Source organism: Amycolatopsis sp. lyj-109 (assembly GCF_046548995.1).
GTDB lineage: Bacteria > Actinomycetota > Actinomycetes > Mycobacteriales > Pseudonocardiaceae > Amycolatopsis.
Genome location: NZ_JAJPWR010000025.1, coordinates 1 through 112249, shown reverse-complemented (window position 1 = coordinate 112249; position 112249 = coordinate 1). Strand labels below are relative to the sequence as shown.

The 112249-nt window shown below is 70.8% G+C and carries 108 protein-coding genes, 2 tRNA genes and 1 pseudogene (1 of these 111 cut by a window edge); 40 read left to right on the top strand and 71 right to left on the bottom strand.

The window, feature by feature from the left end:
- The 8 genes from ACLJQF_RS39310 to dacB form a co-directional block, all read right to left on the bottom strand.
- Positions 1 to 485, bottom strand: partial view of a DNA polymerase ligase N-terminal domain-containing protein gene (locus ACLJQF_RS39310; protein ID WP_410615361.1) — the 5' end (the start) only. The gene continues 589 nt to the left of window position 1, outside the view; the window shows 485 of its 1074 coding nt (coding positions 1-485); the start codon lies at positions 483 to 485; its stop codon lies off the left edge, out of view.
- Positions 486 to 861: 376 nt separating this feature from the next.
- Entirely contained in the window at positions 862 to 1638 is a 777-nt protein-coding gene (locus ACLJQF_RS39305; RefSeq protein WP_410615360.1) for an ESX secretion-associated protein EspG, read from the bottom strand.
- Between the two features lie 60 nt (positions 1639 to 1698).
- Positions 1699 to 3090, bottom strand: a complete 1392-nt coding sequence (locus ACLJQF_RS39300; protein WP_410615359.1) for a hypothetical protein — start codon at positions 3088 to 3090, stop codon at positions 1699 to 1701.
- 22 nt (positions 3091 to 3112) lie between these two features.
- Entirely contained in the window at positions 3113 to 3478 is a 366-nt protein-coding gene (locus ACLJQF_RS39295; protein WP_410615358.1) for a hypothetical protein, read from the bottom strand.
- A 156-nt stretch (positions 3479 to 3634) separates the two neighbouring features.
- On the bottom strand, positions 3635 to 4186 hold the full coding sequence (gene hpt / locus ACLJQF_RS39290) for a hypoxanthine phosphoribosyltransferase (protein ID WP_410615357.1): 552 nt from the start codon (positions 4184 to 4186) through the stop codon (positions 3635 to 3637).
- A gap of 3 nt (positions 4187 to 4189) precedes the next feature.
- Complete coding sequence (gene tilS / locus ACLJQF_RS39285) at positions 4190 to 5149, bottom strand: tRNA lysidine(34) synthetase TilS (protein ID WP_410615356.1); 960 nt, start codon at positions 5147 to 5149, stop codon at positions 4190 to 4192.
- On the bottom strand, positions 5146 to 6156 hold the full coding sequence (locus tag ACLJQF_RS39280; RefSeq protein ID WP_410615383.1) for a zinc-dependent metalloprotease: 1011 nt from the start codon (positions 6154 to 6156) through the stop codon (positions 5146 to 5148). Before ACLJQF_RS39280 ends, tilS begins: the two co-directional genes overlap by 4 nt.
- A 90-nt stretch (positions 6157 to 6246) precedes the next feature.
- Positions 6247 to 8670, bottom strand: a complete 2424-nt coding sequence (dacB, locus tag ACLJQF_RS39275; RefSeq protein WP_410615355.1) for a D-alanyl-D-alanine carboxypeptidase/D-alanyl-D-alanine-endopeptidase — start codon at positions 8668 to 8670, stop codon at positions 6247 to 6249.
- Between the two features lie 172 nt (positions 8671 to 8842).
- Between dacB and ACLJQF_RS39270 the strand changes: the two genes are divergently transcribed.
- Entirely contained in the window at positions 8843 to 9358 is a 516-nt protein-coding gene (locus tag ACLJQF_RS39270) for an inorganic diphosphatase (protein ID WP_410615354.1), read from the top strand.
- A gap of 72 nt (positions 9359 to 9430) precedes the next feature.
- On the opposite strand, the gene ACLJQF_RS39265 is transcribed toward ACLJQF_RS39270, so the two are convergent.
- The 6 genes and pseudogenes from ACLJQF_RS39265 to ACLJQF_RS39240 form a co-directional block, all read right to left on the bottom strand.
- Positions 9431 to 11086: an MDR family MFS transporter gene (locus tag ACLJQF_RS39265; RefSeq protein WP_410615353.1), complete on the bottom strand. Its 1656-nt coding sequence runs from the start codon at positions 11084 to 11086 to the stop codon at positions 9431 to 9433.
- A 172-nt stretch (positions 11087 to 11258) separates the two neighbouring features.
- Positions 11259 to 12527 (bottom strand): serine hydroxymethyltransferase, encoded by a 1269-nt coding sequence (gene glyA, locus ACLJQF_RS39260; protein ID WP_410615352.1) that lies wholly within the window; start codon positions 12525 to 12527, stop codon positions 11259 to 11261.
- 112 nt (positions 12528 to 12639) lie between these two features.
- Positions 12640 to 12867, bottom strand: a pseudogene (locus tag ACLJQF_RS39255) (hypothetical protein); the annotation flags it as partial.
- Between the two features lie 9 nt (positions 12868 to 12876).
- Entirely contained in the window at positions 12877 to 13395 is a 519-nt protein-coding gene (locus ACLJQF_RS39250) for a gamma carbonic anhydrase family protein (protein WP_364278707.1), read from the bottom strand.
- Between the two features lie 29 nt (positions 13396 to 13424).
- Positions 13425 to 14633, bottom strand: a complete 1209-nt coding sequence (locus ACLJQF_RS39245; protein ID WP_410615382.1) for a M14 family metallopeptidase — start codon at positions 14631 to 14633, stop codon at positions 13425 to 13427.
- A gap of 106 nt (positions 14634 to 14739) precedes the next feature.
- Positions 14740 to 15327 carry a TetR/AcrR family transcriptional regulator gene (locus tag ACLJQF_RS39240; RefSeq protein ID WP_410615351.1) on the bottom strand — a complete coding sequence of 196 codons (588 nt, stop codon included), beginning with the start codon at positions 15325 to 15327 and terminating at the stop codon, positions 14740 to 14742.
- 124 nt (positions 15328 to 15451) lie between these two features.
- Between ACLJQF_RS39240 and ACLJQF_RS39235 the strand changes: the two genes are divergently transcribed.
- Both ACLJQF_RS39235 and ACLJQF_RS39230 read left to right on the top strand, forming a co-directional pair.
- Positions 15452 to 15907, top strand: coding sequence for a GreA/GreB family elongation factor (locus tag ACLJQF_RS39235; RefSeq protein ID WP_410615350.1), 456 nt, complete (start codon positions 15452 to 15454; stop codon positions 15905 to 15907).
- Between the two features lie 135 nt (positions 15908 to 16042).
- Entirely contained in the window at positions 16043 to 16915 is an 873-nt protein-coding gene (locus ACLJQF_RS39230) for a hypothetical protein (RefSeq protein WP_410615349.1), read from the top strand.
- A gap of 59 nt (positions 16916 to 16974) precedes the next feature.
- On the opposite strand, the gene ACLJQF_RS39225 is transcribed toward ACLJQF_RS39230, so the two are convergent.
- Positions 16975 to 17048 (bottom strand) — tRNA-Thr (locus ACLJQF_RS39225).
- Between the two features lie 134 nt (positions 17049 to 17182).
- Between ACLJQF_RS39225 and ACLJQF_RS39220 the strand changes: the two genes are divergently transcribed.
- On the top strand, positions 17183 to 18850 hold the full coding sequence (locus ACLJQF_RS39220; RefSeq protein WP_410615348.1) for a hypothetical protein: 1668 nt from the start codon (positions 17183 to 17185) through the stop codon (positions 18848 to 18850).
- A gap of 60 nt (positions 18851 to 18910) precedes the next feature.
- Here ACLJQF_RS39220 and ACLJQF_RS39215 read toward each other — a convergent pair whose 3' ends face one another.
- From ACLJQF_RS39215 to topA, 8 genes are all read right to left on the bottom strand, one after another.
- On the bottom strand, positions 18911 to 20116 hold the full coding sequence (locus ACLJQF_RS39215) for a DNA polymerase III subunit delta' (RefSeq protein ID WP_410615347.1): 1206 nt from the start codon (positions 20114 to 20116) through the stop codon (positions 18911 to 18913).
- Positions 20113 to 22224, bottom strand: coding sequence for a bifunctional MFS transporter/dTMP kinase (locus ACLJQF_RS39210; RefSeq protein WP_410615346.1), 2112 nt, complete (start codon positions 22222 to 22224; stop codon positions 20113 to 20115). Before ACLJQF_RS39210 ends, ACLJQF_RS39215 begins: the two co-directional genes overlap by 4 nt.
- Positions 22225 to 22372: 148 nt before the next feature.
- Positions 22373 to 22981, bottom strand: coding sequence for a hypothetical protein (locus ACLJQF_RS39205; protein WP_410615345.1), 609 nt, complete (start codon positions 22979 to 22981; stop codon positions 22373 to 22375).
- Between the two features lie 256 nt (positions 22982 to 23237).
- The gene (locus ACLJQF_RS39200) at positions 23238 to 24029 is read right to left on the bottom strand and encodes a hypothetical protein (protein ID WP_410615344.1); all 792 of its coding nucleotides are present in this window, start codon (positions 24027 to 24029) and stop codon (positions 23238 to 23240) included.
- Positions 24022 to 24207, bottom strand: coding sequence for a hypothetical protein (locus ACLJQF_RS39195; protein WP_410615343.1), 186 nt, complete (start codon positions 24205 to 24207; stop codon positions 24022 to 24024). The genes ACLJQF_RS39200 and ACLJQF_RS39195 overlap by 8 nt, the downstream gene beginning before the upstream one ends.
- Positions 24200 to 24991 carry an ESX secretion-associated protein EspG gene (locus ACLJQF_RS39190; RefSeq protein ID WP_410615342.1) on the bottom strand — a complete coding sequence of 264 codons (792 nt, stop codon included), beginning with the start codon at positions 24989 to 24991 and terminating at the stop codon, positions 24200 to 24202. The genes ACLJQF_RS39195 and ACLJQF_RS39190 overlap by 8 nt, the downstream gene beginning before the upstream one ends.
- Positions 24992 to 25077: 86 nt before the next feature.
- Positions 25078 to 25686 (bottom strand): hypothetical protein, encoded by a 609-nt coding sequence (locus ACLJQF_RS39185; protein WP_410615341.1) that lies wholly within the window; start codon positions 25684 to 25686, stop codon positions 25078 to 25080.
- A gap of 116 nt (positions 25687 to 25802) precedes the next feature.
- The gene (topA, locus tag ACLJQF_RS39180; protein ID WP_410615340.1) at positions 25803 to 28673 is read right to left on the bottom strand and encodes a type I DNA topoisomerase; all 2871 of its coding nucleotides are present in this window, start codon (positions 28671 to 28673) and stop codon (positions 25803 to 25805) included.
- 294 nt (positions 28674 to 28967) lie between these two features.
- Between topA and ACLJQF_RS39175 the strand changes: the two genes are divergently transcribed.
- The gene (locus ACLJQF_RS39175; RefSeq protein WP_410615339.1) at positions 28968 to 29771 is read left to right on the top strand and encodes a serine protease; all 804 of its coding nucleotides are present in this window, start codon (positions 28968 to 28970) and stop codon (positions 29769 to 29771) included.
- An 18-nt stretch (positions 29772 to 29789) separates the two neighbouring features.
- On the opposite strand, the gene ACLJQF_RS39170 is transcribed toward ACLJQF_RS39175, so the two are convergent.
- The 3 genes from ACLJQF_RS39170 to ACLJQF_RS39160 form a co-directional block, all read right to left on the bottom strand.
- Positions 29790 to 30440, bottom strand: coding sequence for a hypothetical protein (locus ACLJQF_RS39170; RefSeq protein WP_410615338.1), 651 nt, complete (start codon positions 30438 to 30440; stop codon positions 29790 to 29792).
- Between the two features lie 51 nt (positions 30441 to 30491).
- Positions 30492 to 31082, bottom strand: a complete 591-nt coding sequence (locus ACLJQF_RS39165; RefSeq protein WP_410615337.1) for a hypothetical protein — start codon at positions 31080 to 31082, stop codon at positions 30492 to 30494.
- A gap of 149 nt (positions 31083 to 31231) precedes the next feature.
- Positions 31232 to 33499, bottom strand: coding sequence for a sodium-translocating pyrophosphatase (locus tag ACLJQF_RS39160; protein WP_410615336.1), 2268 nt, complete (start codon positions 33497 to 33499; stop codon positions 31232 to 31234).
- 360 nt (positions 33500 to 33859) lie between these two features.
- Between ACLJQF_RS39160 and ACLJQF_RS39155 the strand changes: the two genes are divergently transcribed.
- On the top strand, positions 33860 to 36319 hold the full coding sequence (locus ACLJQF_RS39155; protein ID WP_410615381.1) for a DEAD/DEAH box helicase: 2460 nt from the start codon (positions 33860 to 33862) through the stop codon (positions 36317 to 36319).
- 84 nt (positions 36320 to 36403) lie between these two features.
- On the opposite strand, the gene ACLJQF_RS39150 is transcribed toward ACLJQF_RS39155, so the two are convergent.
- The 8 genes from ACLJQF_RS39150 to ssd form a co-directional block, all read right to left on the bottom strand.
- On the bottom strand, positions 36404 to 37021 hold the full coding sequence (locus ACLJQF_RS39150) for a bifunctional DNA primase/polymerase (protein ID WP_410615335.1): 618 nt from the start codon (positions 37019 to 37021) through the stop codon (positions 36404 to 36406).
- A gap of 793 nt (positions 37022 to 37814) precedes the next feature.
- Positions 37815 to 38258, bottom strand: a complete 444-nt coding sequence (locus ACLJQF_RS39145) for an Rv3654c family TadE-like protein (protein ID WP_410615334.1) — start codon at positions 38256 to 38258, stop codon at positions 37815 to 37817.
- Positions 38251 to 38580, bottom strand: a complete 330-nt coding sequence (locus tag ACLJQF_RS39140) for a TadE family type IV pilus minor pilin (protein WP_410615380.1) — start codon at positions 38578 to 38580, stop codon at positions 38251 to 38253. The genes ACLJQF_RS39145 and ACLJQF_RS39140 overlap by 8 nt, the downstream gene beginning before the upstream one ends.
- Before the next feature lie 20 nt (positions 38581 to 38600).
- Positions 38601 to 38777, bottom strand: coding sequence for a DUF4244 domain-containing protein (locus ACLJQF_RS39135; protein WP_410615333.1), 177 nt, complete (start codon positions 38775 to 38777; stop codon positions 38601 to 38603).
- Between the two features lie 27 nt (positions 38778 to 38804).
- A complete protein-coding gene (locus ACLJQF_RS39130) occupies positions 38805 to 39521 on the bottom strand; it encodes a type II secretion system F family protein (RefSeq protein ID WP_410615332.1) in 717 nt (238 codons plus the stop codon).
- Positions 39518 to 40276: a type II secretion system F family protein gene (locus ACLJQF_RS39125; RefSeq protein WP_410615331.1), complete on the bottom strand. Its 759-nt coding sequence runs from the start codon at positions 40274 to 40276 to the stop codon at positions 39518 to 39520. Before ACLJQF_RS39125 ends, ACLJQF_RS39130 begins: the two co-directional genes overlap by 4 nt.
- Positions 40277 to 40340: 64 nt before the next feature.
- Positions 40341 to 41492, bottom strand: coding sequence for a TadA family conjugal transfer-associated ATPase (locus ACLJQF_RS39120; RefSeq protein WP_410615330.1), 1152 nt, complete (start codon positions 41490 to 41492; stop codon positions 40341 to 40343).
- A 313-nt stretch (positions 41493 to 41805) separates the two neighbouring features.
- The gene (ssd, locus tag ACLJQF_RS39115; RefSeq protein ID WP_410615329.1) at positions 41806 to 42873 is read right to left on the bottom strand and encodes a septum site-determining protein Ssd; all 1068 of its coding nucleotides are present in this window, start codon (positions 42871 to 42873) and stop codon (positions 41806 to 41808) included.
- Positions 42874 to 43508: 635 nt separating this feature from the next.
- On the opposite strand from ssd, the gene ACLJQF_RS39110 reads away from it, so the two are divergent.
- The 7 genes from ACLJQF_RS39110 (at position 43509) to ACLJQF_RS39080 (ending at position 53170) form a co-directional block, all read left to right on the top strand.
- The gene (locus ACLJQF_RS39110) at positions 43509 to 44339 is read left to right on the top strand and encodes an HAD family hydrolase (RefSeq protein ID WP_410615328.1); all 831 of its coding nucleotides are present in this window, start codon (positions 43509 to 43511) and stop codon (positions 44337 to 44339) included.
- A gap of 751 nt (positions 44340 to 45090) precedes the next feature.
- On the top strand, positions 45091 to 46830 hold the full coding sequence (locus tag ACLJQF_RS39105) for a glycoside hydrolase family 3 protein (RefSeq protein ID WP_410615379.1): 1740 nt from the start codon (positions 45091 to 45093) through the stop codon (positions 46828 to 46830).
- Positions 46827 to 48080 (top strand): exo-beta-N-acetylmuramidase NamZ domain-containing protein, encoded by a 1254-nt coding sequence (locus tag ACLJQF_RS39100; RefSeq protein ID WP_410615327.1) that lies wholly within the window; start codon positions 46827 to 46829, stop codon positions 48078 to 48080. The genes ACLJQF_RS39105 and ACLJQF_RS39100 overlap by 4 nt, the downstream gene beginning before the upstream one ends.
- 47 nt (positions 48081 to 48127) lie before the next feature.
- Complete coding sequence (locus ACLJQF_RS39095; protein ID WP_410615378.1) at positions 48128 to 49858, top strand: serine hydrolase; 1731 nt, start codon at positions 48128 to 48130, stop codon at positions 49856 to 49858.
- Between the two features lie 211 nt (positions 49859 to 50069).
- The gene (locus tag ACLJQF_RS39090) at positions 50070 to 51071 is read left to right on the top strand and encodes a MurR/RpiR family transcriptional regulator (RefSeq protein ID WP_410615326.1); all 1002 of its coding nucleotides are present in this window, start codon (positions 50070 to 50072) and stop codon (positions 51069 to 51071) included.
- A gap of 24 nt (positions 51072 to 51095) precedes the next feature.
- Complete coding sequence (locus ACLJQF_RS39085) at positions 51096 to 52025, top strand: N-acetylmuramic acid 6-phosphate etherase (RefSeq protein ID WP_410615325.1); 930 nt, start codon at positions 51096 to 51098, stop codon at positions 52023 to 52025.
- A 53-nt stretch (positions 52026 to 52078) separates the two neighbouring features.
- Positions 52079 to 53170: a HoxN/HupN/NixA family nickel/cobalt transporter gene (locus ACLJQF_RS39080; RefSeq protein WP_410615324.1), complete on the top strand. Its 1092-nt coding sequence runs from the start codon at positions 52079 to 52081 to the stop codon at positions 53168 to 53170.
- Here ACLJQF_RS39080 and ACLJQF_RS39075 read toward each other — a convergent pair.
- Together ACLJQF_RS39075 and ACLJQF_RS39070 are read right to left on the bottom strand one after the other, a co-directional pair.
- Positions 53167 to 53889, bottom strand: a complete 723-nt coding sequence (locus tag ACLJQF_RS39075; RefSeq protein ID WP_410615323.1) for an oxidoreductase — start codon at positions 53887 to 53889, stop codon at positions 53167 to 53169. The two genes, ACLJQF_RS39080 and ACLJQF_RS39075, sit on opposite strands and share 4 nt — an antisense overlap.
- Positions 53882 to 54379, bottom strand: coding sequence for a phosphoribosyltransferase (locus ACLJQF_RS39070; protein ID WP_410615322.1), 498 nt, complete (start codon positions 54377 to 54379; stop codon positions 53882 to 53884). Before ACLJQF_RS39070 ends, ACLJQF_RS39075 begins: the two co-directional genes overlap by 8 nt.
- A 112-nt stretch (positions 54380 to 54491) precedes the next feature.
- Here ACLJQF_RS39070 and ACLJQF_RS39065 point away from each other — a divergent pair, with 112 nt between their 5' ends.
- The 3 genes from ACLJQF_RS39065 to ACLJQF_RS39055 all read left to right on the top strand — a co-directional run bounded on the left by ACLJQF_RS39065 (position 54492) and on the right by ACLJQF_RS39055 (position 57810).
- Positions 54492 to 55094: a GNAT family N-acetyltransferase gene (locus tag ACLJQF_RS39065; RefSeq protein ID WP_410615321.1), complete on the top strand. Its 603-nt coding sequence runs from the start codon at positions 54492 to 54494 to the stop codon at positions 55092 to 55094.
- 100 nt (positions 55095 to 55194) lie between these two features.
- Entirely contained in the window at positions 55195 to 57177 is a 1983-nt protein-coding gene (acs, locus tag ACLJQF_RS39060; RefSeq protein WP_410615320.1) for an acetate--CoA ligase, read from the top strand.
- 141 nt (positions 57178 to 57318) lie between these two features.
- Positions 57319 to 57810: a DUF6319 family protein gene (locus ACLJQF_RS39055; protein ID WP_410615319.1), complete on the top strand. Its 492-nt coding sequence runs from the start codon at positions 57319 to 57321 to the stop codon at positions 57808 to 57810.
- A gap of 116 nt (positions 57811 to 57926) precedes the next feature.
- Here the strand turns inward: ACLJQF_RS39055 and ACLJQF_RS39050 are convergent, their stop codons facing one another.
- The gene (locus tag ACLJQF_RS39050) at positions 57927 to 58280 is read right to left on the bottom strand and encodes a cupin domain-containing protein (RefSeq protein ID WP_410615377.1); all 354 of its coding nucleotides are present in this window, start codon (positions 58278 to 58280) and stop codon (positions 57927 to 57929) included.
- Positions 58281 to 58399: 119 nt separating this feature from the next.
- On the opposite strand from ACLJQF_RS39050, the gene ACLJQF_RS39045 reads away from it, so the two are divergent.
- The gene (locus ACLJQF_RS39045) at positions 58400 to 59128 is read left to right on the top strand and encodes a VIT family protein (protein WP_410615318.1); all 729 of its coding nucleotides are present in this window, start codon (positions 58400 to 58402) and stop codon (positions 59126 to 59128) included.
- On the opposite strand, the gene ACLJQF_RS39040 is transcribed toward ACLJQF_RS39045, so the two are convergent.
- Positions 59125 to 60582: a peptide MFS transporter gene (locus ACLJQF_RS39040; RefSeq protein ID WP_410615317.1), complete on the bottom strand. Its 1458-nt coding sequence runs from the start codon at positions 60580 to 60582 to the stop codon at positions 59125 to 59127. The two genes, ACLJQF_RS39045 and ACLJQF_RS39040, sit on opposite strands and share 4 nt — an antisense overlap.
- A 121-nt stretch (positions 60583 to 60703) precedes the next feature.
- On the opposite strand from ACLJQF_RS39040, the gene nhaA reads away from it, so the two are divergent.
- Genes nhaA through ACLJQF_RS39025 form a run of 3 tightly spaced genes read left to right on the top strand, consistent with a single transcriptional unit; the run spans position 60704 to position 63357 of the window.
- A complete protein-coding gene (nhaA, locus tag ACLJQF_RS39035) occupies positions 60704 to 61891 on the top strand; it encodes a Na+/H+ antiporter NhaA (RefSeq protein WP_410615316.1) in 1188 nt (395 codons plus the stop codon).
- 42 nt (positions 61892 to 61933) lie between these two features.
- Positions 61934 to 62425, top strand: coding sequence for a phage holin family protein (locus ACLJQF_RS39030; protein WP_410615315.1), 492 nt, complete (start codon positions 61934 to 61936; stop codon positions 62423 to 62425).
- Positions 62426 to 62430: 5 nt separating this feature from the next.
- A complete protein-coding gene (locus tag ACLJQF_RS39025) occupies positions 62431 to 63357 on the top strand; it encodes an alpha/beta fold hydrolase (protein WP_410615314.1) in 927 nt (308 codons plus the stop codon).
- On the opposite strand, the gene ACLJQF_RS39020 is transcribed toward ACLJQF_RS39025, so the two are convergent.
- Positions 63344 to 64432, bottom strand: coding sequence for an FAD-dependent monooxygenase (locus ACLJQF_RS39020; RefSeq protein ID WP_410615313.1), 1089 nt, complete (start codon positions 64430 to 64432; stop codon positions 63344 to 63346). The two genes, ACLJQF_RS39025 and ACLJQF_RS39020, sit on opposite strands and share 14 nt — an antisense overlap.
- Before the next feature lie 109 nt (positions 64433 to 64541).
- Here ACLJQF_RS39020 and ACLJQF_RS39015 point away from each other — a divergent pair, with 109 nt between their 5' ends.
- Positions 64542 to 65423, top strand: coding sequence for a GntR family transcriptional regulator (locus tag ACLJQF_RS39015; RefSeq protein ID WP_410615312.1), 882 nt, complete (start codon positions 64542 to 64544; stop codon positions 65421 to 65423).
- Here the strand turns inward: ACLJQF_RS39015 and ACLJQF_RS39010 are convergent.
- Genes ACLJQF_RS39010 through nth form a run of 4 tightly spaced genes read right to left on the bottom strand, consistent with a single transcriptional unit; the run spans position 65420 to position 68583 of the window.
- Positions 65420 to 66604, bottom strand: a complete 1185-nt coding sequence (locus ACLJQF_RS39010) for a MarP family serine protease (protein WP_410615311.1) — start codon at positions 66602 to 66604, stop codon at positions 65420 to 65422. The two genes, ACLJQF_RS39015 and ACLJQF_RS39010, sit on opposite strands and share 4 nt — an antisense overlap.
- A 4-nt stretch (positions 66605 to 66608) precedes the next feature.
- The gene (locus ACLJQF_RS39005; protein WP_410615310.1) at positions 66609 to 67307 is read right to left on the bottom strand and encodes an NUDIX hydrolase; all 699 of its coding nucleotides are present in this window, start codon (positions 67305 to 67307) and stop codon (positions 66609 to 66611) included.
- A complete protein-coding gene (locus ACLJQF_RS39000; protein WP_410615309.1) occupies positions 67304 to 67903 on the bottom strand; it encodes a TlpA family protein disulfide reductase in 600 nt (199 codons plus the stop codon). The genes ACLJQF_RS39005 and ACLJQF_RS39000 overlap by 4 nt, the downstream gene beginning before the upstream one ends.
- A complete protein-coding gene (gene nth, locus ACLJQF_RS38995; RefSeq protein ID WP_410615308.1) occupies positions 67900 to 68583 on the bottom strand; it encodes an endonuclease III in 684 nt (227 codons plus the stop codon). Before nth ends, ACLJQF_RS39000 begins: the two co-directional genes overlap by 4 nt.
- Positions 68584 to 68809: 226 nt before the next feature.
- On the opposite strand from nth, the gene ACLJQF_RS38990 reads away from it, so the two are divergent.
- The 4 genes from ACLJQF_RS38990 (at position 68810) to ACLJQF_RS38975 (ending at position 72670) form a co-directional block, all read left to right on the top strand.
- Complete coding sequence (locus ACLJQF_RS38990) at positions 68810 to 69061, top strand: hypothetical protein (RefSeq protein WP_013230551.1); 252 nt, start codon at positions 68810 to 68812, stop codon at positions 69059 to 69061.
- Between the two features lie 149 nt (positions 69062 to 69210).
- Positions 69211 to 69885: a Crp/Fnr family transcriptional regulator gene (locus tag ACLJQF_RS38985; protein ID WP_003081747.1), complete on the top strand. Its 675-nt coding sequence runs from the start codon at positions 69211 to 69213 to the stop codon at positions 69883 to 69885.
- A 426-nt stretch (positions 69886 to 70311) separates the two neighbouring features.
- Positions 70312 to 71568, top strand: a complete 1257-nt coding sequence (locus ACLJQF_RS38980; RefSeq protein ID WP_410615307.1) for an MFS transporter — start codon at positions 70312 to 70314, stop codon at positions 71566 to 71568.
- 40 nt (positions 71569 to 71608) lie between these two features.
- Positions 71609 to 72670, top strand: a complete 1062-nt coding sequence (locus ACLJQF_RS38975; RefSeq protein WP_410615306.1) for a DNA polymerase III subunit beta — start codon at positions 71609 to 71611, stop codon at positions 72668 to 72670.
- Here ACLJQF_RS38975 and ACLJQF_RS38970 read toward each other — a convergent pair.
- The 8 genes from ACLJQF_RS38970 to ACLJQF_RS38935 all read right to left on the bottom strand — a co-directional run bounded on the left by ACLJQF_RS38970 (position 72660) and on the right by ACLJQF_RS38935 (position 78136).
- The gene (locus ACLJQF_RS38970; RefSeq protein WP_410615305.1) at positions 72660 to 73679 is read right to left on the bottom strand and encodes a hypothetical protein; all 1020 of its coding nucleotides are present in this window, start codon (positions 73677 to 73679) and stop codon (positions 72660 to 72662) included. The two genes, ACLJQF_RS38975 and ACLJQF_RS38970, sit on opposite strands and share 11 nt — an antisense overlap.
- 87 nt (positions 73680 to 73766) lie before the next feature.
- Complete coding sequence (locus ACLJQF_RS38965) at positions 73767 to 74021, bottom strand: glutaredoxin domain-containing protein (protein WP_020642043.1); 255 nt, start codon at positions 74019 to 74021, stop codon at positions 73767 to 73769.
- On the bottom strand, positions 74018 to 74788 hold the full coding sequence (locus ACLJQF_RS38960; RefSeq protein ID WP_410615304.1) for an MBL fold metallo-hydrolase: 771 nt from the start codon (positions 74786 to 74788) through the stop codon (positions 74018 to 74020). Before ACLJQF_RS38960 ends, ACLJQF_RS38965 begins: the two co-directional genes overlap by 4 nt.
- Positions 74785 to 75603, bottom strand: a complete 819-nt coding sequence (locus ACLJQF_RS38955; RefSeq protein WP_410615303.1) for an NUDIX hydrolase — start codon at positions 75601 to 75603, stop codon at positions 74785 to 74787. The genes ACLJQF_RS38960 and ACLJQF_RS38955 overlap by 4 nt, the downstream gene beginning before the upstream one ends.
- A gap of 109 nt (positions 75604 to 75712) precedes the next feature.
- Complete coding sequence (locus tag ACLJQF_RS38950) at positions 75713 to 76852, bottom strand: hypothetical protein (protein WP_410615302.1); 1140 nt, start codon at positions 76850 to 76852, stop codon at positions 75713 to 75715.
- A 36-nt stretch (positions 76853 to 76888) separates the two neighbouring features.
- Positions 76889 to 77515 (bottom strand): hypothetical protein, encoded by a 627-nt coding sequence (locus ACLJQF_RS38945; protein ID WP_410615301.1) that lies wholly within the window; start codon positions 77513 to 77515, stop codon positions 76889 to 76891.
- Positions 77515 to 77970, bottom strand: a complete 456-nt coding sequence (locus tag ACLJQF_RS38940; RefSeq protein ID WP_410615300.1) for a RidA family protein — start codon at positions 77968 to 77970, stop codon at positions 77515 to 77517. Before ACLJQF_RS38940 ends, ACLJQF_RS38945 begins: the two co-directional genes overlap by 1 nt.
- A gap of 4 nt (positions 77971 to 77974) precedes the next feature.
- Positions 77975 to 78136 carry a DUF4177 domain-containing protein gene (locus tag ACLJQF_RS38935; RefSeq protein ID WP_086679227.1) on the bottom strand — a complete coding sequence of 54 codons (162 nt, stop codon included), beginning with the start codon at positions 78134 to 78136 and terminating at the stop codon, positions 77975 to 77977.
- Positions 78137 to 78342: 206 nt separating this feature from the next.
- On the opposite strand from ACLJQF_RS38935, the gene ACLJQF_RS38930 reads away from it, so the two are divergent.
- Genes ACLJQF_RS38930 through ACLJQF_RS38920 form a run of 3 tightly spaced genes read left to right on the top strand, consistent with a single transcriptional unit; the run spans position 78343 to position 80726 of the window.
- Positions 78343 to 78591, top strand: a complete 249-nt coding sequence (locus ACLJQF_RS38930) for a hypothetical protein (RefSeq protein ID WP_410615299.1) — start codon at positions 78343 to 78345, stop codon at positions 78589 to 78591.
- Between the two features lie 21 nt (positions 78592 to 78612).
- Complete coding sequence (locus ACLJQF_RS38925) at positions 78613 to 79620, top strand: ArsA-related P-loop ATPase (RefSeq protein WP_410615298.1); 1008 nt, start codon at positions 78613 to 78615, stop codon at positions 79618 to 79620.
- Positions 79617 to 80726 (top strand): ArsA family ATPase, encoded by a 1110-nt coding sequence (locus ACLJQF_RS38920; RefSeq protein WP_410615297.1) that lies wholly within the window; start codon positions 79617 to 79619, stop codon positions 80724 to 80726. Before ACLJQF_RS38925 ends, ACLJQF_RS38920 begins: the two co-directional genes overlap by 4 nt.
- A gap of 77 nt (positions 80727 to 80803) precedes the next feature.
- Here the strand turns inward: ACLJQF_RS38920 and ACLJQF_RS38915 are convergent, their stop codons facing one another.
- Positions 80804 to 81100, bottom strand: coding sequence for a WhiB family transcriptional regulator (locus tag ACLJQF_RS38915; RefSeq protein WP_410615296.1), 297 nt, complete (start codon positions 81098 to 81100; stop codon positions 80804 to 80806).
- A 344-nt stretch (positions 81101 to 81444) separates the two neighbouring features.
- On the opposite strand from ACLJQF_RS38915, the gene ACLJQF_RS38910 reads away from it, so the two are divergent.
- The gene (locus ACLJQF_RS38910) at positions 81445 to 83619 is read left to right on the top strand and encodes a transglycosylase domain-containing protein (RefSeq protein WP_410615295.1); all 2175 of its coding nucleotides are present in this window, start codon (positions 81445 to 81447) and stop codon (positions 83617 to 83619) included.
- A gap of 89 nt (positions 83620 to 83708) precedes the next feature.
- Here the strand turns inward: ACLJQF_RS38910 and ACLJQF_RS38905 are convergent, their stop codons facing one another.
- Positions 83709 to 85376: a protein kinase domain-containing protein gene (locus tag ACLJQF_RS38905; protein ID WP_410615294.1), complete on the bottom strand. Its 1668-nt coding sequence runs from the start codon at positions 85374 to 85376 to the stop codon at positions 83709 to 83711.
- 119 nt (positions 85377 to 85495) lie between these two features.
- On the opposite strand from ACLJQF_RS38905, the gene ACLJQF_RS38900 reads away from it, so the two are divergent.
- Complete coding sequence (locus ACLJQF_RS38900) at positions 85496 to 86476, top strand: metallophosphoesterase (protein WP_410615293.1); 981 nt, start codon at positions 85496 to 85498, stop codon at positions 86474 to 86476.
- A gap of 29 nt (positions 86477 to 86505) precedes the next feature.
- Positions 86506 to 86579, top strand: a tRNA-Pro gene (locus ACLJQF_RS38895).
- Between the two features lie 41 nt (positions 86580 to 86620).
- Here the strand turns inward: ACLJQF_RS38895 and ACLJQF_RS38890 are convergent.
- Entirely contained in the window at positions 86621 to 87394 is a 774-nt protein-coding gene (locus ACLJQF_RS38890; RefSeq protein ID WP_410615292.1) for a methyltransferase domain-containing protein, read from the bottom strand.
- Positions 87395 to 87433: 39 nt separating this feature from the next.
- Here ACLJQF_RS38890 and ACLJQF_RS38885 point away from each other — a divergent pair, with 39 nt between their 5' ends.
- On the top strand, positions 87434 to 89284 hold the full coding sequence (locus tag ACLJQF_RS38885; RefSeq protein ID WP_410615291.1) for a prolyl oligopeptidase family serine peptidase: 1851 nt from the start codon (positions 87434 to 87436) through the stop codon (positions 89282 to 89284).
- Between the two features lie 66 nt (positions 89285 to 89350).
- Here ACLJQF_RS38885 and ACLJQF_RS38880 read toward each other — a convergent pair whose 3' ends face one another.
- From ACLJQF_RS38880 to ACLJQF_RS38855, 6 genes are all read right to left on the bottom strand, one after another.
- Entirely contained in the window at positions 89351 to 89536 is a 186-nt protein-coding gene (locus tag ACLJQF_RS38880; RefSeq protein WP_410615290.1) for a tautomerase family protein, read from the bottom strand.
- Positions 89537 to 89569: 33 nt separating this feature from the next.
- A complete protein-coding gene (locus ACLJQF_RS38875) occupies positions 89570 to 90196 on the bottom strand; it encodes a TIGR03085 family metal-binding protein (protein ID WP_410615289.1) in 627 nt (208 codons plus the stop codon).
- Positions 90197 to 90243: 47 nt separating this feature from the next.
- Positions 90244 to 91632: a glutamate decarboxylase gene (locus tag ACLJQF_RS38870; protein WP_410615288.1), complete on the bottom strand. Its 1389-nt coding sequence runs from the start codon at positions 91630 to 91632 to the stop codon at positions 90244 to 90246.
- A gap of 74 nt (positions 91633 to 91706) precedes the next feature.
- Positions 91707 to 92183 carry a Dps family protein gene (locus ACLJQF_RS38865; protein ID WP_410615287.1) on the bottom strand — a complete coding sequence of 159 codons (477 nt, stop codon included), beginning with the start codon at positions 92181 to 92183 and terminating at the stop codon, positions 91707 to 91709.
- A gap of 46 nt (positions 92184 to 92229) precedes the next feature.
- A complete protein-coding gene (locus tag ACLJQF_RS38860) occupies positions 92230 to 92652 on the bottom strand; it encodes an organic hydroperoxide resistance protein (protein WP_410615286.1) in 423 nt (140 codons plus the stop codon).
- A gap of 199 nt (positions 92653 to 92851) precedes the next feature.
- Positions 92852 to 93400, bottom strand: a complete 549-nt coding sequence (locus tag ACLJQF_RS38855) for an NADPH-dependent FMN reductase (RefSeq protein ID WP_410615376.1) — start codon at positions 93398 to 93400, stop codon at positions 92852 to 92854.
- Positions 93401 to 93550: 150 nt separating this feature from the next.
- Between ACLJQF_RS38855 and ACLJQF_RS38850 the strand changes: the two genes are divergently transcribed.
- A complete protein-coding gene (locus ACLJQF_RS38850; protein WP_410615285.1) occupies positions 93551 to 94603 on the top strand; it encodes an alpha/beta hydrolase in 1053 nt (350 codons plus the stop codon).
- Positions 94604 to 94687: 84 nt separating this feature from the next.
- Here ACLJQF_RS38850 and ACLJQF_RS38845 read toward each other — a convergent pair whose 3' ends face one another.
- The 3 genes from ACLJQF_RS38845 to ACLJQF_RS38835 form a co-directional block, all read right to left on the bottom strand.
- On the bottom strand, positions 94688 to 95212 hold the full coding sequence (locus ACLJQF_RS38845) for a hypothetical protein (RefSeq protein ID WP_410615284.1): 525 nt from the start codon (positions 95210 to 95212) through the stop codon (positions 94688 to 94690).
- 400 nt (positions 95213 to 95612) lie between these two features.
- Positions 95613 to 96221, bottom strand: coding sequence for a TetR family transcriptional regulator (locus ACLJQF_RS38840; protein ID WP_410615283.1), 609 nt, complete (start codon positions 96219 to 96221; stop codon positions 95613 to 95615).
- On the bottom strand, positions 96202 to 97719 hold the full coding sequence (locus tag ACLJQF_RS38835; RefSeq protein ID WP_410615282.1) for a DHA2 family efflux MFS transporter permease subunit: 1518 nt from the start codon (positions 97717 to 97719) through the stop codon (positions 96202 to 96204). Before ACLJQF_RS38835 ends, ACLJQF_RS38840 begins: the two co-directional genes overlap by 20 nt.
- Before the next feature lie 193 nt (positions 97720 to 97912).
- On the opposite strand from ACLJQF_RS38835, the gene ACLJQF_RS38830 reads away from it, so the two are divergent.
- Positions 97913 to 99046 (top strand): MFS transporter, encoded by a 1134-nt coding sequence (locus ACLJQF_RS38830; protein ID WP_410615375.1) that lies wholly within the window; start codon positions 97913 to 97915, stop codon positions 99044 to 99046.
- 79 nt (positions 99047 to 99125) lie between these two features.
- Here ACLJQF_RS38830 and ACLJQF_RS38825 read toward each other — a convergent pair whose 3' ends face one another.
- The 4 genes from ACLJQF_RS38825 to ACLJQF_RS38810 all read right to left on the bottom strand — a co-directional run bounded on the left by ACLJQF_RS38825 (position 99126) and on the right by ACLJQF_RS38810 (position 103213).
- Positions 99126 to 99506, bottom strand: coding sequence for a hypothetical protein (locus tag ACLJQF_RS38825; protein ID WP_410615281.1), 381 nt, complete (start codon positions 99504 to 99506; stop codon positions 99126 to 99128).
- Between the two features lie 16 nt (positions 99507 to 99522).
- The gene (locus tag ACLJQF_RS38820) at positions 99523 to 100713 is read right to left on the bottom strand and encodes an RtcB family protein (RefSeq protein ID WP_410615280.1); all 1191 of its coding nucleotides are present in this window, start codon (positions 100711 to 100713) and stop codon (positions 99523 to 99525) included.
- 194 nt (positions 100714 to 100907) lie between these two features.
- Positions 100908 to 101948: an aspartate-semialdehyde dehydrogenase gene (locus tag ACLJQF_RS38815; protein WP_410615279.1), complete on the bottom strand. Its 1041-nt coding sequence runs from the start codon at positions 101946 to 101948 to the stop codon at positions 100908 to 100910.
- A complete protein-coding gene (locus ACLJQF_RS38810; RefSeq protein ID WP_410615278.1) occupies positions 101948 to 103213 on the bottom strand; it encodes an aspartate kinase in 1266 nt (421 codons plus the stop codon). Before ACLJQF_RS38810 ends, ACLJQF_RS38815 begins: the two co-directional genes overlap by 1 nt.
- Before the next feature lie 228 nt (positions 103214 to 103441).
- Here ACLJQF_RS38810 and ACLJQF_RS38805 point away from each other — a divergent pair, with 228 nt between their 5' ends.
- Positions 103442 to 104032 carry a nitroreductase family protein gene (locus ACLJQF_RS38805; RefSeq protein ID WP_410615277.1) on the top strand — a complete coding sequence of 197 codons (591 nt, stop codon included), beginning with the start codon at positions 103442 to 103444 and terminating at the stop codon, positions 104030 to 104032.
- On the opposite strand, the gene ACLJQF_RS38800 is transcribed toward ACLJQF_RS38805, so the two are convergent.
- Complete coding sequence (locus ACLJQF_RS38800; protein WP_410615276.1) at positions 104027 to 104392, bottom strand: hypothetical protein; 366 nt, start codon at positions 104390 to 104392, stop codon at positions 104027 to 104029. The two genes, ACLJQF_RS38805 and ACLJQF_RS38800, sit on opposite strands and share 6 nt — an antisense overlap.
- A gap of 225 nt (positions 104393 to 104617) precedes the next feature.
- Between ACLJQF_RS38800 and leuA the strand changes: the two genes are divergently transcribed.
- Both leuA and ACLJQF_RS38790 read left to right on the top strand, forming a co-directional pair.
- Positions 104618 to 106381: a 2-isopropylmalate synthase gene (gene leuA / locus ACLJQF_RS38795; RefSeq protein ID WP_410615275.1), complete on the top strand. Its 1764-nt coding sequence runs from the start codon at positions 104618 to 104620 to the stop codon at positions 106379 to 106381.
- 3 nt (positions 106382 to 106384) lie between these two features.
- Positions 106385 to 107362, top strand: a complete 978-nt coding sequence (locus ACLJQF_RS38790) for a helix-turn-helix transcriptional regulator (RefSeq protein WP_410615274.1) — start codon at positions 106385 to 106387, stop codon at positions 107360 to 107362.
- Here ACLJQF_RS38790 and ACLJQF_RS38785 read toward each other — a convergent pair.
- Positions 107353 to 108255, bottom strand: a complete 903-nt coding sequence (locus ACLJQF_RS38785; RefSeq protein WP_410615273.1) for an SDR family oxidoreductase — start codon at positions 108253 to 108255, stop codon at positions 107353 to 107355. The genes ACLJQF_RS38790 and ACLJQF_RS38785 overlap by 10 nt on opposite strands.
- Before the next feature lie 145 nt (positions 108256 to 108400).
- On the opposite strand from ACLJQF_RS38785, the gene ACLJQF_RS38780 reads away from it, so the two are divergent.
- Positions 108401 to 108952, top strand: coding sequence for a DedA family protein (locus ACLJQF_RS38780; RefSeq protein ID WP_410615272.1), 552 nt, complete (start codon positions 108401 to 108403; stop codon positions 108950 to 108952).
- Here the strand turns inward: ACLJQF_RS38780 and ACLJQF_RS38775 are convergent.
- Positions 108939 to 109553, bottom strand: coding sequence for a peroxiredoxin-like family protein (locus ACLJQF_RS38775; RefSeq protein WP_410615271.1), 615 nt, complete (start codon positions 109551 to 109553; stop codon positions 108939 to 108941). The genes ACLJQF_RS38780 and ACLJQF_RS38775 overlap by 14 nt on opposite strands.
- 59 nt (positions 109554 to 109612) lie before the next feature.
- Between ACLJQF_RS38775 and ACLJQF_RS38770 the strand changes: the two genes are divergently transcribed.
- The gene (locus ACLJQF_RS38770; protein WP_410615270.1) at positions 109613 to 110224 is read left to right on the top strand and encodes a TetR/AcrR family transcriptional regulator; all 612 of its coding nucleotides are present in this window, start codon (positions 109613 to 109615) and stop codon (positions 110222 to 110224) included.
- A 25-nt stretch (positions 110225 to 110249) separates the two neighbouring features.
- Here the strand turns inward: ACLJQF_RS38770 and ACLJQF_RS38765 are convergent, their stop codons facing one another.
- On the bottom strand, positions 110250 to 111158 hold the full coding sequence (locus tag ACLJQF_RS38765) for a LysR family transcriptional regulator (RefSeq protein WP_410615269.1): 909 nt from the start codon (positions 111156 to 111158) through the stop codon (positions 110250 to 110252).
- 86 nt (positions 111159 to 111244) lie between these two features.
- Between ACLJQF_RS38765 and ACLJQF_RS38760 the strand changes: the two genes are divergently transcribed.
- Positions 111245 to 112144, top strand: a complete 900-nt coding sequence (locus ACLJQF_RS38760; RefSeq protein ID WP_410615268.1) for an EamA family transporter — start codon at positions 111245 to 111247, stop codon at positions 112142 to 112144.
- The last annotated feature ends 105 nt before the right edge of the window (positions 112145 to 112249 follow it).

Below are 112249 nucleotides of genomic sequence, written 5' to 3'. Positions count from 1 at the left end.
GGGGAGTCCTCGTGGCCGTCGTCCGCCGGGTCGAGGCGACGCAGGGTCCAGTCGCGGCCGTCCTCGTCGTGCCGGTTCTGGAACACGTACTTGCCGCGCGTGCGGGCGCCGCGGAAGACCACCTCGACCTTGTGGTCGTTCCAGTGCAGGGTTTCGTACGTCCCGGTGTCCCACACGGTCATCCAGCCGCCGCCGTACTCGCCCGCGGGGATCTCGCCGGAAAAGGTGAGGTAGTCCATGGGGTGGTCTTCGGTGTGCACGGCGAGCCGGGGCACCCCGGGGGAGCGCGGCAGGCCCTTCGGCACCGCCCAGGAGACGAGCACGCCGTCGCGTTCCAGCCGGAAGTCCCAGTGCAGCCGGGTGGCGTGGTGCTCCTGGATGACGAAGAGGTCGTTGTCCCCGGGGACGGGCGGGCCGTCCGGCCAGGGTTCGGGGGTGCGGTTGCGGGCTCGCTTGCGCCGGTATTCCTCGAGTTTGTCGGCCATGGCCGCCCCAGTACCCCTTCCGCTCGAAGAGCTTCCAGGGTACCGGTGCGGTTTCGGACGTCGCGAATGACTCATTGGGGACCTCGGACGATGCTGTTGGCGAATTCGAGCGGGTGCGCTGAGGCCGCTCCGGTGGCGAGCGGATCGCCCACAACAGCCAACTCACCGCCCGCAACAGCCAACTCGACACCCGGAGCGGCCAACTCGACACCCGGAGCGGCCAACTCGCCCGGGTTCTCCGGCGTGTTGGCCGTTGCGGCGGGCGAGTTGGCCGCTCCGGTTGGCATGAAACCGAATTCGCCAACAGCATCCTCGGACGTCCCGAATGAGTCATTCGCGACATCCCTGCCGAGTTGCAGGGCGACGGCGGAGGAGCTCAGACCGAGCTGGTCGTCGCGGCTCCGGCGAGCATCTCACCGAGGCGGTGGCGCAGCGTGGCGGCGTCGGCGGGCGCGATGGTGATCCAGTCCCGGCCGTCGCGGCCGCGGGTGGCCTGGGTGAAGTAGCGGCCGGTCTCGGTGTCGAACCAGCTCAGCACCGGTGTGCGGGTACGTCCGCCCAGCCGGCTGCGGGAGTTGGCGCCGATCTGGCCGCCGCGCAGCCGCGGCTGGGCGTGCAGCCGGGCCAGCGCCTTGCGGTCCTCGTCGGCCGACGCGCGCTCGTCGCCGTTGCCGCGGCGCTGCAGGAAGTCGCCGCCGGTCAGCTGCTCCAGCGGCACCGTGATCGATTTCTCGGTACCGCGCGGGGCACCCGGCAGCAGCGAGACGATGGCCGTGGCGAGCCCGTCGGCCGGGCACGGATGCAGGTGCAGGCCGCGGGTGTCCTGCACGGCCAGCAGGCCCTGGCCGCCCAGCACGCCGGCGATCGCCAGCAGCGGTTCGGCGTCCGGGGCGATCAGCTGGACGGCGTCCAGGCTCAGTTCGGGGCTCGCCAGCACGCCGAAGTAGTCCTCGATGTGCGGCTCGGGCCGGCCGCGGCCGTCGGCGAGACCGCGCGCGGTGAGCCCCTCCAACGTGCGGCGGCGCAGCAGCGACCGCTCGTCGACGGTCGCGCCGTGCGAACGGATGCGCAGCGGGTACGGCAGCTCGCCCAGCCCGGCCGACTCCCACAGGAAGTCCACCTCGACCGGGGTGAGCAGCTCAGCGTTCGGCATCGAGCCACCCCCAAGAGAAACCGGGCCGAGCACGCCGTGAGCGCGCCCGGCCCGAAAGGATCAGCGGTCTTCGTCGTCCCCGGACCACGCGCCGATGACCGGCGGCGGGGTCGCCTGGTTCGCGCCGAAGGCCTCGTCCGGGTCCGCCTCGATGAGGAAGGACGCGTGCGTGTGCTCTTCGTCCTGCTCGCCCTGGGCACCCTGCGGGGCCATGCCGCCCATGCCCGGGCTCATCGGCGGCGGGGTCTGCCCGCCGATGGTGCCCGCGGACGAGACGACGCCCTGCTGCGGCGCCTGGGCCGACGCGGCGCTCTGGCCCTGGCCATCGGCCGACGCCAGGGTCGTTTCGTTCTCGGACTTCGCGCCGGACTTGCTGCCCTTGCCCAGTGCGCGGGAAGCCAGGGCGCCGAGGCCACCGGCGGCACCGCCGAGGCCGAGGCCCATGCCGACCGTGCCGAGCGGGTTGTGGCCACCCGGCTGCCCGCTGCCCGGGGCGACGTGGCCCGCACCGGCGGCGCCCGCTCCGGCAACCGTGCCGCCGGCGCCGTCGCTGCCGAGCGTCGCCGCGTCCACGCCGAAGCCCGCACCCGGGACACCGCCGTGGACACCGTTCGGGCCGACGACCCCGGCGTGCTGCGCGCCGAACGCGCCGCCGTGGCCGCCGAAGCCCGCGCCACCGGAGGCGAAGATCGCGTCGCCCGCGCCGGGCAGCGCGTCGACCGAGCTCGTGCTGCCGACGCTGTGCACCGCGTTGTACGAGAGGGAGTTGTGCGACGCCGTCGGCTTCATGCCCAGCGACTCCGGGCCGAAGCTCGGGGTCGAGTTGTCGACCTCGCTCATCGCCTGTGTGTAGGCGTTGAAGAACGCGACCTGCTGCGCCTTGACGTCATTGGCCGCGTCGGACTGGGCCTTCTGGTCGGCGATCATCGCCGCCGGGCCACCCGCCAGCGCCGCCGCCAAGCTCTGCTTCGGGTCGTATTTCTGGGGCGGCGGCATCTTCTTGACCTGCTCGGCCGCGGTGGCCTGCCGGCCGAGCCGGTCGGACATCGTGTGTGCGGCTTCGGAAGCCTGCGAGCCGGAATTGGCGATGGCCACCAGTGCGCCCTGCGCGCCCGCGGCACCCTTGCCGACCCACGCGTTGCCCAGCTCGGCAATCGCGTTGTACAGGTGATCGGACGCCTGCTTCAGCTCGGTGCCGTGGTGTGCCCAGGCGTGCCCGGTCGCGGTGGCCGTACCGGGGTCGTTGTTCTGGGTCGCGCCGTCGAACAGCTGCTGGCTGTCCTGGTTGTTCCAGTTCGGCGGGTTGGCGATCGCGCGGTCGCCGCCCATGTCGAAGCCGCCGGCACTGCCGCGGGCGTTGTCGACGATGTTCTGCGACGACGAGTTGTCGCCGAGCGGGACCACCGAGCCCGGGTCGGTCGTCGAAGACTGGTCGCTGTGGTTCGGAGCCATGACTACGAGTTCCCCTCTGGACTCAGGCGTTGCGGAACGGATCGGCCGCGGCCTGGTCGATCTCGTGGTACCGGGACATCGCCGTGACGATGCCCTCTTCGGCGGCGGAGTACTGGTCGAGCAGGTTCTTCAGCGCGGCGGCGTAGGAGTCGCCGCCGCCGTCCGCGCGCTGGACGAACTTCGCGGCCATCGCGTTGCCGACCGGGTTGTCGCCGAGCTTCGGCGGCTGGGCGAGCGTGCCCGCGCCGGCGAGCAGGGTCTCGACCGCGTCCTTGCCGGTGCGGATCTTGTTCAGCACGGCCTGCGCGGCGTCGGGGTCGATCCCGACCTGACCCGCCGCGGCCGCGGCCTTGAAGGCGTTCGCATCGGCAGCGCTGCTGTTGGCCATCTGCACTCTCTCCCGTTCCCCCGACCCGGTCACCGCGGGCACGAATGGTCTTCGCATAGGTTAACGCACGTGATCAGAGCCTATGACGCAAACGGCGAAGCCGGGGTTCCGCAAATCCGGTAGTTGCGGTGAACGGTTGGGGACTCCGCTGGTGCACTACACCGTGTAGACCTTCGGGTCCAGGGTGCCGATGTAGGGCAGGTCCCGGTACCGCTCGGCGTAGTCGAGGCCGTAGCCGACGACGAACTCGTTGGGGATGTCGAAGCCGATGTACTTCACCGGCACGTCCACCTTCACCGCTTCCGGCTTGCGCAGCAGCGAAACGACCTCGAGCGACGCGGGGTTGCGGCTCGCGAGGTTCTTCAGCAGCCACGACAGGGTCAGGCCGGAGTCGACGATGTCCTCGACGATCAGGACGTCCCGGCCCGCGATGTCGCGGTCGAGGTCCTTGAGGATGCGGACGACGCCGGACGACGACGTCGCCGATCCGTAGGAGGAGACGGCCATGAATTCCAGCTGCGTCGGCAGCGGCAGCGCACGGGCGAAGTCGGTCATGAACATGACCGCGCCCTTCAGGACACCCACCAGCAGGAGTTCACCCTGCCCGTTGGCCGGATAGTCGGCGGCGATCTGCTCCGACAGCTCCGCGATCTTGTCCTTGATCTGCTGCTCGGTGACGAGCACGGAGGCGATTTCGCCCTCGTACACGGGTCATTCCCCTCGGGTGGTGGGTTGGGAGATGACGCAGAGCCTGCCACGGCACCGGCTCGCTTCCAAGTTGCCCGGCAACCAGACGCCGCCCTGACCACGCCACCGGGCGACAAGGTCATCGACCGCCCGGAGGTGCGCGTCGGTGAGCTCGCGCACACCCGATTGCAGCAGCCACCTGCGAAGAACCCGCCGCCGCAGTGCTGACGGCTCGGCCTCGAGGACGCCGACTTCCAGCCCTTCGAGGCCGCCCGCGCGGGTGAAGATCATGTCCGCCATTGTGTCCAGCGCCTCATTGTCTTCCCGCAGCTGCGCCGCCGTCCGGGCGAGCGCGGCGGCGACTCCGCCGTTGAGGACGTCCTCCAGCAACGGCAGGACTTCGGTGCGCAGCCGGACGCGGGTGAAGCGCGGCTCGGCGTTGTGCGGGTCGGCCCACGGCTCGACGCCGAGCTCGGCACACGCCTGCCGCGTCGTGGCCCGGGCGACGGCCAGCAGCGGCCGGCCCCACGGCGGATCGTGCGGCCGCATCCCGGCGACGCTGCGCGAGCCGGACCCGCGGCCGAGCCCGAGCAGGACCGTTTCGGCCTGGTCGTCGAGGGTGTGGCCGAGCAGGACGAGGCCGTGCCCGGTGAGCGCCCGGTAGCGGGCCTTGCGCGCGGCGGCTTCCGGGCCGCCCGGGCCCGTGACGTCGGCTTGGCGCACCTCGGCTTCGTCGACGCCCAGGGCCTTCGCCGCGGCGGCCGCGTCGGCCGCCACCTTCGCCGAGCCCTCCTGCAGGCCGTGGTCGACGACCAGCGCGCGGACGACGTGCCCGCGGTGGTGCCCGACGTGCGCGGTGGCCTCGGCCAGCGCGAGCGAGTCGGCGCCGCCGGAAACCGCGACGCAGAGTTCGGCCGGCGCCTCGATGCTCTCCAGGAAGGCGCGGACGGCCCGGCGGACGGCCGCGACCGCCGGCCCGGTCATCCGTGCAGGCGCCGGACCCACGCCGCCGGGTCGGCGATCTCGGCGCGCGACGGCAGGGTGTTCGGCGACCGCCAGACGGCGTTGAAGCCGTCCATGCCGACGGCGTCCACGACGTGCTTCGTGAACTTCGCGCCTTCTTCGTACTGACGGATCTTCGCGTCGACGCCGAGCAGCGCGCGCAGCAGCCGGTCGAAGACGCCACCGCCCTTGCGCCGGGCGGAGAACCGCGCACGGATCGTGTCGACGCTCGGCACGACCTGCGGGCCGACGGCGTCCATCACGTAGTCGGCGTGCCCCTCCAGCAGCGTCGAGAGGGCGAGCAGCCGGTCGAACACCGCGCGCTCCTTCGGCGACTGGAGCAGCTCGGCCAGGTTCAGCTTGGGCCCCTGCTTGATCGCCTCCGGCAGCCGGCCGACCAGGTCGGCCAGGCTGTCGGTGCCGCCGCCCGCCAGCCCCGAGACGAGCCGCTCGACCTCGTCGGCGAAGTAGTCGCGCAGCCACTTGACCGCGGTGAACTGGAGCCGGTGGGTGCACTCGTGCAGGCAGACCCAGAGCCGGAAGTCGCGGCCGGGCACGTCCATCGCCTGCTCGGCGGCGACGACGTTCGGCGCCACCAGCAGCAACCGGCCTTCCCGGTCCGGGCCGCCGAAGGGGTCGTACTGGCCGAGCACGCGGCTGGCGAGGAAGGCGAGCACCAGCCCGGTCTGCACACCGGCGCCGCCGGCCAGGATGGGCCCGAACGGCCCGCCCTGCTGCGGAAGGGCCCGCCCGGTCAGCGCGTCCAGCCCGGCCGCGGCGGATCTCACCCAGCCCGGGCGGTCGACGACCTCGCCGGGCAGCAGCGGCAGGTCGAGCCCCAGGTTCGTCAGCTGCCGCACGTGCCCCTCGGCTTCGACGGTCAGCTCGCGCAGGTCGGTGACGGCCTCCTCGGCCCGTTCCCGCGGCACCTGCGGGCCGCCGCGCACCAGCAAGGCGCCGGTCTGCGCGGCGATCGCCCAGTCGACCATGGGCCGGGTCTCCGTTTCCTGACTCACCCTTCCGACGCTACCTGGCCGGTGCCGATTTCCGGCCACGATCTTCGTACGGTTCGGCGTCCACTAGGCGCAGCCGCACTTGCGGAGGCTCGTCGCGAGGGCGTCGATCGCGTCCCGGCCGGGTTCGGTGTCGGAGCCGTTGGACATGAACGCGAACACCAGCACCCGGCCGTCCTGGTCGAGGACCAGCCCGGCGAGCGTGTTCACCGCGGTCAGCGTGCCCGTCTTGGCCCGCACCCAGCCGCGGCCGGCCTGCGACGCCGCCGTGTCGAACCGCTTGTCGGCGAGGGTGCCCGAGCCGCCCGCCACCGGGAGGCCCGCCAGCACCGGCCGCAGCTTCGCCGTGTTCGGGTCCTTGCCCTCCTGCGCCGCGGCGGCCGCCAGGAGCTGGGTCAGCAGCCGCGCCGGGATGCGGTTCAGCGACGAGATGCCGCTGCCGTCCGACAGCGCGACGCCCGTGACGTCGAAGCCGTGGTCCTTCAGGACCTTGTTGGTCGCCTTGGCGCCGCCGGCGTAGCTGGCCTCCTCGCCGTTCGCGAGCGCGACCTGCCGGGCGATCGCCTCGGCGAGGACGTCGTCGGACAGCTCCATCAGGTCGGACACCAGCTCGGTCAGCGGGGCGGACTTCACCTCGGCGACCACCTTCGCGTCCTTGGGCGCGGTCGCCTGGCCGCCCGCCGAGGCTCCCAGCTTCGAGGCGATCGACGAGGCGAGCGCGCTGCCCGCGTTCGCCGTGCGCTGCGAGTTGTTGTCCTTGGGGTTGATGCGGCCGCCGTCGGCCATCACGGGCGACATCTGCGTCGCGTACGTCGACGGCGCGTCGCCCGCCTCCCAGCCGGGCGCGGTCGTCGCCCCCTTGAACAGGGTCAGGTCGACCTGCACCTTCTTGACCCCCGGCACCGCCTTCTTGACCTGCGCGACGAGGTCGTCGACATGCGCGGCGCCCGGGTACAGCGGGGACTCGGTGCCGAGCGGCAGGTTGGTGAGCGTGGTGTCGCCGCCGCCGACCAGGATCACCGTGCCCGGGTCCGCGCCCTGCACGATCTTGGTCGACAGGCGCAGGTTGTGGTCCAGCGAAAGCAGCGCGGCCGCGGACGTGAGCACCTTCGTCGTCGAAGCGGGCGTCACCGGCGTCGACGAGCCGCGGTCCCACAGCACGGTCCCGGTCACCGGGTCGATCACGCTGCCGGTGAGCTGGCCGAGCGCGCCGTTGCCGGCCGCCGAGGCGAGCGCGGACTTGACGCCGTTCGCGGTCGGCGCCGTCCCGGAGGTGGCCGGGCCCTGCAGCTGCCGGGTGGCCGCGGACGGCGACGGCGGGTCGCCCTTGGGTGCGTTCGGCGCCCACGGCAGGGCCAGCCGGTTCGCCACCTTCGGCATCGCCGCGGCGACCCCGCCGCCGGCCAGCACCAGGAGGACGACCACGACGAGCGCGATCAGCTTGCCCTTCCGCCGCTTCTTCGGCGGCTCACTTGCGGCCGGCGCCTCGGCCGCGGACGGCGACGGCGGCTCGGCGGGTGGTTCGGTACGAGGCGGTTCGGCCCGCTGCTGGGGCTGCTGCTGGAAGACGCCGGGGAACTGGGAGGGCCGTTCGATCCCGACGGTCGCCTCGGCGTCGAACCGCTGCCCGTCCGGTTCGATCCGCTGCGGCCGGGCCAGCGTCCCGGCGGACGCCGACGGCACCACCCCGCGCGGCGGCTCCGGCGGCAGCGCGGAACGGCGGTCGCCCGGCTCGGCCGGCCGCTCGCCGGTGCGGTCTTCGCGCAGTTCGATGCGCTGGCTCCAAGGCTGAGGTTCCGCTTCTTCGCGGCGCTGGGCGGGCCCGCGGTTCAGCTGCTCTTCACGGCGCTGCTGCTCCTCGCGCCAGTGCTGGAGCTCTTCGCGCCACTGCTGCTGCGGCTCCTCCGGCTTCTCCTCCTCGCGGGGAGGGACGTGGCGCTCGACCGGCACCACCGGCACCGGCCTGGACGGCGTCACCTCGATGTACTGGGTGCTCTCCCCGGCCGGCTCGGGCGTGGCGGGCTTCGGCTCGGGTGGCTCGACGTACTGGGTGCTCTCGCCGGTGGGCGCGGACGCTGCGGGCTTGGACTGCTCGACCCGGATGTACTGGGTGCTCTCTTCGACAGGCTCCGCCGCCGGTGGCTGCTTCGCGGGCGGCTGGGCCTGCTGGGCCGCCGGAGGCTGCTGGGCCGCCGGGGGCTGCTTCGGCTCGCGGCTGCCCAGGCGGTCGGCGAGGTCCTGCTTGGCCGGCGACGGCGGGGGCGGTGGCTCCTCCGCCGGGACGTTGAGCCCGGGCACCGGCTCGGGCGGGACGTTCGGCGCGAACCACGATCCCTTGGGCGCCGCACTGCCTGTGACCTTGGGCACGCCCGGGCCGTCCCCGGTGGCCTTCGGCGGGTCGGGCAGGGCCATCGGAGTGGTCTCCCGCGCGCCGGACGACGAGCGGTCTTCGTCCGACGAAGGCCACATCGGCTGGTCGTTTTCCGGCACCCACCACTCCTTCTCACCTGCCCCCGGAGGGGCCAAGCTCACATGCCGCGTGGCCGACATCGATGCGGCCTCCCGGCAGGGCGTAGTCCACACTAGGAGACGTCAAGACAGTCATGAAGGTTGCCGCCCGCGATGCGGGTATGCCCGAATCTGAAGAAGCAGCGAGGACGGCGTGGAGTTCGACGTCACGATCGAAATCCCCAAAGGGGAGCGCAACAAGTACGAGGTCGACCACAAGACCGGCCGCATCAAGCTGGACCGGACCCTGTTCACGGCCACCCAGTACCCGGCCGACTACGGGTTCATCGACGACACCCTCGGCCAGGACGGCGACCCGCTCGACGTCCTCGTCCTCGTCCAGGAGCCGACGTTCCCGGGCTGCCTGATCCGCTGCCGCGCGATCGGCATGTTCCGGATGACCGACGAGAAGGGCCCGGACGACAAGGTCCTCGCGGTTCCGAGCGCCGACCCGCGCCTGGAGCACCTGCGGGACATCCACCACCTGAACGAGTTCCACAAGCTGGAGATCCAGCACTTCTTCGAGGTCTACAAGGACCTCGAGCCCGGCAAGAGCGTCGAAGGCTCCTCCTGGGTCGGCCGCACCGAGGCCGAGGCGGAGATCGCCCGGTCGTACGAGCGCGAGACCGACCGCCTGGCGAAGGAAGCGGCCAACGGCACCGGTCACTAGGCCCCAACTTCGTGAAGGCCACCTTGAGGAACTTGAAGTTCCTGAAGGTGGCCTTCACGGCTTTTGAGCGGGTCAGTGCGCCAGGGCGAGGGCCGGAGCGGCGTCCGCGTCGGCCTCCGCGCGCTGCTCCATCGCCGACTTGTCCGACAGCGGCTTCTCCTTGAGGAACCACACCAGCGCGAAGCCGACGGTCAGCACGATCCCGCCGACCAGGAACACCGTGCTCATCGACTCGGCGAAGCCCTGCAGGATCGGCCGGGCCAGCGTCGGGTCGAGCGTCGAGAGGAACGACGTGTCGTTGACGTCGAGGCCGCTCTGCAGCTGCTTCGCGAACTCCGGGTGCTGCGCCAGCGCCGCCGTGTAGGCCGGCGTGGTCATCGCCGAGCGGATGGCGTTCGCGATCCGGTCGCCGACCGTGCCGAACAGGATCGACAGGAACACCGCGGTACCCGCCGTGCCGCCGATCTGCCGGAAGAACGTCGCCGCCGAGGTGGCGACGCCGATGTCCTGCGGGCGGACGTCGTTGGTCGCGGCCAGCACCAGTGTCTGCATCGAGGCGCCGAGGCCGAGCCCGATCACGAAGGCGATCACCATGACCATGGCCAGCGAGCTGTCGACGGTGATCGTCGACAGCGCGAACAGCGCCGCCGCCATCAGGCCGATCCCGGCCACCGCGAACATCTTGTACCGGCCGGTCCGGGAGATCACCACGCCGCTGCCCAAGCTGGCGATCATGATGCCGAGCGTCAGCGGGAGCATCTGCAGGCCGGCCTGGGTCGGCGTCGCGCCCTTGACGATCTGCAGGTACAGCGGCAGCGACATCATCGCGCCGAACATCCCGGCACCCTGCACGACCGTGACGATCGTCGACATCCGGAACACCGGCCGCTTGAACAGCCGCAGCGGCAGCAGGGCGGCGTCGCCCATCCGGCGTTCGATCCACACGAAGGCGGCCACGCCCAGCGCGCCGACGACGTACATCGCGATCGAAGCGGCGGAGCCCCAGCCCCACTCGCGGCCCTGCTCGGCGACGATCAGCAGCGGCACCAGGCCGGTGGCCAGCGCCACCGCACCCCAGTAGTCGACCTTCTGGTCCACGCGGGTGTGCGGCAGGTTCAGCACCTTGGTGACGACGACCAGCGCGGCGAGCGCGATCGGGACGTTGACCAGGAAGACCCAGCGCCAGCCGGTGATGCCGGCGAAGGTGTCGATGCCGGCGAAGAACCCGCCGACGACCGGCCCGGCAACGCTCGAGATGCCGAAGACGGCCATGAAGTAGCCCTGGTACTTGCTGCGCTCCCGCGGCGCGGTGATGTCGGTGATGATCGCCAGCGCCAGCGACATCAGGCCACCGGCACCGAGACCCTGGAAGGCCCGGAAGGCGGCGAGCTCGTACATCGACGTCGCCATGCCGCTGGCCAGCGAGCCGACCAGGAACAGCGAGATCGCCGTCAGGTACATGGGCTTGCGGCCGTAGAGGTCGGACAGCTTGCCGTACAGCGGCGTCGAAAGGGTGGCGGTGATGAGGTAGGCGGTGGTGGCCCAGGCCTGCAGGGACAGGCCGTGCAGCTCGTCGGCGATGGTCCGCATCGAGCTCGACACGATGGTCTGGTCGAGCGCGGCGAGGAACATGCCGAGCATCAACCCGGACAGGACGGTGAGGATCTGGCGGTGAGTCAGTTTGCCGTTCGTAGCGACCGCTCCTTCCGCCGTACTGGTGTCGCTCATGGTGGTCTCCCTCGGAAAGACTTCGGCGTAGTTGCTTGTACCTTTCAACTACTTGCTTGAGCCAAGTATTCCTCGGGAAGCTTGTAGAGTGCAACCAAATATCCTGTGACCCCGGACACGCCAAAGGCGGGCACTTTCACGTGAAAGTGCCCGCCCTTGGGGGTTGCCGGGGTCAGGCGGAGTAGCCCGGGATCGGGAACGGCGCCAGGAACTCGCGGATCTCCGCGGCGATCGCGTCCAGGGAGGACTCGTCGTGGGCGGCGGCCGCCGTCACCGTGCGGTCGATCCACGCCGCCACCTGCGGCTGGTGCTCCGGGAGCAGGCCGCGGGTGGTGATCGCCGACGTGCCGAGCCGGATGCCGGACGGGTCGAACGGCTTGCGCGGGTCGAACGGCACCGTGTTGTAGTTCAGCTCGATGCCCGCGCGGTCCAGTGCCTGCGCGGCCGGCTTGCCCGCGACCGCCTTGTTCGTCAGGTCGATCAGCAGCAGGTGGTTGTCCGTGCCGCCGGACACCAGGTCATAACCCTTCGCCAGCAACGCGTCCGCGAGCGCCTTGGCGTTGGCGACGATCGTGTGCGCGTAGTCGCTGAACGACGGCTGCTGCGCCTCCCCGAGCGCGACGGCGATCGCGGCGGTCGTGTGGTTGTGCGGGCCGCCCTGCAGGCCCGGGAACACCGCCTTGTCGACCGCCTTCGCGTGGTCGGCGTCCGAAAGGATCATCGCGCCGCGCGGGCCGCGCAGGGTCTTGTGCGTGGTCGTCGTGATCACCTGCGCGTGCCCGACCGGCGACGGGTGCGCGCCGCCCGCGACCAGGCCCGCGATGTGCGCGATGTCGGCGACGAGCACCGCGTCCACCTCGGCGGCGATCTCGGCGAACGCCGGGAAGTCGATCGTCCGCGGGATCGCCGTGCCGCCGGCGAAGATCAGCTTCGGCCGGTGCTGCCGGGCCAGGTCGCGCACCTGGTCGAGGTCGACGCGGCCGGTCTCCTTCGCGACGCCGTAGCGCACCGGGGTGAACCACTTGCCGGTGGCGGACACGCTCCAGCCGTGCGTGAGGTGGCCGCCGTCGGGCAGCGCCATGCCGAGCACGGTGTCGCCCGGCTGCGCGAAAGCGAGGTACACGGCCAGGTTCGCCGGCGACCCGGAGTACGGCTGGACGTTCGCGTGCTCGGCGCCGAACACGGCCTTCGCCCGCTCGATCGCCAGCTGCTCGACCTGGTCGATGAACTGCTGGCCCTCGTAGTAGCGCTTGCCCGCGTAGCCCTCGGAGTACTTGTTGGTGAGCACGGTGCCGGTGGCTTCGAGCACGGCCTGCGAGACGTAGTTTTCCGACGCGATCAGGCGGATCTTGTCGTGCTGCCGCTTGGCTTCGTCCTCGACGAGCCCGGCGATGGCGGGATCGGCGGCGGCGAGTGCGGTCAGTTTCGGCTGGTGTGTCATGGCGTACTCCGGCTCTGGAGTGGCCTTCACCCAGGCGCGCGGTGCCGGCCTCGTCGTCGCTTCCCGGTGGTGCTCCACCTCGATGGCGCCAGTCGCTGCTGCGGGAAAGAGCCTAGTCCACTCCGCTCGGACACCGGTGGACTCGACCCACGACCACCACCCCCATGGACCGGGCCGTGCCCGCGATCGTGCGCATCGCCACCTCGACGTCGGAGGTGTTGAGGTCCGGCAGCTTGCGCTCGGCGATCCCGCGCAGCTGCGCCTCCGTGATCTTGCCCGCGACCTCGTGCCCCGGGCACGAAGAACCCTTGTCCCCCAACGCTTTCTTGAGTCTCCAGCTACCGGAGAGTCAAACCGGCTTGGTACCGGCGCGGTGCCGCCGCGCGAGTTCCTGATAGATCGCCGCGTTGTGCTCGACCCACATCCGCGCGGAATCGGTCAGCGGGACGAACTTCTTCGCCGGGCTGCCCATCGCGATCACCTCGTCCGGTACCTCCGTCGCCGGCGTAACCGTCGCCCCGGCCGCGACCAGCGCCCGCGCGCCGATCTTCGCCTTGTCGAGCACCGTCGAGCCGTTGCCGATTAGCGCCTGCTCCCCGATCGTGCAGTCGTGCACCAGGCACTGGTGGCCCACGGTCACGTTCTTGCCCACCTCGCAGACGCCGTCGTTGACGTGGATCACCGAGTTGTCCTGGATGTTGGCGCCCTCGCGGATGACGATCCGGCCGAAGTCGGCCCGGATCACCGCACCGAACCAGACCGAGGCGTCCTTCTCGACGACGACGTCGCCGATGAGCGTGGCGGTGGGCGCGATCCAGGCGTCCGGGTGGACCTGCGGGCTGAGCCCTTCGAACGAGAACAGAGGCATGCCCGCACCCTAGACCGCGCCCGCGCGCCCTATCCGGTGATCGCGGCGTTGATCAGGATGTCGACGGCCTGGTCGTTGCGCGTGGTCTGCGGGCCGATCTGGGTGTCGCGCGGGTAGAAGCCCGGGCTGCTGCCCTTCGGGTACATCTCGAAGGTGAAGCTCCAGATCTTGTGCTGCGCCCACATCCAGTCGTTGACGCTGCCGTCGGTGATGTAGAGGTCGCTGGACTGCTGCGGCGTGTAGCCGTTGGTCGCGGCCATCTGCCTGCCGAGCGTCTGGAACTTCTGCGCCTCGGCCGCGGTCAGGCCCGGCGCGGTGTCGGCGTAGGTGTAGCCGAACGGCCACAGCACCAGCTCGGAGTAGGTGTGGAAGTCGATGTGCGTCTTGATCTGCTGGGTGCCGCCGACGACCCGCGAGTTGACCCAGTTCGAGACGGCGCGGGTCTCGGGCGCGGAGAACGCCGCCGTGCCGCGGTAGGTCTCGCTCGACGTCGTGCCCGACGAGCCGCCGCAGCAGCCCCACTTGTAGCCCCAGTTGCGGTTGGGGTCGGTGCCGGGACCCTGGCGGTTCTTGCGCCAGCTGTGGAACGTGCCGCCGGAGATGTCGTACTCGGAGCCGTCCGGGTTGACGCTGGGGATCACCCAGATCTCGGTGCTGTCGACCAGCCGCTTGATCGCGCTGTTGGTGGCGTACCCGCTGGTCAGCCGGTCGACGATGTGCAGGCACATCTCGGTGGTGAGGTGCTCGCGCGCGTGCTGGTTGCAGGTGAAGAGGACCTCGGGCTCGTTCTCGTCGGTGGCGGCGTTGTCGCTGATTTTGATCAACGACAGGGCCCGGCCTTCGTACGAGTTGCCGGCGCTGCCGAGCTTCGTGAGCGACGGGTGGTTCGCGACGGCCTTCTGCAGCTCGGTCTGCGTCTCCGCGTAGGTGTGGTAGCCGGTGTAGCCGGCCGGGAAGTCCGCGGCGGCGGCCGCCGTGCCCTGCGGCCGGTCGACCTTGCCGAGCGACTTGACGCCGAAGCCCTTCGCGCGCAGCTGGGCCGCTTCGCCGGGGTTGGCGATGACGGTGGCCGTCGCGCCGTCGGCGTCGAGGATGTCCGCGCCGGTCCGCGCGATCTCGGTGCGCTCCTGGGCGGTGGCGGCGCCGGTCACCTCGTAAACCTGCGGGCCGTCGGGCTGGGCGGCACCGGCCTGGCCGCCGGTGGTGAGCACCAAGAGGGCGGCCGCGGCCGCTGCCATGCACGTTCGTGTGCGCATCACGTCTCCTGCTCTCGGGGATTCCTCGACCTTGGCGGGAGCCGGACGTAGCGCACAATCCGGAGCAGTACGGATCTATTGGCGGTTTCTACCCGTAGTTCGCAAAGCAGAGCGCCTCGATGTCGGCACGCAGCGTGGCAAACGGCCGCGGGCGCACGCGCTGCTGGACGACCGTGCCCAGCAGGTACGACAGGAGCGCCCGGGCCCGGGCCCGGGGGTCGTCGACGTCGAGCGGGGCGAGGAGCTCGGCGAGCAGTTCGGTGAGCGAGGTGAGCATGACGTCGATGGCCTGCGGGTGCTGCGCGCGCCCGGCGGCGATCCAGTACTCGAACCAGAGGAAGGCGGCGTTCGGGTTCGCGGCGAAGACGCTCAGGTACTCCTCGAGGACGGCGAAGAGCCGCTCGCGGGGGTCGCCGTGCTTCGCGGCGACCTCGCGCAGGCCCGCGGCGAAGGCGGTGATGTGCGCGGCCATCGCCCGGTCGATGAGGACGTCGATGTCGGCGAAGTAGTAGTGGATCGCGCTCTTGGTGAGCGGGCCGGCGTCGGCGATGGCCCGGACGGTGCACCCGGCGAGCCCGTCGCGGGCGAGGACCAGACGCGCGGCTTCGACGATCTGTTCCTGCTTGGCCAGCTGGTTCGGCGAGAGCCGCTCGCTACGGCCGGGGACTGCGCTCACGGTGATTCTCGTTACCTTCTTCCTGGAGGCCGGACCCAAAATCCTAGGGCAGACGTCCTGTCGGCGGCTTTCGGGTGAAAAACCGGATTGGCCACCCCGGTCCGCGCAGCGGACAATGCCCGGCATGGTGATCTCAGGGGACAAGGGGCTCAGCCCGGCTGCGCGCAGCCAGCTGGAGAAGGAAATCGAGAACTTGCGCGCGCAGCGGGCAGCCCTCGCGCCGCAACCCGGCGAGCAGGAACGCACCGGGGACGCGGCGGACCAGGCGGACGTGATCGACCGGGCGGAGTCCGCCGCCCGGCTGGACCGCCAGATCGCCGAACTGGCCGCGAAGATGGAGCACGGGGGCTACGGCAACAGCCAGCTCCCGGACGGCACGGTGGTCACCCTGCGCTTCTCCGACGGGGACGAAGAGACGTTCCAGGTGGTGACGGTCCCGGGCGAGGACGCGGACGCGATCACCTCGGACAGCCCCCTGGGCCTGGCCCTGGTCGGCGCCAAGGCGGGCGACGAGATCACCTATCGCACGCCCCGAGGCGACGCCAAGGCCACGGTGGTGAAGGTGACCCCGCCGAAGTAACCCGAGCTCGTCCGAAGGGCCCCTGCCGCGGCGTCGGGGGCCCTTCGCCATCCCCGTACGGGTGGTTTTCGATCGTCGGCCGGAGAGGCGGCGGTTGTGATAGACAGGCGGTATGCGGCCTTGGGGGAAGTTCCGGTGAACGACGACGTGTCCCAGAACCTCGTGGTCTTCCGCCTCAAGGGCTTCGACGAGCCGGTGCTGGCCAGCGCGCCCACCCAGGCCGAGGACGCGGTCGAACAGGCGTGGGAGAGCGTCCGCCAGCAGCACAAGGTACGCGCCTTCGCGGTGGCGGCGGTGTACAGCGAATGGCAGCCGTCCGCGGCCGACCAGAAGTTCATGGCCAAACACTTCCGCAAGGCGGAATGCACCTACAGTTTCGCGCGGCCGGCCCCCGGAGAGTGGGATCGCGCATTCGCAGAAGCTCGTTCGGCGATGGCCGAAGCCGACGAAGCCCGGCAGGCCGAGGAGGTGCTCCCGGTGCTGTGGAGCACGTCATCCCCGCGCGCCGGCTTGCTCGACACCCTGCCGCACCAGCCCCTGGTACCCGGCCGGCTGTCGGTCGCGCTCGCGGTGGTCGGGCGCACCCCGCGCGGCACCATCGGAATGCACCACATCACCCGGCACCAGCACGAGGAGATGGGCGCACCCCCGCTCGAGGACCTCTTCGCCGTCGGATACCAGAGCCTGGCCCGCGGACTGAAGTTCGAGGTCCGCAGCTCGGGCGAGGACGTACTGGTGTCGGTGGCCAGGGAGAACCTGCTGGCGGCGTCCGCGCTCGCCCTGCCCGACCTGTACGCCCAGCTGTCGCAGCAGTTCGGCCCGGGTGATCTGCTGGTCGGCCTGCCGTGCCCGGACGAGATGTACGTCGCCAGGGAGGACTCCGGGTTGGCGGACACGGTCCGGGAGCAGGTCCTCGCTTCGCCGTACGAGACAACGGAACTGGTCCCGTCGGTGCTGCGCCTCGGCCCGGGCGGGCTGGAGCTGCTCGCCGAACGGTCACCCGCTTAGTCACCCACGGAATGAATCAGGCCCCATCCGAAGATCTTCGGATGGGGCCTGATCTGCTGAGCCGCCTAGGGGAATCGAACCCCTGACCTATTCATTACGAGTGAATCGCTCTGGCCGACTGAGCTAAGGCGGCATGTCGTCTGCTTCCGCTGGCGACGGTAGCAAGTGTAGCGGAAGCTGTGCGCGTCACTTTCCCGGGGGACCGTCGTTAAGGCCCTATGACGCCGGTCTCACTCCCCGGCTGACCCACTCTGGAGGCTCTGGCACATGCGGCGAAGACTGCCCCGTTCGGCGGCCCTGCCGGCGGTCGCGGCGTTGGTCCTGCTCAGCGCGGCGCCGGCGAATGCCGATTCGACCTATCCGACGACGCCGATTCCGCAGCCGGCGAATCCGGGGCAGGCGCCGATCTCCGCGCCGATCGGGCCGCAGCCGCTGGGGCAGGCCGTCGGGGATGCCGGGACCGCGCTCGGGATCGTCCGGTTGCTGCCCAATGCCGTGCCGACGAGCACGATCCTGCCGGGGTTCGGGGAGACGCTGCCGAAGCAGTCCGCCCTTGAGGCCGGGATGGGCCTGTCCAGTGCGTCGGCGAACTCCGACGCCTACCTGAACTACGAGAAGGCCATCGCGCAGGCGTCGCCGTTCGGGTTGTCGGTGGGCGGGAATGCGCCGCAGACGCCGGGCAGCGTCGTGCAGACCGCGTTGCCGGACAACCCGCAGCCGATCAGCGGGGGCCTCAACGCGCCGTCGAATCCGCTGCTCAACGTGGGTCTGCTCAACGGGAGCGCGCACGCGCGATGGAGCCAGACGCTCGGGCCGTGCGTCGACACCATCGCCGACGCCAGCACGTCGGTGGCCAGCCTGTCGCTGCTGAACGTCGTGCCGTCGATGCCGAACCTCGGGCTGGACGCGCTGAAGCCGAAGCTCGACCCGAACTCGTTGGCGAGCGGGTTCGACCTGACCAAGGGCCTGCAGAGTCTCGGTGGTCTGCTGCAGGGCGGTGGGCAGACCGCCGCGGACGGCAACGGCTCGCTGCTGAGCCTGCCGAACACGCTGTCGTCGCGGTCGCAGGTGAAGCTGGTCGACATCCCGGGGTCGAAGAACAAGGCCGTGCAGTCGACGTCGACACTGCAGGCCGCGGACATCGAGATCCTCAAGGGCACGCCGCTCGCGCTGAGCGTCAAGGTGGTCAGCCAGCCGACGCTCAAGGTGACCTCCACCGGCGACGCGAAGACGTCCAAAGTCGAGTACACCGCGCCGGTGCTGACCATCGCGGCGGGCGGGAAGACGCTCTACACGCTGGATGCCACGCACCCGACCAAGGACATCCCGATCGGGCTGCCGCTGAAGCCGCTGAGCGACCAGTTCGGCGCGGTCAAGGACATCCCGGTCGTCGGCGGCCTGCTGGCGACGGCGGCCGGTCAGGTTCAGCAGGTCGGGACCACCGCGGGCACCGTGCTCGACCTCGGGGTGCTGCGGCTGAGCATCGCCGGGCTCGACCAGAAGTCGGCGAACATGACCACGCCGTTCGCGGGCTTCCAGCTGGGTGCGTCGGCGCGGATGTTCGACCTGCAGTTGCTTCCGACCACCAAGCTCAAGAGCCTGCTTCCGGACGACCAGGCGAAGAACCTGCCGTCGTCGCTGGCGCAGCTGTCGCTCGGCGAGCAGATCGCCCGGGCGTACGCGCCGACCGGCGGCGTGGTCTGCGGGACCACGTCGACGCCGCCGCCCGCGGGTGGTGAGGCGCCGAAGGGGCCGGTGAAGAACCTGGCCTACACCGGTGGCGCGTACGACACGGTGCCGCTGTTCTGGACGGGCACCGCGATGCTGCTGATCGGGGTGGTCATGGTGGCCGCGATGCCGGGCGGACGGCGGCGCCCGCTGGCCGTGGCCGTCGAGGAGAAGCCGTTCAAGCCGTCGCCGCGGCCGCGCGAATGACCCGAGGGGCGTGAAGGAACCCGCCAGGTGCGCCTGGCGGGTTCCTTTGCGTTCAGCGTTTCAGCCCTGGCGAAGCGTCGTGACCATCGCTTCGACGGCGATGCGCGGCTTCACGTTCAGCTCGATCGCCTCGCGGCATTCCAGCACCGCTTCGAGGCGCCGAAGCGTCGACTCCGGCGTCCACGACGAGGCCGCCTCGCGGATCTGGTCGGCGTGGTCCGGGTGGTTGAGCGTCGCGCCGGAGCGGGTCCCCATCACCAGGACGTCGCGGTAGAAGCCGACGAGGTCGACCAGCGCGAGGTCGAGCGTGTCGCGCTGCGTGCGGGTCGCCCGGGACTTCTGCTTCTTCTCCAGTTGCTTGACCGCGGCTTCGGCGGCTCGCTTGGCGCCGGCAACGCCCTTGCCGACGCCGTCGCCGCCCATCGCCGTCCGCAGCTCGTTGCGCTCGTCTTCGTCGCGGGTCTTGCTGGCCTCGCCCGCGTCCGCCTCGGCCGCGCTGATCAGCTGGTCGGCGCAGGTGAAGATGTCGCTCATCCGGCGGAGGCCGAGCGGGATCCGCAGCACGGTGGCCCGGCGCTGCCGCGCGGCCTCGTCGGTGGCGAGCCGGCGCGCGCGGCCGACGTGGCCGCCGCACACGGACGCGGCCCACTGCGCGCGTTCGGCGTCGACGTGGTCGCGGCGCATCAGGACGTTCGCGATCGCCTCCGGCGGCGGCGTCCGGAGCGTCACCAGGCGACAGCGCGAACGGATCGTCACCGAGACGTCCTCGGGGTGGTCCGACGGCGCGCAGAGCAGGAACACCGTGCGGTCCGGCGGCTCCTCGACGGCTTTCAGCAGCGCGTTCGACGCGCCTTCGGTGAGCCTGTCCGCGTCCTCGATGATCACGACCTGCCACTTGCCGGTCGTCGGGCGCCGCGCGGCGGCCTGCACCAGCGCGCGCATCTCGGCGACCGAGATCGACAGGCCTTCCGGCACCACGAGCCGGACGTCCGCGTGGGTGCCCGCCATCGTCGTGTGACAGCCCGGGCAGGCGTCGCAGCCGGTGCCGGTGCTGCACTGCAAGGCCGCGGCGAAGGTCCGGGCGGCCACCGAGCGGCCGGAGCCGGGTGGGCCGGTGAGCAGCCAGGCGTGCGTCATCGCGCCGGGCGGCGCCGGTTCGCCGGCGACGATCTTGGCGGCAGCGGACGCGGCCGAGCTCAGCGTTTCGACCGCGGGCTCCTGGCCGACCAGCTGGTTCCAGACGCCGATGCGTTCGGTCGTCGTCACTTCGCCTCCACGCGAGGCTCTTCCGAGGTCTCGATGGGCAGGGTTTCCAGCGGGAGCGTCACCGGCTTCTCCGGCGTCGGCGCCAGCGCGGCCAGCCGGCCGACGAACACGGCGCGCAGCGCGGTGCGGATGCGCTCGGCGACCTCGGCGTCCGTGCCGTCGGCGTCGACCACGACGTACCGGTCCGGGTCCGCCTCGGCCATCTCGGTGAGCAGGGCCTGGACGCGCCACTGGTCGTTCATCGCGGTCGACCTGTCGCGCGGCGGCCCGTCGGGGGCGGCGTCCAGCAGGATGGTCAGGTCCGGGCGCAGGCGCCCGGTCGCCCAGTCGGCGAGGCTTTCGAGCTCGTCGCTGTCCAGCCCGGCGACGGCGGACAGGTGCGCCAGCGGCGAGTCGACGAACCGTTCCATCACGACCACCGAACCGGCGTCGAGCGCCGGCTGGACGTGCCGCTCGACGATGTCGGCCCGGACCGCGGCAGCGGCCAGTGCCTGGGCCCGCGCCCCGGTGAGCGAGGCGCCGGAGACGAGCGCGGCGAGGCGCCGGTCATCGAGCGCCGGGTCGGCGGCGACGACAACCGGGCGGGTGCCGCCGCGCATCCAGTCGGCGAGGTTGACGGCCTGGATCGCGGTGTTGATCGCGGTGGTGCCCTCGACGGCGATGAGGAAGCCGTTGACGCGCCGCGGCGTGCGGCGCAGCGCATTGCGCAGGTCGGCGAGGATCGGCTCGGTGCGCTTGTCGTCCATCTGCCGGTAGGCGAAGAGCCCGGCGACCAGCGCGATGGCGGCGCCGCCGAGCATCACCGGGCGGGTGCCGTCGATTTGGATCTCGTTGCCCCAGACCGTGATATCGCGCTTGGACGCCAGCCCGACCAGCAGCGGCACGGTGACCGTGGTACCGAAGAGCACCAGCTTCATCATCAGCTGGTAGATCGCGTTGATCCGCCCGCGGATGTCGTCTTCGACGCGCGAGCCGATGATCGTGACGCCGGTGAGGAACGCCGTCCCGGCCCAGATCCCGACGAAGAACACGCCGATCAGCGCGACCGTCAGGTGTGGCGCCAAGGCCACCAGCAGCAGCGAGAGCGCGGCGGCGACGATGGAGATGCCGAACAGGCGGTCGTGTGCGAGCCGCCTGGCGAGCTTCGGTGCGGTGGCCATCCCGGTGGCCAGGCCGAGGAAGACGGTCAGCACCAGCAGGTTGAACGCCGAGTCGCCGGCCCCCAGGCTCGAGGAGTACGGCTTCGCCGAGCCGATCACGGCGCCACCTGCGGCGAACGCGCCGAAGGCCCCGACAAGCAGGCCGCGCACGAGCGGCGTGGTCCGGATGAACCGGAAGCCGTCGGCGATCATCTGGCCGATGCCGAACTTCTCCTCGTCGGCCGGCTTGACCTTCTGCTCCGGCAGCGCGTGGACGTTGCGCAGCGAAAGCTCGGGGATCCGGGTGGCGATGGTGATCGCGCTGGCCAGGTAGAGCAGGCCGGTGATGACGACGACCAGCTTCGCGATGCTGAGGGCCGCGTTGTCCCCGAACAGGTGGAAGGTCGTGTCGGTGCTGGTGATGATCGCGTTCGCGCCGGCCGCGGTGATGACCGCGAGGCCGTAGGTCATCACCATGCCGAGCTGGTTGGCCGTCTCGACCTGGTCGGGACGGCGGAGCAAGTTCGGGACCGCCGCCTCTTTCGAGGGGATCCACATGCTCGACGCGCAGCCGACGAGGAAGTTCCCGGCGAGCAGCCACCACGGCGCGCTGACGATCGCGATGGACAGCAGGAACCCGCACCGCAGCAGGTCGGCGACCACCATCACCTTGCGGCGATCGAACCGGTCCGCGAGCAGCCCGCCGATCGGGGCGAACAGCAGCCCCGGCGCCAGGCCGGTGAGCACCACGCCGACGAACGCGAAGTTCTGGGCGAAGTAGTTGTTCGTCAGCTTCGTGGCCAGGCCCGTGAGGGCGAGGATGTTCAGCCAGTCGGCCACGCTGCACAGGTATGTGACGCCCCAGAGCCGCCGGAAAGGTTTGATCGCCAGTACCCGCCGGACCCGGTTGATCGTGGACGCCTCGGCGTCCGACGACGCACCCGGGCCGGCCCCGGGTACCGACCGCACGCCCTCGCTGATACGCCCACCCCACTAGTCACCGCGGTGCCGGACGCCCTCGAGAGGGGTCCGACCGTGAAGCCAGGGTAGCCCGATCGGCCTCTGGCGCGCGGGACGGCCCCGTGGTGCCTGGCGGGTGGTAATCGGCGAAGGGACGCTAGTCGAACAGTCCGGTCACACTGCTGACCAGGCTCGACACCATCTCGATGGCGACGAAACCGAACACGATCAGCAGGGCGACGGCGAGCATGACCCCCGCAGCACTCGACGACGGCCGGTTGATCGCCGGCATCGACACCGCCGGCATCCGCGGCAGCCTGCGCCGCTTGACGGGCACGAGATCGACGTCGTCGACGTCCTCGTCGGCGAGCGGAACCTGCCGGACGGGCCGCATCAGCTGCGGCGGCCGGGTCGGCCAGGTACGCCGCCGGTTCCGCTGCCGGGGAAGCAGGCCCAACGGCTGGTCCGCTCCCAAGGTGCCCGCCGGCGGGATGGCGTCCGGGGCTCTCACACCGGCTTCCTGTTCCTCGCGGAGCGTCTCCTCGACCATCCGGCGCACGACTTCTTCATCGGGCTTCACCGGCCCGGCCACCTGGATGGCAGCCGGCTCGTGGCCATTCGGAATCGCGGTGCGTGGCTCAGGCGACGCGGTGACCAGCCCGGAGACCGGATCCGCGAACATCTCGCCGGGTGCTTCGGGCAGAGTTCCGTCGCGCTGAGTGAGCTCGGGGGCATAGAAGAAGGGAGCCTCACCGTTCGCGCTCATGGTGACCACCTCACTACTGAATGTCCTCGCCTTTCCAGGGTAGCGACGCTGGCGGATAACGCATCCGCCCAATGGCTCTGTCTCCAAAGGATGGTCGGTTACGCAGCGCAAGCCCGCACCCGAACCTCCTGCAGTCTCCAGTCCGATGGTCACCGGGTCGACCGCTGATGGTGACAGATCGTGGTGAAACGGGTCACACTCGACGACTGGGCTTGGCCAAGGCCGGTTCGGGCGCGGCAGGCTCCGGCGCTTCCGCTCAGGGCACCTCCTCCTGTCCGAGGTCGATCATCTTGCGGCACCAGTCGCGGAGCATGCCGCGGCTGAACGGGCTCAGGACCAGCTGGTGGCGGCCCTCTCCTCGATCCAACGCCGCCAGGGCGAAGCGGCCCAGGTCCGTGTCGACCAGGACGAACCCGTGGTCCGGGAACTCTGCGCACAGGCCGCCGAAGGCCAGCATGTCCAGGACCGCCGTTCCGGACCGCGGGCGGGCCAGCAGCTCGCGCATTGCTCCGACGTCGTCGTCCTGGCCGTCGTGGACCAGGCCGTCGTCGCCCACCGAGATCCAGATCGCGCTCGCCGAATCGCCGAACGGGACCTCCGGCAGCTCCGCCACCAGCATCTCCGGCAGCTCCTCGAAGTCGGCCAGGTGGATCGCCGTGCGGCCGGGCAGCGAGCCCATCATGAACGCGCGCTCGCCGTCGGCGTAGCAGCGGATGTCCGCCGTCTCCGGTTCGCCGTCGAACACGCCGCACAGTGCCGCGCGAACCGAACCGCGCAGCATCAACGAGACCGCCTCGAAGCCGATTTCGTTCAGCTCGCCGTTTTCGCCGAACGGTGTGCCGTCGATCCAGGCGGCCCACGCCACGTGGCGCTCCACCTCGGCCACCAGGTCCGCCGGGTCGTCCGATACCGGGCCGTGGACGAGGATGTCGTGGTCGCTGACGTCCGGGTTGTACAGCCGGTCGACCGGCTCGCGGTCCGGCATCGCCGCCAGCACCGGCCCCGCGGCCAGCTCGAGCAGCTCCCGGGCCGCCGTGCGCTCAGCCATGTCGCCGCCTCTCGTCCGAGCCCACCGGTGGCGTGGCCGCCTGCCGCTGCTCCGGGACGCCGTTGTTGAGCTCGGCCGCCGCGAGGATCGCCTCGCGCACCGTCAGGTCCTTCGAGGCCGCCGCGACCACCCTGTCCACGCCCTCTCCGGCCGTCGTCCGCACCGCCCGCTCAGGCATGGCTCTGCACCGCCTCGACGATCCACTGCTCGGCCGTGCTCCGCGAGGCCGGACCCCAGGTGACCGTCCAGCGCCCGGTCCGGGCCACCGCGGCGCTGAACTGGTACCGGCCGAGGTCGTTGTCCACCAGCCCGAACGCGCCGTGCGGGTACTCGGCCAGGATCGCGTTGCGCACCGCGAGGTCGACCAGCACCGTGCCCAGCCGCGGCCGGGCCGCGCACGCCCGGATCAGCTCGACCGCCGGCTCGCACCGGCGCGGGATCAGCCCGCGCTCGTCGGTCTCGATGCGCAGGTGCTTGCCCGGCCCCGGCGGCCGGTCGGGCAGCCCGTCGAACACCCAGCCCGGCAGCTCGCTGAGGAAGCCCGACCGCAGCCGCGCGCGATTGCCCAGCTTGTGCAGGACCGTGGTGTAGTCCTCGTCGCCGAAGAACCGCACTTCCCACGGCTTGGCCCGGGCCGGGAACACCCCCGTGACGACACCGCGGATGAAGCCACCGCGCAGCGCCCGGTACAGCCCGACGGCTTCCGCGGTGACCTCGCCATCCGGCGCGAGGCCGATCGCGGCCATCCCGGCGACGAACCGCGTGTACTGCTCCACCTCGTCCGCGAGGCTCAACGCGGGCGAGGAGCGACGGCCCGGCAGCGGTCCGGTGTCCGCCAGGACCGAAGGGATCTCGAACTCGGGGTCGTAGAACTCCATCACCGAGGGCCGCTCCGGCACTTCGGCCGACAGCGGAGCGATGACCTCGTCGATGACGTCGAAGACGGCGACTGCGTTGCTCACCCCCTGATTGAACACCCTGGCACCGACAATTTCTCGCACATGTGTTCGAGTGGGTGAAGTTGTTCGGCGAGCGGTCGGCGAACGGCTCAGGCATCTTCCGGCACCCGCCCTTCGACGAACTCCGCGAGCCGCTCCACGGTCCCGGGCAGCCACCAGAGCCGGCGGTGGCCGCCCCGCGGTCTGCTCAGGGCCGCCAGGTGCCGGCCGCGGTCGTCGTCGACGAACGCCAGCATCTCCCACCGCGACGGCGAGCCGTCGCAGGCGATGTCGAGCTGGACGGTGCCGCGCCGGGTCAGCCGCAGGTCGTCCATCAGGCCGAGGGCGAGACATTCCTGCTCGGGCTCGAGCACGCCGCGCTCGTCGGCATCGAGGTACAGCCCTTCGCCCGGCGCCGGCGACAGCGGCGGCAGGCGGGTCAACGCCAGCCGGAGCAACTCGGCGACACCGCCGGGCGAAGGCCCGGACAGGCGCAGCCCGTCCCCGGCGATGCCGAAGGTGGCCCGGTCGTCGAAGAACGCCGACGTCCACGGCTCGTCGTACATCGCGACGGCGACGCCGCAGACGCCGCCACTTCCCGGGAAGTCGGGCAGCGACGCCATCAGGTCGAGGGCGGTGGAGCTACCGCCGGCCGCCGCGCGGACCGGCTTCAGGATCTTGGCGGTCACCGTGTGCACGGTGCGTGGTGTTCTGGTCACGCGTTCATGAAACCCGGCACCACCGACAATTTCCCGAACATCCGTTCGAGGTGTCACTCGAAGGTGTGACAACGAAGGCCTCCCACCCAGCGGGCGGGGAGGCCTTCGAGCTGGACTTACTTGGCCTTCGTCGCGGTCGAGCGCTTGGCCGTCGTCGACTTCGCGGCAGCGGCCTTCTTGGTCGTACCCGCCTTGACCGTCTTCGCCGTCGTCGACGCCGGCTTGCGCGCCGGCGCCTTCCGCTTCGGCGCCGGACCCTTCGCCCGCTTCTCCGCCAGCAGCTCGGCCGCCCGCTCCGCGGTCAGCGACTCGATTTCGTCGCCCTTCCGCAGCGTCGCGTTGTACTCGCCGTCGGTCACGTACGGGCCGAAGCGGCCTTCCTTGACGACCATCGGCTTCTTCGACACCGGGTCCTCGCCGAGCTCCTTGAGCGGCGGCTTCGCCGTGGCCGACCGCCCGCGCTGCTTCGGCTCGGCGTAGATCTTCAGCGCCTCTTCGACCGTGATCGAGAAGAGCTGGTCCTCGGTCGAGAGCGAGCGCGAGTCCGTGCCCTTCTTCAGGTACGGCCCGTAGCGCCCGTTCTGCGCCGTGATCTCGTCACCGGACTCCGGGTCCTTGCCGACGACGCGCGGCAGCGAAAGCAGCTTCAGCGCGTCCTCGAGCGTGATCGTCTCGATGTCCATCGACTTGAACAGCGAGCCCGTGCGCGGCTTCGGCGCCTTCGCCTTGGCGGCCTTCTTCTGCGCCGGCGTCGCGTCCTCGGGGATCTCGATCTCCGGCAGCACCTCGGTCACGTACGGCCCGAACCGGCCTTCCTTCGCGACGATGTCGTGCCCACTCACCGGGTCCGTGCCCAGCGTGCGGCCCTCCTGCGGGGTCGCGAACAGCTTCTCCGCGATCTCCTGCGAGAGCTCGTCCGGCGGCAGGTCCTCAGGCAGGTTCGCGCGCTGCGAGTTCCCGTCGACCTCGCGCTCCAGGTAGGGCCCGTAGCGCCCGACGCGGACGACGACGGTGTGCCCGTCGGCGTCGCTGAACAGCGGGATCGAGTTGATCTCCCGCGCGTCGATGTCCTCGACACTGCCTTCGACCAGCTTCTTCAGGCCGCCCAGCCGGCCGATCGAGCCGTCGACGCCCATGTCACCGCCGAAGTAGAACTTCGACAGCCACTGCGCGCGCTGCTCGTCACCGGAGGCGATGCGGTCGAGCTCGTCTTCCATGCCGGCGGTGAAGTCGTAGTCGACCAGCCGCTCGAAGTGCCGCTCCAGCAGGCCGATCACGGCGAACGCGACCCACGAGGGAACGAGCGCGGAACCCTTCTTCCACACGTAGCCGCGGTCCTGGATGGTCTTGATGATCGACGCGTACGTCGACGGGCGGCCGATGCCCAGCTCTTCCAGCTTGCTGACCAGGCTCGGCTCGGAGTACCGCGCCGGCGGCGACGTCGTGTGCCCGTCCGGGTTCAGGTCCGAAGCGGTGAGGGCCTGGTCCTTCTGCAGCACCGGCAGGCGGCTCTGCTTGTCGTCGGCCTCGCCACCGGTCTCGGTGTCGACCGCCTCGACGTACGCCTTGAGGAAGCCCGCGAAGGTGATCGTGCGGCCCGAAGCGGCGAAGGTGCATTCCTCGCCCGAAGTCGCGTTGCCGACGATGCGCACGGACATCGTGGTGCCCTTGGCGTCCGCCATCTGCGACGCGATCGTGCGCTGCCAGATCATCTCGTAGAGGCGGTACTCGTCGGTGTCCAGCTCGCTCGCGACCTGGCCCGGCGTGCGGAAGACCTCGCCCGACGGCCGGATCGCCTCGTGGGCCTCCTGCGCGTTCTTCACCTTGCGCGTGTACTGGCGCGGCGTCGGCGAGACGTACTCCTTGCCGTACAGCTGCGTGGCCTGGCTGCGCGCGGCCGAGATCGCCGACTCCGACAGCGTCGTGGAGTCGGTACGCATATAAGTGATGTAGCCGTTTTCGTACAGCTTCTGCGCGATCCGCATGGTGCGCTCCGAGGTGAACCGCATCTTGCGGCCCGCCTCCTGCTGCAGCGTCGACGTCATGAACGGCGCGTACGGCTTCCGCGTGTACGGCTTCTCTTCGACGCTCGCGACCTTGAAGTCACGCTGCTTGAGCCCCTCGGCGAGACGCCGCGCGTCGGCTTCCGCCAGCACGCGGATCTCGTTGTTCGACGCCTTGAGCTGCCCGTCCGAGCCGAAGTCACGGCCCGTGGCGAGACGAGCGCCGTCGACGGCCACCAAGCGGGCCGAGAAGTTGCGCGGCGAAGCCTCCTCACCGGCGTCCATCGTGGCGGAGACGTCCCAGTACGACGCCGAGGTGAAGCGCATCCGCTCGCGTTCGCGCTCGACCACGATCCGGGTCGCCACCGACTGCACGCGGCCCGCCGAGAGCTTCGGCATGACCTTCTTCCAGAGCACCGGCGAGACCTCGTAGCCGTAGAGGCGGTCGAGGATGCGGCGGGTCTCCTGGGCGTCGACGAGGTCGGCGTCGAGCTCGCGGGTCGAGTCGGCGGCCGCGCGGATGGCCTGCTCGGTGACCTCGTGGAAGACCATCCGGCGGACCGGGACCTTCGGCTTCAGCGTCTCGAGGAGGTGCCACGCGATGGCCTCGCCCTCGCGGTCGGGGTCCGTGGCGAGGTAGAGCTCGTCGACGTCCTTCAGCAGGCTCTTGAGCTCGGTGACCTTGGACTTCTTGTCCGGGGTGACCACGTAGAGGGCCTTGAAGCCGTTGTCGACGTCGACGCCGAGCCGCGCCCAGGCCTCGCCCTTGTACTGGGCGGGCACGTCGGCGGCACCACGCGGCAGGTCGCGGATGTGCCCGACGGAGGACTCGACGACGTAACCGCCGCCGAGGTAGGGCGCGATCTTGCGGGCCTTCGTCGGCGACTCGACGATGACCAGCCGCCGGTGCCCGGCGCCGTTGCCCGCCGAGGCTCCGTTCTTCTTGGTCGGTGCTCCTGCCACGCTGTCCTGCTCTCCGCTCATCTCGCCCCGCCGCCGCGGGACTGCACCACGTCCCTGCCAGGGCCGTGTCTCGACCTGCCAGTGTGCACGCTGTTCCCGGCCGGACGGCGCGGAGGTGGCCCAACACGCCGCCGGTCCTGTGCCCAGCGCATCGCCGCTGACCTCGGCGATGTTTCCCCAACGTACCTGCCACGTGATTTCGGCCACGTCCCGCGCAGCCTAGCGCGTGACCGTCCGGATACCCTCCGTTCGACGGTGGTGGGCGCGGGATGTCAACGCTTCACTGGTTTCCCCGTCCAGCCGAAAGGACCCGCCATGACCCGACGCCTGCTCGGCGCCCTGTTCACCGCCGCGACCGCCACAGTATTACTGGCCACTCCGGCGAACGCGGCCGCAGCGAACTTCGCCGGCACCGTGGCCCTGTCCAACTGCTCGGGGTCGGTGGTCAAGCCGGCCGCGACGCCCGACACGGCGCCCGCGCTCGTCATGTCCAACGGACACTGCCTCGAAACCGGTTTCCCGGCGCCGGGGCAGGTGATCACCAACCGCACCTCCAGCCGGACGTTCACGCTGCTCACGGCCAGCGGCAGCAACAAGGCCACACTCCGGGCCAAGAAGATCGTCTACGGCACGATGACCGACACCGACGTGTCGCTCTACCAGCTCACCACCACCTACGCGCAGATCAAGGCGAGCTACGGGATCTCGCCGTTGGAACTGTCGAACGCCCACCCGTCGGCCGGTGCCGCGATCGACGTCGTCTCGGGCTACTGGAAGCGCATCTACTCCTGCAACGTCGACGGTTTCGTCTACCGGCTGAAGGAGGGCAGCTGGACCTGGAAGGACTCGATCCGCTACACGCCCGCCTGCCAGACCATCGGCGGCACCTCCGGTTCGCCGATCATCTCCGGCGGCAAGGTCGTCGGCGTGAACAACACCGGCAACGAGGACGGCCAGCGCTGCACGGACAACAACCCGTGCGAGGTCGACCAGGCCGGCAACGTCACCGTCCGCGAAGGCATCAACTACGGCCAGGAGACGTACGGCATCCCGGCCTGCCTCACCGCCGCCAACGAAATCGCGCTCACCCAGGCCGGCTGCACGCTGCCCCGGCCCTGACGCGGCGCCCGCACCCGGTCAGGCCGTGCTCGTCACGGCCTCCGGGTGTGGGACCGGTTGCGGGGCCGCGCCCGGCCACGCCGCTTCGGCGCCGGGCGGCGGCTCCCCGATCAGCTCCAGCAGCGCATCCAGCCGGCGTTTCCCGGTGACCTTGACGGCCGGCACCTCGGCCTTCGGGCCGGCCAGCTTCGCCGTGACGCCCAACGGCGTCAGCGCTTCGACGAGCCGCTCATGCATGCCGGGGGCGAGCGGGTCGACGCCCAGCAGGTAGCCCTGCGTTCCGGGACGGCCGCCGGCCAGCGCCCACATCCGCAGCATCGCGCCACTCAGCCGGAACCCGGCCGGCACCGCCTTGCCCGAGTCGTCCTCGACCGGCCCCGCGCAGCCCTCACGCAGCCACCGCAGCGCCAGCGGCAGCAGGTCGACCCGGAACGACGTGCGGACCTGCGGACGGCCGCAGTCGGCCTTCGAGACCTGGGCGTCCGCGCCGCGGCAGCGGAACTCGCCGGCCAGGACGTGGGCCCGCCACGGCTCTTCGACGACCACCGACAGCCGGGCGGCGGTGCGCCCGAAGCCGGTGATCTGGCCGTGGCAGCACAACAGGCCGGCCAGGTCGCCCAGGCCCGGCCCGCTGGCCTCGGCGGAGAAGAGCGAGATCGTCCGATCCACCGCGCCATAATAGAACACAAGTTCGACTAGTGGCAGGTCTCGCGAGGATCTTCAGCCGGCAGGCTGATCCAGCCGGCGGCAGGCCGGAGCGCGCTGCTCCGCCGCGGCCAGGGCGGGGACGTCCTTGAGGCCCTTGAGGTAGTCGAGCGCGTCGATGCGGTCGAGCGTCGCCCCGGCCTGGCCGAGGGCCGCCTTCGTCGCCGAGGCGTTCCCGCGGGCCGCCTCGATGCGGCGTCGCGCACTCTCGGCCTCCGCGCGGATTTCGGTGAACTGCCCGATGACGTCCTTGCGCCCGCTGTCCGCCGACGGCATCGGCGGTGCACCGAGCGCGTTCAGCCCGGCCAGGCTCTGGTCGAGCCCACCGACCACCGAGGAAAGAAGGTCGCTGGACGTCCGGGACGCCTTCTGCGGCGTGCTGGGATCGACGGCGGGCAGCTCGGAGAGGGCGCGGACCAGGTGCGTCACGGCGTCGCAGTAGCCGGCCGCCCAGCTCGCCGCGGGATCGGCCGGGGGAACAACGGTCGCCGCCGGAAGATCTTGGTCGCGTGGTGGCTCCGGCACCGCGGAAGGCTGCCCGCACCCGGCGAGACCGATGGCGATCGTCGTGGTCAGAGCGGCGAAAACGGTCGACCGCTGCCGCACTCGCGTACCTCCTGCCCGACGGCGTCCCGGCAGGCCCGACGGTACCGACTCGGCGCTGCTTCGCAAATCGCCGTGCCAGCGTGGGACGACCCGACGCGCCCGGGCCTGGCACGCAACGTCGCGTGCCAGGCCCGGGAACATGTTCTTCGTCAGGCCGTGATCTCGGTCGGGGTGTCCGTCAGGACCGTCCCCCGGCGCTTCGACACCACGATCGCCGCCACGATCACGGCGACCGCGACCAGCGAGATGATGATGCGCACGGCGTTGTTGGCGCTGTCGCCGACCGTCAGCTGCACGATGGCGGGCGCGATCAGCACCGAAACCAGGTTCATCACCTTGATCAGCGGGTTGATCGCCGGGCCGGCGGTGTCCTTGAACGGGTCACCCACGGTGTCACCGATGATGGTGGCTTCGTGCGCGGACGAACCCTTGCCGCCGTGGTTGCCGTCTTCGACCAGCTTCTTGGCGTTGTCCCACGCGCCACCGGAGTTGGCGAGGAAGATCGCCATCAGGGTGCCGCAGGCGATCGCGCCGGCCAGGTAGCCGGCGAGCGCGCTGGTACCGAGGCCGAAACCGACCGCGATCGGGGCGAAGACCGCCAGCAGACCCGGCGTCGTCAGCTCACGCAGCGAGTCGCGCGTGACGATGTCGACGACCCTGCCGTACTCGGGGCGGGTGGTGCCCTCCATGATCCCCGGGATGTCGCGGAACTGGCGGCGCACTTCGTAGACGACCGCGCCGGCCGCCCGGGACACCGCGTTGACCGCGAGGCCGGAGAACATGAACACGACGGCCGCGCCGACGATCACGCCGACCAGGGTCGCCGGGCCCACGATGTTGGCGACGAAGTCCCCGCCGACCCCCATCGCCTTCGTGATCGCGTCCGAGTAGGACCCGAACAGCGCCGTCGCGGCGAGGACCGCCGTGGCGATCGCGATGCCCTTGGTGATGGCCTTCGTGGTGTTGCCGACCGCGTCCAGCTCGGTGAGGATCTGCGCGGCCTTCTCGTCGACGTCGCCCGACATCTCGGCGATGCCCTGCGCGTTGTCCGAGACCGGGCCGAAGGTGTCCATCGCGACGATGACACCGACGGTGGTCAGCAGACCGGTGCCGGCCAGCGCCACGGCGAACAGCGCGACGCCGCCGCCGAGCAGGTACGCGCCGAAGACGGCCGCACCGATGACGAGGGCGGTGTACACAGCGGACTCGAAACCGATCGAGATACCGGACAGGATGACCGTCGCCGCACCGGTTTCCGACGTCTGGCCGACATCCTTGACGGGCTTGTACTCGGTGCCCGTGTAGTAACCGGTCAGCTTGAGGATGACCGCCGCGAGGACGATGCCGATGATCACCGCGATGGTCGCGATGACCGCCGGGTTGCCGGTCTTCCCGGCGAAGTCCGCGCCGAAGTCGGAGAAGCTGCTCGGCAGGTACACGAACGCCGCGATCGCCGACAGCACCGCGGAAATGACCGCGGAGATGTAGAAGGAGCGGTTGATCGTGACGAGACCACCCTCGCCCACGCGCGCCTTGGTGATGTAGACACCGATGACGGCGGTGATCACGCCGATGGCCGGCACGATCAGCGGGAAGATGAGGCCGTGCACGCCGAAGGCGGTGCTGCCCAGGATCAGCGCGGCGACCAGCATGACGGCGTAGGACTCGAAGAGGTCCGCGGCCATGCCGGCGCAGTCACCGACGTTGTCGCCCACGTTGTCCGCGATGGTCGCGGCGTTGCGGGGGTCGTCCTCCGGGATGCCCTGCTCGACCTTGCCGACCAGGTCCGCGCCGACGTCGGCGGCCTTGGTGAAGATACCGCCGCCGACACGCATGAACATGGCGATCAGGGCGGCGCCGAAGCCGAAGCCCTCCAGCACCTTGGGCGCCTGGCCGGTGTAGACCAGCACGACGACCGCGGCACCGAACAGGCCGAGGCCGACGGTGATCATGCCGACCACGCCACCGGTGCGGAACGCGATGCGCATCGCCGTTTCGCGGCCGCCTTCCTCACGCGACGCGGCCGCGACGCGCAGGTTCGCCTGCGTCGCCAGCCACATGCCGAGGTAGCCGATCGTGAACGAGAAACCCGCACCGACCAGGAAGAAGATCGAACGGCCGATCTTCTCGTTCCAGTCGTCGGCGGGAAGGATGAAGAGCAGGAGGAACACGACCACGCCGAAGATGGCGAGGGTGTTCCGCTGCCGCTTGAGGTAAGCAGCCGCGCCTTCCTGCACCGCCTTGGCGATGTCCTGCATCTTGGCGGTGCCCTGGCCTGCGGCCAGCACCTCCTTGAGCAAGACGTAGCCGATGACGAGTGCGGCAAGCGCGACCACGGCGACTACACCGACAATCGTGTAGCCACCTCCGGAGAGGGCGATATTTCCGCCGCCCTCCGCGAGGAACTGCCGTGACATTCGTCCTCCATGAGACGTCGCCGTGCGCCAGCGTCGACGGCAAGCCGAGGGTTCGACACGGCCGGCGCTGGCATGGACCCTGTACCGAGCGACACGCTAGCCGGGCAGCAATGCACGTCTCACATGACGCTCACCACAGAGGGTGTGGATTGCGGGAGTGTATTGGTACTGCAACCAGCCTCTTCACGCCGTCCCGGTGACGGTACATTCCGTTACCGTGTGAGCCTCCTCACTTGATCGATCACTCTTTCGCCGATCCTTCGCCGATCCGTTGGCGCAGTTGGGGATGCCGGAACTGTCGGACCCCTGTGCCAAGCTCCGCAGGTGGACGAATCACGTGGGCAGCGGCTGCTGAGGCGGGTGACCGCCGGGGTCCCGTCGCGCGAGCACCCGGTCACGCACGTCGCGGACCTGCCGGGTCGCGCCGCGCGCTACGCAGAGTGGCCGCCGTGGGTGGATCCGGCGGTGGTCGCTGCGCTGCGTGACTGCGGCGTCTCCGCTCCTTGGGCGCACCAGGCCGAAGCGGCTTCGCACGCGTACGAGGGCCGGCACGTGGTGATTTCGACCGGAACGGCCTCGGGGAAGTCGCTCGCCTACCAGCTGCCGGTGCTGTCCCGGCTGGCCGCGGGCGAGAAGGCGAACGCGCTGTACCTGTCGCCGACGAAGGCGCTGGGCGCGGACCAGCAGCGCGCGGTGTCCTCTTTGGACGTGCCGGGGGTGCGGGCGGCGGCGTTCGACGGGGACACGCCGACGGCCGAACGCGACTGGGTGCGAGCGCACGCGAACTGGGTGTTCACCAACCCGGACATGCTGCACCGCGGAATCCTCTCGGCACACGGCCGGTGGGCGACGTTCTTCCGGCGGCTCGGCTGCGTGGTCGTCGACGAGTGCCACAGCTACCGCGGCGTCTTCGGCTCGCACGTCGCTCTCCTACTTCGCCGGCTTCGGCGGGTGGCCGAGCACTACGGCGCTTCGCCGGTCTTCGTCCTTGCTTCGGCGACGACCGCTTCACCGGCTTCGTTCGCTTCGCGGTTGACGGGGGCGCCCTGTGTCGCCGTGACGGACGACGCGTCGCCGCGCGGAGCGCGCACGGTCGCGTTGTGGGAGCCGCCGCTGCTGGAAGAGCTGACCGGGGAGAACGGCGCGCCGGTCCGGCGTTCGGCCGGGGCGGAGACGTCGCGGATCCTCGCCGACCTGGTGCTGGAAGGGGCGCGGTCGCTCGCGTTCATCCGGTCGCGCCGAGGCGCGGAGCTGGCGGCGCTGGGCGCGCGTCGAATTCTGTCCGAAGTGGACCCGGTGTTGGCGGAAACCGTTGCGGCGTATCGGTCCGGCTACCTACCGGAGGAGCGTCGCGCACTGGAGGCCGCACTGTTGTCGGGCCGGCTGCTGGGGGTCGCGACGACGAACGCGCTGGAGCTCGGCGTCGACATCGCGGGCCTGGACGCGGTGGTGCTGGCCGGCTACCCGGGCACGCTCGCGTCGTTCTGGCAGCAGGCCGGCCGGGCGGGCCGCTCCGGCGACTCGGCGCTGGTGGTGTTCGTCGCGCGGGACGACCCGCTCGACACCTACCTGGTGCACCACCCGGCGGCGTTGCTTTCGCGGCCGGTCGAGACGGCGGTGCTCGACCCAGCGAACCCGTACGTGCTGGCGCCGCAGCTCGCCTGCGCCGTGGCCGAGCTGCCGCTGACCCTGCCCGAGCTGGAGGTGTTCGGCGGCGCGGCGGCCCAGGAGGTGCTGGCCGAGCTGGCCGAGCAGAAGCTGGTGCGGCGCCGGTCGAGCGGCTGGTACTGGACTTCGCGGGACCGGCCGCATGCCGAGGTCGGCATCCGCGGCACCGGCGGCGAGCAGATCGCGGTGGTCGAAGCGGACTCCGGCCGGATGCTCGGGACGGTCGATCCGGGATCGGCCTGCTTCGCCGTCCATCCCGGCGCGGTGTACCTGCACCAGGGGGCGTCGTACGTCGTCGACGAGCTGGATCTGGAAACCGGGCTGGCGCTGGTCCACGCGGAGAACCCGGACTGGACGACGACACCGCGCGAAGTCGTGGACATCTCGGTGCTGGGCACCCAGGAGAAGCAGGACTTCGGCGAGGTGAGCGTGTGCCTCGGCGAGGTGGCCGTGACCTCGCAGGTGGTCGGCTACCTGCGGCGGCGGCCGTCCGGGGAGGTCCTGGACCACACGCCGCTCGACCTGCCGGAGCAGAGCCTGCGTACGCGCGCGGTCTGGTACACGGTGTCCGCCGAGCTGCTCGGCGGGGACTCGTCGTCTTCGCCTGCCGGCTCGGTCGACTCCGCAGGCTCGGTTGGTTCCGATGGCAAGGTGGGGACCGGGGGCCATCGGGTGGGGACCGAATCTGCGGGGCCGGTGGGGACCGGGGAGGAGACCCAGGCGAACGGTCGGGGGCCCGTTCACGAGGGTGGCAGGGCACCGGGGGGTGCCGGATTGGTTCCGGCACGGGTCCCCGGTGCCCTGCATGCCGCCGAGCACGCGGCGATCGGCCTGCTACCGCTGTTTGCTACGTGCGACCGATGGGACATCGGCGGGGTGAGTACCGCGTGGCACGAAGACACCGGGGAGGCGACGGTGTTCGTGCATGACGGCCATCCCGGGGGTGCGGGATTTGCCGAACGCGGTTATGCCGCGATTGTCCCGTGGCTGGCCGCAACGCGGGAGGCGATCGTCTCCTGCGAGTGCCCGACGGGATGCCCGTCCTGCGTCCAGTCGCCGAAGTGCGGGAACGGCAACGATCCGCTGGACAAGGCGGGGGCAGTGGCTGTGCTGGGAACCGTGCTCGGGGCGTTGCGTCAACACGGCACCTAGAACGGCCACTTGATGGCTCATGGAGTTGTGTCCTGCTCCGCCTCGGCCGGGCTGGGACCGGCCGGTGGCGGTGGTTCGGGTGGTTCAGGCAGCGCTGGACTGGACCAGCTGCGGCGAGTGCTGGTCGGCCAGGGCCCGCACGAGGACGTCGTGCACCTCGGCGGCGTCCGGCAGCTGCCAGCCGCAGACCTCGGGCTTGACGCGCCAGTGCACGACACCGTGCTGGAACGGCGACGGCGGCAGCGGGATGTAGCTGTCCTTGCCGTGCCAGTGGACGGCCGCGCGGCCGGCGAGTTCGGCCGGAACGTGGTCGGCGACGGTGGTGAGGAAGAGCCAGCGGCCGTTCGGCAGCGCGATGATGGGCGCGGGGTGGCCGATGGCGCGGAGGAGACGGCAAGCGCGCTTGCCGAGTTCGTCGTCGACCTCGACGGCGTCGAGCACGGTGCCGGTGGCGACGAGCAGGCTGTGGGTGCGGTCGGAGAACCAGGTGGCGACCTCGTGGGCGTGGGTGCCGATCTGCTCACGCCAGGCGTCGGTGGCCGGAACCGGACGACGCCAGGTGAGGTCGTCGCCCTCGGTGAGAGGAGCGGGGTCGACGCCCGGGAGCACCGGCCAGCCGCGCCAGGCGAGACCGATCGCCTCCGCCCGCAGTTCGATGCGGAAGGCACCGCGCCAGCTGTCCGGCCAATTCGCGTCCAACATTGTGTTTCCTGCCTTCAAGTTCCGAATTCTCCGCGACCCGCTAGACCCTGTCGTGGTGTCGCACATCTCACTTAACGGCAAGTTGCACATTGCCCGGAACCCCCGCGCGACAACCGGTGGTTACGAGGCGATGAACGCCCAGTGATCCGACGGCCCGACCGAACACCCGGGCCGCGGCTGGACGGCGAACGGTGACCACACACGGACCGTTCGTCGCGGGAAACCCCAGGATCCGCGGGGTTCCGGAGGGTCGCGGGGCAGGGTGAAGGCGCCGGTTCGGCCCAGGTGAGCAGCCAATTTGACCGCTCGCCGTGCACCAACGACCGCTGCCCGTGACAATCGGCCGCTCATCGCCCGGCCCCGCGGATCAGCCGGTCACCGCCGCATACCGACCGGTCGGCGTCCGCCGGTCGGCGAGGGGCGGGGCCGCCCCCGGGACCCGCCTCGGCGGGCGGTGGCCGACCGGCGGGCCGCCCCGGCGAGCAGTGGCCCGCGGGTGGCCCGCCCCGGCGATCACTGGCCCGCGGGTGGCAGTCCGTGGGTGGGCGGTCCGTGAGTGGGCGGTCCGCGGTCACAGGTGTCGCGTGCTGCGGACAAGGGGTGTCCACCACAGGCGCCGAGGCGGGTCCGCCCGGGTGCCGCGACGAGGCGGTCGCCCCCTGGGCAGGCGTGGCTGGTCGAGAGGGCTCGCCGGGAGGTCCGCCTGAGGCGGGTAGCCCGGGCACGCCGCTCAAGTTCGCCGTACTCGCGCAGCAGTGGCCGTACTCGCGCAACCGTGGCTGAGCACGGCAGCTCACCCGTGGGCCGGCCGGACGGGCGTACCGCCGAGGTCGCCTATCCGCCCGGCTGGGGCTGGGGCTGGGGCTGGGGCTGGGAGCGATGGTTCGCCGGCCGGGCCGGCGCGGGCGTGCGCGGATGGCTTCGGCAGGCCGGCGATGGCCGGGCCGGGGGCTTCGACCTCGACCAGTGCGTCGAGCTGTTGCCATCGGCAGGTCCGGAGCGTCACGCCCATCCGGTCGGCCACCCATCTCGCGCGTTCGCATGCCCGGACAGGGCCTTCGCCGGCGTGGGAGGCCGCGGCCAGCGCGCCCAGGTCGGCCGCCGACTCCGCCTGGTGGCGCCCTATCACCGTCGCTCCCAGGCACAACGCCAGCGTTGCCACGCCTGTCAGCGCCGCCACTGCCATTGCCGTCCAGATCGTGGCCGCTCCGCTGTCGGGGGCTCGACCGTCAGCCATTCGTCACCTCCGTGTCCGGCTCGGCCACCGCGTAGGCCGTTGCGTCGAGGTGGATTCCCGGGAGGAGGCCGGTCGCCGACTGGGCCGTCACCTTGGCCGTGATCGCGTCGCCGCTTTGCTCGAACGCCAGGTTCGCGTCCGGTGGGCCGATCTTGTGGACCGCGGCCGCCGCCTCGGCAGGCTGGCCCCTGGCCAGCAGCCGGGCTGCCTCGCGGGCCGCGTCCGTACAGCGCAGCTGGCTTGTCAGCACCGCGAAGCCCGCGACCAGCAGGACCATCACCACGGTCAGGCCGGCCAAGCCGAGCGCTGCCTCGACCGTCACCGAGCCCTCGTCCTTCTGTCTCATGACGGCACCGACAAGGCCTTCATGACCAGGCTCGTCAGCCACGAGACGACCGAGTCCCCGGTGAGCAAGGAGTAGAGGACGGCGGCGAAGGCCGCGACGGCGACCGTGACGATGGCGTACTCGACCGTCGTGGAACCGGCGTCCGAGCGGGGCCGGCGGCGGAACGCGCGCATGGGTTTTCCCTTCGATGGGGTTCGTGGTCAGAAGAGCGGGCCGAGCCGACCGGCGAGGCCGAGGACGACCGGCAGCACGCCCAGGCAGAAGAAGGCCGGCAGGAAACACAGACCGACCGGCAAGGCGAGCGCCACCCCGGCCCGCTCGGCGCGTTCCTCGGCTTCGGTGGCCAGGTCATCGCGGAACCGTCCGGCGAGGTCGCCGGCCGCCGTGGCGAACGCCGCGCCCGAACGGGACGTCCGGATCGCCGCGGCCGCCAGCTCGCCGAGGCCGGGGACCGCCCGCACCGGCGTCCAGGCCTCGTCCGGCCGGGAGCCGAGGGCGAGCAACCCGGCCGTCGAGCTCAGCGCCGTCTTCGCTGCCGCGGGTGCGGTGCCGGCTACGGCCTCCAACGCCGAGGGCACCGGCAGCCCGGCGCGCAGGCACGCGGCGAGGAGGTCGAGCGTTCCCGCCAGCCGCAGCTTCGCGGCGACGTCCATTGCCGGTGGTCGTGGACGGCGGGTGCGGCGGATCGCCCACCACCCGGTCGCCGTCACGATGACGCCTGCCACCACCCCGGCGACGCCGCCGACCAGGACCGCTGTCGAGACGCCGCCCACCGCCGCCGCGATGGGCGGCAGCGCGCGGGGCCATCTTCGGACGGGCTGCGGGCCGCCGGTCAGCCGGGCGAAGCGTCGCGCGATGGTTTCGTCCGGCCAGGTCAGCAAGGCCCCGGCGAAGAGCAGGAGCGCGATCGCGGTCACCGGATCCGCACCCGTCCGGTCAGGGCCCGGCACCAGGCCGTGCCCGCCCAGAGCAGGACGGACCCGGCGATCAGCAGCACCTGGCCCGGTGTGCTGCCGGTCAGCACGGACAGCGGTGCCGCGCCCATGGCCTGCCCGAGTAGCACGCACAGGACCGGCAGTCCGGTGAGCACCGCCGCGCTCGCGCGTGGCCCGGCCAGTTTGGCGCCCATCCGGCGGGCGAAGGCCAGACCGGCTTCGGCGTCGCGGCGGGCTGCGTCGAGGACGTCGGCCATCGGGAGGCCGTGGCGTTTGCCCAGCGTCCAGGCCGCGGCCAGTTGGGGCAGCGCCGGTGCGCGCAACTCGGTGTCGAGCCGGGCCGCCGTCGCCAGCGCGTGGAGGTCGCCCGCCACCGGCAGGACCACGTCCGCCGCGGCTTCCGCCGCCGTGACCGGGTGGGCGCCGGATCGGAGCTCGGCCACCATCGTCCGCAACGCGGTCGCGGTGTGTGCGGCCATCGCCAGATCCGCGGCGGCTCGGCGATGGGCTCGGCGCTCCTGGCTCCACGCCAGCGTCAGCACGCCGGCGGCGACGGCGCCTCCCGCTCCCGCGAGCAATCCGGCGAGGGCGGCCGGCAGCAGCCAGCGGACGACGCGCCACACCCGGGGAATCCGGACGGTGACCGGCGGCTCGAGCATGACCTGGAGCCGGTTCGGCGCCGCGGGCCAGCACGCCAGAGCCGCTCCCGCGCACAGCGGGACCCACGGAGTGATCATCGCCGCCTCCTTCGGTCGCGCGGAAAAGCGTTCAGCAGCAGGGAAATCCGCACCAGCAGGAGACTCAGCACGCGATCGCCCCCGAGGTCGTGAACAGGTGCCGGTCGACCGTCCACCGGCCCGCGCGCCACACCGGCACGACCCGGGCCCGGCCGTGCTCGGTGCGGAGCACGCCGACCTCGGCGAGGCGACGGCGACCGCCTGGCTCGCGCCGCATGTGCAGCACCACGCGGATCGCGGCGACGAGCTGGCTGTGCACCGCATCGCGGCCAAACCCACCGAGCGCCGCCAGCGCCTCGATGCGGGCGGGCACCTCGGCCGGGGAGTTGGCGTGGACGGTGCACGCGCCGCCGTCGTGGCCGGTGTTGAGCGCGGTGAGCAGCGCGCCGACCTCGGCGCCGCGGACCTCGCCGACCACCAGCCTGTCGGGACGCATACGCAGCGCCTGGCGTACGAGCTCGGGCAGGCCGACCGCACCCGCACCCTCCACATTGGGCGGACGGGCGACGAGGCTGACGAACTGCGGGTGCGCGGGCTGCAGTTCGCCGGCGTCCTCGACGCAGACGATCCGTTCGCCCGGATCGACGGCGCCGAGCAACGCGGCAAGGAGTGTGGTCTTGCCCGCGCCCGTACCGCCGGTGACGAGGAACGCCATCCGCTTCGAGACGACGGCGCGGAGGAGTTTGGCGCCGGCCTCGTCGAACGCGCCGAGTTCGCCGAGAGTGGCGAGGTCGTGCGTCGCCGGGCGCAGGACGCGGAGGGACAGGCAGGTGCCGCCGGTCGCGATCGGCGGGAGGACGGCGTGCACGCGGATGCGGCCATGGGGGCCGGTGCCGGGGAGCCAGCCGTCGACGTAGGGCTGCGCGTCGTCGAGACGGCGGCCGGCCGCGAGGGCGAGGCGCTGGGCCAGGCGGCGGACGGATTCTTCGCCCGTGAACCGGATGCCGGTGCGGACGAGACCTTGCGGGCCGTCCGTCCAGACTTCGGCCGGGCCGGTGACGAGCACGTCGGTGGTCGCCGGGTCGTCGAGGAGCGGGGCGAGCGGGCCGGCGCCGACGAACTCGTCGCGGGCTTGGCGGGCGGCGTCGAGCACGGCGTCGTGGCCGAGTGCGCCGCCTGCTTCGGCACGGACGGCGGTCGCGACGGCGACCGGGTCGGCCTGGCGGCGGTCGCCGGCCAGGCGGTTGCGGACGCGGTCCACGAAGTCGGTGGTCATGAGGCCGCCCGTCTTGCTCGGTGCGGGACTTGCGGGTCGCGCGGTGCGGTGACGCGGGTGCCAGGCGCCGGGTGGGAGCGCGGCGCGCTCAAGCGCGCCCAGGCGGTATTCATGAATTCACCTGCTCTGCGGGGGGCGCGGACTGTGGGATCGCCGGAGGCTTGCCGTGGCGCGCGTGTCCGGCCGAGGCTGCAGAGCGTCGAGAAGGTTGCCGCGCTTGCCGGGCCTCGGGTCAGGAGGCTGATGACCGTTGGCAGCAACAGCTCCGACACTCTTGTCGGAGTGCTCGCCTGGCGAAGATCGTCGGCCGGGGTCATCGGGTGGCCGCCTGGGCTTCGCGGCGGGCTATTTTCAGGATGTCCGCCGCCGTGGTGGCCAGGGGGCCTCTTGGCTTGGTCGGGAACTCGGCGCGCTCCAGCGCTCCCCAGAGGTTGCGCTCCGGAGGCATCGATGCCATCAAGGGCGGGCCGAGCAACGCGGCCGTGCGGGCCGCCGGGTCCTTCGAGTGTCCACACGCCACCAGGCCGATGCGGGCCGTCAATCTCGACAGCCGGCTCAGGACCTTCTTCGCCGCGAGGCACGCCCGGATCTCCAGCGGCACCATCAGCAGGACCAGATCGGCTCTCAGCAGCACCTCCTCGGACGCCTCCCCGAGGCTGCGCGGGAGGTCGCACACCACCGTGCGGCCCGCGCGGCGGCCGGAGGTCAGGATCGCCGACAACGACTCGACGTCCGGGCCTTGCCCTTCGGGGCCGGATGCGAGCACCGGGAGGCTGCCGCGGCGGTGGCTTCGCTGTGGGAGGGACTCGGCCAGGGACGTCACCGATGCCCGGCCGCCGAGCTGTACGTCCGGCCAGCGTTTTCCGGCAGTCTTTTCCAAGCCGAGCAACACATCCAGGCCGCCGCTGAGCGGATCGCAGTCCACCAGCAACGCGCCGCCCGGATCGCGGTCGGCCGTCAGTGCCAGGGTCGCCGCGAACACCGAAGCGCCCGCGCCGCCCCGGCCGCCGACGACGCCGAGGACCAGACCGGGTTGCTTCGCCGGTGTCTCGACGATGTCGGCGAACGCGCCGGCCAGCGCGGTCTCGTCGTCGGGCAGTGAAATCACGCGCTCGACGCCGCCGCGGAACGCGTGCTCCCACGTCGCCGGTCCCGGACTGCCCTTGCAGACCAGGAGGATTCCGCCGCGCCGGGGCAGGGCCGGTGGGTGCCGCACGGCTTCTTCGTCGAGGACCACCAGTGGCGCGCGGGCCCAGTGCCTGCTTGCCGCGGTCAGGTCCGGGGCCCGGACGAGTTCGCAGCCCGCGACCGCGGCCACGCGCAGTATCTCGTCGAGCACGGTTTCGTCCGCGGCGATCACCAGCGGTCGTTCCTCCGTCATGCGGTCCTCCCCCGTCGTCGGTGCGGGCCGTGGGTGGCCCGGTTTCCACCGTCGCGGGCGGGGCAGGGGCGGCACAACGGGGCGGGCGGCCGGCTGTGGACAACCGGGGTGTTGTGGACAACTGCCGGCCGTGGCCCCGCTCGCGGCCCGGTTCCGTCGGTGGGCGTGGCAGGATCGTGGCCGTGAGCGACGCACCTGCGGCGGAAATGGGCACGAATATCCGCACGCGAAGATTCCATGCGCGTCGCGAATCATGATTCGTGAGGCAATGAGAAATTGCCGAAGGTAAGGGGAAGGCAAGAAGCGGAGAGAGTCGCCGCGAAAACGGGAATCCGGCCAGGGAAACGGAAACCGGAGAGGCAAACGGGAGGTAAGAGGGCGGCCCTCGCCAGGGGGGAGGGACGAGGGCCGCCGTGGGTTCAGCCCCGGGGGGTCGGACTGAACCGGCCCGGTTGGACACCGGACTCCCTCACTGTAACTCCGCCCGGCGCCGGTTCGCGCACCGGACGAGGCACACAGTTCGATAACGGCACAGCGCGCCCGAAGTGCCTGCCTGTCATGGATTTTCCGCCCGACGCGACGCGCGCGTGGTGGATCAACGGGACGTGCCGCGATCAAGCTCCTATCCTGGGCGGGTGGCCGAACCGAGCAGCGCGCCGTCGCGCATCCGGAACCCGGGCCCGGAGCACGCGGTGGCCGCGTTCTTCGACCTGGACAAGACGATCATCGCTTCGTCGAGCGCGCTGGCGTTCAGCAAGCCCCTCCTCAAAGAGGGGCTGATCAACCGTCGCGCCGCGTTGCGAAGCGCATACGCACAGCTGGTGTTCTCGCTCGCGGGCGCCGACGAGAACAAAACCGAGCGGCTGCGCGCCGAGGTTTCCGCGCTGTGCGCCGGCTGGGACGTCGCCCAGGTTTCGTCGATCGTCCGCGAGACCCTGCACGACGTCGTCGACCCGCTCGTGTACGCGGAGGCGGCGGAGCTGATCGCGCGTCACCGGGAGGACGGGCACGACGTGATCGTGCTGTCGGCGACCGGCGAAGAGGTCGTCGCGCCGGTGGCGGAGATGCTCGGCGCGACCCGGAGCGTCGCCACGCGGATGCAGATCGTCGACGGCCGCTACTCCGGCGAAGTCGACTTCTACTGCTACGGCGCCAACAAGGCCGTCGCCGCGAAGCAGCTCGCCGCCACTCACGGTTACGACCTGGCCGAGTGCTTTGCCTACACCGATTCGAGCACGGACATCCCGCTGCTCGAGGTCGTCGGGCACCCGCACGCGGTCAACCCCGACAAGCTCCTGCGGCGCGAGGCACTCGAGCGCGGCTGGCCGATCCTGGCCTTCGACCGGCCCATGTCGCTGCGCACCCGAATCCCGACACGATCGGCTGGCATGGTCGCGCTCGGCGTCGGCGCGGTGGCCGCCGGAGCGACCTGGTACGGCCTCAGCCGTCGCCGTCGGTCCCGTTAACCGGACACCCGCCACCCACACGGCCGTACGGCCTCCACTTTGCTTGGCCCAGCCCCGAATTGTCCGTCGCGCAGGGTGCCCGTGTCACCCGATCCAGCCTCTGTACCGGTGCACCCGTCCGCGCACTTGAAGTGACCGGGCTCACGGCGTAGAAAGTAGGTGCGGACGTTCGGTCGGCCAGGGAACAGGTAGAAGAGAAGCCTGTTCCACCCCGGCAAACCTCCGTGCGCGGACTCCGGGTACCCACGCGCAGCGCGCCGCGGGAGGCTCGTCGTCTAGGGACTGCGTAGTGGGACGCCACACGCCGAGTCCATGTAGGTACGACCAGAGTTGCACGCTTGGTCGCCCGAGAAGTTCGCGCTTGCAGGCGGCGCCCGTGGCTTCGGCCACGGGCGCCGCCTCGTCTATGTGGGGGTATGCGCCGGGCATCTCGCGTGATCAGAGGGGCATCTCGCGTGATTGGCGGGGCATCATGCGTGATTGGCGGGGCATCTCGCGTGATTGGGCGGGACTCGGCCTGGCGCTTGAGGCGGGGTGCATCTTGCGGACGGAGATTTTCCTACCGATCCGGGTACGACTGGACCGTTCGTTCGGTCGGTCGATGGACATCGCCGGATTCGGTGAGTAGCTTCCCGATACTGGCGCCTCCGAGTGGACTTCTGACGTCCTGACGGCGCCCGCTACTTCTGGGAGGCTGGTCGTGACGACCCGAAATCGGAGGTTCCATGCGCTCGCCCTGCCCGTTGCGGGGGTGCTCGCCCTCACCGGTGTGGGTGTCGCGACCGCGGCGAGTGCGCCGAGCGTGAGCATGGACGCGCGGGCCGAGGCCGCGGCGACGCAGGCGCTGCGGGGGCTGACGCTCGAGCAGAAGGTCGGCCAGCTGTTCGTCACCTGGGTGAACGGCAAGACCGCCGACGAGGTCAACCCGAAGAACCAGACCGACTTCGGCGTCGACACCCCGGCGCAGGTCATCGAGAAGTACCACCTCGGCGGGGTCATCTACTTCAACAACGACACGCGCGACAACTTCGACGACCCCGTGCAGGTCGCGAAGCTGTCCAACGGCCTCCAGAAGGCCGCCGTCGCGAGCGGGGCGCACATCCCGCTGCAGATCGCCGCCGACCAGGAAGGCGGCACCGTCACGCGGATGGGCGCGCCGGCCACCGAGTTCCCGAACGCCATGGCCATCTCCGCCGGGCGGGACACGAAGCGCGCGACGCAGGCCGCGACGATCCTCGGTCGCGAACTGCGGGCCGTCGGCATCAACCAGGACTTCGCGCCCGACGCGGACGTCAACTCCAACCCCGTCAACCCGGTCATCGGGGTCCGGTCCTTCTCCGGGCGACCCGGTCTGGCCAGCGACTTCGTCACCGCCGAAGTGAAGGGCTTCGAGAAGTCCGTCGCGGCGACGGCCAAGCACTTCCCCGGGCACGGCGCCGCACCGACCGACAGCCACACCGGACTGCCGCGGATCGACAGCACCGAGGCGCAGTGGCGGGCCACCGACGTGCCGCCGTTCAAGGCCGCGATCGCGGCCGGCGTCGACTCGATCATGAGCGCGCACATCCAGTTCCCGAGCCTCGACCCGTCGCTCGAACCCGCGACGCTGTCGAAGCCGATCATCACCGACCGCCTGCGCAACGAGCTGGGCTACAACGGCGTCGTGATCACCGACGCCCTCGAGATGGAGGGCGTGCGCAAGCTGCACAGCGACGCCGAAATCCCGGTGCTCGCGCTCAAGGCGGGCGTCGACCAGCTGCTCATGCCGGTGCACCTCGAGCTCGCCATCAACTCGGTCCTGGCCGCCGTCAAATCCGGTGACCTCCCGATGCGGCGGATCGACCAGAGCGTGCTGCGCGTGCTCAAGCTCAAGTTCCAGCGCGGCATCCTGTTCTCACCGTTCGTCGACACGAACAAAGTCATGAAGACCGTCGGCGTCCCGGCCAGCCTCAAGACCGCGCAGGACATCGCCGACCGTGGCATCACGGCCATCGCGAACGACGCCGGTCTCCTGCCCCTCAAGCAGAAGCCCGCGACGGCACTCGTGACCGGCTGGGGCGTCTCCACGACCACAGCCCTCGCGCAGAAGCTGACCGCCCACGGCACGGCCGCGACGGCCTACCAGACCGGTCAGGTCCCGACGGACGCCCAGATCGCACAGGCCGTCGCCAAGGCACAGGCCGCCGACCTCGTCGTCGTGCTGACGAACAACATCGCCACCTACCCCCTGCAGACCAAGTTGCTCGACGCGCTGCAGGCCACCGGGAAGCCGGTCGTCGCGGTCGCCGCGCAGATCCCGTACGACGCGGGTTACCCGAGCACCGTGAAGACCTGGCTGGCCACCTACGGCTACATCGGGCCGACCCTGGAGGCGCTGGCCAAGGTGATCCTCGGCGAAACGAAACCAGTCGGGAAGCTGCCGGTCGACATCCCCGCGGGAGCCGACGTCCAGACCGTCAAGTACCCGTTCGGCCACGGGCTGACCTGGTGAACCTCGACCGGCGCCACTTCCTCGGCGCGAGCGCGCTCGCCGTCCCGATGCTGGCGGGCGGCTCCGCCGTCGCCGGAGCGCAGCCGGAAACAGCACACCCGGGGCGCGTCCTGACCGGCGCGGAGCAGCTGGCCGCGCAGGGCTGGCGCACGCTCAAGGGCCGCAAGCTGGGCGTGCTGTCGAACCCGACCGGCGTCCTGCGGAACGGCGACCACATCGTCGACTCGATGGTCGCGGCCGGCGTGAAACCGGTGGCGGCCTTCGGCCCCGAACACGGCTTCCGCGGCAGCGCACAGGCCGGCGGGTCCGAGGGCGACTACACCGACCCGCGCACCGGCATCCCGGTCTACGACGCGTACGGCGTCGACGCGACGAAGCTCGCCTCGCTGTTCACCAAGGCGGGCGTCGACACGGTCGTGTTCGACATCGCCGACGTCGGCGCGCGCTTCTACACCTACATCTGGTCGCTCTACACCGCGATGGTGGCCGCCGCGAAGACGAACGCGGCCCTCGTCGTGCTCGACCGGCCGAACCCGCTCGGCGGCCGGGCGGCCGGGCCGGTGCTCGACCCGAAGTTCGCCTCCGGGATCGGGCGGCAGCCGATCGCGCAACAACACGGCATGACCGTCGGCGAGCTCGCGCGCTTCTTCGCCGGAGAGTTCCTGCCGGACGAAAAAGTAAAGCTCGACGTCGCCGGAGTCCGCGGCTGGCAGCGCGACACGCTCTTCGCGTGGACCGGGCTGAACTGGGTGCTGCCGAGCCCGAACATGCCGACGCCGGACACGGCGCTCGTCTACCCGGGCACGGGGATGTTCGAGGGCACGGTCTTCTCCGAGGGCCGGGGCACGACGCGGCCGTTCGAGATCATCGGCGCGCCCGGGCTCGACTGGCGCTGGCGCGAGAAGCTCGAAGACGAGCAACTGCCCGGAGCGAAGTTCCGCGAGACCTACTTCGTCCCGACGTTCGGCAAGTTCGTCAACCAGACGTGCGGCGGCGTGCAACTCAGCGTCGACGACCCACGGGCCTTCGACGCGATCCGGACGGCCGTCGCCATGCTCGTCACGGCGAAGGCCCTGCACCCGGACGTGTTCGCCTGGCGGCCCGACAACTACATCGACAAGCTGTCCGGGTCCGACCGGCTCCGGACCATGGTCGACGCCGGCGCGGGCGTCGACGAGGTCACCGGTGCCTGGCGGGCCGAGCTGGCCGAGTTCGACCGGAGACGCCGCCACTACCTGCTCTACCGCTGAGGGGGAGACTCGTGCGTGCTAGGAAGGTCCTCGTCGCGGCCACCGGAGTGCTGGTCGCCCTGACCACGTTGACCGTGTCGGACTCGGGAGCCAGCGCCATCACCAGCCACGATCCGGCGGCCGGCCGCTTCGACCGGCCGCAGCACGGGTTCGCCCCGCCGTGGACGACGCTGCGCGATGGCCGGCCCCAGGACGTCGGCCTCGACCCGGCGCCGATGAAGGCGGCCGAGGACTTCCTGGCGAGCTGGACCAAGCCGGACACTTCCGGGCACCCGCACTTCTCCGGGGCGGTCGGCCTGCTCGCGCACGACGGCGTGGTCGTCGACCGGTACGCCGTCGGCGGCGCGCTGCGGTACGCCGACGCCAAGGGCACCGAACTGCCCGCGGACCAGCAGGTCCCCATGAAGAACGACACCATCTTCGACATGGCTTCGATCTCGAAGCTGTTCACCTCGATCGCCGTCATGCAACTGGTCGAACGCGGGCAGTTCACCATCGACACCCCGGTGAGCCGGTTCTTCCCGGAGTTCGCCACCGGTGACAAGGCCGCCATCACGGTCAAGATGCTGCTCACGCACGTCTCCGGCTTCGACGCCGACCCGATCCCGTCGCTCTGGGCGGGCTACCCGGACATCCCGTCGCGCCGGCAGGCTGTGCTCGACAGCCCGCTGAAGAACAAGCCCGGGACGACGTACCTCTACTCGGACATCAACCTGCTGACGCTCGGCTTCATCGTCGAGAAGCTGACCGGGCAGTCTCTCGACAAGGTCGTCCACGACCGGATCACCACGCCGCTCGGCATGACCGACACCGGTTACAACCCGCCCGCGGCGAAGCTGGACCGGATCGCCGCGACGGAGTTCCAGGCGAACCCGCCGCGCGGGATGGTGCGCGGCAGCGTGCACGACGAGAACGCGTGGTCGCTCGGCGGCGTCGCCGGGCACGCCGGCGTGTTCAGCACCGCGGGTGACATGGCCACGCTCGCCCAGGCGATCCTCAACGGCGGCAACTACCGCGGGCACCGGATCCTGCGGGAGGACACCGTCCGGCAACTGCTGACGAACTACAACCAGCAGTTCCCGGACGACTCGCACGGCCTCGGCTTCGAACTCGACCAGCCCTGGTACATGGGTGCGCTGGCGTCGCCGGTCACCGCCGGGCACACCGGTTACACCGGAACGACGCTGGTCATCGACCTCCAGTCCCGGTCGTTCGCGATCCTGCTGACCAACCGCGTGCACCCGAGCCGGAGCTGGGGCTCGATCAACACCGCCCGCCAAGTGTGGGCGACGTCGCTGGCCCGGGCCATGGCGGTGCGGCCGGTGGCCGGGAAGGATGCCTGGACGAGCACGCTGGGTAACGCCGAGGTTGCCACGCTGAGTACTCGCGCATTTACCACGCATAGTGATCAGGCGCGCGTCTCGTTCGCTGCCTTCGTGGACACCGAGGGCAGTGGTGATCCACTTCAGCTGCAGGCCAGCACCGACGGCGTTAACTGGCAACCGATCGCCCTATCGGTTTCCGGACCGGGGGCACCCTCCGGAACCGTGACGTCGCTCTCCGGACACGGACACCGCGCCTGGTGGAAGGCGGTGGGCACCCTGCCGCAGGGCGCGTCGGTGAGCCTGCGCTGGCGTTACAGCACCGACCCGAGTTACACGGGACGGGGCGTTTCGGTCGACGGTGTGAAAGTCACCGAGAGCGGCCGATCACTCCTCGACGGTGAACGAAACCCCGCCGACTTCGTCGCGGAGGGTTGGCGGTTGACCTCTCGGTGACCGACCGGTCGCCGAACGTCCACCAGAAGCCCGAATTTACCGTCCGCTTGCCGCTTGCACCGCGACACTAAGTTGCCAAGTCGTTAGCTTGACCTCGTTAACAAGACCGACCTGGTTGGCGACTTTCTGGTCAGTGATTAATCGCAAATCCAGATCCGCAGACACGGACGGGTTGCGATGAGACCGAAGGGTGTGGGTAGCCTTGTCGCAAATGCCAACGGTTAGTAACTTTCCGACGGTGAGTGATACCGAATCCGTAATCGGCACGGCACCGTCCGAGCACGAACCGGTCCAGTCGACCGTTCGAGACGCCGACTCCAGCCCGCTGGTGCGGATCCGGTCTCTGCTCCCCGGCCTGGCCCGCGCCGAGCAGCGCGTGGCCAAGGTGGTGCTGGAAGATCCCGCGCACGTGGCGAGACGCAGCATCACCGAGGTGGCTCTGGCCGCCAACACGAGCGAGACCACGGTGACACGGTTCTGCAAGGCGGTGGGCGTCGGCGGGTACCCGCAGCTGCGCATCGCGCTGGCCGCGGACACCGCCCGCACCGAGGCGCGCACCACGCGCAACCTCGGCGGCGAAATCGGCCCGGAGGACGACCTGGCCGCCGTGATCGGCAAGGTCAGCTTCGCCGACGCGCGGGCCGTCGAGGAGACGGCCGACCAGCTCGACATCGCCACGCTGGAGCGGGTGATCGCGGCCGTCGCGGGTGCCGGCCGCGTGGACGTCTACGGCGTGGGCGCCAGCGCGTTCGTCGCCGCCGACCTGCAGCAGAAGCTGCACCGCATCGGCCGCGTGTGCTTCGCGTGGTCGGACACGCACATCATGCTCACCTCGGCCGCGGTACTGAGCCCCGGTGACGTCGCGATCGGCGTCTCGCACACCGGTGCGACCACCGACACCGTCGAGGCGCTGCGCGTGGCGCGTGAGCACGGCGCGGTCACCATCGCCGTGACGAACTTCCCGCGGTCCCCGATCACCGAGGTCGCCGATCATGTTTTGACGACCGCGGCCCGGGAAACCACCTTCCGTTCGGGCGCCACGGCGAGCCGGATCGCCCAGCTTACCGTCATCGACTGCCTGTTCATCGGCGTCGCGCAGCGGCACATGGACGCCTCGGTCAACGCACTGGACGCGACGAGGGACGCAGTCGGATCACACCGCTTGGGGGTCAGGCCGGACGGTCGTCGCCGTCCGCGGGAAACCGGCAAGTAGATGACCGGAGAAAATGTGAGGCGCATGATGACCGTCCCCGCGCAGGCGGTGCACGTCGATTCGCCGACCGAAACCCGCAATCCCCGCACCAAGGACATCGACCTGATGTCCACCGCGGGGATCCTGGGCGCGATCAACGCCGAGGACCGCACGGTTCCCGGTGCCGTGGCCGCGGTGCTGCCCCAGGTGGCGCACGCGGTGGACTACGCGGTGGACGCCCTGCGGTCCGGGGGCCGGGTGCACTACGTCGGCGCGGGCACGTCCGGGCGGCTGGCCACCCTGGACGCGGCCGAGCTGGTGCCGACGTTCAACGTGCCGGGCGACTGGTTCATCGCGCACCACGCCGGCGGCGAGCGCGCGCTGCGCCAGGCCGTCGAAAACGCGGAGGACGACTCGGCCGCGGGAGCCGCCGAGATGGCCGCGATGGTGCAGCCCGGCGACTTCGTGCTGGGCCTGACGGCGTCGGGCAGGACGCCGTACGTGCTGGGTGCGCTGCTGGCGGCGTCGCGCCAAGGGGCCCGGACCGGGCTGGTCTCGGGCAACGCCAAGGCCGCGAAGCCGGCCGGGGTGGACGTGCTCATCGCCGTCGACACCGGCCCGGAGGCGATCGCCGGGTCCACCCGGATGAAGGCGGGCACGGCGCAGAAGATGATCCTCACGTCGTTCTCCACCGCGACGATGATCAAGCTGGGCCGGACCTACTCCAACCTGATGGTCAGCATGCGGGCCACCAACGCGAAGCTGCGTGGCCGGACCATCCGGATCCTGCAGGAAGCCACCGGCATGACGATGGCGGACTGCTCTGACGCGCTCACCGAGGCCGGGGGCGACCTCAAGGTGGCGCTGGTGCACTTGCTGTCCGGTGAGGACGTCAAGAGCGCCGCGAAGGCTTTGCACACGTCCGGCGGGCACGTGCGCAAGGCTCTGGACACGCTCAGGGTGCGAGCGAGCTAGAAACTTATCTGTTCATCTGTCTAACCTCTCAGATGAGGGAAGGCGGGTGGGCGATGGCGGGCACGATGGAGGACTCGCGGCGTGGGCTTTCGCGTCGCGAGTGGGTGTCGATCGGCGGGATGGGCGGATTCATCCTGCTGCTGAACGTCGTGGGCTGGGGCGTGCTCACGGCGTTCGTCGCACCGCACCACTACGCGCTGGGCACGTCCGGCGTGTTCGGGATCGGGCTGGGCGTCACGGCGTTCACGCTCGGCATGCGGCACGCGTTCGACGCCGACCACATCGCCGCGATCGACAACACGACGCGCAAGCTGATGGGCGACGGCCAGCGGCCGCTTTCGGTCGGCTTCTGGTTCTCCCTCGGGCACTCCACGATCGTTTTCGTGCTGTGCCTGCTGCTGTCTCTGGGCGTCCGGGCGCTGGCCGGGCAGGTCGAGGACGACTCGTCGGCGTTGCACCAGGCCACCGGCGTGATCGGGACGTCGGTGTCCGGCGTGTTCCTGTACGTGATCGCGATCCTGAACCTGGTCGTGCTCGTCGGGATCCTGCGGGTCTTCAAGAAGATGCGCCGCGGCGACTTCGACGAAGCCGCGCTGGAGCACCAGCTGGACAACCGCGGCGTCATGAACCGGCTGCTGCGCGGCGCGACGAAGGCCGTGCGCAAGCCGTGGCACATCTACCCGGTCGGGCTGCTGTTCGGGCTGGGCTTCGACACCGCGACCGAGATCGGGCTGCTCGTGCTGGCCGCGGGCGCGGCGACGTTCGCGCTGCCCTGGTACGCGATCCTCGTGCTGCCGATCCTGTTCGCCGCCGGGATGACCCTGTTCGACACCGTGGACGGCTGTTTCATGAACTTCGCCTACGGCTGGGCGTTCGCGAAGCCGGTGCGCAAGATCTTCTACAACATCACGGTGACCGCGCTGTCGGTCGCGGTGGCGCTGCTCATCGGGACCATCGAGCTGGTGTCGATCCTCGCCGAGAAGCTGGCCATCACGAGCGGGCCGCTGGCCGCGATCGCGTCCGTGAACCTGGACTACGTCGGCTTCGGGATCGTCGGGTTGTTCGTGCTGACCTGGGTCATCGCGCTGGCAGTGTGGCGGTTCGGGCGGATCGAAGAGAAGTGGTCGGCGAAGCTGTCCGGTTAGGAGGCCGCGTCCGAGATGCTCTTCGCCTCGCGCGCACCGGCTTCGAACGCTTCGCAGCAGAAGAGCAGCCACCCGCGTACGCCCTCGGGCGTTCCGCTCGCGAAACCCTCCGCCGCTTCGAGATAGCGCGGGACCCGGCGGAAGAACGCCACTTCGGGCACGCTCAGCGACTTCGGGTCGAGGCCCGTCGCGACCATCGTCAGCCGGGCGGCCGCGCGCGCGACCACGCCGTCCGCGCTGCCGAACGGCTCGAGCGCCAGCAGCTCCCCGTGCACGACCGCCGTCAGCACCGGGCCCGGCACCGACGTCGCTCCGGTCACCAGCTGGGCGAGCAGTTCGAGCCGGCCGCCGCCGGTCCGGGGGCGGCCCAGCGCATCCAGGTCGTCGACGAGGTCCGCCGCGGCCAGGACGTGCAGCCGGGCCAGCGCCTGCAGCGGCGCGCGTCGCCACGTCGGCAGCAGCGTTTCGAGGGTCTCCGCGACGCGCAGCGCGCCGGCGAGGACGGGATCGGCGACCGCGCCGTCCGCGGGTAGCTCCGGGTTGGCGCCTTCGATGCCGGCGGACGCGCGGGCGGCCCGCACGGACGCCTCCGCCGCCGTCGCCGCGCCACCGCGCAGGTTCGCCGGGAGGCGGTGGACCGCGAACACCGCGTCCTGCGCGGACTTCGCCGCCGCCGCGACGCCTTCGAGGTCGAGGAGGGGCTTCAGGGGATCAGGCATCGAGCACCTGCCCCGCACGCTGGACCACGGGCGGCAGGACCGACCACGGGAAGTTGATCCACCGGTCGGTGTGCCGCCAGACGTACTCGCACTTCACCGTCGAGTGCGGCTTCTCGTAGACGACGGCCGAGCGCACCTCGGCGACGTGCTCGAGGCAGAAGTCGCGGACCAGCTTGAGCGTGGCGCCGGTGTCGGCGACGTCGTCGGCGATCAGCACCTTCTTGCTCGTCAGGTCGACGACGTTGGGCACCGGCGGCAGCACCACCGGCAGGTCGAGGCGCTGGTCGACACCGGTGTAGAACTCGACGTTCATCACGTGCAGGTTCTTCACGTCGAGGGCGTAGCCGAGCGCGCCGGCGACGAAGAGACCGCCGCGCGCGATCGAGAGGATGAGGTCCGGCGCGAAGCCGTCTTCGGCGATGGTGTGAGCCAGTTCACGGCTCGCCGTGCCGAACAGCTCCCAGCTCAGCTCTTCCCGCTCTTCGGCCATCGAGCCTGCCTTCCGTTGTGGTCCGCCGAGCATAGGCAACCCGAAAGTGGCCCCTGAAGATGATCAGAAATTGGACATCCCGAACAGCCACTGGCCGATCTACCGTGATCGGGTGAGCGACTGGAGCACCCGACCGACCCTGTCCGGCGAGCACGTCCGCCTGGAGCCGTTGACGCCGGAGCACGCCAAGGGCCTGCTGGAGGCCGGCGCCGACCCCGGCATCTGGGCGTGGCTGAGCAGCCGGCAGCCCGAGGACCTCCCCGCCGCCGAACGGCTGGTCGAGCAGGCGCTCGCCGACCCCGACCGCCGCCCCTTCGCGCAGATCGACTCCGCGTCCGGCCGGGTCGCCGGGACGACGTCGTACTACCAGGTCGTCGAGAAGCACCGGATCCTGTCGATCGGGCACACGTGGATCGGCGCGGACTGGCAGCGCACCGGGCTGAACACCGAGTCGAAGCTCCTCCTGCTGACGTACGCGTTCGAAACCCTTGACGCACAACGGGTTTCCTGGGAGACCGACATCCGCAACCTCCGCTCGCAACGCGCCATCGAACGGCTTGGCGCACTCCGCGAAGGCGTGCTGCGCGCGCACCGGATCCGGCCGGACGGCTCGTCCCGCGACACCGTCACCTATTCGATGCTGGCGCCGGAGTGGCCGGCGGCGAAAGCCCGGCTGAACGAACGCTTAGTCACCGGGGCTCGCCTGGCACGGTGAACCGGCCGGGCAACGTGGGTGCAACCTTTTACAAGGCGGACTAACGTCGCTAGCGTGCCGCTAGCCGTCATGTCGGCGCACTACAGGAGGCCTTGCAACCATGACCGAGCAGTCCCCAGCCCTGGACAACCTGCTCACCGAGAGCCGCACCTTCCCGCCCAGCGACGAATTCGCCGGCCAGGCCAACGCGAAGGCCGACCTCTACGCCGAGGCGGACGCCGATCGCGAAGCGTTCTGGGCCAAGCAGGCCGAGCGGCTCACGTGGGACACGAAGTGGACCACGGTACTGGACTGGACCAATGCACCGTTCGCGAAGTGGTTCGTCGGCGGCAAGCTGAACGTCGCCTACAACTGCGTCGACCGGCACGTCGAGTCCGGCCACGGCGACCAGGTCGCGATCCACTGGGTCGGCGAGCCGGGTGACACCCGGGACGTCACCTACGCCGAGCTGAAGACCGAGGTTTCCAAGGCCGCCAACGCACTCACGTCGCTGGGCGTCACCGCCGGCGACGTCGTGGCGATCCAGCTGCAGATGGTCCCCGAGGCCATCTTCGCGATGCTCGCGTGCGCGCGGATCGGCGCGCTGCACAACGTCGTCTTCGGCGGCTTCTCCCCGACGGCGCTGCGGGCCCGCGTCGACGACGCCGCCGCGAAGGTCGTCATCACCTCCGACGGCCAGTTCCGCCGCGGCAAGGCCGCGCCGATGAAGGCCAATGTCGACGAAGCGCTCGAAGGCGCCGAAACCGTCGAGAAGGTCATCGTCGTGAAGCGCACCGGGGACAAGCTCGAGGGCGACGTCCCGTGGACCGACGGCCGCGACCTCTGGTGGCACGAGCTCGTCGACGGACAGTCCGAAGAGCACACACCCGAGGCGTTCGACAGCGAGCACCCGCTGTTCATCCTCTACACGTCCGGGACGACCGGGAAGCCGAAGGGCATTCTCCACACGTCGGGCGGCTACCTGACGCAGACCGCGTACACGCACCACAACGTCTTCGACCACAAGGCGGGCGAGGACGTCTACTGGTGCACCGCGGACATCGGCTGGATCACCGGCCACAGCTACATCGTCTACGGCCCGCTCGCCAACCGCGTCACGCAGGTCGTCTACGAAGGCACGCCGAACACCCCGCACGAGGGCCGGCACTGGGAGATCGTCCAGAAGCACAAGGTCTCCATCTACTACACCGCGCCGACGCTGATCCGCACGTTCATGAAGTGGGGCGCGGAGATCCCCGAGAAGTACGACCTGTCGTCGCTGCGGGTGCTGGGTTCGGTCGGCGAGCCGATCAACCCCGAGGCGTGGATCTGGTACCGCGAGAACATCGGCGCGGGCAAGGCGCCGATCGTCGACACGTGGTGGCAGACCGAGACCGGCGCGATCATGATCTCGCCCCTGCCGGGCGTCACCTCGACCAAGCCGGGCTCGGCGCAGAAGGCACTGCCGGGCGTCTCCGCGAAGGTCGTCGACGACACCGGCACGGAGGTCCCGCACGGCGGTGGCGGGTACCTGGTGCTCGACAAGCCGTGGCCGTCGATGCTGCGCGGGGTCTGGGGCGACGAGGAGCGCTTCCGGGACACCTACTGGTCGCGGTTCAAGGACCAGGGCTTCTACTTCGCCGGCGACGGCGCGAAGTACGACAACGACGGCGACGTCTGGCTGCTGGGCCGCGTCGACGACGTCATGAACGTGTCCGGCCACCGCATCTCGACGACCGAGGTCGAGTCGGCGCTGGTCTCGCACCCGACGGTGGCCGAGGCCGCGGTCGTCGGCGCGACCGACCCGACCACCGGCCAGGGCATCGTCGCGTTCGTCATCCTGCGCGGCAACGCGGTGGACGGGGGCGACGAGGCCATCCAGGCGCTGCGCAACCACGTCGCCAAGGAGATCGGGCCGATCGCGAAGCCGCGGCAGATCATGGTCGTGCCGGAGCTGCCGAAGACGCGCTCGGGCAAGATCATGCGCCGCCTGCTGCGCGACGTCGCGGAGAACCGGCAGGTCGGCGACGTCACCACGCTGGCCGACTCGTCGGTCATGGACCTGATCTCGTCGGGCCTGAAGTCGGGCAAGTCGGAGGAGTGAGCTAGCGTTCTCCCGTCAGAGCCCTTCCGGCTTCGCGCCGGGAGGGCTCTGCCATGACACCCCATGTGGCACGAGTCGAACGCATGTTCTACGCTGTGCCGCGAACCACACCCACTTCCCGGGCAAGGAGACGACACGACGATGACCGTGGATGTCCTGACGCACGACGAGGAAACGGCCGAGGCCCCGGCTTCGGCTCCGGTTTCGACGCCGGAGGTTTCCAGCGACGAGGCGACCGTCACCGAGTCCGCGTCCCCGGCCTCTCCCTCGGAAGGTTCGGCTGAGCCGGCCGCCGAGGAAGAGGCCCCGAAGCCGAAGCGCGGCCGCCCGAAGGGTGCGGCGGCGGCGTCGACGGCGAAGAAGACCCGCACGGTCGAGCTGATCCTCACGGTCACCGGCACCGCCGACGGCGAGTGGCAGGCCGAACTGAAGAACGGCTCGAAGTGGGTCGCGAAGGGCCTCGAGATCCCGGCCGCGGCGGTGTCGCGGGCGGCGAAGGAGCTGCACAGCGACCTGTCCGGCCCGATCGACGAGGTGATCAACCAGGCCCGCGAGGCGCAGGCCGCGAAGGTCGCCGCGCTGGAGGCCGAGCTCGAGAAGGCCAAGCAGGCCCTCGCCGAGCTGGACGCCTGAGCTTCACTCCAGGAGACGCCCGGGTCCGCTTCCGCGGGGCCGGGCGTTTCCGCTTTCCCGGGGTCGACACGCGTGATTGGAGCGTCGACACGCGTGATTGGAGGGTCGACACGCGCTCAGGCGATCGGTGGGCGCACGGGCAGCGGTGACTTGAACTCGACCCACATCGAGTCCGTCAGGGCCTCGACGTGGTGAGTCACCCCGCGGGGGTGCAGGACCGAATCACCCGGTTCGAGGACGGCCTCGACGCCGTCGACGGCTCCCCGCAGCCGGCCCGACAGGACGTAGCCGATCGAGTCGTGGTCGTGCGCGTGCGGCGGTGACGACACCCCCGCCGGGTAGTGGATCAAGTACGCCAGGCCGCTCGCCGCCGTCTCCAGCAGCCGGAACCGGCCCTCGCCGCCCTGTAGCGGCAGGCCCTCCACCGTGACCAGCGGCTGCCACACCTGCTCTTCCATGCCGTCCATCATGACGCCCGGCGGCTGAGAGTCCACACAGGACCAACTTAGGCAAGGCAGCCGTTATTTAGGGGAGCCTGCCCGGAATGGGAAGTCTCGCCACCATTCCGCGTTCGTGTTTCACTGTTCTCGTGACCGAAACGATCGACGGTGACGCCGTGGGACACGCCCACGAACCGCACCAGGGCGTGGGCGGGAAGCTGAACTGGCTGCGGGCCGGGGTGCTCGGCGCGAACGACGGCATCGTGTCGGTTGCCGGCATCGTCGTCGGCGTCGCCGGGGCGACCACGGAAAGCACCACCATCCTGACCGCCGGAATCGCCGGGCTCGTCGCCGGCGCCTTTTCCATGGCCGGTGGGGAATACGTCTCCGTCAGCACCCAGCGCGACACCGAACAGGCCCTGCTCCGGCTCGAAAAGCAGGAACTCAGGACGATGCCGGAGGCCGAGGAGCGCGAGCTCGCGGAAATCTACGAGGAAAAGGGACTCTCGCCGGACCTGGCGAGCCAGGTCGCCCGCGAACTGACCGAAAAGGACGCCCTGCAGGCGCACGCGGAGGCCGAGCTCGGCATCGATCCGGGCAACCTGACCAGCCCGTGGCAGGCCGCGTGGGCGTCGCTGATCGCCTTCTCCGTCGGCGCGCTGCTGCCGATCCTGTCCATCGCCTGGGCCGGCGTCTCCCTGCGGGTGTGGGCGTGCGCGGCCGCGGTCGTCGTCGGCCTGACGCTGACCGGGTACGTCAGCGCCAGGCTCGGCGACGCGAACGTGGGGCGCGCGATCCTCCGCAACGTCGGCGTCGGCGCCCTCACCATGGTCGTGACCTACTTCGTCGGGGTGATCTTCGGGGTCACCGTGGGCTAATGGACGCCCTTCATCAGCTTGCGGATGAACGGGATGCCCAGGAACAGCAGCACGCCGACGCCGATGGCGACCAAGCCGACCGTGCTGAAGTACGACGCTTCGTCGTCGACGGAGTAGTACGCGGCGAGCTTGCCGGACATCGCGGTGCCGAACGAGATCGACAGGAAGTTCAGCGCCACCATCTGCGTCCGGAACGCCGCCGGCGCGAGTTTCGTCGACAGCGACAGCCCGACCGGCGAGAGGCACAGCTCGGCGATCGTGAACACGAACAGGATGCCGACCATCGCCGGCATCGGGCTCGCGTTCTTGCCGCTGCCCACCATCGGCAGGAACAGCAGGAACGCCGCGCCCATCAGCACCGTGCCGAGGACGAACTTCATCGGCGTCGACGGCTGGCGGTCGCCGAGCTTCGTCCACAACGCCGCGAGGATCGGGGCGAAGACGATGATGAACACCGGGTTGATCGAGTTGACCCAGGACACCGGCAGCTCCCAGCCGAACAGGGTCCGGTTCAGCCGCTGGTCGGTGTAGGCCGCGACGACCGTGAACTGCTGCTGGTACAGCGAGAAGAACACCGCGCTGGCGATGAACATCGGGATGAAGGAGAACACCCGGCTGCGTTCGACGGCGGTGATCTTGCCGCTGGTCAGGATGACGAGGAAGTAGCTCACCGAGATCACGCCGACCACCCACACGACGACGTCGGCGAGGTTGCCCGGGTTGACGACGCCGGTGAGGACCAGCACCGCGATCGCGGCCACCAGCAGCACGGCGGCGCCGATCGCCAGCGCGCGCTGCGACGACGGCAGCGGGTTCGGCACCTCCTTCGCCTTGTCGCCGAGGTTCTTGCGGCCGAACGCGTACTGGGTCAGGCCGAGCGCCATGCCGATCGCGGCGAGGCCGAACCCGAGGTGGAAGCCGACCTCGGTCTGCGCCAGCCCGGTCAGCAGCGGGCCGACGAAGCCGCCGAGGTTGACGCCCATGTAGAAGATCGTGAAGCCGGCGTCGCGCCGTTCGTCGCCCTCGGCGTAGAGCGTGCCGACGATCGCCGTCGCGTTGGACTTCAGCCCGCCGCTGCCGACCGCGACGCACACGAGGCCGACGCCGATGCCGCCCAGGCCCGGCAGCAGGGCCAGGCTGAGGTGGCCGATCATGATCAGCACGGCGCTGTAGAACAGCGTCCGTTCGGAGCCGAGGAGGCGGTCGGCCACCCACGCGCCGATGACGGCCGACAGGTACACCAGGCCGCCGTACGCGCCGACGATGCCGAGCGCGGACTCCTGCGCGAGGCCCAGACCGCCCTGTTCGACCCGGTAGTAGAGGTAGATGGGCAGGATGCCGAGCATCCCGTAGTAGGAGAACCGCTCCCACATCTCGACGCCGAAGAGGTTCGCCAGTCCTCGTGGGTGCCCGAAGAACCTCGTGTCCTGCTGGACCTCGGTTGAGGTGCTCACAACTGTCGTCTTCCTTTGTCCAGGTAGCTTCGTTGTCGATTCGCATGTTAGGAGCCCATCGCGTCACCCACCACCGGCACGACGTGTGGCAGCGTGATCAGCGACCCCAGGAGCCGCCCCGATGACCCGCCCGTTCAGCGAATTCGCCCGCTACCTGCGTACCGAGACGACCGGCGGGTTGATCCTGCTCGGCGCGACGGCGCTCGCGCTGCTTTGGGCCAACTCGCCCCTGCGGGACAGCTACCACGCACTGCGCGACTTCCGGCTCGGCCCGGAGTTCCTGCACCTGAACCTGACGGTCGGTGACTGGGCGAAGGACGGCCTGCTCGCCCTGTTCTTCTTCGTCGCCGGGCTGGAGCTCAAGCGCGAGCTCGTCATCGGCGAGCTGTCCCGGCTCAAGCAGGCGGTGCTGCCGGTCGTCGCCGCGATCGGCGGGATGGCCGTGCCCGCGCTCGTCGCCCTGGCCGTCGGCTGGGGGACGCCGGGGATCGAACGGGCCTGGGCGATCCCGGTCGCCACGGACATCGCGTTCGCTCTCGGCGTACTGGCGCTGACGGCGTCGAACCTGCCGTCGAGCGCGCGGGTCTTCCTGCTTTCCCTGGCCGTGGTGGACGACCTCGGCGCGATCATCGTCATCGCCGTGCTGTTCACGACGGGCTTCGACCTGGTCGCCGTGGCCGTAGCCGTCGGCGCGCTCGCCCTCTACGCATTCCTCCAGCACCGCCGGGTCCGGACGCCGTGGCTGTACGTCCCCCTGGCGCTGGTCACCTGGGTCGCGGTGCATTCGGCGGGCGTCCACGCGACGATCGCCGGTGTCGCGCTGGGCCTGCTCACCCGCGTCCGCCCCGGCGAAGGCGAGGCGGAGGCCCCCGCGCTGCGGCTCGAGCACCGGCTCCAGCCGTGGTCGGCGGCCGTCGCCGTGCCGGCGTTCGCGCTGTTCGCGGCCGGGATCTCGGTCAACGCGGACGCGCTCGGCGCGGTGTTCACGACGGCGTTGCCGCTGGCGGTGCTCGCCGGGCTGCTCGGCGGCAAGGTCGTCGGCATCCTCGGGGCCAGCCTGCTCGCGGTGAAGCTGCGGTTGGCGGAGAAGCCGCGCGGGATGGGCTGGCGGGACCTGGCCGCGTTGTCCGTGCTCGGCGGGGTCGGCTTCACCGTGAGCCTGCTGATCGCGGAGCTCGCGCTGCCGGGGGAAACGAGCGAACTGGCGAAGGCCGCGGTGCTGATCGCGTCGGTGACGGCGTCCCTCCTGGCGGCGGCCTTGCTACTCCGTCGTAGCAAGGTTCATGCGCGAATCTCCGACACACTGTGAGTCCGCCGCGCCCGCATAAAGGACACATGGCACGATGACCCGGTGAGCAGCCCCAAGCACGAACGCATCGGCCCCGACGGCGTGGGGGCCGTGCCTTACCTCCCGCTGTCCTCCGCCACCGACGTCCCCGGCGACCAGTCGATCGGCCGCCTGGTCGGCGACGCGACCCAGCACATCTCCACCCTGGTCAGGGCCGAGATGGAACTGGCGAAGTCCGAGCTGGTCGGCGAGGTGAAGAAGGGCCTCAAGGGGGCCATCTTCTTCCTGATCGCGCTGACGGTCTTCCTGTACAGCACGTTCTTCCTGTTCTTCTTCGCGGCCGAGGGGCTGGCCGAGTGGGTGCGGTACCGCTGGATCGCGTTCGGCATCGTGTTCGTCCTGATGCTGGTCGTCGCGGGCGTGGCCGGGTTCCTCGGCTACCGCAAGGTGAAGAAGTTCAAGGCACCGGAGCGGACCATCGCCAGCGTCAAGGAGACGGCCGCCGCGCTCAAGCCGCAGCGCGCGCCCGAAGCCGGCTTGACCACGCGCGACTGACGTCGTTGCACGCGTCCCCCGACCCGTCGATCGTCCGGCTCGACGGCCCGTGGGTCCACCGCGACGTCTCCGCGAACGGCATCCGCCTGCACGTCGCCGAGCTCGGTGACGGGCCGGTCGTGGTGCTGCTGCACGGGTTCGCCGAGTTCTGGTGGACCTGGCACCACCAGCTGCGGGCACTGGCCGACGCCGGGTTCCGCGCGGTCGCCGTCGACCTGCGCGGCTACGGCGACTCGGACAAGCCGCCCCGCGGCTACGACGCGTGGACGCTGGCCGGTGACGTCGGCGGGCTGATCAAGTCGCTCGGGGCGCGCCGCGCCCACCTCGTCGGGCACGCCTGGGGCGGCATGCTCGCCTGGACGGTCGCGGCGCTGCACCCGCGGCTGGTGTCCTCCGTGACGGCGATCGGCGCGGCGCACCCGCTCGCCCTGCGCTCGGGCGCGGCCCGGCCGTGGCGCGACCAGGGTCGCGCGGCCGGGCACCTCTTCCGCTTCCAGGTGCCGATGGCGCCGGAGAAGTGGCTGGTCAAGGCGGACGCCCAGGCCGTCGCGGACCTGTTCGGCGGCTGGGCCGGCCATCGCTGGCGGTCCACTTCGGACTTCGACGGCAGCGTCCAGGCCTTCCGGCAGGCGATGCTCGTGCCCGGCGTCGCGCACAGCGCGCTCGAGTACTACCGGTGGGCGTTCCGCGCCCAGTTCCGCGGCGAAGGCCGCCGGTTCACCGACGCCGTCGGCACCCGGATCGCGGCGCCGACGCTGCAACTGCACGGCGCCGACGACACCTGCATCCTCCCCGAAACGGCCCTGTCGTCGACGCGCTGGGCGGGCCCGCACGCCGAGCCGGAGATCTGGCCGGACGTCGGGCACTTCCCCCACCTCGAGGTGCCGGACCGCACGTCGGCGGCCCTGGCGGGCTTCCTCAAGCGAGACTGATGGCGTTCTTGGCCCGCTCCACCGACTCCTCCGAGGCCGGTCCTTCGGCATTTTCGCTGGCCAGCGCCTGGTTGAGGTCGACGAAGGGCCGCATCCGCCGTTCGTAAGCCGCGAAGGCCTCATCGTGGCCGGCCCGGCCGAGTTCCTGCGCGAGGACGTACGCGCCGACCAGCGCGAGGCTCGTCCCCTGGCCGGACAGCGCGGAGGCGCAGTAGCCGGCGTCGCCGACCAGCACGACCCGGCCTGCCGACCAGCGCTCCAGGTGGATCTGGGCCATGGCGTCGAAGTAGAAGACGTCCGCCGCGGCCATCGCCTCGAGCAGCTTCGGCACCTTCCAGCCGATCCCCGCCAGCCGCTCGGCGACCAGCCGCTTCTGCTCCGGGACGGTCATGCGCGGCAGCGGGTCCGAGCCGAACCCGAGGGTCACGCGGAGCTCGGTGTTGTCCCGGACCGGGTAGACCGCGCCTCCGGTGTGCTCGTGCCGGAACCAGACCTGCCTGTCCTCGAGGCCGAGGAAGTTGTCCGCCGGGAAGATCGCCAGGTACTGCCCGAGGTGGCGGGTGAAGTCCGCTTCCGGGCCGAAGGCCAGCCGCCGCACCGCCGAGTGCAGGCCGTCCGCCCCGACGACCAGGTCGAACGTCCGGAAGCCGCCGCGCTCGAACTCGACGCGCACTCCGTGGGCCTCTTCGGTCAGGGCGGTGATCGAGTCGCCGAAGACGAACTCGACGCCGGGCGCCTCCAGCAGCATCCCGACGACGTCGTCGCGCAGCACCTCGAAATCGGCGCTGTCGAGCCGTCCGCTGCTGAAGGTGTGCTCCTCCGAGCGGAACAGCTCGTGGCCGTCCCCGTCCACCATGGACATCCCGCGCATCCGGGTCCGCAGCGCGCGCAGCCGATCGCCGAGCCCCAGCTCGTCGACGACGTCGAGCGCGACCCCGCGCACGTCGATCGCCTGGCCGCCGGTGCGCGGGCCGGGCGCCCGCTCCACCACGGTCACCGCCCAGCCCGCGCGCGCCAGGAACCAGGCCAGGGTGCCGCCGGCGACACCGGCGCCGGAGATCAGGACGTTTCGCATTGTTTCCTCCAGAGTCGTACGCTTGTCCGCACACTGTGGAGAACAGCCAGCTCGGAAGCCATTTCTGTACTAGTACAGATGGCTGTCTGTACTAGGTCAGGAGATCGCCGTGAAGTACCTGGCCATCGCCGACGCGCTGCGGGAGCGGATCGCGCGCGGCGAGCTCCCGCCGGGCGCGCGGGTGCCCTCGACCCGGCGGCTCGCGGCCGACCACGGCGTCGCAATGGCGACCGCGGCGAAGGCCCTGGAACGGCTGAGCCAGGAGGGTCTCGTCCGCGCCGAGCCGCGGTCCGGCACGGTCGTCGCCGACCGGGACCGCCGCGGCGGTCAGCGCGGCCTGACCCGCGAGCAGCTCGTGCGGGCCGCCATCGCCATCGCCGACGCCGAAGGCCTCGGCGCGCTGTCCATGCGCGGCGTCGCGGCCCGCCTCGGGGTCGCGGCGATGGCGCCGTACCGGTACGTGCGGGGCAAGGACGAGCTGGTGCTGCTCATGGCCGACGCCGCGTTCGGCGAACGCGGCTACCCCGCCAAGCCGTCCGGCGACTGGCGCGAACGTCTGCTGCTCGGCGGCCGGACCCTCTGGACCCTGTTCAAGCGCCACCCGTGGCTGGCGCAGCTGGGGCCGATCACCCGGCCGCTGCCGCTGCGCAACCTCGGCATGCACGGCGAATGGGCCCTGACGGCGCTGTCCGAACTCGGCGTCGACGCCGCGACGCTGTGCGACCTGCATGTCCTGTTCTTCAGCCACGTCCAGGGCATCGCGATCCACCTCGAACGCGAGCAGCACGCGCTGGCCTCGTCCGGGCTGTCCGAGGAGCAGTGGATGGACCGCCAGCTCCCCTCGATGGGGCCGATGATCACCGGGCGCCCGGTGTTCGCCAAGATGCTCCGCGAACTCGAGGAGACCGGCTACGACCTCGTCCTGGACGACATCTTCGAGTCGGGCCTGCGCGCGCTGCTGGACGGCATCGCGCTGCGGTTCGGGCGTTAGGCCGCGCAGGAGCCGGTGGACACGTTCGTCGACTGCGACGGTGCCGCGTCGACCTCGGCGCGCACCTGCTCGGCCGTGAGCGTGAAGCCGGTCTCCGGGTCCTCCACCGCCGCGCCGAAGACGACGCCGATGACCTTGCCGTCCGGGGTCACCATCGGGCCGCCGGAGTTGCCGCTGCGGATCTCGGCGCGGACCGTGAAGACGTCCCGCTGCACCGTGTTGGCCTCGTAGATGTCCGGGCCGCGCAGGTTGATCCGGCCGCGCACGCGGGCCGGCGTCGCCCGGTACGGGCCGTCGAGCGGATAGCCGAGCACGATGGCGCTGTTGCCCGCCGACGCCGTCTCCGCCGCGAACTGGAGCGGCTCGGCCTTCAGGCGCGGCACCGCGAGCACCGCGATGTCGACCTCCGGGTCGAAGTAGACGACGCGGGCCGGGTAGTCGCCCTGGGTCGTCTCGATGCCGACGGTGTCGGTGCCGGCCACGACGTGCGCGTTCGTCATCACCCGCTGCGGCGCGATCACGAACCCGCTGCCTTCCAGCGACCGCGAGCACGAACTGGCGGTGCCGCGGATCTTGACGACGCTGCCGTGCAGGTCCTGGACGATCCCGCTGCGCTGGAGCGCGGGGTCCGGCGGCGAGGTGTCCGCCGTCGGCGCCTTCTGGAACGGGTCCACGATGGAGGGGAAGCCGGACGCGTCGAGCAGCTTGCGCAGCTGGCTCGGGAAGCCCTGAGCGGCTTCCGGCATGGCCTCGTTGACCTTGCCGAGCACCACCGAGCCGTTGATCGCCTTGGCCAGCCCGGGCAGGCCGGACACGGTCGTCAGCGGCGTCGCGATCAGCCACGCCACCACGAACACGACCAGGGCCTGCACGACCGCGCCGAGCGTCTTGTCGATGCCGGAGAGCTTGTCCGGGTTGATCTTCTGCCGCAGCCGGCGGCCGACGTAGACGCCGATCGCCTCGCCGAAGGCGACCAGGAAGACCACCGTCGCGACGGCGAAGGCGACCTTCCAGACCGGGTCGTCGAAGAACGCGACCACGACCGGCGCGAGCTTGATCCCGGCGATCGCGCCGAGCACGACGCCGACGAGCGACGGCAGCGCGATGAGCACGCCCTGGTACGCGCCGGACACCGCTGCCAGCACGGCGAGCAGCAGTACCAGCACATCGACCCAGTTCACCGCGTCAGTCCTTTCCTGCGAGCCGCGCCTGGAACGCCGCGAGCGCCTCGTCGAGGTCCCGGACGTCGCCCGCGTCCCATTCGCGCTCCCAGCCTCCCAGGTTCAGGAGGACGGACAGCAACCCGGCAGTGAACCCCCACACGAACAGGCCGCCGACCTCGAAGGCCGGCCCCTTCCACGGCATGCCGGCCTTCTTGACCGTGAACCGGTTGGCCGGGTCGACCAGGTCGGCGATGGCGACGCGCGCGACGGACGCCGTCTCGCCCGGGTCGACCGCGTGCACCGGCGACGGTTCCGCCCAGTGCGCCAGCACCGGCGTCACGGCGAACCCGGACACCGGGACGAACAGTTCCGGCAGCACCGCGACCGGCCGGACGCCGGAGGGGACCACGCCGGTCTCTTCTTCGGCCTCGCGCAGCGCGGTGCCGATCGGGCCGCCGTCGCCGTCCTCGGCGCCGCCGCCGGGGAACGAGACCTGCCCGGCGTGCGAGCCCAGCGTGTCGGCGCGGCGCTGCAAGAGGACGTCCGGCTCGCCGTCGGCTTCCCGCTCACCGAAGAGGATGAGCACCGCGGCGGGGCGGGTGTAGGCGTCTTCGGGCGGGCTGAACCGCGTGAACGTCTTCGAATCGACCTCGGCGCTCACCTTGACCAGCGGCCGGAGCCACTCGGGAACCGACTCCGGTTCGACCAGTGGTCCGATCACGATGCCCCCTCGACTGCCGCGCGCACCTGGTCAGTGTTCCCGAAGGTCGGCGGGTTCGCGATGAACCGGACCTCGCCGGTCGCGGTGACCAAGTAGGACGCCGGTAGCCGCGGCGGCACCTTCAGCGCGGTCCGGACCGGGCCGGTCTGCCCGTTGCCGTCGTATACCGACGGCAGGTGCACGCCCAGCTTCGCCAGCAGGTCCAGGCCGTCCTTCGCCGGGCTCTGCACCTGGACGCCGAGGACGCGCACGGCGCCCGGCTGCTTCGCGTACTCCTGGAGCACGGGCAGCTCGGTCCGGCACGGCTCGCACCACGACGCCCACACGTTGACCAGCACCGGAGCACCGGCGAGGGCCTTGCCGACGTCGACGTTCGCGCCGTCGCCGAGGCAGTCCGCCGTGATGCCTTCGAGCTGCTTCACCGGCCGCGCCGACGCGGGCGCCGGGCACGGCTGGAGCGCCGCCGCGGACCGGGCGGACCCGAGGTCGCCGGCCGGCTTCGCGGCGGTGTCGGCGCCCCCGCGCGGCAGCAACGCGACGATCAAGGCCACCGCCAGCACGGCGGCGGCCAGTGCCCACTTGGTGACTCTTGTCACCGGGGCGCCGCCAGCGCCAGGATGTGGTCCTTTTCGACGCCTTTGACCAGCTTCGCGGCTTCGTCGAACCCGGTCGGGCCGGTGCCGTACGACGGGCAGTCCCTGGCCAGCGGGCAGGCGCCGCAGGCCGGCTTCTTGGCGTGGCAGACGCGCCGGCCGTGGAAGATCACCCGGTGCGAGAGCATCGTCCACTCCTTGCGGGGGATCAGCTCGCCGACCACGTGCTCGACCTTGACCGGGTCCTCCTCCGCCGTCCAGCCCCAGCGCCGGACCAGGCGGCCGAAGTGGGTGTCGACGGTGATGCCCGGCACGTCGAAGGCGTTGCCGAGGACGACGTTGGCGGTCTTGCGGCCGACGCCGGGCAGGGTGACCAGGTCTTCGAGCTTGCCCGGGACTTCGCCGTCGAAGCGCTCGACCAGCGCCGCACCCAGGCCCATCACGGAGTTCGCCTTGGCCCGGTAGAAGCCGGTGCTCCGGAGGTACTCCTCCAGTTCGGTGCGGTCGGCGCCGGCGTAGTCGGCGGCGGTCCGGTAGCGCTTGAACAGCGCGGGCGTGACGAGGTTCACCCGGACGTCGGTGGTCTGCGCGGACAGCACGACCGCGACCAGCAGTTCCAGTGGCGTGGTGAAGTCGAGCTCGCAGTGGGCGTCCGGATACACGTCGTCGAGGCAACGCTTCATCCGCCTGGCGCGTCTCACCAGAGCTAACCGGCTTTCACCAGCGCCCTCACGGGGGGCGTTCGTGGTGGCAGGTGGCACCCCGATAGCCTACGGGCGCCGTCGGACGAGCCGGGCACTGCACCGGTGGACGACCGACACGCCAGAGCACCACCTCGGCGCGTTTTCCGGCCGCCATGAGCGAGGATCTGGAGTACATGCTTCTCATCGAGTGTTTCGGGGTCCGGTCATGACTGTCTGGTTCGTCATCCTGGTCCCCCTGGTCATCATGTTCTTCGCGCTCTTCATGGAGCGGGTGGAGAGCAGGCTCAAGCACGTCGCGGTGCAGGAGAACGAGGTCGAAGAGTTCCTCGAGCAGGCGCAGCCCAACGAGGTCAGGGCGCTCTACGGGCACGGCATCGGCCGTGCGCTGGAGCTGTTCCGGCTGCGTAGGCTGGGCGGACGGGCAGCCAGGCTACGCGCGCGTCGCGTGCGGAGCTAGGCTCCACGTTCGAACGAGATCGTTTCCGCCTTGTGCGAGTCCGGCGGGCGATCTCGGGAGTACGCCCTAGACTGACGCGCAAGTGATCGGCGTCACGCTCTTCCAGCCAAGGGGGAGCGTGATCGTTTCTCGACGAGGAGGCACCCGAGGTGGACGAAACCCTGGCCCGTGCGGGCATTTTCCAGGGTGTGGAGCCGGCAGCGGCGGAGGCGCTGGCCCAGACCTTGGAATCCGTGGAGTTCCCCCGCGGCCATGTCATCTTCAACGAGGGCGAACCCGGCGACAAGCTGTACATCATCCAGTCCGGCAAGGTGAAGATCGGCCGCAAGTCCCCGGACGGCCGCGAGAACCTGCTGGGCATCTTCGGCCCGTCGGACATGTTCGGCGAGCTGTCCATCTTCGACCCCGGCCCCCGGACGTCGAGCGCGACCACGGTCACCGAGGTCCGCGCGGTCACCATGGACCGCCCGGCCCTGCGCCAGTGGATCTCGACCCGTCCGGAGATAGCGGAACAGCTGCTGCGCGTGGTCGCGCGCCGTCTGCGCCGGACGAACAACATGGTCGCCGAACTGATCTTCACCGACGTCCCGGGCCGCGTGGCGCGGGCGCTGCTGCAGCTCGCGCAGCGGTTCGGCAGCCAGGAAGCGGGCCTGCTGCGGGTCACGCACGACCTGACGCAGGAAGAGATCGCCCAGTACGTGGGCGCGTCCCGCGAGACCGTCAACAAGGCGCTCGCCGACTTCGCCCACCGCGGCTGGCTGCGGCTCGAGGGCAAGAGCGTGCTGATCCTGGATCCGGAGCGGCTGGCCCGCCGGGCTCGCTAGTTCTTCTCACGAAGAAGGCCCCTCGGCTTGCCGAGGGGCCTTCTTCGTGTCTTCATGGTCAATAACAAAGAGCCGGGCGCCACCCCCGACGTGGCGCACCGGCTCTTCGTTGTTTGCGCGGACCATCCCCCGACGATCCGCGCTCCCCGCCCTCCGGGCCAGGCCCCGACCCGAGTGCCGGAGGGAGCTGGGTTTCTTCTGTGCTGTTGTTCAACCATCACGGCCCATACCCACGAATTCAAGGCCATTCACTCTCAAGGACGCCACCCGGGCCGTTTCGTTGCAGGAGTCCACAGAGAATATCCTGAGCGTTACCTGATCGAGACCCATCGGGCGGACCCCAAGATCTACGGCCGGTTTGCCGGTGACGCACCTGACCGGCAAATAACTGGTACTGACGTACCAGTCTGGGGCATACTTGTACGCGTGTCCCAGTCTGCCTCGAACCACGAAAGCCGCACGTCCCTAGCCGACTACCGCACCGCGCTGACCACCCGGGCGGCCCGGGGGCCCGCCGTCGCGTCGGTGCTCGCCCGCCTGCCGATCGCGATGATCGGCATCTCGGCCCTGCTCTACGTCCAGCGCGAGACGGGTTCGTTCGCCGTCGCCGGGCTCGTCTCGGCCGGTTCACTCGTCGGAGTGTCAGTGGGTGCGGTGCTGCAGGGCAGGCTGATCGACCGGTTCGGGCCGACGCGGCCGCTGCTCACCGTCTCGCTGCTGCTGGCGCTGTCGATGAGCGCGCTGGTCACGGCCATCGAGTCGCACGCCGAGACGGCGGTGCTCGTTGCTTTCGGCGCCCTCACCGGGCTGACCGAGCCGATGGTCGGGTCCGCGTCGCGGGCACTGTGGGGCCGGCTGCTCCCGCCGGGCGGCCCGCGCAACGCCGCCTTCTCGTACGAGGCGATCAGCATGGAGGTCTTCTTCATCCTCGGCCCCGGTGTGGCCGGGCTGCTGGTCATGGCGCCGTGGGCGGGCACCGGCCTGGTGCTGGGCGTCGCGCTGCAGTTCACCGGCGCGGTGCTGTTCGCGCTGAGCCCGGCCGTGCGGGCCTGGGGGCCTGCTGCTCCGGGTTCTTCGGGGTCGCTGCTGGGCGCGCTGGCCGGCCCGGGCATGCGCACGCTGGCCATCGCCGCGCTGGGCTTCGGCGTGGTGATCGGGTTCGTCGAGGTCGCCGTGCCGGCGGCGGCCACCGAGGCGGGCCACGCGTCCGTGGGCGGCCTGCTGCTGTCGGCGTGGTCGCTGAGCTCGGTCGCGTTCGGCGTCGCCTACAGCCTGCGCCCGTGGCCGCGGCAGCTGGGCGTTCGGCTGCCGATCCTGCTCGGCGGGTTCGGTGCGCTGGTCGCACTGCTCGCGTGGCCGTCCTCGCTGTGGGGCCTGGCGCTGATGATGCTGCTGGCGGGCGCGCTGATCACGCCGCAGTCGACGGCCCACTCGGCGGCGATCGAGGTGGTCGCGCCGTCCGGGACCGCGGCGGAGGCGTTCGGCTGGGTGCTCACGGCGGTGACGCTGGGGCTGGCGGCCGGCCAGTCGATCAGCGGGTACATCGTCGAGCACGCCGGTCCGGGCCCGGCCTTCCTGGCGGCGAGCGCGGCGGGACTGGTGCTCGCGCTGATCGTGTGGCTGCTGCGCGGGACGGTCCGGGCGCCCCGGTCCGCTCCGGCTCCTGAGCTGGTCAACGCGTAGTTCAGCGGTTTTTGTCGGTGCCGGCCGCTAGCTTTCGGGCATGGACGTCACCGCGCCTGCCCACCGCCTCTCGGCGGCCGTCACCGCCGCGTCGCGCCTGCTGCCGGCCCGCACCGGGCTCCGGCTGCACGCCGGCCCGGCCGGGCTGACGGTCGCCGGCGTCGCGCCGGACCTCGCCGTCAGCTTCGGCTGCCCGGCGACATCGCACACCGACGGCTCGGTGGTCGTCCCCGCGGCCCCGCTGGCCGAGACGTTGAAGGTGCTCGACTCGGAGCTGGTGCGCCTGGTCGTCGAGGGCACCCGCCTGGCGTTGCGGCTGGACAACGCCCGGTTCGCGCTGCCACTGCTGCCGGAATCCCTCGCGGCGGCGGACCCACCGGCCCAGGTGTCCGAAGTGGACGGAGCGGCGTTCGCCTCGGCGTTGCGGATCGTCGCGGGCACGGCGGCGAAGGACGACCCGCTGCCACTGTTCACCGGCGTCCGCCTGCAGGCCTCCGGCTCCGGCCTGACGTTGACGGCGTCCGACCGCTACCGGATGGCGGTGGCCCGGCTGCCACTGGCGTCGCCGGGGTCCCTGGACGTCCTGGTCCCGGCGGCCCTGCTGTCGGAGGCGGCCCGGCAGGCGCGCGGGCGCGTGGGCCTGCACGTCGGCCCGGGCCGGTTCGGGGTGAGCTGGCAGGGAGGCCTGGTGGCAACGGCGGTCCTCGACGCGGGCTTCCTGTCCGAGGACTCGATCCCGTCGGGCACGGTGGACACGACGGTGACGCTTCGGGCGGACGCGCTGGCCGCGGCGGTCCGTCGCGTGGGGGTGTACGCGGAGGACAGGCGAGTCCTGACGGTGGAGGTGGGCGACACCCAGGTCCGCCTGGCGAGCGCCCGCCAGGACACGGGCGAGGCGGAGGAGGTACTGAAGGCGGACGTCGGCGGCGGGCGGACCTCGCCGTCGTTCCAGGCCCGGTACCTGCTGGACGCGCTGGCGGCGTTCGGGAGCGAGCGGGTGGTGCTGTCGATCCAGCCGGGGATGCGGGCGTGCATCCTGCGGGCGGCGGAGCCCGGGGAGGTGGAACTGACGTACTACCTGATGCCGATGCTCACCCGATGATTTCGGTCAGGTCCCGCAGAGCGACTTCGGCCGCGGGTCCGGCGGTGAACTGGCTGACGGTCAGCGCGGCGCTGCCGAAACGCTGCCGGTAGGCGTCCCGGAGGTGGGGTGACGAGCGACCGAGCGCCCATTCGACGGTCGAAGTGCTGTTGCGCAGGTAGTCGATGGGCAGGCGGCCGAGGACGTACAACTCGGCACGACGATCCCCGCGATCGAGGACCAGACTGACCAGGTCGGCGACAAGCATGCGCTTGCGCATCGTGTCGCGGCCCTTCCACTGGGCGGCTTTGAACTCGGCCACGCGGCGATCTGTTTCGAGGTCGAACTTGCGGCTGCCGTCGTTTCCCGAAGCCAGCGACGGACGCCGAACGATGCGTTCACCCGGCTCGAGGATTTTCGGCAGCGCCCGGACGATCATCGCCGCGTGGATGAGGTCGTTGACGCGACCCGCGTGCTGCCGCACGAGCAGTGCGCCCTTGAGCAGGTCGTCGGTCAGCCCCTCGGGGGCCACCCGCTCTTCGACGGTTTCGCCGTCGGCGCCTTCCAGCCGGTCCTCCAGCCGGCTCACGCGACGGGAGAGGTCTTCCTGGCCGAAGAACTGGAGCAGGTCGACGAAGGACTTGACCGCCGAGCCGACATCGATTCCGCCCGTCGGCGGCTCGGTAAGGGGCGCCGGCGCAACCTGCTCGACCAGCTCCTGGGGAAGCGGACTCGTCGAGAAGCCGAGGCGCCGGAGCTGGCGGATCGCGTAGTGCGAGATGAACTCGGTCCGCGACACCCCCAGAGCGCGCTCGAACAGCTGCCTCGGTGGCCATCTCTGATCTCCGACGGAGACCCAGTGGGTGCGAATCGGCTCCGGCCCACCGCGGGCGGCCGCGGTCAGTACTTCGGCCCGACTCAGTGAGTGCTGCTCGCCGTTGAGCACGAAGCTGATCACGTCGTCCATGCGCAGTGAGTCGCCCGCAGGCCTCCGCGCGCTACAACGGGCAACCGGTTCGGCGCCTGCCACTGCCAGGCGCCCCGGGAGGCCTGGAGAACAACGCCGGGCTGCGCGAAGTGTGGGCCGCCTTCCTCGGTGGAGAGCGGCCCGGCGCCCTCACCCCGCCGAAGCTGCCTTGACCGCCGCCTCGACCTCGGCGAAGGACGGGTTGACCATGGCCGTCGACCCGACGATCACCGTCGGCACCGTCTCGTTGCCGTTGGCGACCTCGCGGACCCGCGCGGCCGCCGCCGGGTCCTCCCAGATGTTGATCGCGCGGACGGTGAAGCCGCTCTTCGACAACGGCCGTTCCAGGGCTGCGCAGAATCCGCAGCCCGGCCGCCAGTAGAACTCGACCTCGACGTTGCTCATCCGTTCTCCTCCGACCGCAAGTAGTCCAGCTGCGCCTGCACGCTCCACTCGGCGGGCGCCCACAGCGCCCGGTCGACATCGGCGTACACGACCTCGACGACCTGGCGCGGCGTGGCGTCCGCCCCGAGCGTCTTCAAAGCCGAACGCACCTGGTCGAGCCGCTGTTCCCGGTGGGCAAGGTACTCGCGCGCGGTCGCGGGCAGGTCGGGGAGCTCTGGGCCGTGCCCGGGCAGGCCGACCGTGCCCGCCGGCAGCTCGATCAGCTTCCGCAGCGAACGCAGGTAGTCACCGAGGTCGTGCAGCACCGTCGTGCCGCGCCCGAGGATCGTGTCACCGGTCAGCACCTGGCCGTCGAGGACCAGCGACACCGAGTCGTCGGTGTGGCCCGGCGTGTGCAGCACGCGGAGCGAAAGGCCGCCCGCCGAGAGCACCTCCCCGTCCACAAAGGACGATGCGCCGATGCACAGGGCCTGGTCGAACGCCCGCACCGGCGCGCCGACGCGCTCGGCGAACCACGGCGCGCCCTCCGCGTGGTCGGGGTGGTGGTGCGTGAGGAGGACCAGCTCGACCGCGCCGACACCGGCCAGCAGCTCGAGGTGCTCGAGGTCGCGGTAGCCCGGATCGACGACCACAGCGGGGCTCGAAGGCGTCGCCCGCAGCACCCAGCTGTTGGTGCCTTCGAGCGTCATCGACGACGGGTTGTTCTCCAGCAGCACCGAAGCCGTCTCGGACACCTGGCGCAGGACGCCGTAGGCCGGGGCGCTCATCGCGGCTCCAGGACGACTCGGACGTGGCCGTTCTCGCGGACCAGCGTCGGCGCGATCCGGACGATCTCGCGCGGCGCGGCCAGCACGTCGTCGGCGGTGGCGAACTCCGCCAGCTCGCTCAGCGTCAGCCACGTCGGCGGCATCAGCATCCGGCGGCCTTCGCGCGCGTCCGCGATGGCGTCTTCCGGACGCTGCCAGCCGGAGCTCGACGCTTCCGACGTCGCCCCGTCGGCCTCCTGGCCCTCGGGCAGCTTCGCGACGTAGAACCGGGTGTCGTACCGGCGCGGCTCCTGCTCGGGCGTGATCCAGTGCGCCCACGGGCGCAGCAGGTCGGCCCGCAACGTCAGGCCCGCGTCGGCGAGGAACCCGGCCAGCGACACTTCCCGCGTCTCGAGGGCGTGGCGGGCCGCCGCGTACGGCGTGACGTCGGTCAGCACCGCGTCCGCGCCGCCCGCGAGCAGCACGCCGGACTCCTCGAACGTCTCGCGCACGGCCGCGCAGGTCAGCGCCCGCGCGAGGGCTTCGTCACAGCCGAACCGGGAGGCCCACCACGACGGCTCGGGACCGGCCCAGGCCACCGACGTGTCGGCGTCGCGCTGGTCGACCCCGCCGCCGGGGAACACGGTCATCCCGCCCGCGAACGGCATGCCCTTGACCCGGTGCTGGAGGAAGATCTCGACGCCGTCGGCGCCGTCCCGGACCAGGATGACGGTGGCCGCGTCCTTCGGCGTCGCCGGCGGGCCGTCGGCATTGGCCCGCGTCGCGACGCCGGCGCCGACCGGGATGTCGAAGACAAACTCCTTTGGCTGCTCCACCTCGGCAACATACCTCCGACACCCGACGTCCCGTCGCGCAGTTGTGGCACGCCGGACACGGCAAAGGGGGCACTTTCACGTGAAAGTGCCCCCTTTGCGGAAGACGAACCTAGGGTGCGGTCCAGCCGCGCTGGTCGCCGCCGGAACGGGACGCGCCGTTGAGGCGCATCTTCGCCGCCTCGGCCCGCTCACGCTCGGCCAGCTCGGCGTGCAGCTCGCGCAGCAGCGCCCGGTCGCGCTCGCTCAAGCTCGGGTCGTCCAGGTCCAACGCCGGCAGCTCGACGACCTCGTGCATCGACGGCTTGCCCGCGGCGATCTCGCGGCCCTTCTCCGGGTCCTCGGCCAGCGCCTGCCGCAGCTGCGCCACCTCGGCCGGGGTCAGGTCGGCGGTGCGCTCCGCCCGCGTCTCCGACCGCGCCTTGCGGGGCGGCTCGGCGGGGGGCGGCGCCGACGAGACGATCGGCACCACCGGGGCGACCGGCTCGGCCGGCGCCGTCGTCGTGGTGCTGCCCGATCGCATGCTGTGCCTGCTGACCGACTCCCCGACCGGCTCCGGCGTCACCGGGGCCGGCGGCTTGCCGACCGGCTCGGACCGAAAGGACGACGACGCACCGGACGTCGTGCTCCCGGTCACCCAGGCCGGCGACGCGGCGGCCGACGCGGCCTGGTGGTACTCGGAATGCGCGACGCCGGGGCCGCTGACCTCGACGACCGAGTGGATCCCGGCCCGGCGCAACGCCGTGTCGACGCGGAACGCGACGGCCGGCGGGTTGCCCTCCGGTCCCAGCTCGACGAGCACCACACGCTGCGGCAACGCGCCCGGCACGCTGCCGGCCGGGGTGTTGCGCCACACCGCGTGCACCGAGCGGACGTCCGGCAGCACCTGCAGGGTCCGGTCGAGCGCCTCGGCGATGCCGAACTCCGGGGTGTTCTCGCCGCTGAACCGGTGCGTGCTGACCGGCTCGGTCTCATCGACCAGCAGGTCGTTCGCCAGCGTCGCGTCCGACCGGCTCATCTCGAGGACCAGCGCCAGCTCGCGCTGCTCGGCGGAGCTGACCGGGATCCGGCCCGCGATGAGCGTGCCGGTGGTCAGCTCGACCGCCTCGTCGATGTGGGCCCGGGCGATCAGCTCACGCGCTTCGGTGAGCGCGCTGTCGTCGATCCGGCCCGCCAGGGCCAGCAACAGGTTGTGCAGGCGCAGGGGCACCGAGAACCCGTCCATGGGCGGGCCGTCGTGGACCTCCACCATTGCCTTGCTCCCTCCCAGCTCGCTGGCGGGCGAGCGTTATGCGGCTACTAGCCGGGTCCCCGCCACGGCGCCCACGCAGATCAGCTCTGAGTCGGCCAGCGCGGCCCGGTGGTACCCCGGCAGGTCGAAGCGCGGCGGAATGACCTCGACGCTCGGCTCTTCGTCGCCCAGGACCCGCAGCACCCGCTGCAGTTCGCCGGTCAACCTCGGTAGCCCCGTCAGCGCAGTGATCAGCAGGACGCGCTTGGCGGTGCCCTGCCCGACCACACCGACGTGTCGCCAGCTCTGCCGCACTTCCCCCACGTCCGGGCGTCCTCGCAACGTTGCGTGGATCAACACGGACACGGAGTCGACCGAGTTAACCCATTCGGGCGCACTCGACGTGAATGTGTACCGGTTCTCGGTGACGTCGTCTACCCCCAGCGTCGAACTGACCTGGTGCCAGTCGGCGCCGTGCGGGATGAGACCGGCCACGAGCAGCCGGTACTCCGTTTGGTCGAGATCGATCCTGTGCTTAAGCAAAGACCTCGGCAGGGTCCGGGCTAAGGTGCCCATGGCGCCTTCGCCGAGCCAGTCGCGGAACCGCCACAGCAACTGGTCGGGCAGCCGCCCGGCCAGCCGGATCAGCAGCTCGTGGGTGGCCTGCTCGATGTCCGGGTCCATCACTGCACCTCCACGATCAGTTCGACCTCCACCGGCGAACCGATGGGCAGCTCCGCGACGCCGACGGCCGAGCGGGCGTGGATGCCCGCGTCGCCGAAGACCTCGCCGAGCAGTTCGGACGCGCCGTTGACGACCGCCGGCTGACCGGTGAAGCCCTCCGCGGAAGCCACGAAGCCGACAACCTTGACGATCCGCGCCACGTTGTCAATGCCGACCAGCGCGTGCACGGCCGCGAGCGCGTTGAGCGCCGACGTGCGGGCGTGGCCCTTCGCCTCTTCGGGGCTGATCTCCGCGCCGACCTTGCCGGTCGCGGCGAGCACGCCGTCGACGAAGGGCAGCTGGCCGGACGTGTAGACGTGCTGCCCGCTCTGCACGGCGGGCACGTAGGCGGCCAGCGGGGCCGCGACGCCGGGCAGCTCGATGCCGAGTTCCTTCAGCCGATCGCTCCAGCTCACCGGGTCAGCCCTTCGGACGCTTGAGGTACGCGACGTGCTGTTCGCCCGTCGGGTTCGGCAGCACGGTGACCAGCTCCCAGCCATCCTCGCCCCACTGGTCGAGGATCTGCTTCGTGGCGTGGATCAGCAGAGGGACGGTGGCGTACTCCCACTTGGTGGCGCTCATAGCCGGGAGCGTAGCCAAGCGGGCAAGACCGCCGGGGACGACCGCCGGAAAACCGGCCGCGACGCGCCGGGGTGTGGTTCATCTCACGCCCGACCCCAAGCGCCCCAAGGCGGCCTTGGTTGCGTCTCACGCACCGAAGGCCGCCTTGGGTGCGTCTCACGCACCGAAGGCCGCCTTGGGGCGCTTGGCACCGCTAGCGTGGGCCGGTGGAAACGTGGCGGGTGATCGCGACGGCGCTGCTGGCGGCGGCCGGGCTGCCGCTGGTGCTCGTCGTGATGGCGAAGGTGCGCGACCGGACGCAGCATTCGGGCCAGGTCGCGCTGGGCGGGGTGATCACCTTCACCCTGCTGGTCGTGGTGGGCGTCCTCACGCTGACCGTCCTGCCCGGCGTCGTGAGCTGGGCACTCGTCGCGGCCGTCGCCGCTGCGGCCGGCGTCATGCTGCTGGCCAGTTGAGCGCTGAATTAGGGTGAAGAAGTGACCATTTCCCATGCCGGCTGGACCGACGAGCTTGCCCGCGCCCGGCTGCACTTCGTCACCGGCAAGGGCGGGACCGGCAAGACGACGCTCGCCGCCGCGCTCGGCCTCGCGCTCGCCCGTGAAGGCCGTCGCGTGCTGCTCATCGAGGTCGAGGGCCGGCAGGGCATCGCCCAGCTCTTCGACACCGAGCCGCTGCCCTACGCCGAGCAGCGCATCGCGTCCGTCCCGGGTGGCGGGGAGCTGCGCGCGCTGCACATCGACGTCGAAGCGGCGCTGCTCGAGTACTTCGAGATGTTCTACAACCTGGGCTTCGCCGGCCGGACGCTGCGGCGGATGGGCGCGATCGAGTTCGCGACCACGCTCGCGCCGGGCCTGCGTGACGTCCTGCTCACCGGGAAGATCAAGGAGTGCGTCGGCCGGACCGAGTCCGACGGGCGGCACACCTACGACGCCGTCGTCGTCGACTCGCCGCCGACCGGCCGGGTCGTCAAGTTCCTCGACGTCACCAAGGCGCTGACCGACCTCGCGAAGACCGGCCCGATCCGCGGCCAGGCCGACGGCGTCGTCCGGCTGCTGCACTCCGGTGAGACCGCCGTGCACCTGGCCACGCTGCTGGAGGAGATGCCGGTGCGCGAAACCGTCGAGGCCGTCGCCGAGCTGGACGGCGCCGACCTGCGCCCGGGTGCGGTGCTGGTCAACCGGGTGAGACCGCCGCGGTTGCCGGCCCGTTCGGTGACCGCCGCCGCGGACGGCCGCGTCGACGCCTCCCGCGTCCGTACCGGGCTCGCCTCGGCCGGGCTGAAGCTGCCGCAGGCGACCCTGGACGCGCTGGTCGACGAGACCGTCGAGCACGCCGTGCGGGTCGCCGCGGAGCAGCGGGCGCGCGAGCAGCTCGCCGAGGCCGACCTGCCGACCCTGGAGCTGCCGGACCTGACCGAGGGCGTCGACGTCGCGGCTCTCTACGACCTGGCCGAAGCCCTGACCGACCAGGGGGTGCGGTTGTGACCACCATCGACATCGACGCGCTGCTCGACGACCCGGAAAGCCGCGTGATCGTCTGCTGCGGCTCCGGCGGCGTCGGCAAGACGACCACCGCCGCGGCGCTGGCCCTGCGCGCGGCCGAGCGCGGCCGCCAGACCGTGGTGCTGACGATCGACCCCGCCCGGCGGCTGGCGCAGGCGCTCGGCCTGCGCGAACTCGGCAACCACCCGAGGCAGGTGCAGGTCGAGGGGTTCGAGCCGAAGGGCGAACTCTGGGCGATGATGCTCGACATGCGCCGCACCTTCGACGACATGGTGCGCGTGCACGCCGGCCCGGAACGCGCCGAGCAGCTGCTCCAGAACCCCTTCTACCAGACGATTTCCACGTCGTTCTCCGGCACGCAGGAGTACATGGCGATGGAGAAGCTGGGCCAGCTCGCGGCCACCGGCGAGTGGGACCTGATCATCGTCGACACCCCGCCGAGCCGGTCCGCCCTGGACTTCCTCGACGCGCCGACCCGGCTCTCGAGCGCGCTGGACGGCCGGATGATCCGGCTGCTGACGGCCCCGGCGAAGGCCGGCGGCTGGGGCCTGCGCAAGGTCGTCAACGCCGGGTTCTCGATGTTCGCCAAGGCCGTGTCGACGATCATCGGCGGCCAGCTGCTGACCGACGCGTCGGCGTTCATGCAGGCCTTCGACAGCATGTTCGGCGGCTTCCGCGAGCGCGCGCGCAAGACGGCGGAGCTGCTGCGCTCGTCGGGGACGTCGTTCCTGGTCGTGGCCGCGCCGGAGCCGGACGCGCTGCGCGAGGCGTCCTACTTCGTCGAGCGCCTGTCGGCCGAGTCGATGCCGCTGGCGGGGCTGATCGCGAACCGGACGCACCCGGTGCTGGCTCCGCTGTCCGGCGCGGAGGCCCTGGCGGCGGCCGAGACGCTGCAGAACGCCCCCTTGGCCGAGGCGGTGCTCCGGTTGCATGCGGACCGGGTAAGCCTGGCGGCCCGAGAGGAGCGGCTGCTGGCGCGGTTCACCCGGGCGCACCCGGAGGTGGCGCTGGCGAAGGTCCCGGCCTTGGCCGGCGACGTGCACGACCTCGACGGCCTGCGCAACATCGGCGTGAAGCTCGCCGGCTGAGTCTGCCGCGGCTTGTCGTGAGTGGTAATTAGGGTTCTAACCCTAATTACCACTCACGACCGGCCACGGCAGACCGTTCAGCCGACCTTGACCCGTTCCCTCGCGTTCCGCTTGGCCGCTTCGAGCAGGTCGGCCCAGCTCTCCACGTCGGGACGGCGGCGCAGCAGGGCTCGCCGCTCCCGTTCGGTCATGCCACCCCAGACGCCGAAGTTGATCCGGCCGTCGAGCGCTTCGGCGAGGCATTCCGTGCGGACCGGGCAGCCCATGCAGACCGCTTTGGCCCGGTTCTGCTCCGCACCCCGGACGAACAGGCCGTCCGGATCGGCGTCCCGGCAGGACGCGTTCATTCGCCAGCTCGACTGGTTGGTTTCCATACCCCCAGCTCCCTACCCTGGTGATCGACGCACCAGCGGGGAAAGGCACTGCGCTCCTTGCCCCCGCGAGCGTGTCTCCCTCAGCTCACGTCGGTTACCCGGGCACCTCCCCGGTGCCGGTACCGCCGTTCGGACCAGGCGAGCTCCCACCCGCGTTGATCCATCCGACGGCTTGTCTTCGTGAGACGTTGACGGACTGTAGGGGCCTTCGGTTCCCCCCGTCGAGCCCCAGAATGCCTTCCGTTACCAGTTGTCACCAAAGGGGGTCTCTTTTGTCACTGATTTCACACCCCCGGAGACACGGCGTCACCGGCACCTGATCCGTTCCGGGTAACCTGGCCCTCGTGCGAAAAGCGGATGGTTTGTTCAAGCTCATCGGCCTCTGCCTGCTCGCGGGGGTGCTTGTCGCCGGCATGCTCTTCCCGGTCGTGGGGGCCGCCGGTGTCATGTCGAACCAGGCCAGCGAGACGGTGGAGAAGACCTCCTCCGACCTCGCGGACATCCCGCCACCGCTGGTGACGACGGTCACCGACAACACCGGCAAGCCGATCGCGACCCTCTACAGCCAGTACCGGCTGCCGATCACCCCGGACCAGATCAACGAGGCCATGAAGTGGGCCCTGGTCTCGGTCGAGGACAAGCGGTTCTACGAACACCACGGCGTCGACTGGCAGGGCACCCTGCGCGCGGCCGTCAGCAACAGCACCGGCGCCGACACCCAGGGCGCGTCGTCGCTGACCCAGCAGCTCACCAAGAACTACCTGATCAACGTCGTCTACCGGAACGACCCGATCGGCCAGAAGAAGGCTCAGGAGCAGTCGATCTCCCGCAAGCTCAAGGAAGCGCGGATCGCGATCAACCTCGAGACGAAGCTGAGCAAGCAGCAGATCCTGGCCAACTACCTCAACATCGTCGAGTTCTCCCGGCAGATCTTCGGGATCGGCGCGGCGGCGCACGCGTACTTCGACACGACCCCGGAGAAGCTCACCGTGCCGCAGGCCGCGCTGCTGGCCGGCCTGGTGAACAACCCGATCAACAACGACCCGTGGAACCACCCGGACAAGGCCACCGCGCGCCGCAACCTGGTGCTCGACCGGATGGTGGACAACAAGAAGCTGGCGAAGGCCGACGCGGACCGCTTCAAGGCCGAGCCGCTGGGCGTGGTCCCGGACAACCCGAAGAAGCCGCCGGCCAACTGCATCGGCGCGGGCCCGGAGGCCGGGTTCTTCTGCCAGTACGTCGAGGACTACCTCCTCAAGGCCGGCGGGATGACGAAGGACCAGCTCTACTCCGGCGGCTACACGATCAAGAGCACGCTGGACGAGCGCGCCAACCACGAGGCGAAGGTCTCGGCGGAGGCGCAGGTCAAGAAGACGCAGCAGTACGTGGCGAACACGTTGTCGCTGATCAAACCGGGCAAGGACCGGCACGAAGTGGTCGCCTTGGCGGCGAACCGCGACTACGGGCAGAACCAGGACGAGGGCCAGACGACGTACGCGCTGCCCGCGGGTGTCTACAACACCGGTGGTGCGGGGTCGACGTACAAGATCTTCACCAGCGCGGCCGTCCTCGACAAGGGGATCGCCGGGATCTACTCGCCGGTGGACCTGCCGGAGACCTACACCTCGCACGTGTTCACGACCGAAAAGGGCGGTTGCAGCACCACACCGACGGGCAAGCCCCGCACGTACTGGTACTGCGTCGGCAACGCGGCCGACTACAGCAGGACCGCCGCGAACGCGACCCTCCAGACCGCCCTCGCGACGTCCCCGAACACCACGTTCGTGGGACTCGAGGACCAGCTCGGCAGCACCGGCCCGGCCATCGACATGGCCCGCCGGCTCGGCCTGCGCGAAACGATGGCCAGCAACACCGGCGGCGGTCCCGTCGATCCGAACGTCAAGGGGAAGAACCAGAGCCAGGCGGAGGCTTACGGCCCCCAGGGGAACAGCCCGGGGTTCGGCGCGTTCACCCTCGGGTTCAGCCCGGTGAGCGGCCTGGAGATGGGCAACGTCGCCGCGACGATCCTCTCCGGCGGCGTCTGGTGCCCGCCGACGCCGATCGCCGCGGTGACCGACCGCAACGGAGCACCGGTGGCGATCAAGGAAGCGCCGTGCGAGCAGGCGGTGCCCGAAGGCCTGGCGAACACCCTGGCGGTCGGGATGAGCAAAGACGACCAGCCGGGCGGCACCTCGTTCCAGGCGGCCAACGGCGTCGGCTGGAACCGGCCGATGATCGGCAAGACGGGCACGACGCAGGGCAACGTGTCGGCGGCCTTCGTCGGCGGCACCCCGCAGCTGGCCGGATCGGCGATGACGTTCAAGTTCGGCGGCGGCCAGGGCGGTATCTGCGACGCCGGCCCGGGCAACGTCCGTGTCTGCGGCGGCGGCGGGAACATCTTCGGTGGCAAGGCCCCGGCGCGAACGTGGTTCGGCGCGATGAAGAACATCATGGAAGGTCAGCCACCCGCGGATCTGCCGCAGCCCGACCCGAAGTACATGGGCGGCGGCGCCCGCTAGGTCAAGCTCGAACGGCGGGGCGGGAGATGCGGCACTCCCGCCCCGTCCCCGTTTCCGCCCGCCGGATCCGCTTTCCGATCCGGGCTCCGTCAGCTGTTTCCCATCTCCGACAGGATTTCCGTGTTCCACCACTGGTAGAGCTTGTCGAGATCGTCGTTCGTGGTGATCTTCGGGGCCAGCAGGATGCCCGCCACCAGGTTCTTCTTCTCCGTCCACACCAGCTGGGCCGGGTCGCCCAGGAAGCAGGTCAGGTACTCGCCGGGGACCGGGTTGCGGACCTCCGCCCGGTAGTACGTGCCCCAGATCTTGGGGTACTTGTCCGGGCGGCACGCTCCCTGCGCGTCGTTGCGGGTGAGGCCCTGCGTCTTCACGATGTCCTGGAAGAACGCGTCCATCGCGGCGGCGTCGGCGAAGCGGAGGAATCGCGCGCCGGTCGGCTCCGCGAACCAGACGTTGCCGATCTTGACGTCACCGACGGTCGAACCGGCGCACTCGACCGCCGCGGCCGTTCCGGCGGGCGCTGCCGCGTCGGTGCACGTCCGGTAGATCGGCGGCAGCGCGGCGGCCAGCCGTTCGTCGTGCGGCGGCTTCGATTCCGAAGTGGACGGTGCTTCCGTGGAAATTTTCGTTGCCGGTGCGGAGGTTTCGCCGGTGACCGGGGGGTTCGTCGGTCCCGGACCGGCCGTCTGGGTCGTTCTGTCCTTCGTCACGACGTAGGTGATCACCAGCGCCACCACGACGACTCCGGCCAACGCGGCGCACAGCGCGATCCACCGGTTCCGCGGTGACTTCGGGGCCGGCGGAGCGATCGGCGACGGTCCGGTGAACGGACCCGGGCGCGGCGCCGCCGGGAGCGGCATCGGCCGTGGCGGGGTCATCGGCGCCGGAGCAGGGTGCGAAACCAGGCCCGGCAACGTCTTCTGCCACGTCGGGATCGGCGGGGCCGGTGCCGTCACCGCCGCCCGGACGGCGTCGGCGAACGCCCCCGCCGTCGGGTACCGGTCCGCGGGGTTCTTCGCCATTCCACGCGCCACGACCGCGTCCAACGCCGCCGGCAGACCCGGGCGCGCCCGCGAAAGCACCGGCGGTGGCGCGGTCAGGTGCGCGCCCATCTGCGCGGCCGCGCCCTCCGCCGGAAACGGGCGGTGCCCGGTGAGACACTCGAAGAACACGCACGCGAGCGCGTAGACGTCGACGAGGCCGGTGATCGGGGCGTCGCCGAAGCGTTCCGGCGCCATGTAGTCGAGGGTGCCGATCACGTTGCCGGTGCCGGTGATCGACGTCCCTTCGGCGGTCATCGACCGCGCGATGCCGAAGTCCACCAGGTACACGAAGTCCGCGCTCGTCACGAGCACGTTCGACGGCTTGACGTCGCGGTGCACCAGGCCGTCCGCGTGGGCGGCGTCCAGCGCGCCCGCGACCTGGGCCACGATCCCGGCGGCCCGCGCGGGGTCGAGCGGCCCGTCCGCCAGGAGCTCCTTGAGGTCGCGGCCTTCGACGAGCCGCATGTCGAGGTACAGGCGGCCGTCGATCTCGCCGTAGGCGTGGATCGGGATCACGTGCGGTTCCCGCAGCCGCGCGACGATCTGTGACTCGCGGCGGAAGCGCGCGCGGAAGGCTTCGTCGGTGACGAACGGCTCGGACAACAGTTTCAGCGCGACGACACGATCATGCGCGGTGTCATACGCGCGGTAGACCTCGCCCATGCCGCCGCGGCCCAGCAGGCCTTCGATCCGGTACGGCCCGAACTGCTCCATCGTTCTCCCCAAGCCCCCCGGCTTCGGAACCCGTCTTCGGGCCGACGCAGATGCTAAGCGGCAGGTTCCCCGAAACGGCGGTGAAGTCATCCAACTGTTGAGCACGTATCCTGGAGTTCGTGAGCACGCTCAGTAACACACGCACGTCGGGGGCGACGGCAGCGCGCGTCGCCGCGGGGACGCTGGCGCTCGGCGCCGCGACCCTCGGTTACGCCGTCGGGATCGAACGGCGCCGCTGGACCCTCCGCACCGCCGAACTGCCGGTGCTGGCGCCCGGCTCGCGGCCGTTCACCATCCTGCACGTTTCGGACCTGCACATGCTGCCCGGTCACCACAGCAAGCAGCGCTGGGTCGCCGCGCTCGACGAGCTGAACCCGGACCTCGTCGTCAACACCGGCGACAACCTGTCGCACCGGACGGCCGTCCCGTCGGTGCTGCGCGCGCTGGGCCCGCTGCTCGACCGGCCCGGCGTGTTCGTCTTCGGCAGCAACGACTACTACGCGCCCAAGCCGAAGAACCCGGCCCGCTACCTGATGCCGCAGGGCAAGAAGAAGCGCATCCACGGCATCCAGCTGCCGTGGCGCGACCTGCGCGCGGCGTTCGTCGAGCACGGCTGGACCGACCTGACGCACGTCCGCCGCACGATCGACGTCGGCGGGCAGCGGGTGTTCGCGGCCGGCGTCGACGACCCGCACCTGCGTCGCGACCGCTACGCCGACATCGCGGGCCCGGCCGACAGCGGCGCGTCCGTCCGCATCGGCGTCACGCACTCGCCGGAGCCGCGGGTGCTCGACACGTTCGCCACGGACGGTTACGACCTCGTCCTGGCCGGCCACACCCACGGAGGCCAGCTCCGGCTCCCGGGTTACGGCGCGATCATCACCAACTGTGACCTGGATCGCAGCCGGGCGCGGGGCGCCTCGAGGTGGGGGGCGCACATGTGGCTGCACGTCTCGGCCGGGCTGGGGACTTCACCGTGGGCACCGGCCCGGTTCGCCTGCCCGCCGGAGGCGAGCCTGTTGACCCTGGTCGCGCGCGGATCGGGGTCGAACGAACCGCGTAAGTCGGCCCCCCGGAAAGCCCGGGACACCGTCCGCTAGACTTCTCCACGACCCGTTAAGCAGTACCTCGGGGTGTGGCGCAGCTTGGTAGCGTGCCTCGTTCGGGTCGAGGAGGTCGTGGGTTCGAATCCCGCCACCCCGACGAGTAAGAGCCGGTGTCTTCGGACACCGGCTCTTCTGGTTTCAGGGTCTGGTCGCCGTCACCTCGACCCAGCACTGGCTGAAGTCGCCGTCGCCGCTGCGGACCCAGGTCAGTGCCGAGCGGGCCGCACTCGCCAGCTGGTCGCGGTCGCGGCCGAACTGCGGGTCCGCCACCGCCTCGCCCAGCCGGGATTCCACGTACTGCGCCAGACCGCGGTACGTCATGTCCTCGCGGTAGCGGGCACGCGAGACGATCTCGGTGAACCCCGCCGACGCGCAGTGGTCCGCGATCGTGCGGCCGGCGAACGGGTCACCGCCCGCCCGGCGGCGCAGCAGGTGGTGACCGCGCAAAGCGGCATCGACGTTCGCCGTCTTCGGGCGCAGGCGGGCCTTGCTCCAGTCCGATGTGGACAGGGCCAGCCGTCCGCCTGGGCGAAGCACCCGGCACAGTTCGGCCAGCGCATCCCGGGGGGCGGCCAAGTGCTCGAACAGCGCGTGGGAGAACGCCACATCAACGCTGCCGTCGGCGAAGGGCAGGTCGTACGCCGACGCCACCACGAAGTCCACTGTGGAGCGTCCGGCGCGGCGGGCGGCGTCCCGGGCCATCGCGATCTGGCCCGCGTCGCGGTCGACGCCCGTCACCCGGGCCTCCGCGGCGAGGCCCAGGGTGATCGAGCCGGGACCGCAGCCGAGGTCGACCACCCACATGCCTGGTCGGAACAGGGGCTGGGCGAACGTCGCGCGCTCCGCCGCCGTGCGCGCGGACATCATCGACACCGCGTCTCGCCCGTAGCCCGGCGCGTAACCCTCCAGCACCTCGCACACAGTACGGCCAGAAGGTGGCAGGATCGAGGGGTGAGCACGCAGTCAGCCAAGCAATTCCCGCCCGCGGTGGTCCCGGACCGGCTGTTCGACGACGCCGAAGCCGAAGCCCGCTGGCGCGCCCGCTTCCACGCCCCGCGCATCTCCGTGCCCGAATGGGCCCGCGACGCCCCGGAAGCCAACGTCTACGCCTCCAACGCCAGCGGTGTCTGGGAGGTCTACGCCTGGAACCGCACGACCGGCGAGCACCGCCGCGTCACCGACCGGCCCAACGGCACCCTGTACTCGACGCCGTCCCCGGACGGCGCGTGGATCTGGTGGTTCGACGACACCGACGGCGACGAGTTCGGCTCCTGGGTCCGCGAGCCGTTCGCCGCGACCGCGGGCAGCAAGCCGGAGAAGGCCGTCCCGGACGTCCACGACGGCTACCAGGCCGGGCTCGAGATCGGCGCGAAGATCGTCGCGGTCGGTGTCTCGACCGACGACGGCAGCGAACTGTTCGCCCGGATCGGCGGCGAGACGCGCCGCTTCTACAACCACCCGGACGACGCCGGCATCGCGGCCCTGTCCCGCGACGAGAGCCTGATCGCGATCTCGCACTCCGAGCACGGCGACTCGCGCCACCCCGCGCTGCGGGTGCTCGCGACCGACGGATTCGAAGCCGTCGCCGAGAAGTGGGACGGCGAGGGCAAGGGCCTCTCCGCGCTTGAATTCTCCCCGCTGCCCGGCGACCAGCGCCTGCTGGTGGTGCACGAGCGCCGCGGCCGCGAGGAGCTGCTGGTCTGGGACGTCCGGGCGGACACCGAGACCGAAATCGAACTGGACCTGCCGGGCGAGGTCGTCGCGGGCTGGTACCCGGACGCGCGCGCCCTGCTCGTCGTCCACTTCCACGACGGCCGCAATGCGTTGTACCGCTACGACCTCGACTCGGCCGAACTGTCCTCATTGGACACTCCGGCCGGCCGGATCGGCGGCGCGGGCGTCCGCCCGGACGGCACGGTCGAGTACTCGTGGTCCAGCGCCGCCGAGCCGACCGCGGTCCGGGCGCGGACCACCGGCGGCACCGACGCGATCCTGCTCGAGCCGCCGGGTGAGCGGGCGCCGGGCTCAGAGCCGGTGACCGACGCGTTCGTCGAAGGCGTCGGCGGGCGGATCCACGCGCTCGTCTCGCGGCCTTCGGGTGCGCCGGAGGGCCCGCTGCCCACGGTGTTCTCCCTGCACGGCGGCCCGCACGCGGCGGACGAGGACCGCTTCTCGGCCTACCGCGCGACCTGGCTCGACGCCGGGTTCGCCGTGATCGAGGTCAACTACCGCGGCTCGACCGGCTACGGCTCGGCCTGGCGCGACGCCATCGAGGGCCGGCCCGGCCTGACCGAGCTGGAGGACGTCGCCGCGGTCCACGACTGGGCCGTCCGAACCGGACTCAGCGACCCGGCGAAGTGCGTCGTGAACGGCGCTTCGTGGGGCGGCTACCTGTCCCTGCTCGCGCTCGGCACGCAGCCGTCGCGGTGGGCGGCGGGTGTCGCCGGGGTGCCGGTGGCGGACTACGTCGCCGCGTACGAGGACGAGATGGAGCAGCTGCGCTCGTTCGACCGCGGGATCTTCGGCGGCTCGCCGGAGGACGTGCCCGCGGTGTACCGGGAGTGCTCGCCGATCACGTACGTCGACGCGGTGACGGCGCCGGTGCTCGTGCTGGCCGGCGACAACGACCCGCGCTGCCCGATCCGCCAGATCGAGAACTACCTCGACCAGCTCGGCGGCCGCGACCTGCACCACGAGTTCTACCGCTACGACGCGGGCCACGGCTCGCTGGTGATCGCCGAGACGATCAAGCAGACGTCGATCGAGGTTCACTTCGCACTGCGGGCCCTCGGCCTGCGCTGACCCACAAAAGTTCGTGAAGGCCACCTTGAGGAACTTGTAGTTCCTCAAGGTGGCCTTCACGAACTTTCAGCGTTCGGAGTACAGGACGCCGCCGGTGGCCCAGTGGTCGGCGCCGACCTCGACGAGCGTCACCTGGACACCTTCGGGCTTGCCGCCGCAGGTGCGGACGAAGGCATCGGTCAGCTCGCGGACCAGGGCACTCTTCTGCGCCGGCGTGCGGCCGGGGAACATGGCAACGCTGATCATCGGCATGGCGGCTCCTGCACTAGGTGGACGCCGCGAAGCCTAGAGCCCGCGGTTCACCGACTGCAGCCGGCCGACCGCGGCCGCGTCACCCTCGAAGTCGAGGTCGACGGCGTCGCGGCCGAAGACGAACAGCAGCAGGTCCACCGGCTCCCCGACGACGGTCACGGGATCGGGCCCGGTCTTGACGGCGGCCTCGCGCCCGTCCTTGGTACGCAGCGTCACGCCGACAGGCGACTTGCGAAGGTTCAGCTTCGCCGACTGCTTCGCCGATCGCCAGGCGGCGGCGTCCCGGGTGGGATCCGCGGGCCGCGGCTCCCAGCCGTCCTGCGCGCGCCGGACGTCCTCGTGGTGCACGAGGAACTCGGCGGTGTTGGTGAGTTCGTCGAGCGGGCCGATCGCGGTGGGCCAGAACCTCGACGGCCCGGTCCGCACCTGCTCGACCAAGCTCGCCCAGGGCTTCGCGGCGTACCGGTCCTGCACCTTTTGGGTGTATCCGGCGAGCGCGGGCACGATGATGCCGGGAGCGGCATCCGCCCGGTGCTCACGCACGACGAGGTGCGCGGCGAGATCCCGCGTGGTCCAGCCGTCGCACAACGTCGGTGCGTCGGGCCCGAGTTCATCGAAGAGAGCGCTCAGCGCCCGGCGTTCGTCAGCAGCGACACCCATGGCAGCGACGTTACCCGTCGGTAGACGCCCTGGCGACGGGATGTGAGCTAGTGGTGGAACGCCGTCGCCCGGGCGAGGTCCTTCGGATGGCCGCCCGACTGCTCCAGCTCCGGGAGGAACCGCGTCAGATCCGCCAGCAGCAGGTCCGCCAGGTCGTGCGTGAAGCCGTTGCGGACCACGATGCGCAACACCGCCAGATCCGTCCGGTTCTCCGGGAACGTGTACGCCGGCACCAGCCAGCCCCGCTCGCGCAACCGGCGGGACACGTCGAAGACGTCGAACCCGGCGTCCGGGCGGGTCGTGAACGCGAACACCGGCAGCTGGTCGCCGCGCGTCAGCAAGGAGAACGGACCGAGAGCCGCGATCCCGGATGACAGGTGCACAGCCACGTCACGGGAAGCCTGCTGCACCGCCTGGAACCCGGAACGGCCCAGCCGCACGAACGTGTAGTACTGGGCCGCGACCTCGGCGCCCGGGCGGGAGAAGTTCAACGCGAACGTCGGCATGTCGCCGCCGAGGTAGTTGACGTTGAACACCAGCTCGGCCGGCAGCGCGGCCTTGTCGCGCCAGAGCACCCAGCCGACGCCCGGGTACACCAGCCCGTACTTGTGGCCCGACGTGTTGATCGACGCCACGCGCGGCAGGCGGAAGTCCCACTCCAGGTCTGGGTCGAGGAACGGGGCGATCATCGCGCCCGAGGCGCCGTCGACGTGCACCGGGATGTCCCAGCCGGTGCGCTGTTCCAGAGCATCCAGAGCCGCGGCGATCTCCGCAACCGGCTCGTAGCTGCCGTCGAACGTCGAGCCGAGGATCGCGACCACACCGATCGTGTTCTCGTCGCAGCGGGCCACCGCCTCGTCCGCCGTGAGGTGGTAGCGGTCGCCGTCCATCGGGACCAGCCGGGGCTCGACTTCCCAGTACTCGCAGAACTTCTCCCAGCACACCTGGACGTTCGCGCCCATCACCAGGTTCGGCTTGCCACCGCGGTCGAGGCGGGCCCAGCGCCGCTTCAGCGCCATCCCGGCGAGCATGCACGCCTCCGACGAACCGGTCGTCGAGCAGCCCATGACGTCCGCGGGATCGGGCGCGTGCCACAGGTCGGCGAGGATGTTCACGCAGCGCCGCTCGAGCTCGGCCGTCTGCGGGTACTCGTCCTTGTCGATCATGTTCTTGTCGACGCACTCGGCCATCAGCTCGCGCGCCTGCGGCTCCATCCACGTCGTGACGAACGTGGCGAGGTTGAGCCGCGCGTTGCCGTCCAGCATCAGTTCGTCGCGCACCAGCTGCAGTGCGGTGTCCGGCGGCAGCGAATCGTCGCGCAGCTTGTCGTGCGGCATGACGAACTGCGCCGCGAGCGCCGGGTTCGCCCCCGCGTACAACGGGTTCGTCCCGGCCGTGCGGTCCGGGTGATCGGCTTTCCCCTGATGCAAGACCATGCCACCGAACGTACTGGCCCGCACCGACGAAAAAGGGCCGTTCCGTCTGGAACGGCCCTTTCGTGCGGAAAAAACTAGGCCTGCTGGGCCTGCCACATCCAGTGCGCCTCTTCCAGCGCCCGGGTGATCTCGATCAGCAGGTCCTGCGTGACGAGGTCGCTCTTGTCTGTCTCGTCGATGCGCCCGCGCAGCCGCTCGATGAGCGCCGAGAGGATGTCGACGATCGCGGCGACCGTGGACTCGACCGACTGCCAGTTGTCCGGGTACTCGGGCACGCCCGAGCTCTCGACGACGGTCTTGGCCTTGCCGTTCGGCGAGACGCCGATGGCGTTGGCGCGCTCGGCGACCTCGTCGACGTACTGACGCGCGGTGTTCACGAGCTCGTCGAGCTGCAGGTGCGCACTGCGGAAGTTCGATCCGACGACGTTCCAGTGCGCCTGCTTGGCGATGAGGGACAGGTCGACCAGATCGACCAGCGTCGCCTGGAGGGCGTTGCCGGTGATCTCCTTGTCGGCCTCGGAAAGCGGGCTCTTGATCGGAGACTTGCTCATCTCTGGTGTTCCTTTCCTCGGACTCGGTTCGACCTGGAAACGGGGGTCAGACAGTCGCCGAAAGCGCGACCTCGATGTTGCCGCGGGTCGCGTTGGAGTAGGGGCACACCTGGTGCGCCTGCTCGACCAGCTGGTCGGCCTGGGCCTGCTCGAGGCCCGGCAGCGAGACGTTCAGCGCGACGCCGAGGCCGAACCCGACCTCCTGCTTGAGCACGCTGACCTCCGCGGTCACGGTCGAGCCGTTCAGCGGCACCTTCGCCTGGCGGGCGACCAGCTGCAAGGCGCTGTGGAAGCAGGCCGAATAGCCGGCCGCGAACAGCTGCTCGGGGTTGGTCTTGTCCCCACCGGGGCCACCCATCTCCTTCGGGATGGCCAGCGACTCGTCGATGACGCCGTCGGAGGACGTCACTTCGCCGTTGCGGCCGTCGCCGCGAGCCGTCGCCACCGCGGTGTAAAGCGCCTGACCCATGTTTCAGCCTGCCTTCTGTCCGTGGACGCCCCACAGCGGACGTCTCACTGAGCACAACATCCCGCACCGCGGAACGGTGCCCCCACATGGCAGGCATCACGTCTGAGTTGTTACCCGGCGGCCACCGGGCGAAACCTCTGTGCCCAATCGGGGCTCCGCCCCGGGCCGGGGGCTCCGCCACCCGGAACCCCCGAAATCCTCATGCGCCGCGCATCACCGCGAATTCCGCGACCTGCCGCCCGATCAGGCGAAGGGTGCGGACGCTCTTCTCGTCCGACGCGCCGTCGCCTTCGTCGAACTTGGTCTCGGCCGAGTTGATCGAGCCGCCCAGCGGGGTGGGCCAGCCACGCAGGGCGTGCGTGATCGTGCGGAGCTGCTCGAGCGTGGTCACCGCGGCCTGCCAGCCGTACGCGACGGCGGCGAGGCCGACCGCACGGCCGTCCAGGTAGGGGCGGCGGTCTTCGCGCAGGTCCTCGACGTAGTCCAGGGCGTTCTTGACCAGGCCGGACAGCGCCCCGTGGTAGCCGGGCGAGACGACGATGAGCCCGTCCGCCTCCCGGATGGCCTCCACCAGCAGGGTGGCGCGCTCTTCGCGCTCGGGGACGCCGGCGTCGTAGAACGGCAGCACGAGTTCCGGGCCGGTGATCAGCCGGGTCCGGACGCCCGCTTCCGCGGCGCCGTCGAGCGCGATCCGCAGCGCGCGTTCGGACTGGGAGCCCTCACGCAGGGAGCCGCCGATCCCGAGCACGTTGATCGTCCTGGCTGAAGTCACGTTTCCAGGCTAACGCCTCTACTTAACTGGAGGACCAGACTCTGGGACCGAGGTCCTGGTCACAGCTGGACCAGTTACCTACTGACAAGTAACCTCCAGGGCAGACCCGAGGCCCGTGGAGGCACCATGGCGATCCCGCTCCCCGTCCGCGCCCAGGCGGCCGCGTCCCAGCTCGCGTTCTGGCTGCCCACCCCGGTGCGGCGGGCGGTCGCGGGCCGGACCGTCCGCATCGACGGCCAGGACCTCGCGCTCGACGCCCAGCTGCTCCTCCGGCTCCAGCGGATCGCTCGAGCCGAGCTGGTGCAGGGCTCGGTCGAGCAGTCGCGGGCCCTGCTCGACGCGGGCCGGCACCTGGTCAGCGGCAAGCCGATCGAGCCGGTCTCGGTGCGCGAGATCGCCGTCCCGACGCCCGACGGTGATCTACCGGCGACGCTGTACACGCCGGTCGGGCTGCCCGAGAAGTCCCCGCTGCTGGTGTTCTTCCACGGCGGCGGCTGGGTGATCGGCACCCGGGCGAGCCACGACAACGCCGTCCGCTTCCTGGCCAAGCACGCCGGCGTCCGGGTGCTGTCGATCGAGTACCGGCTCGCGCCGGAGTTCCCGTTCCCGGCGGCGACGGAAGACGCGCTGGCGGCGTTCGAGTACGCGGTCGCGAAGGCGGGCGACCTCGGCGCGGACCCGGCGCGGATCGCGGTGGGCGGCGACAGCGCGGGCGGCAACCTCGCCGCCGTGACGGCCCAGCAGGCCGTGCGCCGCGGCGGTCCGGTCCCGGCCTTCCAGCTGCTGATCTACCCGGCGACGGACTTCGCGCGGCGGTACCGCTCGCAGGACCTGTTCGCCGAGGACCTGTTCCTGACCGACGTGCACATGAAGTGGTTCGAAGGCCACTACGTGCCGGAGGGCACGGACCTGGCCGACCCGCGGCTCTCGCCGCTGCACGCCGACGATCTGAGCGGCCTGCCGCCGGCGTTGGTCGTCACGGCGGGCTTCGACCCGTTGCGCGACGAGGGCGAGGCGTACGCGGAGAAGCTGCGCGAGGCGGGCGTCGAAGTGGCGTTGCGCCGGCACGAGGACCTGATCCACGGGTTCATCAACTTCACCGGCGTCGGCACCCGGTTCCGGGAAGCGCTGGCGGAGACCGCGGGGGCACTGCGGCAGGGATTGTCCCCAGTGCACTGACCCGCCCCGCACGGGGAACGCCCCGGAGCCCGGCGCGGAGAAATGTCCGCGGCCGGGCTCCGGGCCCCCTGTTTCCTGCGGTGGCTACGACCCTGGGACCGGCAACGGTGGCAGCGGCAGCGGCGGCACCGGCAGGGCGCCGAGCAGACCGCCCAGGATGCCGGTCAGGGCACCCAGCAGCGCCTTGAGAAGGTCGCTGACGATCTTCAGCGGACCGGGCAGGTCCGGGATCGGCGGCAGCGGCAACGGCGGCAGCTGGCGCGCCTTCGCCTTCGGGTCGGCCAGGAGCCGGGTGGACTCGTCGGCGCGGCCCTTGGCCAGACCGGCCAGCTGCCCGGTCTCGGTCTGGATCGTGTAGCGCTTGCCGGCCGCGATGTCCGCGAGCACCGGGCTCAGCTGACCCAGGTCCGTCCGCGTGGCACCGACGTCGCCCGCGTAGGCCACCTTGGTGAGGTCGTCACGCATCTGGAGCACCTGCGCGGCGAGGGCCTGGGTGCTGGAGGAACCCTTGCCCCCTTCCTGGCTCGCCGACGCGATCCCCGCCGTCGCCACCGCCAGCAGACTGCCGGCGGCTACCAGGGCGATGACTCGCCCGAACTTGGCTTTCATTCCTTACCTCCTGGCCTCGGGAGACCTGACGGGTTAAATCGATACCCCCCGTGTCGGAGATAAGCCACCCGATCACCGGTTCGGGATGTTTAACACCCTTACGTGCCGGATCTGAATGAAGCGAACTGGCCCGCATTGGATTAACCGCAAAACCTTGCCCTTCCCCCTGGAGATCATCATGACCGATTCCGAGGATCACTGCTGGTAACATCGGTCCACTTTGGAACAGTTCGGTAACCCACACGAGTGTAAACAGTGATCATTTAGCTTCATCACTCCGTCGGACCGCGTGTCTCGACTGCTCCAGATGGGGCGTCCCCCACGCTCGCACCGCCACCCACACGGTTTCCGCCCGAGGTGGATGCGGAAATGCGAATTCAATTCCGGAATTCGACGCCGCTCACAGCGGCAGTCCCGCTTCCAGGTGGGCCAGCGCCTTGTCGAGGATCACCAGGGTGTCGGCGCCGGGATCCGCCGCGGCACCGGCGAACGCGGCCATGACCACGCCGACCACCGCACCCGCCCAGTTGCGGACCTCGAAGTCGTCCACCGCTCGCCCGGTGCGCCGCGCGGCCAGCCCGGCCAGCAGGTCGATCCCCTCGGCGAACTTGTCCATCACCGCGGTGCGCAGCTCCGGCTCCCGGAACACCAGCAGCTGCCGCTCGCGCTCCCGCTCCCAGTCTTCGGCGGGGATCTGCGCGCGGATGCTGTCCGCGGTCGCCCGCAACGCGGCCGCCGGGCTGAGCTCGGGCGGCTGCCCGAGCGCGGCTTCGATGAGCACCGGGTCGAACGGGTCGTAGAGGACTGTCGCCTCCTTCGTCGGGAAGTACCGGAAGAAGGTGCTGGGCGAGATCTCCGCCGCGGCCGCGATCTGGTCGACGGTCGTGGCGCTGTAGCCCTGCTCGTGGAACAGCCGCAACGCGTGCCGCTGGATCGCGGCACGCGTCCTGGCTTTCTTCCGCTCCCGCAGTCCTGTGGGCTCGATGGGCTCAGCCGGCGACGACGTCATGCTCCGATTCTCGCGGTTGCGCTCCCACGGCCGCCCGGCCGGGCAGGAACACCAGCGCGAGCAGCGCCCCGGCGACGGTGAGGCCGGCGCACACCCACAGCGTCGCGGCCATCCCGCCGGTGAACGCGGCCCGCGCGGACGCCGCGAGCTCGGGCCGGTGGAGCCGCTCCGCCACGGCGACCGCACCCGAGGCGCTGCCGCGCACCGCGTCGGCGACCGGCGCGGGCAGTCCCCCGACGTCGACGCCGTCGCGGTAGCCGCCGTTGAGCACCGTCCCCAGCACCGCGACGCCGATGGTGCCGCCGACCTGGCGCAGCACCTGGATCAAGGCCGAACCGGCGCCCGAGCGGCCTTCGGTGAGCGCGCCCATCGCCATCGTCATCAGCGGCGGGAGCGTGGCGCCGGTGCCCAGCCCGATGACGAGCTCCCAGCCCACGGTGGCGCCGTAGCCACCCGACGGCGACGTCGTCGAACCCCAGGCCAGCCCGGCCGCGAGCAGCACGAACCCGCCCGCGACGACCGCGCGCACGCCCACGACGGCGACCAGCCGCTCGGCGAGCTTCGCCGACACCAGCATCCCGGCGATCAGCGGCAGCAGCCGCACGCCGGTCTGCAGCGCGTCGGCGCCCTGCACCGCCTGGAACAGCTGCGGAAGCACGAACAGCAGGCCCATCAGCGCGAAGGACGCCACCGTGGCGAGCACCGCGCCCCAGACGAACCGTGGCTCCCGGAACAACGCGAGGTCGGTGAGGGGCGCGGCCACCCGCGTCTGCGCCCAGCAGAACACCGCCACCAGCGCGCCGCCCAGCGTGATCAGGCCGTACGTCTCCGGGTCTGTCCAGCCGTGCTCGCCCGCGTGGACGAAGCCGTAGGTGAGCGCGACCAGCCCGGCCGTCGAGAGCGCGATACCCGGGAAGTCGATCCGGCCGCCGCCGGAGCCCGGCGTCAGCGGCACAAGGAACAGCACCGCGACGACGCCGACCACGGTCAGCGGGACGTTGATGAGGAACACCGAGCCCCACGCGAAGTGGTCGAGCAGCCAGCCGCCGAGCAACGGCCCGAGCGGGATGCCGGCGAACATCGCCATCACCCACGTCGTCAGCGCCTTCGCCCGCTCCTCCGGCGGAAACAGGATGTTCAGCAGCGAGAGCGAGAGCGGGATGAGGAACGCGGCGCCGACGCCGAGCCCGATGCGGGCGGCGATCAGCTCGCCCGGCGAACCGGCGTAGGCGCACCACAGCGAGGCCAGCCCGAACACCGCGAGCGCGCCGAGCAGCAGTTTCTTCGGCCCGAACCGGTCGCCGAGCAGGCCGGCGGGCAACAGCAGCGCGGCCAAGGCCAGCGTGTAGGCGTTGCCGAACCACTGCAGCTGCGTGGTGGTGGCGCCGAGGTCGACGGCCAGCGTCGGCACGGCGACGTTGAGCACGGTCAGGTCGAGCCCGATGGTCAGCAGGCTCACCGCGAGCGCGCCGAGCGCCCACCACCTGCGTGGATGCACTTGAGTCATAGTGACCCCCAATTGATAGTGACTACCAAATGAGAGTAACTCTCATAATCTTCCGGCGCCAGGGGGCACGGTGGCGGAAATATGTTGCACGCGCGTACCACCTTGGGTTCTCATCGAGGACGTGCCGCTGCAGCCCTACCGCCGGGTGCTCTCCGTCCCCCGCGTCCCCTCGACGATGGCCCTGATGTTCCTGGCGCGCCTCCCGATGACCATGAGCGGCGTGCTGATGACGCTGTACATCGTCACCGGGCTCGGCCGCGGCTACGGCGCCGCCGGACTGGTCGGCGGCGGCGTCACGCTCGGGATGGCGCTCGGCGCGCCGCTGCTCGGCCGCTGCTTCGACCGGTACGGGCTGCGTCCGGTCGTCGCGGTCTGCGGGATCGGCACGACGGCGTTCTGGGCCGCCGCGCCGCACCTGCCGTTCGAAGCACTCGCCGTGGTCGCGGTCCCGGCCGGGATGCTCTCGGTGCCGGCCGGCTCACTGGCCCGGCAGGTCCTGGCCACGCTCGTGCCGCCGGAAGAGCGCCGCGCGGCCTACTCACTCGACACCATCTCGATCGAAGCGACGTTCATGATCGGCCCGGCGGCCGGCATCGCGGCCATCACGGCGTTCTCCCCGACGTGGACGCTGACCGCGCTCGGCGTGCTCTTCGGCAGCACGGCGTTCCTGATCTGGCTGGTCGACCCGCCGATCCGGGAGGGCGCCGGCCAGGCGGAGGAGCTCGGCCCCCGACCGCCGCTGCGGAGCTGGCTCACCGGCCGGCTGGTGGGAACCCTGCTGATCGCGTGCGGCGCGTTGTTCGTGCTCGTCGGCACCGAGCTGGCGACGCTGGCGGCTCTGCGCGCGAACGGCGAGCTCGGCGTGACCGGGCTGGTCATCGCGGTGATGTGCGCGGCGTCGATCCTCGGCGGCGTCGTGCACGGCGCGGTGAAGCGATCGCTGCCGCAGGGCGTGCTGATGCTGCTGCTCGCGCTGCTGGTGATCCCGGTCGGCCTGGCGGACCACCCGTGGTGGCTGCTGATGCTCGTGCTGATCCCGACCAACCTGCTGTGCGCGCCGACCCTGGCGGCGACGACCGAGACCGTGAGCCGGATCGCCCCGCCGCAGGTCCGCGGCGAGGCCATGGGCCTGCAGGACGCCTTCACCCGGCTCGGCCTGGCTGTCGGCGGCCCGGTGGTCGGCTTCGCGATCGACCACTCGAGCCCGGAGTGGGGCTTCGCCGCGGCCGGCCTCGGCGGCCTGGTGATCGCCGCGGCGGGCCTGCTCCGCCGCCGCTCGCCCGTGCCGGAACCGGCACTGGCCGAAAGCCGCGGCTAGCGAATCTGCCGCGGCTCTCGTGAGTGGTAATTAGGGTTAGAACCCTAATTACCACTCACGACGAGCCGCGGCAGACTGCTCAGCTGCAGGCGGTGCGGAGCGCGTCGAGCTTCTTGATGTTGCGCTGCACCCACTTGGCCACGACGCCGGCGTCCTCGATGCGTTCCTTCTGCACCTCGACGTATGAATCGGCCATGCCGAGCAGCGCGTTCTTGACGTTCTGGTCCTGGACGTCGCCCGCGAGCTCGCGCAGCCGCTTCTCCTTGTCCTCGGCGCGCGCCTTGAACTTCGCCGGGTCGACCAGCGGGTTCAGGTCGGCGAGCCCGAGCGCCTCGGTGCACGCCGCGACCTTGTCCGCCGTCCGGCTCCCCTGGTCGACCGCGTTGCCGACCTCGGCGCACCCGCTCAGCAAAAGTGCACCCGCGGCCAGCAGCGCGGTCATCGTTCCACCCCTCGTCATGGCGCCAAAGGTACCGTCAGCCCTTGACGCAGACCACCTGCTTGAGGTGCGCCACCACCTCGACCAGGTCCGTCTGCGCACGAATCACCGTTTCGATGTCCTTGTACGCCGCCGGGATCTCGTCGACCACGCCGGAGTCCTTGCGGCACTCGACACCGGCCGTCTGCGCCGCGAGGTCGTCGGCGGTGAACAGCTTCTTCGCCTTGTTCCGCGACATCCGGCGGCCCGCGCCGTGCGACGCCGACTGGAACGACGACTCGTTGCCCAGCCCGCGGACGATGTACGAACCGGTCCCCATGCTGCCCGGGATGATCCCGAGGTCACCCGACCCGGCGCGGATCGCGCCCTTCCGGGTGACGAGCAGCTCGACGCCGTCGTAGGTCTCCTCGGCGACGTAGTTGTGGTGGCACGAGATCGCGTCGTCGAAGGTCACCTGCGGGAGCTCGTCCCGGACCGCCTGCTTCACCAGTGCGACCATCGTGGCGCGGTTGCGCGCCGCGTAGTCCTGCGCCCAGAACAGGTCGCGCCGGTAGGCCTGCATCTCCGGCGTGCCGGCGACGAACACCGCCAGGTCGGGGTCGGGCAGGTCGGCGTTGTGCGGCAGCTTGCGCGCGACGGCCATGTGCCGCTCGGCCAGCTCCTTGCCGATGTTGCGCGAACCCGAGTGCAGCATCAGCCAGACCCGGCCCTCGTCGGCGCCGCCCTGCTCGAGGCAGACCTCGATGAAGTGGTTGCCGCCGCCGAGGCTCCCGATCTGCCGCGCGGCCCGGTCGTGCAGCTCCTGGACGCCGCTGTGCAACTCGCCGAACTGCTTCCAGAACGCGTCCCAGCCACCGACACCGTGCACCTTCGCCGGGTTCACGGGCGTCTTGTGCAGCCCGAAGCCGACGGGCACGGTGTTTTCGATGCGCCGGCGCAGCTTCCCGAGGTCGTCGGGCAGGTCGCTCGCGGTGAGCGACGTCCGGACGGCACTCATCCCGCACCCGATGTCGACCCCGACGGCGGCGGGCGAGACGGCGTCGCGCATGGCGATGACGCTGCCGACGGTCGCACCCTTGCCGTAGTGGACGTCGGGCATCACGGCGACACCGTGCACCCACGGCAGGTTCGCGACGTTGTGCAGCTGCCGCATGGCCTGGTCTTCGACCGACGCGGGGTCCGCCCACATCCGGATCGGGACGCGGGCGCCTTCGACAGCGGTGTACATGGTTTCCTCCCCTTGACTTGCTTGCGGGGATCAGGATCTCCCGTGGAGACGATTCGGACAAGGCGATTTCCGATCGTCCACTGTGGAGGAAGCCCGAAGGTCTTGAATGACTCATTCAGGACCTCGGAGGTCCTGAATGAGTCATTCAAGACGCCGCAGCCGCCGAAAAGCGGCCGGGACGCGTGAAGGCGCCGTCAGAGCTGCTGGGCCACCAGCTCCGCGATCTGCACGGCGTTGAGCGCCGCGCCCTTGCGCAGGTTGTCGTTGGAGATGAACAGCGCCAGCCCGCGACCGCCTTCGACGCCCTGGTCCACCCGGATGCGGCCGACGTAGCTCGGGTCGTTGCCCGCCGCCTGCAGCGGGGTCGGGATCTCCGACAGCTCCACACCCGGCGCGTGCGTCAGCAGCTCCGTCGCGCGCTCGACCGACAGCGGCCGCTCGAACTGCGCGTTCACCGAGATCGAGTGCCCCGAGAACACCGGCACGCGCACGCAGGTGCACGAGACACCGAGGCCCGGGATGCTCAGGATCTTGCGGCTCTCGTTGCGGAACTTCTTCTCTTCGTCCGTCTCGAACTCACCGTCGTCCACAATGGACCCGGCCATCGGGAGGACGTTGAACGCGATCGGGCGGACGTATTTCTCCGGCTTCGGGAACTCGATCGCCGCGCCGTCGTGGGTCAGCAGCGACGCGTGTTCCGCCGCCGCGCGGACCTGGCCCGCCAGCTCGTCGACGCCCGCCAGGCCGCTGCCGGACACCGCCTGGTACGTCGACGCCACCAGCCGGACCAGCCCGGCCTCGTCGTGCAGCGGCTTCAGCACCGGCATCGCGGCCATCGTGGTGCAGTTGGGGTTCGCGATGATCCCCTTCCGCGCTTCCTTGATGGCTTCGGGGTTCACCTCGCTGACGACCAGCGGCACGTCCGGGTCCATCCGGAACGCCGAGGAGTTGTCGATCACCGTGACACCCGCGGCGGCGAACCGCGGCGCCTGCGCCTTCGACGTCGAGCCGCCCGCGGAGAACAGCGCGATGTCCAAACCGGACGGATCCGCCGTCGACGCGTCCTCGATCGTGATTTCGGTGTCGCGCCAAGGGAGCTTCGACCCCGCCGAGCGCGCCGAAGCGAAGTAGCGCAGCTCGGCGATCGGGAACTCCCGCTCCGCCAGCAGCTTGCGCATCACCGCACCGACCTGGCCGGTCGCGCCGACCACCCCGACCCGCAGCCCGTCCGCCATCAGCGACCACTCCCCGCGTAGACGACGGCTTCTTCGTCGCCGCCGAGTTCGAACGCCTCGTGGATCGCGCGCACGGCGTCGTCGAGCTGCGCGTCCCGGATCAGCACCGAAATGCGGATCTCCGAGGTGTTGATGATTTCGATGTTGACGCCGGACTCGGCCAGCGCCTCGCAGAACGTCGCCGTGACACCCGGGTGCGAGCGCATCCCGGCGCCGACCAGCGACACCTTGCCGACGTGGTCGTCGTAGAGGACCGACTCGAAGCCGATCTCCGCCTTGACCTTTTCCAGTTCCTTGACGGCCTTGGCGCCGTTGGCCTTCGACAGCGTGAAGGTGATGTCCGTGCGGCCGGAGACGGTGCTGGACACGTTCTGCAGCACCATGTCGATGTCGATCTCGGCGTCGGCGATCACGCGGAAGATCCGGGCCGCGGCACCGGTGTGGTCCGGCACCCCGGTCACCGTGATCTTGGCTTCGGAGCGGTCGTGTGCCACACCGGTGATCAGGGCTTGTTCCACGGGGATCTCCTCGATAGAACCGGTCACCGTCGTGCCCGGCTTGTCACTGTAGGAAGAACGGACTCGGATCGGGACGCCGTAGCGGCGCGCGTACTCGACCGACCGGAGGTGCAGGATCTTCGACCCGCTCGCGGCGAGCTCGAGCATCTCTTCGTACGTGACGGTGTCGAGCTTGCGCGCGTCCGGCACCACCCGCGGGTCGGCCGTGTACACACCGTCCACATCGGAGTAGATCTCGCAGACGTCGGCGTTCAGTGCGGCGGCCAGCGCGACGGCGGTGGTGTCCGAGCCGCCACGGCCCAGCGTGGTGATGTCCTTGGTGTCCTGCGCGACGCCCTGGAACCCGGCCACCAGCGCGATGTAGCCCTGCTCGAGCGCCTCGGTGACCCGGCTCGGGGTGACGTCGATGATGCGCGCGTTGCCGTGCACGGACGTCGTGACGACGCCGGCCTGCGAACCGGTGAACGACCAGGCCTCGGCGCCCTGGGCCGCGATCGCCATCGCGACCAGCGAGTTCGAGATGCGCTCACCGGCGGTGAGCAGCATGTCCATTTCCCGCTCCGGGGGCGCCGGGTTGACCTGCTGCGCCAGGTCGAGCAGCTCGTCGGTGGTGTCACCCATCGCCGAGCAGACGACGACGACGTCGTTGCCCGCCTTCTTCGTCGCGACGATCCGCTCCGCCACGCGCTTGATCCGGTCGGCACTTTCCAGCGACGATCCGCCGTACTTCTGGACCACGAGGGCCACGCCCGAACCTCCTCGCGGGCCGGGCGGCTCCCTGGTGGGCACCGGAGAGCCCCCGCGTCCCATGATTTGAACTGGAGCCTACCGGGGCTTCGGCGGGCCGCCACCCTCTTGACGTGGGGCGCACCCGTCCGGCGGGTGCCGGGGAAGTAAATCTTCCGCGATGCCAACGGAATGCGCGGAGCCCTTCCTCCCGAGTGACGCACAGCACTCACAGGTAAGTTCTTGAACGTGCGGAAACCAGCTGTGACGAGCGTCCCGATCGCGACCCTGATGGCGGAACGGTGGAGCCCCCGGGCCTACGACGAGTCAGCCGTGGTCACCCCGGAGCAGGTGCGCGCCCTGCTCGAAGCGGCCCGCTGGGCGCCGTCGTTCGGCAACACCCAGCCGGCCCGCTACCTCGTCGGCGTCCGCGGCACCCCGGCGTTCGACGCGATCCTGGCGACGCTCAATTCGGGCAACCGGGCCTGGGCGCACCGGGCAAGCCTGCTGCTGATCGGCGTGCTGGTGACGGCGAACGAGAAGGGCGACGTCCCCTACGCGGAGTACGGGCTCGGGCTGGCGTCGGAAAACCTCGTGCTGCAGGCGGTCGAGCTGGGCTTGATCGCCCACCAGATGGCGGGCTTCTCGCCGGACGCGGCGCGGGCGGCGTTCTCGCTCCCGGACCACGCCGTCCCGAAGGTCGCCATCGCCATCGGGAAGCCGGCGGCACCGGACGTCCTGGAGGAGGACTGGCGGATCGAGCGCGAGAAGGCCGAGCGGGTGCGGCTACCCCTGGAGGAGTTCGCGTTCGGCGACCAGTGGGGCAAACCGGCGCTATGAAGCGCCACCCACGCGGCGGATGACCTTGGCCAGGATCCCGGTCACGACCATCCAGAAGATGGCCGCGATCCCGTAGTTGACCAGGACGCGCAGTTTTTCGTCACTCGGCGTGAACAGGTCGCTGAAGCCCAGCGCCAGGCTGTCCGCCCAGGACTTCACGAACGAGACGATGCCGTTGTCCGGGTTGGCCGAGCCGACCGTGAAGATCACGTGGATCACCAGGAACGCGGCGAAGACCAGCCCGATCCAGCGGACGATCGACGCGACCACCGAGGCCACCTTGCCGCCGGTCCGGCGCCAGTCGACGGCGGCGCGACGGGAGACACGGGTCTCCTCCGACGACTCTGCGTGCTCACCCATGCCCGCAGTTTCGCACGGAGATACGCCGATTGCTACCCACAAGTAACCGAGTGGGTAACGGTTCCATCGCGGCCCGGCTTCCCTCAGCCCGCGTTCGCTGGTTATGGTGGGGCCGTGGCGCGTGCTCTCCTGCTTCGCTGCCGCGACGGGGCCTGACCGGACCGGCTCCCCGTCGCGGGGCTTCGTGGTGCCGGTCGCACCCGTCGATCTGGAGACACCCCTTCCATGAGTTCGCGCATCCGCAAACCCTCTCGCCCGGCTCCCGCTGACCAGCCCACCTGGAACACCCAGCGCGGCACGTCCATGCCGGTCCACCGCTACCGCCCCTGGTACGACCTGGTCGAGAACATCGACCTGCCCGACCGCACCTGGCCCGAAAAGCGCATCGACCGCGCCCCGCTGTGGTGCGCCGTCGACCTGCGGGACGGCAACCAGGCCCTGATCGACCCGATGTCGCCCGCGCGCAAGCGCAAGTTCTTCGACCTGCTGGTCCGCATGGGGTACAAGGAGATCGAGGTCGGCTTCCCGGCCGCGTCCCAGACCGACTTCGACTTCGTCCGCGAGATCATCGAAGAGCACGCCATCCCGGACGACGTCAGCATCCAGGTGCTGACCCAGTGCCGTCCCGAGCTGATCGAGCGGACCTTCAAGTCGCTCGAAGGCGCCCCGCGGGCGATCGTCCACATCTACAACTCGACGTCGATCCTGCAGCGCCGCGTGGTCTTCCGCGAGGAGCGCGAAGGCATCAAGAAGATCGCGACGCAGGCCGCGGAAATGGTCGTCGAGCTGGCCGCGAAGCAGCCGGACACCGACTTCCGGTTCCAGTACTCGCCGGAGTCCTACACCGGCACCGAGCTGTCCTACGCGCTCGAGGTCTGCAACGCCGTCACCGAGATCTGGCAGCCGACGCCGGAGAAGCCGGTGATCCTGAACCTGCCGGCGACCGTCGAAATGGCCACCCCGAACGTCTACGCCGACTCGATCGAGTGGATGAGCCGGAACCTGGAGCGCCGCGACTCGGTGATCCTGTCGCTGCACCCGCACAACGACCGCGGCACCGGCATCGCCGCCGCCGAGCTGGGCTACCAGGCCGGCGCCGACCGGATCGAGGGCTGCCTGTTCGGCAACGGCGAGCGCACCGGCAACGTCGACCTGGTCGCGCTGGGCATGAACCTCTACAGCCAGGGCATCGACCCGCAGATCGACTTCTCCGACATGGACGAGATCAAGCGGACGGTCGAGTACTGCAACCAGCTGCCGGTACCCGAACGCTCGCCGTGGGGCGGCGACCTGGTGTTCACCGCCTTCTCGGGCAGCCACCAGGACGCGATCAACAAGGGCCTCGACGCGCTGAAGGACGCCGCCGACAAGCAGGGCGTCCCGATCGACGAGTACCCGTGGGAGGTCCCGTACCTGCCGATCGACCCGAAGGACGTCGGCCGCACGTACGAGGCCGTCATCCGGGTGAACTCGCAGTCCGGCAAGGGCGGCGTCGCCTACATCATGAAGGCCGAGCACCAGCTCGACCTGCCGCGCCGGCTGCAGATCGAGTTCTCGAAGGTCATCCAGCGCTACACCGACACCGAGGGCGGCGAGGTCGACCCGGCCACGATGTACAACGCCTTCTCGGCCGAGTACCTGGAGCTGAAGACGCCGCTGGAGCTGGTCCGCCAGCACGTGCGCGACAACGGTGACGGCGAATACGACATCACCGCGACCGTGCGTGTCGAGGGTGACGAGCACGAGATCACCGGCCGCGGCAACGGCCCGATCGCGGCGTTCTTCGACGCGCTGTCGACCGTCGGGTACGACCTGCGCCTGCTGGACTACAACGAGCACACGCTCTCCCCGGGCGACGACGCGCGCGCCGCGTCGTACATCGAGTGCGCGATCTCGGACCGGGTGTTCTGGGGCATCGGCATCGACCCGTCGATCGTCACGGCGTCGCTGCGCGCGGTCGTCTCGGCGGTGAACCGCGCCAACCGCTGACCGGTGAAGGCCGAGCGGCTGGTCGCGCTGCTGTTCACGCTGCAACGGCGGCGTAGCGCGACCGCCGCCGAGCTCGCGGGTGAGCTCGGCGTCTCCGAGCGCACGATGCACCGCGACCTGGCGGCCCTGCGCGAGGCGGGCGTTCCGCTGTGGACGGAGCAGGGGCGGCACGGCGGTTTCCGCCTGGTCGACGGCTGGCGCTCCGGGCTCGACGGGTTGACGGCGCGCGAGGCCGTCGCGCTGTTCGCGCTCGGGGTGCCGGACGCGCTCGCGGGGCTCGGGCTGGACACCGCGGGCAGCGCGGCGCGGGCGAAGGTGTCCGCGGGGATGCCCGTTGAGCTGCGGGAACACGCGGCTCTGGTGGCGGGACGGTTCCACCTGGACGCGCCGGGCTGGTTCGGTTCCCCGGACGAGCCGCCGGCGCTGGCCTCGGTCGTCCAGGCGGTCTGGGCGCAGCGACGGCTCTCGATCACCTACCGGCGCCGCGACAAGGTGGCTTCGCGCGAGCTCGAACCGCTGGGCCTCGTGCTGAAGGCGGGGGTCTGGTACCTCGTGGCCCGGGTGGTCCCGGACGACGCTTTGCGGACTTACCGGGTGTCGCGGATCCTGAGCGCGACCGCGCGGGACACCACGTTCGACCGGCCGCCGGACTTCGACCTGGCCGACTGGTGGCGGTCGTCGTCGGCGGCGTTCGAGCAGGTGGCGCGGCCGGTGCGGGTGCGCGCCCGGCTCGACCGGACGGCGGTGCGGGAGCTGCGCCGCGTGTTCGGGGGCGAACACCTGGCGGACACCGTGGTTTCCCTGGAGACGCCGGATGCGCAGGGCTGGGCCGAGGCCGAGCTCGCCCTGGAAGACGGCGAGATCGGCCTCGGTCAGCTGGTGGCGTTGAGCCCTGGGGTGGAAGTGCTGGCGCCGGTGGAGCTGCGGGCGGCGCTCGCCGCGATCGGCGCGGAACTGGCCGCCCGCAACGCTCAGCGGTAGCCGGTGGTGTCCGCGGGCTTTCCGGCGTCCGCCACCTCGACCAGGTACCGCCAGGCGTCCGGCCGGCTGCCGTCGACGTCGTCCACGCCGTACTCCTTCGCCAGCCGGCCGCTGCTCACCGTCTGCCCGGTCCACCGGTGCCGGTCCGGATCCGCAGCCAGCGCCGCCACCGTGCGGCCGCAGAACGTCGGCGTCTCCGAGATCGCGAAGTGCGGCACGCGCTCGCAAGCGTCGCGCCAGTTCGACTCCGTCACGCCGTAGATGTCCAGCATCATTTCCGACCGCAGGTAGCCCGGCGTGAAAGCGACCGCCGTGCAGGAATGCGCGGCCAGTTCCGCCGCCTCGCCGATCGCCAGCAGGTGCGCCGATGCCTTCGCCAGGTAGAACGGCAGCGAAGTGCCTTCGCGGTACTTCGCGTTGTACTCGGCCGTCCCGTCGGTCAGCTCGACGACCAGCCCACCGGGCCGGCCGATCAGCAGCGGGAGCAGGAAGTGACTGGTGATCAGGTGCGCGTCGATGCCGAGGCGGATCATCCGCAGGCCCGCCTCGAGGTCGTGCTCCCACACCGGCTTGGCCCAGCCCAGGTGGTGGTCGCCGCCCCAGAGGCCGTCGATCAGGATGTCGAGGCGGTCGATCCGCTTGGCCAGCGCCTCGACCTCGGCCGGCACCAGGTGGTCGACGCGGATCGCTTCCGCCTGGCCACCCGCCTTCTCGACCAGTTCGGCCGTCTCCTCGATCGTCTCCGGACGGTCCACTTCGGACCGTCCGGCCCGCGTCGTCCGGCCGGTCACGTACACGAAGGCGCCCGCGCGGCCGAGTTCGACGGCGATCGCCCGGCTCGCGCCGCGCGTACCGCCCGCCACCAGGGCGACTTTTCCGGAAAGTGTGGTCATGCGCCCAGCCTCACGGCGAACCATGACAACTCCTGGCATGGTTTCGGCGAGTCTGTGTTTTCCGAAGCTGTGGACGAGCTGTCGGGTTGCTGTGAGTCCCCGCTGATCGGGAGTGCTTGGCCGCGAGCAGGCGGTTAATGGAGGTGTGGACGGATCGACGGCGGGACTGCTGGTGCTGTTCGTCGTCGCGCTCGTGCCGCTGCTGCCCACCGAGGTGACCATCCTCGGCATGGGCGTCGCGGCGGCACAGGGCGGGACGTCGCTGGCGCTCGTGATCGCCGTGGCGAGTGCCGGGTGCCTGGCGTCCGACCAGGCGCTCTACGCCCTCGGCCGGTTCGGTGGCCGGGCGGCGCTGGACCGGCTGAGCCGGCGGGAGAAGTTCGCCGCCGGCCTCGGCTGGCTCGACGGGCGGCTGCAGCGCCATCCCCGGCCGGTGCTGGTGGTCGCCCGCTGGCTGCCGTCGGGCGGGACGCTCGGCGCCCTGCTCGCCGGATCACTCCGGTGGCCGATGGCGGAGTTCTTCGCCGCCTCGGCCATCGGCGTCACACTCTGGACGTCGTACGTGGCCTTCCTCGGCTACGCCGGCGGCCGGATCGTCACCGAACCCGGGATCAGCCTGCTGCTCTCCCTGGCCGTGGCCCTGATCCTGGGTTCGGTGATCACCTACAGCGTGCGGCACAGCGTCAAAGCGACTTGACGGCCGCCAGGATCTCCGCAGGCTCGGTGCGTGTGACGAAGTCCGGGTGGACATCGACGAACCGGAGCACCCGGTCGCGGTCGACCACGACGACCGCCGGGTGGACCAGCTCCCAGGTGCCGTTGACCTCCTCGAGGTCCGTGCCCAACGTCTCCATGGCATCGCGAACGGGACCGGAGACCGGATAGCTCAGCCCGAGCCCACGCGCGACCGTGCTGCCGACGTCCGAAAGCACCGGGAACGCCAGGTCCGGCAGTGCGCCGTCCGGCCGCTGCGGACTGATCGCCACCAGGGTCGCGCCGAGCTTCGCCAGGTCGGGCAGCAGTTCCTGCTGGTAGGTGCGCAGGGTCAGGTTGCAGTACGGGCACCACTGGCCGCGGTAGAAGACGAGCACCGCCGGCCCGTCGGCGATCAGCTCGCCCAGCTTCGTCGGCACCCCGTCGGCGCCGGGCAGCTCGAAGTCCTCGATCTTGGCGCCCACCTCGGCGAACTTTGTTCCGGCGGCCCGGCGCCGGTCCGCCTCGAGGACCTCGGCGATCTCCGGCGGCAGGGCGCCCCGGAGGTGGTCGTTCAGCCCGGTCAGGGCGTAGTCGAGCGTCATGGATCCCCCTAGCTGATTGTACTGAACGGTACAGTGAGCCGAACTGTACTATCCGGTACATGGAGACGCAAGCGGCCGCCTCGACCCCGCGCGGCAAGCGGACGCGCGACGCGATCGTCGACGCGGCGGCCTCGCTGATGTACGTCGACGGCGTCGCGGGCACGAGCGTCGACAAGGTGCTCGCCGCGAGCGGGGCCGGAAAATCGCAGATGTACCACTACTTCAAGAACAAGGAACAGCTGGTCGGCGCCGTGATCGACCGGTACCTGGAGCAGATCCTCGGCAACCAGCCGGCGATCTTCACGCTGGCCTCCTGGGCCGATCTCGAGACGTGGACCGAGCAGCTGCTGGACGTCCACCGCCGCGCGGGCGGGCCGATCGCCTGCCCGCTGGGCAACCTCGCCGGCGAGGTGGGCGACAACCCGAAGCTCGCGCCGCTGGTCGACCAGGCCTACCGGACGTGGGAGTCCCACCTGGAGCGCGGACTGATCGCGTTGCGGGACAAGGGCGAGCTCGCACCCGACGCCGATCCGGCGCGGCTGGCACAGGCGGCGATGACGTCCGTCCAAGGTGGACTGCTGCTGGCGCACATCCGGCACGACCTCACGGCGCTGGAGGACGCGCTGGGCATCGCGCTCGCCTACCTGCGCTCCCACGCTCGTGAGTGGTAAGTCGGGTTCTAACCCGAATTACCACTCACGAGGCGGTGAGCTGGGTGATCTCCGCGCGCAGTTCGTCGATCACCTTGGCGACGGCCGGGCGTTGCAGCGCGCCCGTGCGGCAGACCGCCTCCACCAGGCGCGCCGCGCGGATCCCCGCGAGCGGCCTGCTGACCAGGCCGCTTCCCCGGCGCGTGTCGATCGTGTAGCGCGGCACCAACGCGATCCCGTGGCCGGCCGCGACCAGCCGTTCGGTGATCCGGAAGTCGTTGATGCGCTGCACGACGACCGGCCGCACGCCGGTGCGGACGGTCAGCGAGCGCAGCACGTCGTCCACCGGGAAGCCGTGGTCGACGCCGATCCAGCGTTCGTCCGCCAGTTCGGCCAGGTCGACGCGGCGCCGGCTCGCCAGGCGGTGCCCGGCCGGCAGCGCCACGTCGAGCGGTTCCCGCAGCAGCGGCACCACTTCGAGGCGGACCGAATCGAACTCCGGCGCGTGCTCGTCGCGGTGTGCCACGACGATGTCGTAGTCCGCGACCAGGCCGGGCACCTCCGGTGGCGTCATGTCGACGTCCCGGACGTCGACCTCCAGGCCCTCGTACCCGGCGACGCGGGTCAGCAGGCCGGGCAGCAGCATCAGCCCGGCCGACTGGAAGATCGCGACCCGCACCCGCCCGCGCGGCGCGCTGCGGTAGGTGTCCAGTTCGGACTCGGCCCGCTCGAGCGCGGCGAGCACTTCGTCGGCGCGGGCGACCAGCGCGTGTCCCGCGTCGGTCAGCCGCAGGCCCCGGCCGGCCGGCTCGGTGAGCGGCAGGCCGACCTCGCTCTGCAACGCACGCAGCTGCTGCGAGACGGCGGACGGCGTGCAGTGCAGGGCCCGCGCGGCCGCCGTCACGCTCCCGCGGTCGGCGAACTCCCGCAGCGTGCGCAACCGGCCCAGATCCACCCGGCCACTGTACTTGAAGCAGCACTACAAGGTTCCTGCAGATATTCTCGCTGGTCCTTCACGGTTCCTCTTGTCAGAGTGGAAGCATGCCCGCTCGTGACCGCCTGCTCGCCATGCTCGTCGCCGTCCTGTGGGGCCTGAACTTCCTGGCCATCCACGCCACGCTCGGCCAGTTCCCGCCGGTGTTCGCGGGCGCGCTGCGGTTCGCCGTGATCGCCGTCCCGACGATCCTGTTCGTGCCGTGGCCGAAGGTGAAGGTGCGGCACCTGCTTGGGTACGGCCTCGGCTTCGGGACCGGGCAGTTCGCGTTCCTGTTCATCGCGATGGACAGCGGGATGCCGACCGGGCTCGCGTCGCTGGTGCTGCAGGCGTCGGCGCCGTTCACGGTGCTGCTCGGCGCCGTCTTCCTGCGCGAACGCGTCACCCCGCACCAGCTGGCCGGCATCGCGCTGGCCGTGGCCGGGATGGCCGCGATCGCGTGGCAACGGTCCGGGCACGCCGCGCTGCTGCCGATGATCCTGACCCTGCTGGCCGCCCTGAGCTGGGCGTTCGGCAACCTGAGCACCCGCAAGGCCGAGCCGGACAACCCGCTGCACTTCACGCTGTGGATGTCGGTCGTCCCGCCGCTGCCGATGTTCGCGCTTTCGCTGGTCATGGAGGGCCCGGCCGCGCAGTGGCGCTCGCTGACGACGCTCGGGACCCCGACCGGGCTGACCGCGCTCGGCGGGCTGGCTTACGTGGTGCTGATCGGCACGGTCGTCGGATCGGGCCTGTGGACGACGCTGATGCGGCGCAACCCGGCCGGCGTGGTGTCGCCGTTCTCGCTGCTGGTGCCGGTGGTCGGGCTGACGGCGTCGTTCGCGTTCCTCGGCGAGCGGCCGACCTGGCTGGAGGTCGGCGCGGCCGTCGTCGTGATCGCCGGGGTGCTGCTCGGATCGCTGCGGGTCGCGCGCAAACCCGCCGAGCCGGAGCTGGTCTCGGCCTAGTACTACAGGGACACTTGTGTGCGTGACCTGGGGAAACAAGGTCACCGTTTGCCGTGGCTGCTGGTCGTGAGTGGTAATTCGGGTTCTAACCCGAATTACCACTCA

What these genes read in the sequence shown, in the direction of transcription:
- ACLJQF_RS39305 (WP_410615360.1), bottom strand. Translation starts at nt 1,638, where the DNA reads ATGCCGAACGCTGAGCTGCTCACCCCGGTCGAGGTGGACTTCCTGTGG.
- ACLJQF_RS39300 (WP_410615359.1), bottom strand. Translation starts at nt 3,090, where the DNA reads ATGGCTCCGAACCACAGCGACCAGTCTTCGACGACCGACCCGGGCTCG.
- ACLJQF_RS39295 (WP_410615358.1), bottom strand. Translation starts at nt 3,478, where the DNA reads ATGGCCAACAGCAGCGCTGCCGATGCGAACGCCTTCAAGGCCGCGGCC.
- tilS (WP_410615356.1), bottom strand. Translation starts at nt 5,149, where the DNA reads ATGACCGGGCCGGCGGTCGCGGCCGTCCGCCGGGCCGTCCGCGCCTTC.
- ACLJQF_RS39280 (WP_410615383.1), bottom strand. Translation starts at nt 6,156, where the DNA reads ATGGTCGACTGGGCGATCGCCGCGCAGACCGGCGCCTTGCTGGTGCGC.
- ACLJQF_RS39265 (WP_410615353.1), bottom strand. Translation starts at nt 11,086, where the DNA reads ATGAGCGACACCAGTACGGCGGAAGGAGCGGTCGCTACGAACGGCAAA.
- glyA (WP_410615352.1), bottom strand. Translation starts at nt 12,527, where the DNA reads ATGACACACCAGCCGAAACTGACCGCACTCGCCGCCGCCGATCCCGCC.
- ACLJQF_RS39250 (WP_364278707.1), bottom strand. Translation starts at nt 13,395, where the DNA reads ATGCCTCTGTTCTCGTTCGAAGGGCTCAGCCCGCAGGTCCACCCGGAC.
- ACLJQF_RS39245 (WP_410615382.1), bottom strand. Translation starts at nt 14,633, where the DNA reads ATGGCAGCGGCCGCGGCCGCCCTCTTGGTGCTCACCACCGGCGGCCAG.
- ACLJQF_RS39235 (WP_410615350.1), top strand. Translation starts at nt 15,452, where the DNA reads ATGGTGATCTCAGGGGACAAGGGGCTCAGCCCGGCTGCGCGCAGCCAG.
- ACLJQF_RS39220 (WP_410615348.1), top strand. Translation starts at nt 17,183, where the DNA reads ATGCGGCGAAGACTGCCCCGTTCGGCGGCCCTGCCGGCGGTCGCGGCG.
- ACLJQF_RS39205 (WP_410615345.1), bottom strand. Translation starts at nt 22,981, where the DNA reads ATGAGCGCGAACGGTGAGGCTCCCTTCTTCTATGCCCCCGAGCTCACT.
- ACLJQF_RS39200 (WP_410615344.1), bottom strand. Translation starts at nt 24,029, where the DNA reads ATGGCTGAGCGCACGGCGGCCCGGGAGCTGCTCGAGCTGGCCGCGGGG.
- ACLJQF_RS39195 (WP_410615343.1), bottom strand. Translation starts at nt 24,207, where the DNA reads ATGCCTGAGCGGGCGGTGCGGACGACGGCCGGAGAGGGCGTGGACAGG.
- topA (WP_410615340.1), bottom strand. Translation starts at nt 28,673, where the DNA reads ATGAGCGGAGAGCAGGACAGCGTGGCAGGAGCACCGACCAAGAAGAAC.
- ACLJQF_RS39175 (WP_410615339.1), top strand. Translation starts at nt 28,968, where the DNA reads ATGACCCGACGCCTGCTCGGCGCCCTGTTCACCGCCGCGACCGCCACA.
- ACLJQF_RS39160 (WP_410615336.1), bottom strand. Translation starts at nt 33,499, where the DNA reads ATGTCACGGCAGTTCCTCGCGGAGGGCGGCGGAAATATCGCCCTCTCC.
- ACLJQF_RS39150 (WP_410615335.1), bottom strand. Translation starts at nt 37,021, where the DNA reads ATGTTGGACGCGAATTGGCCGGACAGCTGGCGCGGTGCCTTCCGCATC.
- ACLJQF_RS39145 (WP_410615334.1), bottom strand. Translation starts at nt 38,258, where the DNA reads ATGGCTGACGGTCGAGCCCCCGACAGCGGAGCGGCCACGATCTGGACG.
- ACLJQF_RS39135 (WP_410615333.1), bottom strand. Translation starts at nt 38,777, where the DNA reads ATGCGCGCGTTCCGCCGCCGGCCCCGCTCGGACGCCGGTTCCACGACG.
- ACLJQF_RS39125 (WP_410615331.1), bottom strand. Translation starts at nt 40,276, where the DNA reads ATGATCACTCCGTGGGTCCCGCTGTGCGCGGGAGCGGCTCTGGCGTGC.
- ACLJQF_RS39120 (WP_410615330.1), bottom strand. Translation starts at nt 41,492, where the DNA reads ATGACCACCGACTTCGTGGACCGCGTCCGCAACCGCCTGGCCGGCGAC.
- ssd (WP_410615329.1), bottom strand. Translation starts at nt 42,873, where the DNA reads ATGACGGAGGAACGACCGCTGGTGATCGCCGCGGACGAAACCGTGCTC.
- ACLJQF_RS39090 (WP_410615326.1), top strand. Translation starts at nt 50,070, where the DNA reads ATGCCAACGGTTAGTAACTTTCCGACGGTGAGTGATACCGAATCCGTA.
- ACLJQF_RS39085 (WP_410615325.1), top strand. Translation starts at nt 51,096, where the DNA reads ATGATGACCGTCCCCGCGCAGGCGGTGCACGTCGATTCGCCGACCGAA.
- ACLJQF_RS39080 (WP_410615324.1), top strand. Translation starts at nt 52,079, where the DNA reads ATGGCGGGCACGATGGAGGACTCGCGGCGTGGGCTTTCGCGTCGCGAG.
- ACLJQF_RS39075 (WP_410615323.1), bottom strand. Translation starts at nt 53,889, where the DNA reads ATGCCTGATCCCCTGAAGCCCCTCCTCGACCTCGAAGGCGTCGCGGCG.
- ACLJQF_RS39070 (WP_410615322.1), bottom strand. Translation starts at nt 54,379, where the DNA reads ATGGCCGAAGAGCGGGAAGAGCTGAGCTGGGAGCTGTTCGGCACGGCG.
- acs (WP_410615320.1), top strand. Translation starts at nt 55,195, where the DNA reads ATGACCGAGCAGTCCCCAGCCCTGGACAACCTGCTCACCGAGAGCCGC.
- ACLJQF_RS39055 (WP_410615319.1), top strand. Translation starts at nt 57,319, where the DNA reads ATGACCGTGGATGTCCTGACGCACGACGAGGAAACGGCCGAGGCCCCG.
- ACLJQF_RS39050 (WP_410615377.1), bottom strand. Translation starts at nt 58,280, where the DNA reads ATGATGGACGGCATGGAAGAGCAGGTGTGGCAGCCGCTGGTCACGGTG.
- nhaA (WP_410615316.1), top strand. Translation starts at nt 60,704, where the DNA reads ATGACCCGCCCGTTCAGCGAATTCGCCCGCTACCTGCGTACCGAGACG.
- ACLJQF_RS39020 (WP_410615313.1), bottom strand. Translation starts at nt 64,432, where the DNA reads ATGCGAAACGTCCTGATCTCCGGCGCCGGTGTCGCCGGCGGCACCCTG.
- nth (WP_410615308.1), bottom strand. Translation starts at nt 68,583, where the DNA reads ATGAAGCGTTGCCTCGACGACGTGTATCCGGACGCCCACTGCGAGCTC.
- ACLJQF_RS38990 (WP_013230551.1), top strand. Translation starts at nt 68,810, where the DNA reads ATGACTGTCTGGTTCGTCATCCTGGTCCCCCTGGTCATCATGTTCTTC.
- ACLJQF_RS38975 (WP_410615306.1), top strand. Translation starts at nt 71,609, where the DNA reads ATGGACGTCACCGCGCCTGCCCACCGCCTCTCGGCGGCCGTCACCGCC.
- ACLJQF_RS38965 (WP_020642043.1), bottom strand. Translation starts at nt 74,021, where the DNA reads ATGAGCAACGTCGAGGTCGAGTTCTACTGGCGGCCGGGCTGCGGATTC.
- ACLJQF_RS38960 (WP_410615304.1), bottom strand. Translation starts at nt 74,788, where the DNA reads ATGAGCGCCCCGGCCTACGGCGTCCTGCGCCAGGTGTCCGAGACGGCT.
- ACLJQF_RS38950 (WP_410615302.1), bottom strand. Translation starts at nt 76,852, where the DNA reads ATGGTGGAGGTCCACGACGGCCCGCCCATGGACGGGTTCTCGGTGCCC.
- ACLJQF_RS38945 (WP_410615301.1), bottom strand. Translation starts at nt 77,515, where the DNA reads ATGGACCCGGACATCGAGCAGGCCACCCACGAGCTGCTGATCCGGCTG.
- ACLJQF_RS38935 (WP_086679227.1), bottom strand. Translation starts at nt 78,136, where the DNA reads ATGAGCGCCACCAAGTGGGAGTACGCCACCGTCCCTCTGCTGATCCAC.
- ACLJQF_RS38915 (WP_410615296.1), bottom strand. Translation starts at nt 81,100, where the DNA reads ATGGAAACCAACCAGTCGAGCTGGCGAATGAACGCGTCCTGCCGGGAC.
- ACLJQF_RS38905 (WP_410615294.1), bottom strand. Translation starts at nt 85,376, where the DNA reads ATGGAGCAGTTCGGGCCGTACCGGATCGAAGGCCTGCTGGGCCGCGGC.
- ACLJQF_RS38880 (WP_410615290.1), bottom strand. Translation starts at nt 89,536, where the DNA reads ATGCCGATGATCAGCGTTGCCATGTTCCCCGGCCGCACGCCGGCGCAG.
- ACLJQF_RS38875 (WP_410615289.1), bottom strand. Translation starts at nt 90,196, where the DNA reads ATGGGTGTCGCTGCTGACGAACGCCGGGCGCTGAGCGCTCTCTTCGAT.
- ACLJQF_RS38870 (WP_410615288.1), bottom strand. Translation starts at nt 91,632, where the DNA reads ATGGTCTTGCATCAGGGGAAAGCCGATCACCCGGACCGCACGGCCGGG.
- ACLJQF_RS38865 (WP_410615287.1), bottom strand. Translation starts at nt 92,183, where the DNA reads ATGAGCAAGTCTCCGATCAAGAGCCCGCTTTCCGAGGCCGACAAGGAG.
- ACLJQF_RS38860 (WP_410615286.1), bottom strand. Translation starts at nt 92,652, where the DNA reads ATGGGTCAGGCGCTTTACACCGCGGTGGCGACGGCTCGCGGCGACGGC.
- ACLJQF_RS38850 (WP_410615285.1), top strand. Translation starts at nt 93,551, where the DNA reads ATGGCGATCCCGCTCCCCGTCCGCGCCCAGGCGGCCGCGTCCCAGCTC.
- ACLJQF_RS38845 (WP_410615284.1), bottom strand. Translation starts at nt 95,212, where the DNA reads ATGAAAGCCAAGTTCGGGCGAGTCATCGCCCTGGTAGCCGCCGGCAGT.
- ACLJQF_RS38840 (WP_410615283.1), bottom strand. Translation starts at nt 96,221, where the DNA reads ATGACGTCGTCGCCGGCTGAGCCCATCGAGCCCACAGGACTGCGGGAG.
- ACLJQF_RS38830 (WP_410615375.1), top strand. Translation starts at nt 97,913, where the DNA reads ATGTTCCTGGCGCGCCTCCCGATGACCATGAGCGGCGTGCTGATGACG.
- ACLJQF_RS38825 (WP_410615281.1), bottom strand. Translation starts at nt 99,506, where the DNA reads ATGACGAGGGGTGGAACGATGACCGCGCTGCTGGCCGCGGGTGCACTT.
- ACLJQF_RS38820 (WP_410615280.1), bottom strand. Translation starts at nt 100,713, where the DNA reads ATGTACACCGCTGTCGAAGGCGCCCGCGTCCCGATCCGGATGTGGGCG.
- ACLJQF_RS38815 (WP_410615279.1), bottom strand. Translation starts at nt 101,948, where the DNA reads ATGGCGGACGGGCTGCGGGTCGGGGTGGTCGGCGCGACCGGCCAGGTC.
- ACLJQF_RS38800 (WP_410615276.1), bottom strand. Translation starts at nt 104,392, where the DNA reads ATGGGTGAGCACGCAGAGTCGTCGGAGGAGACCCGTGTCTCCCGTCGC.
- leuA (WP_410615275.1), top strand. Translation starts at nt 104,618, where the DNA reads ATGAGTTCGCGCATCCGCAAACCCTCTCGCCCGGCTCCCGCTGACCAG.
- ACLJQF_RS38785 (WP_410615273.1), bottom strand. Translation starts at nt 108,255, where the DNA reads ATGACCACACTTTCCGGAAAAGTCGCCCTGGTGGCGGGCGGTACGCGC.
- ACLJQF_RS38775 (WP_410615271.1), bottom strand. Translation starts at nt 109,553, where the DNA reads ATGACGCTCGACTACGCCCTGACCGGGCTGAACGACCACCTCCGGGGC.
- ACLJQF_RS38770 (WP_410615270.1), top strand. Translation starts at nt 109,613, where the DNA reads ATGGAGACGCAAGCGGCCGCCTCGACCCCGCGCGGCAAGCGGACGCGC.
- ACLJQF_RS38760 (WP_410615268.1), top strand. Translation starts at nt 111,245, where the DNA reads ATGCCCGCTCGTGACCGCCTGCTCGCCATGCTCGTCGCCGTCCTGTGG.